At 50.6% G+C, this 115343-nt stretch carries 77 protein-coding genes, 1 tRNA gene, 1 pseudogene and 1 riboswitch (1 of these 80 running past the window's edge); of the genes and pseudogenes, 32 read left to right on the forward strand and 47 right to left on the reverse strand.

The annotated features are described in order from the left end of the window. Positions 1-257 precede the first annotated feature (257 nt). The 6 genes from ACG2F4_RS10280 (at position 258) to ACG2F4_RS10305 (ending at position 9055) form a co-directional block, all read left to right on the forward strand. On the forward strand, positions 258-1199 hold the full coding sequence (locus ACG2F4_RS10280; RefSeq protein WP_395260424.1) for an L-threonylcarbamoyladenylate synthase: 942 nt from the start codon (positions 258-260) through the stop codon (positions 1197-1199). 218 nt (positions 1200-1417) lie between these two features. Then, the gene (locus ACG2F4_RS10285; RefSeq protein WP_395260426.1) at positions 1418-1993 is read left to right on the forward strand and encodes an RNA polymerase sigma-70 factor; all 576 of its coding nucleotides are present in this window, start codon (positions 1418-1420) and stop codon (positions 1991-1993) included. Beyond that, positions 1983-2954, forward strand: coding sequence for a FecR family protein (locus ACG2F4_RS10290; protein WP_395260428.1), 972 nt, complete (start codon positions 1983-1985; stop codon positions 2952-2954). The genes ACG2F4_RS10285 and ACG2F4_RS10290 overlap by 11 nt, the downstream gene beginning before the upstream one ends. A gap of 10 nt (positions 2955-2964) precedes the next feature. After that, complete coding sequence (locus ACG2F4_RS10295) at positions 2965-5742, forward strand: carboxypeptidase-like regulatory domain-containing protein (RefSeq protein ID WP_395260430.1); 2778 nt, start codon at positions 2965-2967, stop codon at positions 5740-5742. A 120-nt stretch (positions 5743-5862) separates the two neighbouring features. Continuing rightward, on the forward strand, positions 5863-8010 hold the full coding sequence (locus tag ACG2F4_RS10300) for a fasciclin domain-containing protein (RefSeq protein ID WP_395260433.1): 2148 nt from the start codon (positions 5863-5865) through the stop codon (positions 8008-8010). A gap of 571 nt (positions 8011-8581) precedes the next feature. Beyond that, a complete protein-coding gene (locus ACG2F4_RS10305) occupies positions 8582-9055 on the forward strand; it encodes a hypothetical protein (RefSeq protein WP_395260435.1) in 474 nt (157 codons plus the stop codon). Positions 9056-9245: 190 nt separating this feature from the next. Here ACG2F4_RS10305 and ACG2F4_RS10310 read toward each other — a convergent pair whose 3' ends face one another. Continuing rightward, on the reverse strand, positions 9246-10322 hold the full coding sequence (locus ACG2F4_RS10310; RefSeq protein WP_395260437.1) for a M42 family metallopeptidase: 1077 nt from the start codon (positions 10320-10322) through the stop codon (positions 9246-9248). A 178-nt stretch (positions 10323-10500) separates the two neighbouring features. On the opposite strand from ACG2F4_RS10310, the gene ACG2F4_RS10315 reads away from it, so the two are divergent. Further along, positions 10501-10947: an acyl-CoA thioesterase gene (locus tag ACG2F4_RS10315; RefSeq protein ID WP_395260440.1), complete on the forward strand. Its 447-nt coding sequence runs from the start codon at positions 10501-10503 to the stop codon at positions 10945-10947. A gap of 348 nt (positions 10948-11295) precedes the next feature. Then, positions 11296-12561 (forward strand): HD domain-containing protein, encoded by a 1266-nt coding sequence (locus tag ACG2F4_RS10320; RefSeq protein WP_395260442.1) that lies wholly within the window; start codon positions 11296-11298, stop codon positions 12559-12561. Between the two features lie 62 nt (positions 12562-12623). Here the strand turns inward: ACG2F4_RS10320 and nfi are convergent, their stop codons facing one another. Then, entirely contained in the window at positions 12624-13325 is a 702-nt protein-coding gene (gene nfi, locus ACG2F4_RS10325) for a deoxyribonuclease V (protein ID WP_395260445.1), read from the reverse strand. A 64-nt stretch (positions 13326-13389) separates the two neighbouring features. Between nfi and ACG2F4_RS10330 the strand changes: the two genes are divergently transcribed. From ACG2F4_RS10330 to ACG2F4_RS10350, 5 genes are all read left to right on the forward strand, one after another. Beyond that, entirely contained in the window at positions 13390-14688 is a 1299-nt protein-coding gene (locus tag ACG2F4_RS10330) for an NCS2 family permease (RefSeq protein WP_395260577.1), read from the forward strand. 10 nt (positions 14689-14698) lie between these two features. Next, positions 14699-16120, forward strand: a complete 1422-nt coding sequence (locus ACG2F4_RS10335; RefSeq protein ID WP_395260448.1) for a pyridoxal phosphate-dependent decarboxylase family protein — start codon at positions 14699-14701, stop codon at positions 16118-16120. A gap of 260 nt (positions 16121-16380) precedes the next feature. Further along, entirely contained in the window at positions 16381-17388 is a 1008-nt protein-coding gene (moaA, locus tag ACG2F4_RS10340) for a GTP 3',8-cyclase MoaA (protein ID WP_395260451.1), read from the forward strand. A gap of 241 nt (positions 17389-17629) precedes the next feature. Then, entirely contained in the window at positions 17630-18469 is an 840-nt protein-coding gene (locus tag ACG2F4_RS10345; RefSeq protein ID WP_395260453.1) for a uroporphyrinogen-III synthase, read from the forward strand. 89 nt (positions 18470-18558) lie between these two features. Beyond that, complete coding sequence (locus ACG2F4_RS10350) at positions 18559-20895, forward strand: M20/M25/M40 family metallo-hydrolase (protein WP_395260455.1); 2337 nt, start codon at positions 18559-18561, stop codon at positions 20893-20895. Positions 20896-20959: 64 nt separating this feature from the next. On the opposite strand, the gene ACG2F4_RS10355 is transcribed toward ACG2F4_RS10350, so the two are convergent. Next, positions 20960-21724 carry a creatininase family protein gene (locus tag ACG2F4_RS10355; protein WP_395260458.1) on the reverse strand — a complete coding sequence of 255 codons (765 nt, stop codon included), beginning with the start codon at positions 21722-21724 and terminating at the stop codon, positions 20960-20962. Positions 21725-22115: 391 nt separating this feature from the next. On the opposite strand from ACG2F4_RS10355, the gene ACG2F4_RS10360 reads away from it, so the two are divergent. Both ACG2F4_RS10360 and ACG2F4_RS10365 read left to right on the forward strand, forming a co-directional pair. Continuing rightward, a complete protein-coding gene (locus ACG2F4_RS10360) occupies positions 22116-22583 on the forward strand; it encodes a TspO/MBR family protein (protein WP_395260460.1) in 468 nt (155 codons plus the stop codon). Positions 22584-22864: 281 nt separating this feature from the next. Then, a complete protein-coding gene (locus ACG2F4_RS10365; RefSeq protein WP_395260463.1) occupies positions 22865-24037 on the forward strand; it encodes a lycopene cyclase family protein in 1173 nt (390 codons plus the stop codon). Between the two features lie 120 nt (positions 24038-24157). Here the strand turns inward: ACG2F4_RS10365 and ACG2F4_RS10370 are convergent, their stop codons facing one another. From ACG2F4_RS10370 to ACG2F4_RS10395, 6 genes are all read right to left on the reverse strand, one after another. Beyond that, positions 24158-25240, reverse strand: coding sequence for an AI-2E family transporter (locus ACG2F4_RS10370; protein ID WP_395260466.1), 1083 nt, complete (start codon positions 25238-25240; stop codon positions 24158-24160). Between the two features lie 23 nt (positions 25241-25263). Then, on the reverse strand, positions 25264-25974 hold the full coding sequence (locus ACG2F4_RS10375; protein WP_395260469.1) for a PIG-L deacetylase family protein: 711 nt from the start codon (positions 25972-25974) through the stop codon (positions 25264-25266). 583 nt (positions 25975-26557) lie between these two features. After that, positions 26558-26977, reverse strand: coding sequence for a hypothetical protein (locus ACG2F4_RS10380; protein ID WP_395260471.1), 420 nt, complete (start codon positions 26975-26977; stop codon positions 26558-26560). Between the two features lie 461 nt (positions 26978-27438). After that, positions 27439-28389: an NADP-dependent oxidoreductase gene (locus ACG2F4_RS10385; protein WP_395260473.1), complete on the reverse strand. Its 951-nt coding sequence runs from the start codon at positions 28387-28389 to the stop codon at positions 27439-27441. Positions 28390-28541: 152 nt separating this feature from the next. Then, on the reverse strand, positions 28542-32156 hold the full coding sequence (locus tag ACG2F4_RS10390; protein ID WP_395260476.1) for a vitamin B12-dependent ribonucleotide reductase: 3615 nt from the start codon (positions 32154-32156) through the stop codon (positions 28542-28544). A 719-nt stretch (positions 32157-32875) separates the two neighbouring features. After that, positions 32876-35053 carry a TonB-dependent receptor plug domain-containing protein gene (locus ACG2F4_RS10395; RefSeq protein WP_395260479.1) on the reverse strand — a complete coding sequence of 726 codons (2178 nt, stop codon included), beginning with the start codon at positions 35051-35053 and terminating at the stop codon, positions 32876-32878. Between the two features lie 125 nt (positions 35054-35178). Then, a riboswitch (cobalamin riboswitch) is annotated at positions 35179-35431 on the reverse strand. A 595-nt stretch (positions 35432-36026) separates the two neighbouring features. Between ACG2F4_RS10395 and trkA the strand changes: the two genes are divergently transcribed. Further along, positions 36027-37376, forward strand: coding sequence for a Trk system potassium transporter TrkA (gene trkA, locus ACG2F4_RS10400; RefSeq protein ID WP_395260482.1), 1350 nt, complete (start codon positions 36027-36029; stop codon positions 37374-37376). Then, positions 37376-38899, forward strand: a complete 1524-nt coding sequence (locus tag ACG2F4_RS10405) for a TrkH family potassium uptake protein (RefSeq protein ID WP_395260483.1) — start codon at positions 37376-37378, stop codon at positions 38897-38899. Before trkA ends, ACG2F4_RS10405 begins: the two co-directional genes overlap by 1 nt. A 300-nt stretch (positions 38900-39199) precedes the next feature. Here ACG2F4_RS10405 and ACG2F4_RS10410 read toward each other — a convergent pair whose 3' ends face one another. Both ACG2F4_RS10410 and ACG2F4_RS10415 read right to left on the reverse strand, forming a co-directional pair. Further along, positions 39200-41710 carry an RND family transporter gene (locus ACG2F4_RS10410; protein WP_395260485.1) on the reverse strand — a complete coding sequence of 837 codons (2511 nt, stop codon included), beginning with the start codon at positions 41708-41710 and terminating at the stop codon, positions 39200-39202. 223 nt (positions 41711-41933) lie between these two features. Beyond that, complete coding sequence (locus tag ACG2F4_RS10415; RefSeq protein WP_395260487.1) at positions 41934-42695, reverse strand: DUF3047 domain-containing protein; 762 nt, start codon at positions 42693-42695, stop codon at positions 41934-41936. Positions 42696-42866: 171 nt separating this feature from the next. Here ACG2F4_RS10415 and ACG2F4_RS10420 point away from each other — a divergent pair, with 171 nt between their 5' ends. Then, positions 42867-43616 carry a glycosyltransferase family A protein gene (locus tag ACG2F4_RS10420; RefSeq protein WP_395260489.1) on the forward strand — a complete coding sequence of 250 codons (750 nt, stop codon included), beginning with the start codon at positions 42867-42869 and terminating at the stop codon, positions 43614-43616. 100 nt (positions 43617-43716) lie between these two features. Here ACG2F4_RS10420 and ACG2F4_RS10425 read toward each other — a convergent pair whose 3' ends face one another. The 18 genes and pseudogenes from ACG2F4_RS10425 to ACG2F4_RS10510 form a co-directional block, all read right to left on the reverse strand. Continuing rightward, the gene (locus tag ACG2F4_RS10425) at positions 43717-45177 is read right to left on the reverse strand and encodes a capsule assembly Wzi family protein (RefSeq protein WP_395260491.1); all 1461 of its coding nucleotides are present in this window, start codon (positions 45175-45177) and stop codon (positions 43717-43719) included. Between the two features lie 21 nt (positions 45178-45198). Beyond that, positions 45199-46152, reverse strand: coding sequence for a hypothetical protein (locus tag ACG2F4_RS10430; protein ID WP_395260493.1), 954 nt, complete (start codon positions 46150-46152; stop codon positions 45199-45201). Further along, positions 46136-47161 carry a hypothetical protein gene (locus tag ACG2F4_RS10435; protein WP_395260495.1) on the reverse strand — a complete coding sequence of 342 codons (1026 nt, stop codon included), beginning with the start codon at positions 47159-47161 and terminating at the stop codon, positions 46136-46138. The genes ACG2F4_RS10430 and ACG2F4_RS10435 overlap by 17 nt, the downstream gene beginning before the upstream one ends. 52 nt (positions 47162-47213) lie before the next feature. Continuing rightward, on the reverse strand, positions 47214-47792 hold the full coding sequence (locus ACG2F4_RS10440; RefSeq protein WP_395260579.1) for a phospholipid-binding protein MlaC: 579 nt from the start codon (positions 47790-47792) through the stop codon (positions 47214-47216). A gap of 16 nt (positions 47793-47808) precedes the next feature. Further along, positions 47809-49206 (reverse strand): TolC family protein, encoded by a 1398-nt coding sequence (locus ACG2F4_RS10445; RefSeq protein WP_395260497.1) that lies wholly within the window; start codon positions 49204-49206, stop codon positions 47809-47811. Between the two features lie 138 nt (positions 49207-49344). Then, positions 49345-49431 (reverse strand) — tRNA-Ser (locus tag ACG2F4_RS10450). A 79-nt stretch (positions 49432-49510) separates the two neighbouring features. Continuing rightward, positions 49511-50395: an ATP synthase F1 subunit gamma gene (atpG, locus tag ACG2F4_RS10455; RefSeq protein ID WP_395260498.1), complete on the reverse strand. Its 885-nt coding sequence runs from the start codon at positions 50393-50395 to the stop codon at positions 49511-49513. Positions 50396-50398: 3 nt separating this feature from the next. Further along, on the reverse strand, positions 50399-52024 hold the full coding sequence (gene atpA, locus ACG2F4_RS10460) for a F0F1 ATP synthase subunit alpha (protein ID WP_395260500.1): 1626 nt from the start codon (positions 52022-52024) through the stop codon (positions 50399-50401). 34 nt (positions 52025-52058) lie between these two features. Then, positions 52059-52604 (reverse strand): ATP synthase F1 subunit delta, encoded by a 546-nt coding sequence (gene atpH, locus ACG2F4_RS10465; RefSeq protein WP_395260502.1) that lies wholly within the window; start codon positions 52602-52604, stop codon positions 52059-52061. A 3-nt stretch (positions 52605-52607) separates the two neighbouring features. Next, positions 52608-53132: a F0F1 ATP synthase subunit B gene (gene atpF / locus ACG2F4_RS10470; protein WP_395260503.1), complete on the reverse strand. Its 525-nt coding sequence runs from the start codon at positions 53130-53132 to the stop codon at positions 52608-52610. A gap of 18 nt (positions 53133-53150) precedes the next feature. Then, entirely contained in the window at positions 53151-53366 is a 216-nt protein-coding gene (gene atpE, locus ACG2F4_RS10475) for an ATP synthase F0 subunit C (protein WP_310683858.1), read from the reverse strand. Between the two features lie 64 nt (positions 53367-53430). Then, the gene (atpB, locus tag ACG2F4_RS10480; protein ID WP_395260506.1) at positions 53431-54471 is read right to left on the reverse strand and encodes a F0F1 ATP synthase subunit A; all 1041 of its coding nucleotides are present in this window, start codon (positions 54469-54471) and stop codon (positions 53431-53433) included. Continuing rightward, on the reverse strand, positions 54472-54864 hold the full coding sequence (locus tag ACG2F4_RS10485; protein ID WP_395260508.1) for a hypothetical protein: 393 nt from the start codon (positions 54862-54864) through the stop codon (positions 54472-54474). Positions 54865-54866: 2 nt separating this feature from the next. Next, positions 54867-55082: an AtpZ/AtpI family protein gene (locus tag ACG2F4_RS10490; RefSeq protein ID WP_395260510.1), complete on the reverse strand. Its 216-nt coding sequence runs from the start codon at positions 55080-55082 to the stop codon at positions 54867-54869. A 25-nt stretch (positions 55083-55107) separates the two neighbouring features. After that, positions 55108-55527 (reverse strand): polymer-forming cytoskeletal protein, encoded by a 420-nt coding sequence (locus ACG2F4_RS10495; RefSeq protein ID WP_395260511.1) that lies wholly within the window; start codon positions 55525-55527, stop codon positions 55108-55110. Between the two features lie 75 nt (positions 55528-55602). Then, a complete protein-coding gene (locus tag ACG2F4_RS10500) occupies positions 55603-56463 on the reverse strand; it encodes a M23 family metallopeptidase (RefSeq protein WP_395260512.1) in 861 nt (286 codons plus the stop codon). 576 nt (positions 56464-57039) lie between these two features. Beyond that, positions 57040-57360 carry a DUF3467 domain-containing protein gene (locus ACG2F4_RS10505; RefSeq protein ID WP_395260514.1) on the reverse strand — a complete coding sequence of 107 codons (321 nt, stop codon included), beginning with the start codon at positions 57358-57360 and terminating at the stop codon, positions 57040-57042. Positions 57361-57411: 51 nt separating this feature from the next. Then, positions 57412-58398: pseudogene (locus tag ACG2F4_RS10510) on the reverse strand (PLP-dependent cysteine synthase family protein); the annotation flags it as partial. A gap of 136 nt (positions 58399-58534) precedes the next feature. Between ACG2F4_RS10510 and ACG2F4_RS10515 the strand changes: the two are divergent. Beyond that, positions 58535-58855 (forward strand): DUF4290 domain-containing protein, encoded by a 321-nt coding sequence (locus tag ACG2F4_RS10515; RefSeq protein ID WP_395260516.1) that lies wholly within the window; start codon positions 58535-58537, stop codon positions 58853-58855. 140 nt (positions 58856-58995) lie between these two features. Here ACG2F4_RS10515 and ACG2F4_RS10520 read toward each other — a convergent pair whose 3' ends face one another. Next, positions 58996-59562 (reverse strand): GNAT family N-acetyltransferase, encoded by a 567-nt coding sequence (locus ACG2F4_RS10520; protein ID WP_395260517.1) that lies wholly within the window; start codon positions 59560-59562, stop codon positions 58996-58998. A 195-nt stretch (positions 59563-59757) separates the two neighbouring features. Here ACG2F4_RS10520 and ACG2F4_RS10525 point away from each other — a divergent pair, with 195 nt between their 5' ends. The 4 genes from ACG2F4_RS10525 to ACG2F4_RS10540 all read left to right on the forward strand — a co-directional run bounded on the left by ACG2F4_RS10525 (position 59758) and on the right by ACG2F4_RS10540 (position 64826). Further along, positions 59758-61239: an isochorismate synthase MenF gene (locus ACG2F4_RS10525; protein WP_395260519.1), complete on the forward strand. Its 1482-nt coding sequence runs from the start codon at positions 59758-59760 to the stop codon at positions 61237-61239. After that, on the forward strand, positions 61217-62923 hold the full coding sequence (gene menD, locus ACG2F4_RS10530; protein WP_395260520.1) for a 2-succinyl-5-enolpyruvyl-6-hydroxy-3-cyclohexene-1-carboxylic-acid synthase: 1707 nt from the start codon (positions 61217-61219) through the stop codon (positions 62921-62923). The genes ACG2F4_RS10525 and menD overlap by 23 nt, the downstream gene beginning before the upstream one ends. 4 nt (positions 62924-62927) lie before the next feature. After that, positions 62928-63755 carry a 2-succinyl-6-hydroxy-2,4-cyclohexadiene-1-carboxylate synthase gene (gene menH / locus ACG2F4_RS10535; RefSeq protein WP_395260522.1) on the forward strand — a complete coding sequence of 276 codons (828 nt, stop codon included), beginning with the start codon at positions 62928-62930 and terminating at the stop codon, positions 63753-63755. 231 nt (positions 63756-63986) lie between these two features. Then, positions 63987-64826, forward strand: a complete 840-nt coding sequence (locus tag ACG2F4_RS10540; protein WP_395260523.1) for a 1,4-dihydroxy-2-naphthoyl-CoA synthase — start codon at positions 63987-63989, stop codon at positions 64824-64826. A gap of 63 nt (positions 64827-64889) precedes the next feature. On the opposite strand, the gene ACG2F4_RS10545 is transcribed toward ACG2F4_RS10540, so the two are convergent. Further along, the gene (locus tag ACG2F4_RS10545) at positions 64890-65903 is read right to left on the reverse strand and encodes a glutamine synthetase beta-grasp domain-containing protein (RefSeq protein ID WP_395260525.1); all 1014 of its coding nucleotides are present in this window, start codon (positions 65901-65903) and stop codon (positions 64890-64892) included. A 440-nt stretch (positions 65904-66343) separates the two neighbouring features. Here ACG2F4_RS10545 and ACG2F4_RS10550 point away from each other — a divergent pair, with 440 nt between their 5' ends. From ACG2F4_RS10550 to araD1, 6 genes are all read left to right on the forward strand, one after another. After that, positions 66344-67231, forward strand: a complete 888-nt coding sequence (locus tag ACG2F4_RS10550) for a 1,4-dihydroxy-2-naphthoate polyprenyltransferase (RefSeq protein ID WP_395260527.1) — start codon at positions 66344-66346, stop codon at positions 67229-67231. A gap of 2 nt (positions 67232-67233) precedes the next feature. Next, positions 67234-68328: an o-succinylbenzoate synthase gene (menC, locus tag ACG2F4_RS10555; RefSeq protein ID WP_395260529.1), complete on the forward strand. Its 1095-nt coding sequence runs from the start codon at positions 67234-67236 to the stop codon at positions 68326-68328. Between the two features lie 2 nt (positions 68329-68330). Beyond that, positions 68331-69824 (forward strand): class I adenylate-forming enzyme family protein, encoded by a 1494-nt coding sequence (locus ACG2F4_RS10560; RefSeq protein ID WP_395260531.1) that lies wholly within the window; start codon positions 68331-68333, stop codon positions 69822-69824. Positions 69825-70279: 455 nt separating this feature from the next. Then, positions 70280-71242: a 2-dehydro-3-deoxygalactonokinase gene (locus ACG2F4_RS10565; protein WP_395260533.1), complete on the forward strand. Its 963-nt coding sequence runs from the start codon at positions 70280-70282 to the stop codon at positions 71240-71242. 12 nt (positions 71243-71254) lie between these two features. After that, a complete protein-coding gene (locus ACG2F4_RS10570) occupies positions 71255-72619 on the forward strand; it encodes a GntP family permease (RefSeq protein ID WP_395260535.1) in 1365 nt (454 codons plus the stop codon). Between the two features lie 81 nt (positions 72620-72700). Continuing rightward, positions 72701-73666: an AraD1 family protein gene (gene araD1, locus ACG2F4_RS10575; protein ID WP_395260537.1), complete on the forward strand. Its 966-nt coding sequence runs from the start codon at positions 72701-72703 to the stop codon at positions 73664-73666. A gap of 516 nt (positions 73667-74182) precedes the next feature. On the opposite strand, the gene ACG2F4_RS10580 is transcribed toward araD1, so the two are convergent. The 5 genes from ACG2F4_RS10580 to gatB all read right to left on the reverse strand — a co-directional run bounded on the left by ACG2F4_RS10580 (position 74183) and on the right by gatB (position 80047). Next, complete coding sequence (locus ACG2F4_RS10580; RefSeq protein ID WP_395260539.1) at positions 74183-74806, reverse strand: bifunctional 4-hydroxy-2-oxoglutarate aldolase/2-dehydro-3-deoxy-phosphogluconate aldolase; 624 nt, start codon at positions 74804-74806, stop codon at positions 74183-74185. An 81-nt stretch (positions 74807-74887) separates the two neighbouring features. Continuing rightward, the gene (gene purD, locus ACG2F4_RS10585; RefSeq protein ID WP_395260541.1) at positions 74888-76171 is read right to left on the reverse strand and encodes a phosphoribosylamine--glycine ligase; all 1284 of its coding nucleotides are present in this window, start codon (positions 76169-76171) and stop codon (positions 74888-74890) included. A gap of 233 nt (positions 76172-76404) precedes the next feature. Then, positions 76405-77190, reverse strand: a complete 786-nt coding sequence (tpiA, locus tag ACG2F4_RS10590) for a triose-phosphate isomerase (RefSeq protein ID WP_395260542.1) — start codon at positions 77188-77190, stop codon at positions 76405-76407. Further along, complete coding sequence (locus ACG2F4_RS10595) at positions 77187-78566, reverse strand: TlpA family protein disulfide reductase (RefSeq protein WP_395260544.1); 1380 nt, start codon at positions 78564-78566, stop codon at positions 77187-77189. Before ACG2F4_RS10595 ends, tpiA begins: the two co-directional genes overlap by 4 nt. Before the next feature lie 32 nt (positions 78567-78598). After that, complete coding sequence (gene gatB, locus ACG2F4_RS10600) at positions 78599-80047, reverse strand: Asp-tRNA(Asn)/Glu-tRNA(Gln) amidotransferase subunit GatB (protein ID WP_395260546.1); 1449 nt, start codon at positions 80045-80047, stop codon at positions 78599-78601. Positions 80048-80289: 242 nt separating this feature from the next. On the opposite strand from gatB, the gene ACG2F4_RS10605 reads away from it, so the two are divergent. Continuing rightward, positions 80290-80835: a hypothetical protein gene (locus tag ACG2F4_RS10605; protein WP_395260548.1), complete on the forward strand. Its 546-nt coding sequence runs from the start codon at positions 80290-80292 to the stop codon at positions 80833-80835. A gap of 74 nt (positions 80836-80909) precedes the next feature. Here ACG2F4_RS10605 and ACG2F4_RS10610 read toward each other — a convergent pair whose 3' ends face one another. From ACG2F4_RS10610 to ACG2F4_RS10660, 11 genes are all read right to left on the reverse strand, one after another. After that, on the reverse strand, positions 80910-82064 hold the full coding sequence (locus ACG2F4_RS10610) for an agmatine/peptidylarginine deiminase (RefSeq protein ID WP_395260551.1): 1155 nt from the start codon (positions 82062-82064) through the stop codon (positions 80910-80912). A gap of 49 nt (positions 82065-82113) precedes the next feature. Next, entirely contained in the window at positions 82114-85074 is a 2961-nt protein-coding gene (locus ACG2F4_RS10615) for an IPT/TIG domain-containing protein (RefSeq protein WP_395260552.1), read from the reverse strand. A gap of 22 nt (positions 85075-85096) precedes the next feature. Further along, positions 85097-87142: a tetratricopeptide repeat protein gene (locus tag ACG2F4_RS10620; RefSeq protein ID WP_395260555.1), complete on the reverse strand. Its 2046-nt coding sequence runs from the start codon at positions 87140-87142 to the stop codon at positions 85097-85099. 37 nt (positions 87143-87179) lie between these two features. Beyond that, on the reverse strand, positions 87180-89204 hold the full coding sequence (locus ACG2F4_RS10625; RefSeq protein ID WP_395260557.1) for a fibronectin type III domain-containing protein: 2025 nt from the start codon (positions 89202-89204) through the stop codon (positions 87180-87182). A gap of 27 nt (positions 89205-89231) precedes the next feature. Continuing rightward, positions 89232-101387, reverse strand: coding sequence for a hypothetical protein (locus ACG2F4_RS10630; protein WP_395260558.1), 12156 nt, complete (start codon positions 101385-101387; stop codon positions 89232-89234). A gap of 50 nt (positions 101388-101437) precedes the next feature. Next, complete coding sequence (locus ACG2F4_RS10635; RefSeq protein ID WP_395260560.1) at positions 101438-103210, reverse strand: hypothetical protein; 1773 nt, start codon at positions 103208-103210, stop codon at positions 101438-101440. A gap of 413 nt (positions 103211-103623) precedes the next feature. Further along, the gene (locus ACG2F4_RS10640) at positions 103624-103794 is read right to left on the reverse strand and encodes a hypothetical protein (RefSeq protein ID WP_395260561.1); all 171 of its coding nucleotides are present in this window, start codon (positions 103792-103794) and stop codon (positions 103624-103626) included. 1494 nt (positions 103795-105288) lie between these two features. Further along, a complete protein-coding gene (locus ACG2F4_RS10645) occupies positions 105289-106155 on the reverse strand; it encodes a carbon-nitrogen hydrolase (protein WP_395260564.1) in 867 nt (288 codons plus the stop codon). Positions 106156-106205: 50 nt separating this feature from the next. Further along, complete coding sequence (locus ACG2F4_RS10650; protein WP_395260565.1) at positions 106206-107912, reverse strand: IPT/TIG domain-containing protein; 1707 nt, start codon at positions 107910-107912, stop codon at positions 106206-106208. Between the two features lie 218 nt (positions 107913-108130). Further along, entirely contained in the window at positions 108131-109354 is a 1224-nt protein-coding gene (locus ACG2F4_RS10655) for a DPP IV N-terminal domain-containing protein (RefSeq protein ID WP_395260567.1), read from the reverse strand. A gap of 36 nt (positions 109355-109390) precedes the next feature. Beyond that, on the reverse strand, positions 109391-111415 hold the full coding sequence (locus tag ACG2F4_RS10660; protein ID WP_395260568.1) for a PKD domain-containing protein: 2025 nt from the start codon (positions 111413-111415) through the stop codon (positions 109391-109393). Positions 111416-111873: 458 nt separating this feature from the next. Between ACG2F4_RS10660 and ACG2F4_RS10665 the strand changes: the two genes are divergently transcribed. Then, positions 111874-112449, forward strand: a complete 576-nt coding sequence (locus tag ACG2F4_RS10665; protein WP_395260569.1) for a sigma-70 family RNA polymerase sigma factor — start codon at positions 111874-111876, stop codon at positions 112447-112449. Between the two features lie 404 nt (positions 112450-112853). Further along, positions 112854-115343, forward strand: the 5' portion of a protein-coding gene (locus ACG2F4_RS10670; protein ID WP_395260570.1) for a tetratricopeptide repeat protein. The gene runs 237 nt beyond the window's last position; 2490 of the gene's 2727 nt are visible here — the first part of the coding sequence; the start codon lies at positions 112854-112856; its stop codon lies off the right edge, out of view.

A 115343-nucleotide genomic window follows, 5' to 3' on the forward strand; every position in this document is an offset into this window, starting at 1 on the left:
ATCATTACAGTCTGTAACAGGCTGCGAAATGGGCCTTTCAGCTGCGTTGAAGGACAAATCACCTGCTCAACGTACCAACGTACGTCTGCGCGGCCTTTTGCCCTTCGCCTTGCTGAAAAACAAATTTCTTGGTGAGAAATCCGGACTAGCCTCCGTCACTTTCCAATGAATAAAAACACCTGGAGTGATTTTGTAACAACTTCAATTCCTGGCTATTTCACCGGCAGATCCATCACTTGTACCACGGTACGCATAACATGAACGTTTCAATTGAAAAAGCGATAGAAATTTTAACAGATGGTCATCCCGTGGCCTTTCCCACTGAAACGGTATATGGGCTAGGCGCAGACGCCTGGAATCCGGATGCGATCCGTCAGGTATTTGATCTGAAGGGCCGCCCCTCCGATAACCCGCTGATTGTCCATATCGCATCCCGCAACCTGGTAGACGACTTTGCGGCTGACATCCCGGATCACGCGACAAAGCTGATGAAGGCCTGTTGGCCGGGACCCCTGACGCTGATTTTCAAGAAAAAGCCGAATGTGTTGGATCTCATCACTGCCGCCCTGGACACCGTAGCGCTCCGTTGGCCGAGCCACGCGCTGGCCCAGGAGCTTATTTTTCGTGCCGGACCGCTGGTTGCGCCGAGCGCCAACAAGTCCGGCAGGCCCAGCCCCACCAAAGCCAGCCACGTAACCGAAGATTTTGGAGATGATCTCCCGGTCATCGACGGGGGAGCAACCCAGATCGGCCTGGAATCGACAGTACTCGATATATCTGAACTGCCTCTTCGCATCTACCGCCCCGGATACATCGACAAGAAAGATATTGAGCGTATAACCGGCCTGGACGTTATTTTAACCCAGGAAGCCGGTAGAGAGCAGGCGACGCGGAGTCCCGGGACCAAATACTCCCATTATGCACCGGAAGCCACTGTTCGCTGGCTCGAAGAGGGAGAGTCACCCGACAAAAAAAATGCGCTGTACCTCGTCCATTCTCTGCAGGCGGAGGAACAACCACATCTGCTTCACTACCATCAGGACTATAAAAAAATGGCGACGGAACTGTATGACCGGTTTCGGCAGGCCGACCACAATCGGCTGGAGGAAGTAGTTGTGGAGCCTTTTGATGCCCAAACCCGGGAACAACACCCGATTACTGAAGCCCTGGTGAACCGTATTTCCAAAGCGATCGGATGATTGGGGCGTTCCTGCCAGATACCTGCCCACGGCTTTTGCTTTCTTATTGCGACAGATTATCATCCCCCGGTAACACTTGCCGGTAGGGAGACTCCCACTTCAAAAAAAATTGAGCTTTCCAGCTGGTTGGCAAACGTTTTCCCGTTGAAAATGCTTCTTTAAGAAAAAAACTAGTCATGCCCTGATCTTCCCGTGTACTAAGGGCCAGGAAAGCAATCATGGATTCAGTATCTGATCAACAATTTTCGGATTGGGCCTCCCGGCTGCGCACGTCGGATGAGACCGCTCTGGATGAGCTATTTGATCAGACGTTTGAGATCTATGTCAGGTATGCGTGGCGGTTTACGAAAGACAAACCATCTGCTGTGGATATCGTGCAAAACAGCTTTATTAAGCTGTGGAACATCCGGGCTGACCTTGATCCTTCGCAATCGCTGAAAACCTATATTTACCGAATGGTCAAAAACAACGCCTTGAATTACCTGCGGGATCACCGGCAGTTCTCTCTTTCAATGGAAGATATTCAGCTGGCTGATCCCGATTCCGAAATTGACGTTCTTCCCGAAGAGTTGCCACTGGCCCGGCACCTGGAGCGGTGGATTGAAGCGCTGCCCCGGCGACAGAAACAGGCGTTTGAGCTGAGCAGGTATGAAGGACTTACGCACGAAGAAATTGCAGAGGTTATGGACGTAGCCCCCAGGACGGTAAACAACCATATTGTGGCCGCCTTGAACACGTTGAAAGGCCAGTATGAGCAATTCAGGGAACAAAGAGAATCACGGTATGAACAATGACAACCACATATCAGAACTACTCAGCTACTGGCTGAAAAAACTGGATCCTGAAGATCGGGCTTCGGTTGAACAGCTCTGGAAAGAGGCGAAAAAAGCCGACAGTGCGGGAAACGTGTCAATCTCCCGGAAAGAGAAAGACGAAGCGCTGGCTCATATTAAAAAAGAACTAAACCTGGCAACAGAACAGGAGGACCGGGAACAAACCTCCTCCGCTTCTCTCTCCCCAACTTCCACCTCTTACCTGAGTTGGAGATGGGCGGCTGCGGCAGTCATCCTTGTCGCGGCGGGCATATCCTACCTGTTTCTGCCCGTCGAGGTGACGGCGCCGTACGGCAGTCAGCAAACCGTGCAACTGCCGGACGACACCCGCGTCAGGCTGAACAGCGGCAGTACGCTGAGCTACAACAGGCTGTACGGCATCACGCACCGCAATACACAACTGGAGGGAGAGGCCTATTTTAACGTACAAAAGGGCAGCCAGACCTTTACCGTGCAGACGTTCAACGCCTCGATAGCGGTACTCGGAACGGAATTCAACCTGCGATCCTGGCCGTCGGAGCCGAATCCGGAGACCAAGGTGGCGCTCGCAGAGGGAAAGCTCTCATTCCAGGCACTTGAAGATGCTGAAAACGCAATTGTTCTCAACCCGGGAGAACAGAGCACGCTGCGCAGGAACGAGCGCAAGCCCGCACGACCTGAAAAAGCTTCCCTTCAGCAGGTCATGGCCTGGACAGAACAGCGATTTATGTTCGAGGACCGCCCGCTTTACCAGATTATTCCCGAACTGGAACGGCGGTTTAATATTACCATTGAGGTAACTGCGCGTGATATTCTTACGGATTCACTCACGATCTACTACTCCAGCCAGGTAGATGCCGAACAGATCATCAGGGATATATGCCTGAGCCAGGGAATTAGCTATCGTGCCATCAACAATGGTTTTGTGATCGAATATCGTTAAAAGAGTACCCATGACCCCCGGAAAAAGACTGACTTTCCTGCTGCTGTTCCTCGCTTTTGCAGCGACAAAAATAACCGCGCAGGATACCGGCCAGACCAAACGGCATACGATGATCTTTCGGGATGTCCCCATAGAACAGGCACTCAAGGAGCTGGTCGAGACCACCGGGATCGACCTCATTTACAACCCCGGTCTTCTCAACGATCAGCAAATTTTCAGTATCTCGAAAGACCAGCTGCCCGAAGATATTCTTTCTGATATTTTGCAGGAAACGAATCTCGATTACATCCTGCTCTCCTCAGGAACTTTTCTGCTCATCAAGTCGCCCAGCACCCCCTCCGAGTTCGGGAGCTTTGCAGGAGCCGTATATGACAAGTCGACCGGAGAACCTCTGGATGGGGCAAATATTTTACTGGCAGACGCTTCCACCGGCACCTCAACCAACGGGGCCGGACGCTTTACCATAGCTCCGCTGCTGACCGGTAAATACGAGGTCACGATCACCTATGTGGGATACAAGGCGGTCCGCGACACTATTTTAGTTCCCGCTCAAACCGACAGTCCCAGCCGCTTTTACCTGGAAGCCCGGCCTGTTTTTGTGGAACCCCTCATTGTCTCCAGTATTCAGCCCCGGCTGCCCTACTACAGTCCGGAAGGCGAAGAGGTGAATAATCTCACCGGCTGGGGATCATACTCGGGCAGTACCGACGCCATCCGGAGTATAAATGCTGTGATGGGGATTAATTTCAGTCTCTCGCTAGCCGACCTTCACCTGCAGGGGGGAGCGGCCGGCGATCACCAGGTGCTGCTGGACGGCGTTCAGGTTTACAATCCCGTAAGCCTGGGGCGCCTGACCGGGGCTTTTAGTCCCTATGCCCTCGAAAAAATTACTATTCACAAAGCAGGCTTCGGGGCCGAAGAGGGCAGCCAGCTATCCGGCATTATTGAGGTCAAGCAGGACCTGGCCGACCACACAGAAAATACAGTCACTCTCCAGGCCGATCCCCTGAATGCAAATGCCAGAGTTGACTTCGCTGCCGATCTTTCTGACGGAACTACGCTGAAGACCATGATCGCAGGTCGGGGTAACTTCTGGCGATGGTATCAAAAGCCGTCGCTCTCGGGTACGCTGGAACAGTGGGACAGGCTCGATCCGCTGCTCATTGAAACTCTGCTTGAAAACCGTTCGGTGGCCTCCAGTTTCAGGCCTCTTTTCCACGATTCTGATATCCGCTTTTACGATTTTCACATGCGGAATCAGCTGCAGTTTAACGCATTCCACACCTCCTCCCTGAGCTTGTACCAGGGAAAAAACTACCTGCAGACCCAGCTCCTGTCCCACAATGACAATACCGAATCGGACGTCCCAGACTTTATGTACACCCGCGACGGGTATCACTGGCTGAATACCATTGGGACGTTCCAGCACGACTGGCTTGCCAGTTCACGACTGAATGCCTCCTTCAGTGCCTCTGTCTCAAGCCACCGCTCTTCTCACCACTTTGCGATGGCCAACAGTGATCAACTGGTTGCCCCTTCAGGTGATATCAATCGGGTTAGAGAGCAGCTTGGCAATCTGGTGGACCGCCAGGGTCACAGCGGAGACCGAAACCGCTTAACCGAAACGACTTTTGAAGCCAACTTTGATTACAGTCTCCACACCGATCATTCGGTGGGATTCGGACTTGAATCCAAAATTGTCGACTACGCCTTCAGTCTCTCCGATCCGTTTTACCACCCCACATCCACGGGCAAGACGCAGCTTATTTTCAGCGGATTTATAGATGACGAGATGGCACTGAGCTACAATACCAACCTGGTAGCCGGTACTCGCTTCACTTATATCCCGGACCACCAGAAAATATTTGCCGAACCGCGGCTCTCCCTGCAGTACGACAAACCGGGGACACCGCTCGGGTATATTTCAGGAAACATATCCACCGGCATTTATCGCCAGTTTGTCAACCAGTTCGATGTAACCAGTGTGGGTCCCAGCGCCATTGTTCCCTCAAACCGGTTCTGGGTACCCGCCGACTATACCACGGATATACCGAAAGCGTACCACATGGGAGCGGAACTGCTTGTGGAGCCGACCGAACACCTTGCGCTACGCTGGGAAACATTCTACAAATGGCAGCCCAACATGCTGGCGCTCAACTATCATGCCCTGCTGAGCACTCCCGAATCCACGACTGATCATTTTGAGGATCAGATCAATTTCATTGTTTCAGGCAAAAGCTACACGTATGGTACAGGATTCAATATTTCACAATTTATCGAGTCCTGGAAAATGGAGGCGATGCTCTCGTACCAGTATACGCTGGCCAGGCGAAAGATTCCAAATCGGTTTGATGGTCGGTTTATGGAATCTCCGTGGAATAACCCGCACAAGCTTATGGGTTCAGTTAACTGGAATATTGCCGGTGGACTTACCACCACGCTCCGCTGGAAAAGTATCTGGGGGCGCTCATGGGCATTCAAGCGGGCTTATTACGATTACCTGACGATACATCAAAATCAAACCGGGTTCGGTTCCCACAGCGTAACCTCCCCTTCTGATGACATCCTGCCCCCCTACCATCAGCTGGATCTGTCGATCAGCTATGGACGCGGCCTGGGCGACCGCAGGATACGGGTGCGGGCAGATTTCATAAACCTGCTGGATCACCACAATACGCTGGAAAAACAGATTGTACCGCAGCCAACAAGCGGCGGAACCGAATACAAAATCCGGGAACGAACGCTCCCGGGCCTGACCCCTTCCCTCAGTATTGAACTTTTCTTTTAGACATCTCCGGCAGGCTCCCAATCTTTTTTGGACTTTTTTTTAAAAAAACTAGTCATGCCTCCGGATCAACCGTGTATGTACGCTGTCAATTAACCCCAATAAAATCAACAAGGTACCTACATGAGTTTTCTAACAACATTATGGTCAAAAGTCGGAGCGTTTCCCCTGCTCCTGTCGGTTGCGCTCGTTTTTAGTCTCACTGCCTGTGGCAGTGACGATGACGACGATGGCAACGGCATGGGACCCGATACGGAAATGAACATCGTGGAACAAGCTGAGTCAAGTGACGACCTGAGCACACTCGTACAGGCAATTTCAGATGCCGGGCTGGCAGGCACGCTCGCATCGGACGGTCCGTTCACCGTGTTTGCTCCCACAAACGCCGCGTTTAATGCCCTCCCGGAAGGCACACTATCCAGCCTTTCTTCAGAACAGCTGGCGGACATCCTGACATTTCATGTCATTCCGGGAGAAATTATGTCTGGCGATCTGCAAGCCCGCCAGACGGTAGAAACCCTTCTGGGAGAAGAACTGCTCATTACTTCTGAGGGCGGTATGGTTACCATAAACGGTAATGCCGTCGTTTCTTCTGCCGATCTGCAGGCCTCCAACGGGGTTATCCATGTGGTGGATGGCGTTCTGTTGCCCAAGGCGTTTCGTGAGCCCAACATTGTGGACACGGCCGAAGATCTGGGCAATTTTACCACGCTCCTGGGTGCCCTCGATCAAACCGACCTGAAGACGACCATTCAGTATGAGGGTCCGTTTACGGTATTTGCCCCGACCGATGACGCGTTTTCAAACCTGCCGGATGGACTGCTGGCCAGCCTCTCGGATGAGGATCTTGCTGAAATTTTGCAATATCACGTGGTTGGCAGCGAAGTTATGTCCGGTGATCTTGCCCCGCAGCAAGCGGTCGCTTCTCTGACCGGTGAAGAACTGTTCATAACCGCTAACGGTGAGGTCAATGTTAACGGAACGGCCACTGTTGCCACCGCAGATGTAGAGGCCAGCAACGGGGTGATCCACGCAGTTGACCAGGTGCTGCTGCCTGATCGCTTCCAGAACATTGTAGAAAACGCCACAAAACGCTACGAGCTCTCAACGCTTGTACAGGCCGTGGTGGATGCGGAACTGGCTGCCACCCTTTCAGATTCTGAATCTGAATTTACCGTCTTTGCCCCGAGCAATGCCGCTTTTGAGGGAGTCGACCTTTCCGGCTTGTCCATGCAAGAACTCGCTGACATCCTGACTTTCCACGTTATTGAAGGCTCAGTCCTCTCCGGGGATCTGGAATCGAGTCAAACAGTTCAAACGGTCCAGGGTGAGGAACTGCTCATAACTGCGGAAGAAGGTTCGGTCACCATCAACGGAAGTGCTGCTGTGACTACAGCCGATATTGAAGGTACAAATGGCGTGATCCATATTATTGACGGGGTATTGCTGCCCTCCGACTACCGCGAACCGAATATTGTGGACCAGGCTGAAAATGCAGGCAGCTTTAGCACACTGGTGGATGCCCTGGATCAAACGGGATTGAAAGCCACCTTGCAGTACCAGGGACCATTTACCGTCTTTGCTCCCACGGATGATGCCTTTACAAACCTGCCGGATGGACTGCTGGCCAGCCTTTCCGAGGAGCAGCTAACAGAGATCCTGCAATATCACGTCGTGTCCGCAGATATTATGTCTGGTGACCTGGATACCCAGCAAGCCGTGGCCACTTTGACCGGTGAAGATATCTTTGTCACTGCAAATGGCGAAGTAAATGTAAATGCAACAGCCTCGGTAGTAAATGCTGATATAGAGGCTGCAAACGGGGTCATTCATGCCATTAACCAGGTGCTGCTGCCCAATAAATTCATATCAGTCGCCGGCATCGTTGGCAAGCGATATGATCTGAGTACGCTTGCGGGCGCTGTAGCCGATGCAGACCTGGTTTCCGTGCTGTCAGATACCGAGTCGGAATTTACCGTCTTCGCCCCTACCAATGAGGCGTTTGAAGGAGTGGACCTATCCGGCCTGAGCCAGCAGGAGCTCGCCGATATTCTCACTTACCACGTACTCGGCTCCGCGGTACTGTCCGGTGACTTGAGTGACGGGCAAACCGCTACCACTGTCAACGGTGCAGATATAACGATTTCCATCGACAACGACGGAACCGTAAGTATAAATGGCGATGCTGCCATTGTTCAAACCGTCGACCTGGAAGGAACCAACGGTGTTGTACATATCATCGATGGAGTTCTATCCCCTCCATCGGAGTAGGTGCAATCTGATGACATCCTACAAGAGGCCTTCCCGTGAAAAGGAAGGCCTTTTATTTTTGCCTCCCTAATTATCGTGAGTTCTAACTTCCAGCTTTAACATTGTTTGCTGATTTCTCGGGGCAGGCCTTTAATATCCCCTCCAGGGGCGCGCCGCCGAAGGCGGGTGGGGTGTTCTTCTCTATCTCAGACCTGCACCTCCCGACCTAATCGCAAAACTACGCGATTGGTACATCCTTTCAAGGAGGGACTGTTTTCTTGCCGTCTCAAGACAAACAGGCATTCTGGTTACGATCATTATACAGAACTCAGGTTAGTTAATAACATCCTGCGCCAGGGTTGATCATGTTTGCGTGTTGCAGGATCCGGCTGAAAATACTAGTTTTGTGCCCGGCAATAGGCATTGACAACACGAGTATTTTTAAAGGATGGATGACTCTGGATTCAGGCATCTCTCCGGGGCAGGTCGTTCCACTGACTGTTTAGAACGGCAATGCTGTACCTGTGATATGGTGTTCCTGCCCGATTCAAAACACTAATGCAACAAGAAACAAAAGAAGTACACAGCACCTATGAAAAACATTCTAAAGCTCGACAATAAAGATTTCCGCGGCTATTGGGTCCGTATTCAACGAGATCACCGCCGGTTCAGCAAGCGCTTTAGAAGAAGAGATTATGACAGCTGGGAGGAGGCCCGGCAGGCCGCTATTGAATACCGGGATGAATGGCTGAGGGAATGGAATGAAATTGCGCGAAATCCAGACCAAAAAATCCAGTATCAAAACAGTGTTACCGGCGAAATCGGCATCCACAAGACCACCAAGCGGGGAGTCGTATATCTTGGCATTAGCTACATCAATGAGGAAGGGGAACAGAAGATAAAGAGCTTCCGTGCCGGTATTCCTGATGAAGACAATTACGAAGAAAACTATGAAAAGGCGATGGAGAAGGCGAAAGAATTTCGCGACAAGGTAAACATGAAACGATTTGGTGTACGCTGGGTAAACTACAAGCGAAGAAAACAAAAAATGAAGGAAAACTCCTGACCCCTTTTTATTCTCGCCGAGTTCACGCGCATCGCCAGGCTTCACTTTTACCGCCAGGCTCCCAGGTTTAAGGAATGAGCGCTTTGCAATATCCTCAATTCCTCGTTCTGGGGGGAGTTGTACTCCCGCTTGACACCCAGTAGTACAACAACCTCCCAACAACATAGAAGGTCCTGCAAAGGTCCCAGGATCAAAATGTTGTAAAGGTCTGGTCCGGCTCCAGGCCGATGATGCTCTCCACCATCAGGTCGACAAGGGCATCCACATCACTCATCGAAGTCGTCTCCACGGGAGAATGCATATAGCGCAGCGGGAGCGATACCAGGGCACTGGGTATCCCCGTTTTTTGATAAAAAATACTGTCGGTGTCGGTGCCGGTACGCACGCTGTTGGCCTCGTGCTGCACTTCGAAATCCAGCTCTTCAGCCACCTGTTCAAGGAATTCCACCACTTTGGGATGGTTGGCCCCGCCATGCTGCAGGACGGGACCTTTACCCAGCTTGATCAATCCATGCTCTTTGTTGTTTATACCGGGAGAATCGGTGGCGTGGGTTACGTCGGTCACCAGGGCCATGTCGGGATGGTGGCGAAAACTCATCATGCGGGCCCCGTAGCCTCCGACCTCTTCCTGGACCGAGTTGAGGGCCAGCACGTTCACCCTGAGTTCATCTCGCCGCTCGTTCAGCTTTTTAACCGCCTGGGCAATCATATATCCGCCGATACGATTGTCGAGTGCGCGCCCGGTCAGTATCTGGTCCGATAGAAATTCAAAATCATCAGCATACGTTACCGGGTCACCGACCTGCACCATCTTGAGCGCTTCCTCTTTGCTGGAGGCCCCGATATCTACATAAATATCTTTCCACGCCGGCTGGTCACCCCCGCCGTTTTTCTTGTCCTGCAGGTGGATTGCGGTATTACCGACAACCCCGGCAACAATCCCATCTTTTGTGTGGATGAACACCCGTTTGGCACGGGCGATGGTAGAATCACTGCCTCCCAGCTTATTCAGATAAATAAAGCCGTCATCGGTGATATACTGCACTATCATGCCGATCTCGTCGCAGTGTGCCTCCAGCATTACCGTAATGACATCGAAACTGGTATTCAGCCTGGCGACGGCCGACCCGTAGGCATCTGTTTCCACCTCATCGGCATATGTCTCCACATAGTCGATCCAAACTTTTTGCCCGGCCGACTCAAACCCGGTGGGACTTGGGGTGACCAGCAATTCTTCCAAAAAATCATATTCAGGACTGTCGTACATAAAACTGAACTTGCGTTAATATTCTTGCGTGTGGGATATCGTCTAAAACCACTTCCATAAACCATGAATATAATAATTCAACACAGACTGGCTAAATTAGTTTTGGCCGATTCCAGTTTTGATTTCAGATTGCAAGATCGCATTTTCAAAGTCTCCATTTGAGTATAATTCAAACGACATGATACGACCCGAACACCACCCGGCCCTCTTTCCTCACTGGATCACAATACCCGTCAGGTTTAGAGACCTTGACCCGTTAAATCACGTTAACAATGCCATTTTCAGCACCTATTACGAGGAGGCGCGTATCCACTTTATCCGCCAGGTACCGGTCCTTTCCAAAAAAATAGAATCCGGGTACAGCTTTGTGCTGGCCAGCCTCCATATTGATTTTATTAAACCGGCCGAGTACCCGGGCGATCTGCTGATCGGTTCAGGCATCAAAAGTATCGGCAACACCAGCATTACCAGCTTCCAGGCCATTTATGATGCAGAAAACCACGCGCTGCTTTCCGTGGCTGAGGCCTCGGGTGTTTGGTTTAACCTGGAGACAAAACGCCCGACCCGCATTCCCGACATTGGAGACAGCGATAAATTTGTGCTTAACGAGACGCTGTTTGAGTGATTTTTTTGCACCATCCTGATACCCGTTTTCTCCTCTCTCTTCTTTTTTCCAGAGAAGCCGGGCGGAGAGCTGGAAAAAATGGAACGCCCAAACATATTTTTTACCATTTCCCTGTAGGTCATACAAAACTGTTATTCCCAGAGGCCTTTGTAAAACCTTCTGTTTTGTTGGGATTCACAGAGCATCAAATAATCTTTAAAGCTCTGTCTATTACGGGAAAACTTTAGGGAGAAACAACTATGTACTATATTCCAAGCTTCTGCAAACGAGGCAGAGGTCCCCGACAGACGAGAGGGATCGGGCCCCTTGGCGCACGTAATTGCAATATTTTCAAAACAGCTGTACATAATGGACAAGAGCACCCAGTATAAAATATTCAACGACCCGATCCACGGCTTTATCTCCATTCCAAAAGGTACCATCCTGAGGCTGATTGACCATCCCTGGGTGCAGCGGCTGCGACGCATCAAGCAGATGGGACTCGGGTATCTCGTGTTCCCCGCCGCCGAACACTCACGTTTCTCTCATGCCATCGGGGCGATGGAGCTGGCCCAGCGCATCCTCAATAACCTGCGGGAAAAAGATACCACGATAAGTCCCGCCGAATATGAGGGCACCCTGATTGCAGTACTGCTGCACGATGTGGGGCACGGCCCCCTCTCCCACACGCTGGAGCACAACCTGATCAGGGAAGACTTTCACCATGAAATGATGACCCTGGCGATCATGAGAGAGCTCAACAAGCAGCTGGAGGGGACGCTGGACACGGCCATTAAAATATTTACCGATCAATACCCCAAAAAACCGTTTTTAAACCAGCTTATTTCATCTCAGCTGGATATTGACCGGCTCGACTACCTGAAGCGGGACAGCTTTTTTACCGGGGTTTACGAGGGATCGGTGGGGATAGAGCGGATTCTAAAAACCATGCGGGTCCACAAGGGCAACATCGTAATTGAGAAGAAGGGAATTTATGCCATTGAAAACTACATCCTGGCCCGGCGGTTGATGTACATGCAGGTGTACCTGCACAAAACAGTGCTGGCGGCCGACAAGCTGCTGCGAAATATCTTTACCCGTGTTCACCACCTCATCGACCGTGACCACGAGCTTTACTACCCCTCTCCTGCTCTAAAATTTTTCCTGGAGCAGCAGCCGAGCGCACACAAGGGAATCTCAAAAACGATGATCGAGCACTTCATCGATCTGGATGACAACGATGTCTTTATGAGTATCAAATACTGGCAAAAATCTGATGATCCGATCCTGGCCGATCTGTGCAGGCGGTTCCAGGCACGCACCCTGTTCAGAACCACCTTCCTGAAAAAAAATAAAAGTAAAAGGCTGCACCGCCAGGTACGGGCCAAAACAAGGGATTACCTTAAGTCAAAGGGGTTACCGCACGATGAACACGCCGCATCCTACTACTACTCATTTGATGAGAGCTACAGCGAGGCATACCGCTACGAAAGCGAAGGAATATGGATCCTGGAAGAGAAAGACAAGGCAGTGGAATTCTCCAAGGCCGCTGACACCAAAAATATTATCGCCCTTACCCAGCCCGTCGTAAAACCCTATGTCGTACACCTGAAAGCATTCGATGTGGAACAATAATCCCATCCCGGCCACAACTCACAACCCAGGACCCACGACTCACGACCAAAGAACACATCCCGTTAAAACTCGGCATACCCGGGTTCAAGCTCTCCCCTCCGCAACTCATTTACGAGCCGGTGGGCCGCACGCGTAGTTTCCGGCAGCTTGTATTTGGTGAGCGCTTTTCCCACGATGCGGAGAGTATCCTCAAAATCGACCTTGTGTCCCGGGGAGATAAAAATCGGATTCACATCGGTCCGGCTGCGCAGCACCATCCCGATCTTTTCTTCTCCCTCCGTCAGATACGAATAGCTTCCTTTTTGAGTCGCTGGTTCGTCGTAGGTGCCGGTTAACACATTTTTCGCACATCCTATCGCGGGGTGATCGGTTAGTATCCCGAAGTGCGTGGCAATGCCCATCCTCCTCGGATGAGCGATGCCGTGACCATCCATGATCAGCACCTCCGGCTTGACCCGACACTGTTTCCATGCCTCCAACAAGGCTGGCAGCTCACGGAAAGCCAGCAGACCCGGGATATAGGGAAAGCTTATGTTGGTCGTAATGAGTGACCGGGCCCGTATATTAAGATCCGGTATCGACAATACCACAATTCCGGCGTGAACCGTATCCGATCCCCGGTTAAAGGAGATATCGGCCCCACCCACCGTACGAACTTCCCCTTTGTGGGGACTCAACTCAATTCGATCGCCAAGCTGATGCTGAATTTGGATCGCCTCACTGGGTGTGATATTTTCGTAATCGGTTGTTCCGGGTGAAACCATGTTGTATCGGTCAAAAAATTTGCTTAACTGATGATATCGGGGCGGCCTCCAACTTGAATTGTTTATAATCATGCTCAATAATTTTTTCAAGCTGAGTCAGCATAATACCACGATTCGCCGGGAGATCGTAGCCGGGTTTACGACCTTCCTGACGATGGCCTACATCATTGCCGTGAATCCGAATATACTGGCGGAGGCGGGAATGGACAAAGGAGCCCTTATTACCGTAACTGCTCTGACGGCCTGTGTCGGTACGCTGCTGATGGGCCTGTGGATCAACGTACCGCTGGCGATGGCCCCGGGCATGGGCCTCAACGCTTTTTTTGCCTACACGCTGGTAGTGGGAGAAGGACTCAGCTGGCAGACCGCGCTGGGGGTTGTATTTATCTCCGGCATCGCCTTCCTGGTGCTTGCCGCTTTCGGCTTCCGTGAAAAAATTGTCAATTCCATTCCCCGCTCACTCAGGCTGGCGATTCCAGGCGGAATCGGGCTTTTTATCACATTTATCGGCCTGCAGAACATGGGACTGGTCGTACAGAGTGATTCCACCCTCGTCACCCTCGGAACCTTCGGTCCCCCGGTGCTGCTGGGACTAACCGGCCTGCTAGTCACCCTGATCCTGGAAGCGCGCAAGTGGCGCGGCTCTATCCTGACCGGCATTGTCGTTACCACGGGGCTGGGAATCCTGGTACAGGAAATAGAGATGCCCGCGGCCATCATTTCCATGCCTCCATCGATAGCTCCCACCGCCTTTGAACTCGATATTGCCGGGGCTCTCCGATGGGGACTATTTGGTGCCATCTTCTCCTTTATGTTTGTAGATCTGTTCGACTCGGTCGGCACTATCGTTGCCTGCTCCTACGAGGCAGACCTCGTGGAAGAAGACGGCAGCATCAAGAACATCAGCAAAATGCTTGGGGCCGATGCCATCGCTACCTCGATTGGCGCCCTGCTGGGCACCAGCACTACGACCACCTATGTGGAATCGGCCTCCGGCATTGAAGAAGGGGGACGCACGGGACTTACGGCGGTCACCGTCGCCCTGCTTTTCCTGGCCGCCCTTTTCTTCGCTCCGGTTATAGCCGTAATACCGGGTTATGCCACTGCTCCCGCGTTGATCATCGTGGGATTGTTTATGTTCAGGAACCTGCGGGAGATCCAGTTTGAGAACCTGGAAGACCTCGTTCCCGCTTTCATGACCATCAGCCTGATGCCGCTGACCTACAGCATCAGCATGGGACTTACCTTCGGCTTTATTTCATTCATCCTGATTAAGCTTGTCACCGGCCGTGCAAAAGAGATCGCCCCGGTGATGTGGATCATCGGGATCTTTTCAGTTCTGAATATCTTTCTCACCATGTAACATTTTTGATATGGATTCAACCCAATTTCGCAAGGAAGCACACAAGCTGGCAGACTGGATGGCCGACTATTTTGAGCAGGTCGAAGACTACCCCGTAAAACCGGAGGTCCAGCCCGGTGACATAATACAACAGCTGCCCGAATCTCCTCCCGACAGCGGCGAATCTTTCGATAAAATCTTTAAAGACTTTCAACAGGTCATCATGCCGGGAATGACACACTGGGAGAGTCCCAGCTTCATGGGATACTTCCCCGCCAATAAAAGCTACCCGTCCGTGCTGGCGGAGATGCTGACCGCAACGCTCGGTGCCCAGTGCATGAGCTGGGTGACCTCCCCCGCCGCCACGGAACTGGAGGAGCGCGTAATGGAATGGCTGCGTGACATGATCGGGTTGCCTGCCCATTTTTCCGGGGTTATCCAGGATACCGCTTCCACCTCTACCCTGGCCGCACTTTTGATGGCCCGCGAACAGGCCACTGATTTTGAAGTTAATAAGGCGGGATTTTCCTCCCGCCGCCCCCTGGCCGTGTACTGCTCTTCCGAGACACATTCCTCCATAGAAAAGGATGTGAAAATCGCCGGTTTCGGGCACAAGTATTTACGGAAGATTCCGGTCAACAGCGATTTTTCGATAAATATCCAAGCCCTGGAAAAAAAGATCCAGGCTGACCTGAAGCAGGGCATTGAACCTACATGCGTGGTAGCAACATTGGGCACCACCGGATCCACGGCTGTCGATTCGCTACCGGAGATTGCCGACATTTGCAGGCGGTACGACATCTTTCTCCATGTAGATGCCGCCTATGCCGGAACTGCCCTGCTGCTACCCGAGCACCGGACCATGATTGAGGGGATAGAGCAGGTAAATTCATTCGTCTTTAATCCCCACAAATGGATGTTTACCAATTTCGACTGCTCTGCGTTCTTTGTACGAGACCAGTCCCTGCTGGTGCGAACATTTGAAATCATGCCGGAATACCTGAAAACGGCAGAGGATAAGCGGGTCAGGAATTATCGCGACTGGGGCATTCAGCTTGGCCGTCGGTTTCGAGCGCTCAAACTCTGGTTTGTCATCCGCGATTTCGGGGTAAAGGGACTGCAGGAAAAAATTCGTTTGCATATCAAGCTGGCGCAGGATCTGGAACAGGCCATCCGGCAGGCGCCCAATTTTGAACTGCTGGCTCCGGTGCCGTTTAACCTCCTCTGTTTCCGCTACCATCCGGCCCATCTTTCCGATGAAAAAAAATTAAACCGACTAAACAAAACACTCTTGGAACAAATAAATAAGACCGGAGAGCTCTTTATCACCCATACAAAACTCAGCGGGCGATATACCCTCCGCATGGTGATAGGAAATACTCACGTGGAACAGCGACATGTGGAACAGGCCTGGAATGTAATATCTGAACAGGCGGCAAAACTTCGTGAATAGCCCGCACATCCGCTCATTTTTTCTTACATATACCGGATATTGTCAAGAGGGTTTTACACAAGTATTTTTAATTGTCAACCCTGTTTTTTTTGCACGAATTTAAAATGTGTATTCACAGGGCATCAGCTCTTTTTCGAATTCGCTCTTGCCAGGTCTGCGGAAAAATCCCCGGCTTTTAAAATGGCTCTTGGAATTCGCCAGTATTGCTTATCTTTATAGAGCTCATTTCGATCAATGTATTTATAAAGTGATGCCAGAATATGGATAATGAAGCTCCCATTTACGACAACCACGGCCGGCCCATCACCTACCTGCGCCTCTCTGTGACCGACCGGTGCAACCTGCGGTGCAAATACTGCATGCCGGCTGCAGGCATCAATTTCCTGCCGAGAGAGGAGATCCTTAGTTATGAGGAGCTGGAACGCATTGTCAGGATCCTTGTCGATTTGGGCATATCGAAAGTGCGTATCACGGGGGGCGAGCCTTTTGTCCGAAATGATCTGATCGACTTCCTGGAGCAGATCAGCCGGCTGGAGGGACTCGAAAAGATTGCACTGACCACCAACGGAACGCTGCTGGCGCCCCACATCCCAACACTGGAGGAGCTTGGTATCAGCTCCATCAACCTCAGCCTGGACAGCCTGGACCGGAAACGGTTTGAAGAGATTACGCGACGCGACCAGTTTAAGAAGGTGATGGAAACGTTTCACCTGCTGACCGAAAGCTCGATCCCGTTCAAGATCAACGCCGTGGTGATGGAGAATCAGAACACCGAAGATATCATCCCCCTGGCCGAGTTGACACGCGACTACGCGGTATCTGTTCGCTTTATCGAGGAGATGCCGTTCAACGGGGAAGGCGGAAATGACTCAGTGTTAACCTGGACACATGATAAAATTCTTGACCACCTAAAAGATTATTACCCCGATCTGGAGCAGATGCAAGCCGGTCCCCATTCCACTTCCACCAATTACAAGGTACCGGGTTACCGGGGGAAGCTGGGTATCATCGCCGCCTTTAGCCGCACGTTCTGCGGCACCTGCAACCGAATAAGAATTGATGCCCAGGGAACGCTGAAAACCTGTTTGTATGACAGCGGCGTGCTCAGTATCAAAAAATTTATCCGTGACGGGGCCACTGATGCGGAAATCATCAAGCTCTTCCGGCATACTTTTGCAAACCGGGCGAAGGATGGTTTTGAGGCGGAGCAACGCAGGAAAGAAAATCATAATCCCATCCGTGAATCGATGTCGCTAATCGGTGGATAGAAGGATGAAAACGGCTGCCAACAACTTTCTGCCTGGGTACATCTCGCATATTTTCAACAAGGTGCTGAAAACCTGGATATTGCGCCCGTGGGTGCTCCCGATTCCAACGAACTCAACAATATAGATCGATCTGTGGAGTATATCCGGGAAAAGTCCCCCTTCCGCACATTTGTAGTCGTTGCCTGAAATAAGTTACTTTTCGTTTCATCGAATTTTAATCCAAAAATAAAAGGGGCTCGCTATGACTTCATCTGAACCACTCACCAATTTCACAGCCCTGGCATTTGAAAGCCGCCGGGCCGACACCACGGCAAAATTACTGCAGCGCCAGGGCGCCCACCCTATTTCAGCGCCCTCCATGCAAGAGGTACCACTGGAAAATCATACCGCTGTTTTTACCTTTGCAGAACAGTTATTTGCGGGTGAAGTCGACATCCTGCTCTGCATGACGGGGGTAGGAACGGACATGCTTGTCAAGACCATGAAAACCAAATACGACTGGGAAAAAATCCACGAGGCCCTTTCCGGTATTATCGTTCTTTCCCGGGGACCCAAGCCGGCAAAAGTTCTTAGAAAACTCAAGATCCCGATTGATATAAAGGTACCGGAACCCAACACCTGGAAGGAGCTCCTGGAAGCGCTCGACAGTAATGAACAAACAGCTGATCTGGGCGGGAAAACGGTTGCCATCCAGGAGTATGGGGAGCCCAACGAAGAGCTGAATGAGGAGCTGAAAAAGCGTGGAGCCAAGCTGCTGCAGACCTCAATCTACCGCTGGGCGCTGCCCGACGACCTGGAGCCGCTGAAAGAGGGAATTCGCGCCATACTCGACGGGAAAGCAGATGTCGTTCTGTTTACCAGCAAGACCCAAGTGACCCATGTCATGAAAGTGGCGGATACGGTAGCTTCCAAAGAGAAACTGCGTGAGGCCCTGGAACATGTCTTCGTCGCCTCTATCGGACCGGTATGCTCCGGGGGATTGAGATCGCACGGCATTGAGCCCGACTTTGAGCCCTCTCGCCCCAAGCTGGCTATCTTTATCAATGAGATCGCCGAGGAGCTGCCCAAAAGGATGAACTGATCGGCTACGCTATCAGCATTTCGTGAAATCTTTCAGGGTATAGCAGCCCTGCCTTTAATCGTTCAATCCGAAATGACAAAAACAATACAATGGGGGAGAAAAAAAGGATCAACTTCTCACTCCAACGGGTGGTAATCGTCTTGTTTATTATCGGATCGGTCTGGTGGGGACTCTATTTGATCTCCCCTCCTACCCCAAAGCCCGCCGATGCCCCCGAAACGGTTTTTTCGGCAGAACGAGCTTTCAGCCACGTCGAATCGATCGCCCAAAAGTCCCATGTGCCGGGCGCCCCCGAGCACGATACCGTCCGGCGGTATATCTTGGAAGAGCTCGACATCCTGGGATTAAATCCGCGGGTTCACAAGGGGCTCGCCAGCTCCCAATTGCGGGGTACCCGGGTTGCAGAAATCCACAACATCGCGGCCCGTCTCAAAGGCACAAACCCGGAACAAACCATCATGCTGATGGCACACTACGATTCCGCCCCCTATACCCCTGGTGCGGCCGATGACGCCTCCGGGGTGGCCGCCATCCTTGAAGCGATGCGGGCCCTCAAAGCCGGTCCCCCTCTGAAAAATGACGTGCTGATTTTGCTGACCGATGGCGAAGAGCTTGGCTTGCTGGGCGCCCGGCAGTTTGCCCGTTCCAATCCCCTGCTCAAAGAGATCGATCTTATTCTCAATTTTGAAGCGCGGGGCAGCAGCGGGCCTGCCGTCATGTTTGAAACCAACACCGGGAATGCTAATCTTATTCCCCTGTTTGCCGATTTCAGCCCTCACCCGGTGGGTAATTCACTTACATATAACATCTATAAAATCCTGCCGAACGACACCGACTTTTCGGTCTTTAAACCGCATGGCGTGCAGGGACTAAACTTCGCTTTTATCCAGGACTTCCTGAATTATCACACCATGCAGGATCATCCGGATAACCTGTCGGCCGCAACCCTCCAGCACCAGGGCGAAAACCTGCTTGGCAATATTCGGGGATTTGGTTCTCAACATTTCGACCTGGCCTCTTCTTCTGACCTGGTTTATTTCAATCACCCGCTGGGAGGACTGGCCTATTACCCGGAAAACTGGTCCTGTTTTTTGACCGGAATTACGGTGCTTCTATTTTTATTCGGAATCATCAGGGGGTACCAGAGAGGATGGATTTCAGCAACGAGAGTCCTTTACGGCCTCATTGGATATCTGGTCATCCTCCTCAGTTCCGGATTGATCACCTGGCTGGCCTGGGAACTTATACGGCAATATATCTTTCCACAATTTCAATGGCTACAGCATGGAGAAACATACGCTCACAGCTGGTATTTATGGTTTTTTATTTCGCTGAGTCTCCTCATCGTTCTCTATCCCTGCAGGTGGATTAAACATAAGATAAACATATATAACCTTTTGTCATCCATATACTTAACCCTACTTACCTTATTAATTGCATTAACTGTTTTGCTCCCAGCGGCCAGCTACCTTCTGCTCTGGCCGATCCTGTTCGGGCTGACGGGATCTGTAATCGTCGCACGCGACTTAAAGCGAACGGAGATACGCTGGGGATCTGCTGCAATTTTAATGGCCAGCCAATTTATGACCCTGTTTCTGCTCCCATTCTATGTCAAATTCATACAGGCGGCCTTGACGACCCAGTTCCTGTGGATCAGTATCCTGCTGACAGGTCTTATGACAGGTTTGCTGTTCCCGCTGCTCAACCATCTTATTTACACAGCCCCGCGCCTCTTTTTTACTGCTTTTGCATCACTCGCTCTCATCTGCTTTACAGGAGCTGCTCTAAATTCCGATTACTCAAAGTTCCAAAAAAAGCAGAATAGCCTCATCCATGCCAGTAATCTTGATACCGGGAACAGCTACTGGCTCTCAGCCGACCACACCGTGGGTGGGTGGACTTCAGAGTTTCTGGGTGTCCATCCTGAAGATTCCTTATTCACTTCCTTCGGTCTCGTCAGTGCCAGTCGTGTGCTGTATGCTCCAGCTCCTCCCCTGGCTATCGATGCTCCCAACATAAAACGCCTTGAGTCCCGGGCAAATGACTCCACCCACTCAACAATTCTACAGGTCACCCATACACATCCGGCTACCGCAACCTCATTCACCTTTTTGGGAACGCCCTCAGATTACACTGTCACGCTGGAGAAAGGCGCTCCGGCAGATGGATCTGTATCCAGCTACACCCAGACGATTAGCTCCAATGAGTTTACCTACTATGGGGATCTGCCGCCGTCTGATCCCCTCTACATTATTTTACCCGACAAAACCAACGAGCTGGAAATAAGAATCAGCTCCTATCATCTGCAATTGCCAGAAGTGCTCATGCAACACTACCGGCCCCGCGCACCACACATGATGCCCAAACCGGTGGGATTTTCCAACGGTACCGCGTGGACAAAAACAGTTCATCTTCAGGAGTTGTAGCTGAGCGTACCCGAAAGAGAACCGATTCTCCGCGGCCTCCACTCCTCCCAAAAACAGGGATCAGCTACTCGTAAAGATCATCAATATCGGCAGCGGCCAGGTCAATAAAAAGCCGGCTCACCTTTTGGGTTACCGCTTTAAAATATTTTTCCCCTTTCCCGGCAGTAGCTGCCCGGGGATTGCCCACACCCGTATCTTCGGTGACTTCAGACCACCGGCGCTCGGCCCAGGCCCAGTTCTCATTCAGGGCGTTTATTTTGTATTTTTTCGCATTTCCGGTTCCGGCCTCCTCCAGCGGGCGGACCAGTTCTGGTGTGAAATAGATCATCAGGCTGGTCTCCATCTCATCGGCATGATCACCATCGGGGCGGGTAAAATACTTCGATTTGTCGAGTGACTGAAACCAGTTGCAAAACGTCAGAAACATTCCCGGGAACTGCACCCCGAGTTCGCGCAGCAGCGGCTTGAAATTATTGCCGCCGTGGCTGTTCAGCACCAGCAGCTTTCGGATCCCCTGGCGATCCAACACTTCAATCACATCATGCAGCACAGCCGCCTGTGTGCTGGGGTGTAAATTGATATCCAGCTTGATATCGGTCTGCCCGGTATTCACGCCAAAGGGAATGGTGGGCAAAACCATGATTTTTGCCCCCTCTTCCCATGCAAGGCGGGCCGACTCAGCCGCAATCCGGTCGGCTTCTATGATATCCGTGGCATACGGCAGATGATAGTTATGTGCCTCTGTAGCTCCCCACGGCAACACCGCAAGCTCTACCGGCTGATCCTTTATCGTTTTCCAGTTACTTTCACCCAAAATATACGGACGCATAATCCTCCCGATTTTAATTCTTTTTTCTGTCCCCCCGATCTTACATGATCTTCCCGACAAATGAAAGTACCCCGGACAAACAGCAGACTGATAAAAACATGTGCTCACCTTTTCCAAAGGTATTAAAAACTGATCGATGGAAATGTTCGAAAGGAGTTCCTCAACAGTGGTTTAAAAATCTTGGCAGTCCCTCCGGTGGCAGAGATATTCTTTCATGCCTCGCCGAAAAATTAGCATCCCGTTTCAACTGCATCCAAATTTGAGCTGCAGATAATTTTTATATATCAAATAATATCAAAGGCTTAACATCTTATTTTTACTATTTTGTGAATAATCCGGGTTAAATCTTTCATAAGGAATGTTTTTAACTGTTATGATGTAATTTCATCTTATGAGACGATCAAAAAAATATATCGGTCTTGCAATATGGCTGCTGCTTTGTTTCGGTGCGGGAGCAATTGGCGCCCTTTTTGAACCGGGCGTGTGGTACGAAAACCTGGCAAAGCCGGATTGGACCCCTCCCAACTGGATTTTCCCCGTCGTGTGGCCCATATTATACTTTTTGATGGGCCTATCTGCCTGGCTGGTTTGGGAAAAGTCGGGTTTTTCAGAAGCCAGAGACGCCCTTACGCTCTTTCTCATACAGCTGGCCCTAAACGGGGCCTGGTCATGGTTGTTTTTCGGTCTTCATCAGACAGGAACCGCCCTGGCTGAAATCATCCTTCTCTGGATTATCATCTTGTTTACGCTCCTGGCCTTCCAGGTTCATGACCGGCTCGCCGCATGGCTGCTGACTCCATATCTTCTCTGGGTCGGATTTGCGACCGCGCTTAATTTTTCAATCTGGAGTTTGAATTGATGTTTGAATAAGAATAAAACCCGACTCCTGCGATCACGCGCCGGCCGCCTGTAGCTGGTTCATCGGGGACCGCAGAAGCAACGACGCTGCGGTTAAGCTCGTCATATCCTGCAGCAATTATGAAAAACCGGAATCCTGTTCAGAATCTCCTGCCATTCCAATTTCTCAAGATAGCACTGGTATTTCTGATCACCATTTCTGTTCTTGATTAATAATGGATCTCCTGTGGTTCAGCAGCCAGTCCGCGCAATGGAGCTTTCTGTGGAATCAAACAAGGCACTATGTTGACACAAGCATCTAATACATACGACTACATTATCGCGGGAGCGGGATCTTCGGGCCTCAGCCTGGCCTGGCATATGGTCCGGGAGGGACTGGATGGAAAAAAGCTGTTGGTAGTCGATCAAAACCTGACACCCGAAAATGATAAAACATGGTGCTTCTGGGAAAAGAATCGGCCACAGTTTGCCCATCTCATCCACAGAAAATGGCTCCAGTCAGATATCTTTGTCAATGGCGACCACTATCATCAACAGCTTCGGCAATATCCTTACTACTCCATTCGCAGTGGACATTACCGGAAATCCATTCTGGATGAACTGCAAAAGCACCCCCGCGTCACTCTAATGGAGTCCCCGATCCGTAAATTGTCCGGTACGGAAACCGGGGCCGGACTAACCTGCGACAAGGGGCATTTTCAAGCTGATTTTATTTTTCAAAGTTGCTTTAAACCATCCCTGAAGCGAAAACCGCGCTATCCCCTTGTTCAACATTTTTTGGGATGGGAAGTAACCGTGAATACGGAGATATTTGACGCAGATTCCTTTGTTTTAATGGATTTTGACGAGACCTACCGGCAGGGACTTGCATTTATGTACGTCCTCCCGTGGAGTTCAACTTCTGCACTGCTGGAGTATACAATATTTTCAAAAGAAGCGGAGGAGCTCCCGCTGTACGAAAAAAAACTGGAGCTCTACCTCCACAACCGGTATGGATTGAAACGTCTTAATTATAATATTGATCGGGTTGAATATGGCAATATCCCAATGAACGATGCCATTCACGACCCGTGGTTTGCGCCCCGGGTTCTGAACGTCGGGGCCAATGCCGGATTAACCAAGCCCAGCACGGGCTATGCCTTCCGACGTATCCAGCAGCATTCCCGTGCCATCGTGGACCGTTTGGTGACACATGGCAAACCCGCTCCTGCTCCCCGTTCAGCACGCCGATACCGTAATTATGACCTGTGGCTGCTACAAATTCTGCACGACCATCCACGGGAAGCGCAGGATGTTTTTCAGCAACTGTTTAAAAACAATACGCTTGATGAACTTTTCTGCTTTTTGGGTGAAGAATCAAACTTGAGGGAAGATTTCAAGATTATGAAGAGTGTTCCCTGGTGGCCTTTTCTCCGCGCAATCTGGAAAACCAGGCGTTCTCTTTTCTCATTTTAAACTTGTAAAGGAGTAGAGTAACCACGGGTTTTCAACAGCCGCTGCCAACACCAACGAGGAGCTGCTGTGTTATTATCTCCAGGCTTCCAGTCCCGGCAGCGGTAGTTCCTGCAGGAAAATTTACGTTTCTTTCTGCGGTTTTTCCTTGTCCCGGTAGTCAATCTGATTTCCCAACAGGTAACCGACGGGACGCAGGGCCGGGATCTCTTCAAAGACAACGCGCAGTATGCCTACCAGTGGAACAAATAAGATCATTCCCGATATTCCCCAGAGCTGCCCTCCGATAATGAGCGCAATCATGGCAATAAATGGATTTATGCTGACCCGCGAGCCGATTATTTTGGGCGTAATGAAATTTCCTTCCAGGAATTGAACCATTACAAACACAAGAATGACCCCCAACGGATACAGCAGGGAATTGGTCAGGAAAATCGCATACAGAAGCGGAGGGAGACTGCCAATAATAATACCGATATATGGAATAATAGCCAGGAAGGCAGCAAAAACACCAAAAAAGATAGCGTGATCGATTCCAACGATCAACAACCCGATTGTATTCAATACAGCCAGAATCAGGATCACGGTTATCAGTCCCACCAGGTAGTTCTGGGTAACCTCCTGAACCTTGTTTACGACAGACTCTACCTGGGAAGAGCTGCGGCGCTCAATTATTTTATTTAAAAAGGTTTCGTACATCTCTTTGTAGTACAACATGAAAAAGATAAAGATCGGCATCAGTCCCAGCGTAGTAAACAGGTTGGTGGTGGTGTTTACCAGTCCGGTTACATACTGCCCGCTCTGTTCAATCAGCTTGTCGAGCGCCTGCTGCAGGTAATCGGTCTGTTGAGCGGGGGCAATGCCGAGTTGCCGGTCTAAAAACGCGAGTACATCGGCATTGATCTGTCTCAGCCGCTCTGTAACCCGGGGCAGCTCCTCAGCAAACTGCACAAACTGCCAGCTAAAAAGAGAGAGCAACCCGAAAATCATAATAACCACCAATATCATGGCTACAACGATGGATCCGGCCCGCCCGAGTTTCCACCGTTCCAGGTAGCCCACCACCGGTACCAACAGCATGGACAACAGTGCGGAAAAGGCAAGCGGCATCAATATGAATTTGCCGTTTGACAGGATCAGAAACAACAGTGTGAGTCCTACCAGTATGGTCGTACTTTTAAACCAAAAAGGGTATTCTTTCTTCATGTGAACTAAACGATCTCCCGGTTTTATTTATCCAGACCATCCGCAAGGCTGTTTGCCTTTGGATCCATTTCCTCGCCAAAAAATTCGAACGGAACTCTCCCCGTAACAGCTTGCTTTACACCACTCTCCTCAATTACCTGTTGATAGGTTTCATAGCAGTCTAGAGCGGCTCTGAATTTCTCCATATCTTCCTCTCCGGCCTCCACCCAGCAATCGATCTCCTCCAACGCAGAAGACTTCAGGTCAAACTTGCTCTCCACTTTCTCCTCGCTGTAATGCGTGTACAAGGCCAGCCGCCGGGGATAGGACCCCCCTTCTGCCCGGAGCTCGCAAAACACACGCTTGACAACAGCATGCGATACAAGGTGATCCTCAAAACCGCTGACGCCGTGCACGGCATAGGTTACCACAACATCAGGTTTTATGCGGTGGATATGCTCTTTAATGACTTCTTCTATTTCAATCGGATTCATTGCTTTGAGGCCGCTGTCCGGCAGGTCCAATACCGTCATTCCGTTTAAATCCAGCACCTCTTCCACGCACTGCATCTCCCTGAACCGGATGTCGCCCATCTCCTGCTTGGTTACCCCCAGCCGGTGACGCTGCTTTGTGGCTTCTCCCCTGGTAAGGGTAAGCAGGTAAACTTCCTGCCCCTGCCGGCGCTGGGCCGCAATTGCAGGGGCAGGGCCAAATGATTCATCGTCCGGATGGGGAAAAATGTAGAGAATTTTCATAATCATTTTGTTTTACAGGCATGCAGAGTAAACTCGCATATCCTGGCTGTTGAGGCTTTAACATATGGCAGACTCTGTGGACTACCACTGACAATACACAACTTATATTACAAATTAAAGATCCACCTTCCAGGAAGGTTGGATCTGCAGACAGGAATATGTAAGAGTCTTTTAGAAACCCCTTGAAATTTTATTTTTCCTCTCCCAGCATGGTGGCATTTATAATTATTAGGGACCTTTGCAGAATCTACTATTTTGCTGGGAGGTGGTCGTACCACCAACCTTATAAACGGGAGTACAACTCCCTCAGAACGAGGAATTGAGGATTTTGAAAAGCACTCTATTATTCCCCTTCAATCTCTTTGGCATAGACATAAGAATAATCCCAGGTATATCGATAGGCAGTAGAGGGTTTCATCGAGGAAGGATGCTGGAACAACGGGTTGGAAAACTTTCAGAGCTTAAAATTCAAAAAGAACATCCCCAATATCTCTATGCCACTTAAACCTGCAGCGTGATATTTTGGAATGCAACTGGCAACAACACCCCTGCTGGGGATATACTATTCAAAGTATAATCCTGTTTATGCCATTGTGGGGGCGGCAATAAGCTTTCTGACTTTGTCGGAATGAAACAGGCTACTGGCAATTTTGTCCATGTAATTAAACAGATAATAGAACATCCGTTTTTCATCCTCGAGCTGGGGCTTCCGTCCCTCTTTGATCTCGGCCTGTTCAAGCTCTTCAAGCTGTTGCCAGAGATTTTTTTGATAGTCCTTCAACTCTTCTATCGAAAGCGTAGATCGGTACCTGTTATGAATTTTTATCGATACGATTTCTGTTCGCTCGATAATTTCATTAATTACTGCACCTTTCGAACTTTCCGACTTAATCTCATTCAGTCGCGTGTGGATAATGTCAACCAGGTTAGCCAAAGGATATATGCGCTGCCTATCGTATGATTGACATTTGATGCGGGCCAGGTTATTTGATGGTGAATTCATATAGTTCAACTCCGATTTGCTATATATTTAATAGCTTAATGTCCTTCTATTATTCAGCAGTTTTTCCTTCCGTATGGTAACCGTCTATCAGCTGTAATTTAACTCCACTAATTTTACATACATTATGAATAATTAACAAAAATTATTTTTTTAAATTTCCTCCCCCGTAAATAGGCCTTTATGACCTGTAAATGGATATTTTTTAAAAAAATCGGTTGCAAGGCTGCTTCATGCCAACACAAAACTGGTGCAAACAGTGCCAACGTATTACATTTCTTTAACATGTATTAAGTGGCTAATGGGTCAGTTCAATAGCCATCAATTCAAGCCCATATTCTTCCATTTTTATCAGGACTGATAAATTTTGTTCAGGAGTGAAACCAGTGTCCATTCCAAACCACTAAAAACGATTATTTAATGAGAATCCCGAATGCGTGAACACCCGAAACAGGCATCATTTTTCACATTTTTATAACCATTTTCCCTTTTGTGTGAAGAGTTACAACTTTTTCAAGGGCTTCGACAACTTCAGCGAGCTCAAACACTCCGCTGACCGGCAGTCCAATTCTACCGGATTCGACCAGCTCACGCAGATGCTGCAGCTCACTTGAATTCGGTTCTACAAACACATATTTGTGCCTGATGTTTGAATCCAGATCCGCTCCCCTGTCCCGTATTGAGACAAGTCGTCCTCCCGGTTTTAGCGCCTTCAAACTTTGTTGCAATGTTTCTCCACCGGCACAATCAAAAATCAGATCTACGCCCTCTTTGTGGATCTCCTGTACAGCTTTCCCTATATCGCTGCCCCTGTAATCCACGGCTTCATCGGCCCCGAGTTTCTTCATGTACGCGTGATTTTTTTCGCTGGCGACGCCAATGACATGCGCACTTTGCTCTTTGGCCAGTTGAATCCCCATACTGCCCACGCCACCTGACGCTCCCAGGATCAGAACTTTTTCCTCTTCCTGAATGTCGCCCGCATCATAAAGGGATTGGTATGCGGTGAGTCCAACCAGGGGTATCCCGGCCGCCTGCTCCACCGGGATATTCCCGGGACGATGCGCGAGATAACTCTCCGGTATTACCAGGTGTTCAGCAAACGTACCCCATTGCACCACCGGGCGCCGGGCGTAGCCATAAACCTTGTCCCCGGGTTCAAATCTTCGTGCACTAAATCCCCTTTCCTCAACTACACCGGCAAAATCCCAACCGGAAACCACCGGAAACTCATGGGGCAGCGCATTCTTGAGGTATCCCTGCACAATTTTGGCATCCACCGGGTTTACGCCTGCCGCTTCCACCCGAACAAGCACCTCTCCTTCTCCCGCTTCGGGGATATCGACCTCCTCAACCGTCACATTTTCCAGATTTCCGAATTTGTGAAATACCGCTGCTTTCATTTTCTCTGCCATAATGGAATCTGTTTCATAAACTGCTTTCTGATTTCGATAACTCGTTTTAACAGCTCCAGCTGTAATCGATTACACTTTTAATTAACAAAAAGCCTGCCGAAATATTTCCCGGCAGGCTTTTAATATGTTATGCAGAATCACTCACTTATTTATCAGGAGCAACCCGTGGTCGCCCCACAAGTGATGCATTTCTGGCAGGTTCCGTTGCGGATCATCGTCATGCTCCCGCATTCAGGACAGGAATCGCCGGTATAGCCGAGCTGCTTGGCCCGTTCATAGTCGCTTTCGTAATCTCCCTCGGCTTCCTCCGGAGCCTGCTGTGTTGAGGGAGCTCCACCAGCGACCGGCTCCGTTTTCGGTTCCGGGTTCTGTCTCATCTGGGGGCGTTTGGTCGGGTCTGCGTCCTGTTCCTGCTTTTTCTCAGAAGGACGTAGTTTGCGGGTAAGAATCTCCTCGGCAGGTACATGGGCCAGGTCATCACGCCCCAGGTAGGTAACCGCGAGCTCACGGAAGATGTAGTCGATTACCGACGTGGTCATCTTGATATGCGGATTTCCCTGCACTGTGCCGCTGGGTTCAAACTTGGTGAAGGTGAAGGCATCCACAAACTCTTCCAGCGGTACCCCGTGCTGCAGGCCCAGCGAAATTGCGATGGCAAAACAGTTCATCAGGCTGCGGAAGGCGGCGCCTTCTCGGTGCATGTCGATAAAAATCTCACCGATTTGCCCGTTTTCGTATTCGCCGGTGCGCAGGTAAACGCTTTGCCCGCCGATCTTCACTTTCTGGGTATACCCGTTGCGCCGGTTCGGAAGCCGCTTACGGCTGGCCACGTACTTGTGGATGATCTTCTCGGCCGTTTTGACTACCTCATCCTGGGCAACGGCTGTCTCTTCATCGAGCTCCTCGTCATCTTCCAGCTCGTCAAACACGTCACTCAGGCTGTTGAGCGGTTGACTGAGTTTGGAGCCGTCGCGGTACAGTGCGTTGGCCTTGAGCATCAGCTCCCAGGAATCCATATACGCATCCTTGAAATCGTCAACTGTTGCCTCGTTCGGCAGGTTGATGGTCTTTGAAATTGCGCCTGAGATAAACGGCTGGGCTGCCGCCATCATGCGAATATGTCCCTTGGGTTTGATATAGCGTGTTCCGATGCGTCCACAGCGGTTGGCACAATCAAATACCGGCAGGTGCTCATCTTTCAGGTGTGGAGCTCCCTCGACGGTCATCGTTCCGCATACATAGTCATTTGCCTTCTGGATCTGCTCCTTGCTGTACCCCAGGTGGCGCAACATGTCGAACTGGGGATTGGCCAGCTGCTCTTCCGTCAGGTCCAGCACCTCCTTGCAGAAATCCTCGCCCAGCGTCCACTGGTTAAAGGCAAACTTGATATCAAAACTGCTGGGCAGGGCCTCCTCGATCGCTTCCAGCTGATCGTCGTCAAACCCCTTCTCGCGCAGGCTCTCTTCATTTATATGCGGGCACTCCTCCAATGTACCGTGGCCCTTGGCATAATTGATAATATCATCAATCTCGCCGGCACTGTATCCCAGCTTCTTGAGCGCTTTCGGCACACTCTGGTTGATAATCTTGAAATAACCGCCGCCGGCCAGCTTCTTAAACTTGACCAGAGCAAAATCGGGTTCGATGCCGGTGGTATCGCAGTCCATAACCAGACCGATGGTTCCGGTAGGGGCAATAACGGTTACCTGGGCGTTACGGAACCCGTGCTTTTCTCCCATCTCAACTGCGCGATCCGATTCCGCACGGGCGGCTTTTAGCAGGTAATCGGGACAGGTGCTGGCGTCAATCCCCATCGGTTTGACGGTGAGCCCTTCATACTTATCGGGATCGACATTGTAGGCCGCCCGCCGATGATTGCGGAGCACCCTCTGCATATCCTCTTCATTGCGTTCATACGCTTCAAATGTGCCCAGTTCTTTCGCCATCTCGGCGCTGGTTGCATACGCGCCCATGTGTATCATGGAGGTCAGGGCACCGGCAATAGCGCATCCCTCGTCGCTGTCGTACGGTACTCCCTGTACCATCAGGGCCGCGCCGAGGTTGGCGTACCCGAGTCCCAGCGTCCGGTAAATGTAGGAGAGATCCGCTATCTCTTTGGAGGGGAATTGAGCCATCAGTACCGAAATCTCCAGCACGACGGTCCAGATGCGGGAGGCGTTTTTAATCGACTCCACATCAAACTCTTTACATTCCTCCGTTTTGAAATACTTCATCAGGTTGAGTGATGCCAGGTTACACGCCGTGTTGTCCAGGAACATATATTCTGAACACGGGTTGCTGGCCTTGATCGGTCCATCTTCAGGACAGGTATGCCACTCGTTGATCGTATCGTGGTACTGGGCTCCGGGATCGGCACAGGCCCAGGCCGCATGGGCGATATCATCCCACAGGTCTCGGGCGCGAATCGTTTTGGAGGGTTCGGGCTCCCGTCCCTCTTTTTCAGCGTTCCGCTTTTCGGTTCTCCAGTACAGGTTCCAGTCGTCATCCTCTTTGACCGCCTTCATGAAGTCGTTGGGCATGCGAACTGAGTTGTTGGAATTTTGCCCGCTTACCGTTCCGTAGGCCTCGGAATCCCAGTCGGTGTTGTAGGTTTCAAATTCAAGGTCGGTATAGCCCTGCTCGGCAAGCTGGACAACCCGTTCTATATAATTCAGCGGCACATAATCACTTTTGGCCTCCTTGATCGCCTTGCCAAGTTCCTTGTTTTTCAAGGGATCGCGGCTGGCTTCCCCGTTAAAGGTGCGGCCATCGATCTCGACAGGCTTATGGCACAGCTTTATAATTTTTCGCAGGTGCTTCTCCAGAATTTTGGAACCCGCCACAATAGAGGCAACCTTCTTCTCCTCATGCATCTTCCAGTTGACATACTCTTCTATATCCGGGTGATCCAGGTCCAGCGTCACCATCTTGGCTGCACGCCGGGTCGTGCCACCGGACTTAATTGCGCCGGCCGCCTTGTCGCCGATTTTGAGAAAACTCATCAGTCCGGATGATCTGCCTCCCCCGCTCAGCGGTTCTCCCTCTCCGCGGATAGCCGAAAAGTTCGACCCGGTTCCGGATCCGTATTTAAACAACCGTGCCTCGCGCACCCAAAGATCCATGATTCCACCCTCGTTCACCAGGTTGTCATCGATGCTTTGGATAAAGCAGGCATGCGGTTGCGGGTGGGTATAGGCATCCTCCGACTGTTTCAGCTCCCCGGTTTTGCCATCTACATAGTAGTGTCCCTGCGCCGGCCCGTTGATTCCGTACGCCCAGTGCAGGCCGGTGTTAAACCACTGCGGACTGTTCGGGGCGGCCATCTGGTGAGCCAGCATGTAGCAGAGCTCTTCGTAGAAGATTTTTGCGTCTTCCTCAGAGTCAAAGTAATCATGCTTCCAGCCCCAGTAGGTCCAGCAGCCGGCAAGGCGGTGAAATACCTGTCGGCTGTCGTGCTCGCTGCCGTATCTCTCATCTTCATCGAGATCCTTCATCGCCTTCTCATCCGGCTTGGACCGCTGCAGCCACTCTGGTACGCCTTTTTCAGCAACCTTCTTGACTTCAGCCGGCACGCCTGCTTTACGGAAGTATTTCTGGGCAATGATATCCGTTGATACCTGCGACCAGGGCTTTGGTACGATTACTTCGTCCATATTGAATACTACCGATCCGTCGGGGTTCTTTATCTCCGACTTTCGGGACACAAACGTAAGGTCTCCAAATGGGGAGTCCCAGTTGTCCTGGGTGTAAAACCGAGTAAATTTCATAGTGTCTCCTAGTGTATACTTTTTATTTGAGAGAGAGTAGATATTTTGAGCTGAAATGGGATATAGTTACTGACGCAATTCTTGATAATAATATAAATCAACGACCGAGGGGACAAGCAAAATGACCAAATACTTTTCCACAAAAGCGGGAAGTTATCAACAATTCAATTGGGGCATCTGTTCACCCCTGTTAATATCCAGCAATTTCACTGAACTTTTGGCTCCACCCCAGATCTTTTTTTCCGTTTGATTTTGGATACTGAAAAAACAAAATAACCTGTTTGAAGAACTTGACGGCCGATTTAAGTTTCTGAAAGCTGTTCTCCAATTAGCTCACGGGAGTTATCCACATTTCAACAATTGATGCTGAAAATGGAATAAAAACCGCTGAAGGCCTGGAATTTTCCATCGATCAGTACAGGAATAAATTCCAGTTTATTTCAGCTTTTAAACTGTCTGGACTTAATGATATTTGGAATGATCCAATATCGAGAAGCCCCGGGGACCCACCCTGTTATTAATGAGTGGAACCAAATGCATCTCCCCGTCCTCGAAATGAGGTACTATACTCCAAAAGACAGGAATCAGAATTATAAAATCAAAAACATCTTCTGCATGGTTACAAATACAATGAGCAAAGCCCTACCTCGTCAATGAGCCCCTCTTCCTTCTCCGGTTATAGTCAGAAGAGGGGGCTGCATAAATAACGTTGTAAGCGGTTAGAACGTATACTGCGCCTTCAGTGAAAAGCCCCGTCCCCTGGTTCTGTAGCCGTTGATTTCGGTATAATCGGAATCGAAAACATTCTCAATTTTGCCGATCACGGAGAGCTCCTCTAACACGTTGTAGCGCAGGCTCAGATCAGACACATTGTAGCCATCCACCTCGGATAGATCCAGCGCGCCGTAGTAACCGGGACCGAGCGCGGAGCTGTAGAACACATCATCCCGCTCACCCACAAACCGGCTGCTTGCACGGATGCTCAGCTTGTCAGTCGCCTGCCAGGTGGCATTAATATTTGCCGTAATGCTCGGGCGTCGGGTCAGTGATCCAATCTCTTTCTCTGAGGTCACGAACTCCCCGCTTTCATAGATCTGAACGTGGCTGCCATCGGTGTACTCCCCGTCAAGGTTGGCGGGACTAAATTCCAGCGTAGAATGCGTGTAGGCCAGGTTGCCACCCAGCGCCACACTGCTGCCGAGGCGCGTTTCCACACCCAGCTCAACCCCATTGACGGTCTGTGCAGAAGCGTTCATGTACGTGTCACCCCGGTAGTCCATCGAGCCGAGATTCTCAACGGCCTTATCCCCATTCCACAAATAAACGTATTCAATCACATTATCTACGTTGGTGCGAAACAGCGACAGGTTGATCTGCACGGCCGAACTGATCGTCTGCTTCCATCCCAGTTCGTACGAGATGGAGGTCTCCGGCTCCAGTGTGTTGTTGCCACGATTGGTAACATAGCCGGTCGAGGTGGCCGGGGAGTACAGCTGATAGAGCGACGGGGCATTAAACCCGGAGGTTAGCGCACCATACACCAGCGCAGAGGGCGAAAGCTGCACCTTGGGATTGATCTCAAATGTAAAATGACTGCCAAACTCGTTGTGGTTCACCAACCGGCTGCCCAGTCCCAGGCTAAACGGCTCCAGGACCTCACCGATCAATTTACCGCCTAATTCTGTGTGAACAAACACGTGGTTAACTGTCTCTTTCAGATCGAGAGAATCCAGGTCGGTTTCAGATTCAAAGTTAAAAGAACTCAGGTAGGTATAATTTCGCGTGCTCATGGTCTGCTGGGTATTGCCGATTCCCACGATCCCCGAGACGCCACTGGTCTGAAAACCGGCGGTCAGCTCGTTTTCCCAGAGCGTACCCTCTGCATTGGTCTCGGTATAGCTGCCGTCGTAATTTCCGGCCTCATCTGTTATGGAAGAATCGTTGACCACATCGCGGGCCAAGTCCGAATAGGCCCCATTGTACTGCAGTTCAATATTGTTCGAAAGCTCCAGTGAGCCGCCATAGGTGTAAAAATCACGCTGAAAATCGGTCTGGGCGTCGCGGGCATCGCTGAAGGCGCCCTGGTCAATGTCGCTGGTCTGATCCGCACGCCGGTAGGAGGCAAACACCCCGTAGGTCTCAGTCCTGTACCCCAGCTTTCCAGACAGGTCCAGCTTATTAAAATCGTCTCGATCCCGGGGATTAAAGTCCGGCGGATTCTGGACGGTGTCGATCGTTGCATCCAGCCCGTTGGTGAGTCCCTGGGCAATGCCAAAATCCGCATAAAACCCACCCCGGGACGAATAGTTCAGGTCCAGCTGATTGCCGGTGGAGTAGGTTTTGCTTCCAAAAGTGCCGTGACGCGTGCTGATATTTCCACTAACGCCGGGCGACTCCTGCCCGCGGGTAATGATATTGATAACCCCGCCGATGGCCGCCGAGCCATACAAGGTGCTGTGAGAACCGCGGACGATCTCAATCCGCTGCACGCGGGCCAGCGAAAGCTCGGACAGATCGATACTGTTGGAAGCGGTTGAGGGGTCGCTGATACGCACGCCGTCAATCATAACCACCGAGTGGCTGCTGTTGGCATTGCGCAGGAACACATTTTGCAGGGAACCCGGTGTTTGGCCGATGCCCACCAGGTGCATGCTTTGCTGCTCCGCCAGCAGCTCTCCCACGCTGTAAACGTTTGCGTTGCGGAGCTCCCGGCTGGTGATGACTGTCACATTACGGCCCACGCCCTGGGGAGATTCCGCCCACCGGTTGGCGCTGATAATAATTTCATCCAGCTGATAAGTCCCGGTGGTATCGATTTGGGAAAAAACTGAAAAAGGTACCGCGAACAGGAACAACAGGACCGCAAGCCCTGCGTTGCGTTGAAATGAGAATTGCATGATTAAACTATATTTAGGTTACAAATGATGATTAAATACATCATTCGCACCTTTGGGAAGTCCAGAAGGGCATAAATACCGGTATAGCGCACCGAATATTTATTCTTCGCTTTTCTCCCGAAAGCTACGAATGCAGATGCACTGGCAGGTCTTCTGGCTTATCCCGATCATTCGCCCCTTCCCGCCCGTTTTCCCTTTTGCAAAAAAAACGGACAGTGGTTATCAACGAATGATCCTAAACCCTGCAAGCAGGGCTGGGAATTACAGCATCGGGGAATGCTCCGGACTCTTCCACCAGTTGACATGGGGAAACACCGGATTCCCTTTTAATCCCACTTCACAAAACGGAAGCAGGGAACCAATACACTCGCAAAAGATACAGGCTCCATCGTATAAATCAAAAGAAATGTTGATACCATTCTACCTAAAAGGATGCAGCTACCGACTACATCAAGCGAACACTTGAAAAGCTATATCTTTTAAAAAAATGAATGGATCTAAAGAACTGCAGCTGATGTCCTGAACGATACAGAAAGGCGACTGCCGGGCAATTCAGGGACCTCTATTTCTAGCCTGTATTTCTCACAATAATAAAGTCTGAATTCGTGTAATGCCTTGACAGGAAGCAAGTTACCTTAATTCTAAGGCTGGAATAAATTTCACAGTGTGTAGCAGGCTACGAAATAGTCCCGCCTGCTGCGTTGAAGTTGGAAATCGCCTTGCACACGAACCAATTTCCTGGTGAGAAAAGCAGGCTAACGCGATATAGCGGTAACATTTAGATGAAATCTGACAACTGCATGAACAGCCATCGATTCATCACATCCTGCGCTGATATTCCGAATCTATATCCAATATTTAGTTACAGCCGAAAATTCTTTATACTTGATTCATGTTTTGAACCCATGGTAATGGATGAAGTACAGATCATCATTATCTGAATCTGAATCAACGCTGACCAACTTATCCTCTTTTGAAGATTGTAATCATCGGTGCCGGGGAAATCGGGTATGACCTTGCAAGCTTGCTCTCCAAGGAGAAGCATGATGTCATTGTTCTCGATCGTAACAAGAACGCCCTGGACAAGGTGACCGAAAACCTCGATGTGCTTTGCCACGAGGGGAACGCCACCTCTGCCAAAGATCTTGTCGATGCCGGCGTCAAGGATGCGGATATTACCATTGCGGTGACCAGTATCGACGAGGTGAACATGATCGCCTCCATGCTCAGCAAACGCCTTGGCACCAACATGGTAATTGCCCGGATCCGCAATGACGAACTGTCCCGGCCCAACTCCCCGCTGAAGCCCACCGACCTGGGAATCGATGTGATGATTCATCCTGAACTTAGCGCCGCCCAGGAGATTGTCCAGCTCATCAAACGCTCTACCGCCACCGATGTGATCAATCTCGCCGACAACAAGATGCAGATTATCGGGCTGCGGCTGGAAAAAAACTCCCAGCTTGTGGGAAAAACAGTCAGTGAATACGCCCGGATGTTCCCTGATATCACCTTCCGGGTAGTCGCAATTGCCCGTCGGGGCCTTACCATTATCCCGAGCGGAACAGTCCGCCTGCAGGCTCTTGACCAGGTTTTTGTACTGGCTCAGACGGAGTCTATCCCCGAGGTAGTAAAAACAACCGGCAAAATTGAGACCGAAATTAGTACTATTATGATTGCCGGGGGAACGCCGGTGGGTGAGATGGTGGCCCGGCTGCTCTGCGACCAGGAAAAAAGCTGGACGATCAAGCTCATTGAACCGGATTACGACACGGCCGTGCAGCTGGCACAGGACCTGAAGGATGTGCTGGTGCTCAACGGTAACCCGACCGATCCCGACCTGCTGGCTACCGAGGGTATCTCCGACACCGACGCTTTTATCTCCGTCACCGATGATGAGGAGTCCAATATTATCTCCTGCCTTATGGCCAAACACATGGATGTTAAAAAAACCGTGGCACTGGTTTCGAAATCCGACTATATCCCCCTGAGCCAAACCATCGGGCTGGATGCGGCCATCAACAAAAAATCTGCCGCTTCCAATGAAATCCATCGTTATGTTCGGCGGGGTCGCGTTATTTCCGTTACCGCCCTGCAGGGGATCAAGGCAGAAGTTATTGAGCTCCAGGCAGCCCCCAAGTCAAAGGTTGTCAAAAAGCCGATACAACAGATAAACTTCCCAAAAGGCTGCGTAATCGGGGGAATTCAGCACAACGGGAGCGTGGAGATAGCGACCGGCCAGTCGCAAATCAAAGCCAACGATCGGGTAATCGTTTTCTGTCTGCCCGAGGCTGTCGAAAAAATCACTACGCTTTTTCAATAATGGCGAATTCCCGGTCACAAATAAGTCGCAGCCTTAACCGACCCAATATTGATATTCTGACGGTACTGGGTATCCTGGGTTCTTTTGTTTTTTTTCTTGGTTTTGCCCTGCTTATTCCCATTGCCATCGACCTTGTCTATGAGGGTACAACCTGGCACTCTTTTCTCTATTCGGCATCCATCGCCTTTATTGTGGGAGGGGGGCTGTATTACCTGTTCAAACCCAAACAAGAGCTGCGTATTCGCGAGGGATTTCTGATTGTGAGCCTCACCTGGCTGTTTCTATCACTGGTTGGAGCCCTCCCCTTTTTCATTTCCGGGGTAATTCCCAGTTATACAGACGCCGTATTTGAAACAATGAGCGGTCTTTCAACCACCGGGGCTACCATTTTGGGAGGCACAGCCAGCGACGGTACTGTCAATCCACAGATAGAAGCGATCCCGCGCAGCATGCTGTTTTGGAGATCGCTGGCGCACTGGCTGGGCGGCATGGGCATTATCGTACTCTCCATCGCGATCCTGCCGTTGCTGGGAATCGGTGGCATGCAGCTTTTTCAGGCGGAATCGCCCGGTCCCACCACTGACAAGCTCACCCCGCGGGTACAGGAGACGGCCAAACTTTTGTGGGTGGTATATGTAGCGTTTACTGCAGCTGAATTTCTTCTTCTTTGGGTCCATCCGTCAATGGACTGGTTTGATGCGCTTAATCATGCATTTGCGACCCTGGCGACCGGCGGATTTTCCACCAAAAATGCGAGTATTGCAGCTTTTGATTCGGTCTACGTCGATCTTGTTATCACGCTGTTCATGTTCCTGGCGGGCATTAGTTTTGCCCTCCATTTCCGCCTGCTCAGAGGCGATACGAACTCATTTTTCCAAAACCGGGAGGTCCGCTTTTTTACCCTGGTAATACTCGGGGGAACGCTTGTTGTCAGCTTTTCGCTCGTTATGTTCAACAGCTATTCCCTGGGAGAAGCCCTGCGGTACGGCTCATTCCAGGTGGTATCTATCGTCACGACGACCGGTTTTGGCACCAGCGATTACGAGCTGTGGTATCCGCTCGGGGCCTTTACGCTGTTTCTGCTCTTCTTTACCGGCGGCTGCGCGGGATCTACCAGCGGAGGCATTAAAATGATACGGTGGCTCATCATCCTCAGAAACACCATGCGGGAGATTAAACAGATTATCCATCCCAAGGCGATCCTCCCCATACGCATCGGGGATAAAATTGTGGATCCCAATATCCAGCGTACCGTACTCAGCTTCTTTATTTTCTACATACTTATTTTTGGGATGGGAACGCTCATCATCTCCGCCTTCGGCTACGACCTGCTTTCCGCCACTGGAGCCAGCATCGCCTGCCTGGGTAATATCGGGCCGGGCTGGGGAGCATTTGGCCCCACCAACAATTTTGCCCATGTCCCCTACCTGGGCAAATGGGTGCTCATCATGCTGATGATGATAGGCCGACTCGAGGTCTTTACCGTACTGTTGATATTTACCCCCACCTTCTGGAAGCAGTAGGAACTGATGAATTATAGAATTGTTGAATTACGGTTTGAAGGGAGATTTTGATTAGGGAATGGAAGTACTATTTGTCTCAGACTTCTGATCGCTTTTAATTCAATTTACCTTGACTCGAGATATGATTGGTCCCAAAATCAGTTTATCGTTCTGCTTTTCCAGCCAGCGAAGTTATGTCGTTTTTTCCTCTTTCAAAAATAAACAGCAATTGGAAGTATTCAGCCAGAAATCACATGGGCTTTTGCTGAATTCTTAAACCGAGTTCACCTCACATTACATAATTCAGTAATTCAACAATTCCTAGAACTGTATCCAGTTTTTATCTTCGAGCCACTGGATCAAGGCCGGTAGAAAGGTTACGGCTGTGAGCCAGGTCATACCGATGCCGATAACTGCCATTGTACCGAGCGACTGAAGCCCCGGGTGCGTGGTAAAAAGCAGGCCGGAAAAGCCCAGCATGGTAGTCAACGAGCCGACTGTTACATGCTGGCCGGTGCTGGAGAGTACCTCCCACATGCTGTTGCTGCCTTCATCCCGGTAGCGGTGCGCCAGGTGCACGCCGTTATCCTCCCCGATTCCCAGGATGGCCGGGAGCACCACCAGGTTATAGAAGTTGAACATCATTCCGGTCAGCATCATAATACCAAACAGCCAGAGCAGTCCCACAACCAGCGGCAGCATGCCGATGATGGTCCACCGCAGGGAGCGGAACGAGAAAAACATCAGCAGGAACACCATCGTAAAGGTGGCCCCCACCATCCAGGGACTCTCGTTGCGCATCAGTTCCAGCATTTCTGCTGCAATGATAGAGGTGCTGGCGGCATAAAATGTTTTGCCGTTGTCCAGAGTTATTTGACCGACATCATTTTTAAAAGCGATCGACTGGCGACCGTCTGCAAGGCCCACGCTCGGGTAGGCGATCACAAAATTGCCGATCTCCCCGTCTTTGTTTACAAACTTGCTTTTTAAATAGTCGGGAATGTCACTTATGTCGAGGGGACTGCGGGTTTGGGCCGCCCGGCGCAGCTTCTCCAGTTGCGGGTCTTCCTGGTCCTTGATAAAGGGGTCATTCAGCAGCTGCCTGATCTCCGCTATCTTCCTCAATTTACTGGTGGCCGAAGAGTCGGTCGGGGGAAACCGCTCTTGCAGAGCTTCCACATCCAGGATGGTGGGACTTGTGGTATCAGTACGCATTTTCTGGCGGAGCTTTTCCAAAATCTGCACTACCTCTGTCTCGTTGTCAGCCAAAATGTACGCGGGGTTCCGTTTTTCGCCGTCAAACACCTTGCTCTGCACCTGGCGGAACTGCTCATACTCAGGAAATTCCGGTTCCAGTTCTCCAAAGTCATATTGAAAGCGCAGGTGCTGGTTGTTCCAAATGACGACTGCGGATACCATCAATCCCAAAACTACCACTGTACGAGCTATAGGAAACCGGTTGAAAAGTCCGGACCCGGAGGTTGAAGTTTGCTGGTCCTCGTTCAGCAAAATCCACCCGTATCGTTCAAAGATCACAAGCAGGGAGGGAAGGATGAAGAGCATGCAGAACAGGGCCAGCATGATTCCCGTACCGGCGATAAAGCCAAATTCCGAGAATCCCCTGAACTTGGCCAGTACCAGTACAAAAAGGGAAAATGCAGTCGTAAGCGCGCTGACCATGATCGCCGCACCCGTCTTGTTGTAGGTTGCTTCCAGCGAATCCAGAATGTTCATTCCCGTCGACCGTATTTCGATGTACCGGGCATAGAAATGGATTCCATAATCGATCCCCATCCCAAAGAGGATCACAAAGAGCACCGAAGTCATGGTATTTAACATACCGAGCACAAAATAGGTGATTCCAAACGTCCACAATAGGCTGATCAGCAGTGGAATACCGATGACCAGCACCGGCACGGGCAGGCGGATAAGGTGATGCCAAAAACCGTGATTTTGCTCGTGGCTGCTACCCCTGCGGTAGCGGAAATATTTTTTACCGAAGAAATAGACCATCACCAGGATTATGACGCTGGAAATGCCGGAGGCGAAGCTGTTGAAGACATCACTCATTATTGAGTTGATCTCCTCCAGGTGGCGTTTCAGGCGTCCCCCGTAATAAATCTCCATCTCACTGTTATATGACTGGGGATTCATTTCGGCCAGCAGCGAATCATATTTGGCAAACATATCCTCGAGATAGGTCAGGTCACTCTTGGAGCCGGTCGGAAAAAATTTAACGACCATGACGGTGCTATCTTCACTCACGGGATATTCGGAGGGGATCAGGGATGCATAGCTCTCCTCGAACCGGTTGAGCTGCGTGCTGTCGGCAGCTGACTCCTCATCATCTTCTTCAAAGTCGATCAGAAAGGGATTGGCCTCTTCCTTGGCCGCCTGTATTTCGTCTTGCAGATATTGGCGAATATCCTGCAGCTCCCGGCCCGTTGCGAAATAAAGCGCATTATCCTTGAGGAGTTCAGTCTCCTTTTTGAACTCGGCCCGCTCAAAAAAGTAGTTATCGGTGCGCTCGTCGTAAAGCTCCAGGCTTTTCTGAATAAGATCTTGGGCAAACCTCTTGTTGTCCTCAAAACTGGGGGACTGAATAGCCACCTGCATGTCCGTTTCTCCACCGACGGAATTTTGCAGCCGCTCCAGAGCCTGAACATGCTCGTTCGCTTTGGGCAACAGGTTGGCAATATCGGTGTCAATCCTCAGCTGCAGCGCATAATAACCGGAAATTGCGGCCAGCACCACTCCTATGATAACCACCCAGTACGGGGACCGATAGTTTTGCTGAAGTAGCGGACGTAATAAATTCAGAAGTTTATCCATCAAATAGCCAGTTGCTCAAATTTGCTGTAGCTCCAAAGAAGCCAATAATAAGAATTTCATAGTAATAAAGTTAGCCTCGGGCCGGGTAGATTCTCTCAATCCTGATATTCTTTTCGTGAAGGCCCGGCAACAAAACATCATTCAACGCACATTGCATGAGAAATCATTCATTCAACAAAATGGGTCAGCACCTGCCGGTGGGAAGTGAGATCCGGATCCCAAGTTATTCAGCTTTTTTCAGGATGATGTCGTCGTAGTCAGCAATGGACTTGGAATTGGTGCTGTCACCGTCGCTTAAGATAAGAATAGCGATGGGTGTTGCCGGGGGATCGTCCCCGAACAGCCTTCGGTAATCCTCTACGATATTGCGTTCAAAAGTGACCCACTCTCCCATTTTTTCCGGGCCCGACTCCACTACCACAATTTTCTGGTTCCCGAATAATTTGGAAAGCTCCTCTCCCTCGGGCACCGTCGTGCTCCAGGTATAACGTATGGTCTTCGGTACTTTTTTCACCAGTGCAATCCGGCCGATATCAAAGACAACGTAAATGCTTGCGGCCACATCATTGTGATCGCTGCTGTTTTCATTTCCGCCCTCCGGCAGCTTTTTAACCCGCCATTTCCAGCTTAACACCGGGTGCTCATAAATATCGACATTGGGCCGGTTCAGCAGTGGAAAGTTCAGGTGGCGGGCATCGGTGTGGGCATAGTGCAGGAATTTATTTCCAGCTTCTTCCCTGATGGAGTAGTGGAATAACTTGCTCTCCTCCGGGTGAACCGCCTTCCGCTTGCCGTCCCGGTTGTACCACTCCGATGGCAGCCCTCCAACCGGGTCGTCCTCAAACTTGTCGATCAGCAGCGCCCCCTCGCTTGTTGTCTCTAGTGGGGGCAGCTTCTTGTCAATATCTTGTCCTTTTGCCGAACCAAAGGTTAAAATAAGTAAGAACAGTACAATAATGGGGTTCTTCACGATAAAATATTTCAACTGCAGATCTCCTTTATTAAAACTTTCAACAATACTGTATATTTGCTGTTCATAAAAACGCCATTAGGTATCTCATATTTCAATTTAATCGGCAGCACAGTTTACATGTCTGAAACTACAGATTCAATTTCAAATCGAAAGAACAGTACCCGGCCAAAAGTCAGCTGTTTAATGGTAACAGCTAATCGTAAACACTTGATGAAGCGTTCCATTTCATGTTTCAACAATCAAAGTTATGCCAACAAAGAGCTGGTAATTGTTGATGACGGCGAGCAGGATCTCTCCGAGGCGCTGGACGCCGTGCCCCCCGGGCAGCTGAAATATTTGAAGCTGGAACCTTCTGACGACAATACGCTGGGAAAACTTAGAAATATTTCACTTGAACAGGCCACCGGGCAGTACCTTGTGCAGTGGGACGATGACGACTGGTATCACCCCGACCGCATCCTGATACAGTCGGACTACCTGGACAAGGGATACGATGCCTGTTGTCTTTCCGGTGCGCTGATGCACCTGGATACCCCGGAATATCTTCACCACCCCTATGTTGGCAAGCTGCCGGAGGGGATACCGGGCAGCATTATGCACCGGAATGATTCCTCGGTCCGCTATCCCCACACGCGGCGGGCTGAAGATACCGTTTTCCTGAAGGAATGGATGGATCGAAAATACATACAGCTACCCGACCGGTATTCCCACCTGTTTATACGCTGCTATCATGGAAGTAATACGTGGGAAAAGGATCATTTTCTTCGCCGCATCCGCAATTCTCCGATTGACCTGCTGGCCTATATCTGGCACAAATTCATCCGTGGAAACCTGTTCAGTCATCCCAAATTTCAGCTTTCAGAACAAGAAAAAGAGGCTTTTGCGATGTACCTGGAAGAATCCCAGAAGTTAGGACTGGTCCAGTCGGCATAGCGATATCCATTGAGATGACTCGTGAAATACCGGGTCTTCGAAACCCTTTTATCTGTGAATATCTGTGGCTAATTACTTCACTAATTTAGCGGTAGTGACACTAATAAATATTGTATTCGGCGCCGATGCTCAGTCCCAGCCGGTCGGTGGCATAGAGTTGACCGACATCAACTGCCAGCCCGGCCCGAAGCTGCAGATGCTCATATCCCGGAAAAGAAACCGAACTGCCGAGATATATTGAATGATTGACCTTCTTGAGCTCTTCCAGAGGGCGGTATTTCCCGTAGGTCGTATGTTGCCGCGGCGGGGGCAGCGTTTCAATAATCTGGTCTCCCACCGTTCCGTAGTTCCGGCTGTAGGTATAAAACGCCTTCCACTCGATATGAGGCGTTATAAATCCACGGCCTCCCAAGTGGTGCGCGACAACGATGTTGTTATAGATGGGCCGGTAATTCGACCCGTCTGTCAACAAAAGCGGATTTCCAAGCACCCTGTTTTTATAGGTCCACCCACTGGGATAAAAACTGTTGTTGTAATAACTGGCGGTGCCCCGGGGTTCGAAATCAAAAGCGTCCTGCCGCTTGGTGTTCAGGTGCTCGTACAGTAGTGCTTTTACCAGCGGGTGTTCGGCCTTCCGGACGATTCCGCCCCCCCACATGCCATCCCAGGGACTGCGAAAGCGGGTGGAGACTTTATCCTCAAGGTAAAAGAGCCGGTAAAAGGTGAGGCGGTACCGGTCCAGGCTGATCCGAAGGTTGAAATCGTAGGCCGCAACAGAGTTGCCGAGTGCATTCGAGACCTCCCCCCTCGGGGCGTTTGAATCCTGGTCGGCCCCTTTTGCAAGCAGCACATGCCAGAAATCGGAAAACGAGCTCGGCTGCTGCCCTCGCTCGGGATGCAGCCCGCCCCATTGCACGTTGTGGATGATTCCCCCGATTACCTCCAGCATCTTGTAGTTGATCTTCAGATAGAGATATTTCTGATGAAGGTACGAGTTTTTCACATACCGGGAATCTTCAAACCACCCGTGGCTTATGTAGGAAGAGAACTGCAGATGCCCCCGGGTAAGAGGGAGGTCAACAAAGCCGTCGGTATGGAGCGCCAGCTTGGGCACCGGTTCCGTATTGCGGCTGTACATCATGGAGCCGGACGAAAGAGGGTGATAATTCATGCCGATTGGATCCTCAAACTTACCGGCCCGAAACCGTACAAACCGGTAATTCAGCGTGGCTGACAGGGTATGGATGCCCAGTGTCGACTCCTCGGCGGCCCGCCCCATCAGCCGGCCGGAGGTCTGCAGGGACAAACGGTCTCCATTCACTAACGGTTGCTGAAATTCGGTATACAGCAGACTGTTGGCGGATCGTTGATCGTATATTCCCAGTTTATTGGCATGCAGCCAGAACGGCAGTTCCGAATCAAAACCGGACAGGTTGGTATTGAACTGCGTACCAACTGAAAAATATCCATCTCCAGCGTTGGTTTGCTGTGCCTGAATTCTTGTACCTGCAATCGTGAAAATGATCGCAAGAAATAACACAACGTAGTAATGGTAGCGCATGCAGTCGAAGTTTTTTTGAGATTATGAAAAGGTTTTGTATTCCTGTAGATCTTCGTCGTCGGGCATGGTCTCTACCGCCGACTGGCGGGCCGATGTAAGTAAAAAGGAGATCCCCCCGATCAGCTTTTGCAGGATCAGGTTCGCAGTCAATATACCCACGAGCTCCTGCTCCGGTACCCGAACGAGATCCGACATCTCCAGCGCCAGGTTCACATAAAGCACATCCTGGCTGGGCAGGAACGGGATACGCGTTGAGAGTATTTGTACAGCCATAAGGCTGAACCAGACGGCCCAGGGAATATCGGGCTTAACCAGGGCATACTGCAAAATCTGGAGCAGATTGGTAATCAGTAGCCGAACGGTATAGATGGAGGAGATCTTGACGCCCTCTGCCAGCGAAACTGACAGGATATAGCTTCGAAACTTGTATCCCATAAAACCGAGCAGCAGCAGTCCTGCCAGCACCAGCACGTAGATGTAGCTGTTATCAGCATTGGGCAGGTAATCAAAGGGATTGAGATACCCCTGCGTAAAAAAAAAGATCAGCAGGACGATGGAAACAAAGGTCGATGATATGGAGGACAGGATGTTGTTGTCCTTAATAAAGTGGAGGGCTTTTTCAGCGGGTATGTTAAGTTTTTTTTTCGCCCAGAAAAAAAGATAGACCTCTCCTGAATACCCCAGGACATCGGTATTCAGCACTTTTTTTTGCACAAAAATCATAAATGCCCGCATCGGCTTGAAATTCCAGCCGATGCCGTAAATCAGAATCTCGGAGAGTGGCAGCGAAAAATAGATCGCAATAAATATCAGGTAAAAAAGCGGATCCAGCGGCAGAGATCTGATGACCGTGCTGAACCCGATATCGTAGAGCTTGTAAAAAAGATACCCGATGATACCGGCCTGCAGGGTGTAACGGGATATTTTTTGTAAAACCGATTTCCATCTACCGGTTTTATCACTGGTTGGTGCCATGTTTAAGCTTACTGTCAGTCTGAATCAATTCTTTCTTACCGCTAGTAAGCAGGTGCCAGGTCTTTTCGGCAAACTCGTAGAAGGGCTGTTTTTGATGATACCAACCAAAGTGAAGAAGATATGGCGTCGCTTTCAGGTAATCGCCTTTGCCGGGGATGAGAGAAAATAGTTTGGTCAGCAGACTTCGCAGCCATTTCGATTTAATGCCCCGCAGGTTATATACAAATCGGTCGCAGTAGTAGGTGCAAACCACGTATTCAAAGTCGGGATCGTGGGCCGTGTAATCGGCAATATAGTCCAGTTGCGGGCTTGTATGCCCCTGCAGCCAGGGAAATATGGGGACATTCAGTTTAGACATCGCCATTGCGATGCTCCATTCGCAGGACTCCTCGCTGCGTCCCTGTTCCAGGGTGCGGCTCCGAAAATGTGTTTCTCTTTTTCGTTCGAGCATCTTCTGGGCCAGCTCACACACTTTTTTCGTCAGGCTGAAGTCCTGAGCGTAAATCATCCCGGTCTGCACCCGGCTCAGATAGGTCAGCCCAAAATGCCTGAGCGTACGTTGTCGGCGCCTCAGCAGAATATCCTTCACTACCCCTATATTTTTGGGACCGCCAAAAAAGTTATCCGAAACCTGGGTCCCGGTCACCGTAAATGCGTAGGGCTTGAAAGACTGCCAAAGCGGATCCGGATTTTTACACCAGATCATATCACCATCCAAAAAGAGGTTTTTCTCAAAAAACAGATATTCGTGAATATTGTGTTTGAACCCGACAATAGAAGCGCGTTCAGGCTCGAGGATATGGATAACGTCAAAAACTTCGGTCAATCCATGCTCTTCAAGAATTTTTTTGTGCTTTTGCTCGCATACCAGCGCTACCGGGCGCTCCTCGTCATAACGGCGCAATGACACAACCGATGCGATTGCATGCTTCAGGTATTTGGGGTGCCCATAAGTGGCATACACATAGCCTTCGGGCGCTAACTTTTTTTTGTGGATTGATCGTAGCATTTATCCAGATTAATGAGCAAAAATATACAGTTAATAACGCTGTAATAAAACTTTACTTGGCTGCCCGCTTTTTAAGGGTGTCCAGCAAGTAATCGTACCCGCGTTTTCGGATGATGTTTTGGAACTGCCGCCGGTAGGAGTCGGCCGTGGAGACATCATCGATAGTCATATCCGTAATGACCCACTGCTGGCTCTCATCCAGAAAGAACATATCGTAGCTTACCGGCGTGCGTACATTTTCCAGGATGGCGATGGTGTTTACCCTGGCGCTATCTCCGTTGACCCTGATTGTATTATAGAGAACATCCGCCCGGTAGATATCCAGCTTGTTCAGGGATTGATCCCTGATAATAGTGGAAAAGTAATCAATAAATTCCTGCCGTTCCGTGGAACTCAGGGTATCATACGTTTCCTGCAGGGCATGTTCTGCCATAGCGGAGTAATCGATCACCCCGTTGATAATATCCTTTAACTTTTGCCGCTTTTCAGGGGTATACTCGGTGCCCTTGGGACCAAGCAGCTCTTTTATCTGCTGGTCGCGCTGATCCAGCAGGTTGCGGATTGCGGTACTGTCTCGCTGGGCTGCCACAGACATTGAACTGCTGATGAATAATACGGCCAATAAATACACTATTCTTCTCATAAAACTACTTAGCTGATTCTAAAGATGTTAGCGGAAGTCCGGCCGCGTTGTACAATTCGGCCATATCCTTGTTAAATTCAAAAACGCGCTGCTTGAGCTGTAAACGAAGTTCCAGCTCTTTCTGCATCGCATCAATAAGGTCTTTTGTTTCTCCTATACCAAAATCGTAGTCCAACTGTTCCTGCCGAAGCCAATTTTTACTGGTTACCAGTGCTTCATCCGTTTTATCCACCTTCACCTCCGAGATATTCGCATTCTTGTACCTGTCACTGATTTCCAGCATAATTCCATCAACGGCCGCGCTCTTTAAAAATTTTACCTGGCGGTGTTGAATTTTCCGTCGTTTGATATCCGTCTTGGCAGAGAAAAAATCCAGATTTTGTCGTATCCCTATCCCAATACCAGCCGAGGCGTAGTTGGTATTGTTGATGATAAACGGGTTGTCCTGCCGCGGACGGTTTGGTGTATTGGCGTAGCTGCCGGTTAGTCCCAAAAAAAGCATCGGAAGATTCTGCGCCCGGGTCGCCTTAATTCCATATTCTGCCGCCTCAATGCCGGCCTCAATGCCTTTTAATTCCGCTCTTTTTTCCAGGGCCTGTGACTTGTAATAGTCCAGTGTCTCAATCTTGTTCGCCACGGGATCAAGAAATTGATCGCCTGGAATATAAACGGTTTCGGGATCTGACCGGAGTACATAATTCCATACGTTCCTGATATACTCGATATTCTCTTTCACCTCTCCGGCCCGCATCGCAAACTCCGATTTAAACACCCTGAACTTGTAGACGTCGGTCTGATCAATATCGGAATCTTCCTTATTAACCTCCTCCTCAATCTGCTGCTCAATATCATCGATCTTACGCTGCGCCTCCTCAAGCAGCCGGTTCACCTCTTCGGAAAGAATATAGCTGTAGTAGAGTTCGAAAAGCCGCATTTTGAGCCCTTTTTGCTTCGACTGAAACTCATAATGGGCCGCCTCGGCTCCCGCTTTTGCCGCATCCACTGCATTGGTCAACGCTCCCCAGGCAAAAATCGGCTGAATTGCACTCACCTCGGCCCGGGTAAAGATCGCCCAGTTACTCCAGTCATTCTCCAAATTGGGGTCCAGGTACCATTCATCTTTGGGAAGGTTGGTACTGCTCTTCACGCCCGGAACAGTCCCGTGCTGGGTGTTTAACTCAAAACTGGGAAGAAACCGCTGCGAACGAGCCTGGTTTATCCGGTTTTCTGCCAGGTCTACGTTCTGACGCTCATAGTCGACCTGGCCGGAATGCTCCAGCCCCTGTTCTATAAAATCTCCGAGTGATATCTGAAGCGTGTCTTGTGCCACGGTAAATGAAGGCAAACCTATCAGGAAAATAAAAATGATTGAGGCTATCTGCAGGGGTATTCTTCTGTTCATATCATGGGATTTCTTATCATGAGAGTTTTGGACTTCAACGCGCTTGAATCCCTTTTATTTAAACAGGATTGCAAAACAAGAGTGCTGGATCCCTATAAAAGAAATAGCCCCATCCTTTGGGAATGGGGCTTTGTTTTGCGGAGAGGGAGGGATTCGAACCCCCGGAGACCATAAGGCCTCAACGGTTTTCAAGACCGCCGCATTCGACCACTCTGCCACCTCTCCTGAATCTCTAAATTATAAATTCCAATATTTCAAATTTCAATAAAATAATGTTGAACTGGAATTCCGGTTTGGACCCGACTTACGCCTCTTCAAGAGCCTGTGCTCCAGAGACGATTTCAGAAATTTCAGTGGTAATAGCACTTTGTCGCGCCTGGTTGTATTCAAGCTGCAGGTCACGTTCAAGTTCTTTCGCATTTTCCGTGGCGTTGTCCATCGCCGTCATGCGGGCACCCTGTTCGGCAGCATTAGATTCCAAAATTGCTTTCCAGAGCTGCATATTCAGGTGCAGCGGTAGCAGATCATCTAAAATGGACTCCACCCCGGGTTCATAAATATAATCTATTGATTCACTGGTATCTTCACCCGCAAGCTTTGACGGGTCGATCGGCAGAACCGGTTCTATGATCCGGTTCTGAGCGATTACAGACTTGAATTCGTTATATGCCAGATAGACCGCATCAATGTTACCCGCTTTAAAGTCAGCGACTACCTTTTTCATAACCTCAACCGGCTTTGTGTATTCGAGGTTGTCAAAAAAGTTGGAATCCTGGTGACTAAGCTCATAGCCGCGCTTGCCAAAATGCTTGGTGCCTTTTTTACCCAGCGTAATCAGGGAAAGATCTCCCTGTTCCCGGTATGTGCTAAAATCTTCCTCGATCGTTGCCTGTACCTTCTTAAACAGGTTATTGTTGAACGCACCGCAAAGTCCACGGTCCGAACTGATAACGATAAAGAGAACTTTTTCCGTCTTTTCCGGTTTTCTGAGAAGAATATTCTGATCACCGGCATTTTTCACCAGCCGACCCACAACCTCTTTCATTTTGGAGGCATACGGGCGGGTTTCGATGATCCTGTTTTGAGCTTTCCGCAGTTTTGCAGCTGCAACCATTTTCATGGCACGCGTAATTTGCTGCGTGTTTTTGATCGACTCAATTCGGTTGCGTATGTCTCGCAGGTTCGCCATGAATTAGGACTCTTCTTGTTCTTGAGTTGCCAGGATTTGATCGATTACGGTTCGAGCGGTGTCAACCAGCTTTTCGCCAAATTCGTCGCTGAGAACCCCCGAGGCCGCCAGCTCCTTCATCTGCTTGTCATATTTGGCGTTGACCGTTTCCATATAATTCTGTTCAAACTCTTCGATCTGATCCACTTTCAGCTTGTCGAGCAGGCCTTCATCATTGATTTTAAGCAGAGCAATCTGTTCTTGTACTGCCAGCGGCTGGTAGATATCCTGTTTCAACAGTTCCACCGTCCGTTCTCCACGCTTGAGCTGTCGCTGCGTGCTGGGATCCAGATCGGAACCGAACTTCGCAAAAGCTTCAAGCTCGCGGTACTGGGCCAGGTCCAACTTCATTGTTCCGGCAAGTTTTTTCATCGCTTTGACCTGTGCAGAACCACCGACACGAGAAACCGAGGTTCCCACATCAATAGCGGGACGCACGCCGGAGTTAAACAGATCGATGTCGAGGAAAATCTGGCCATCCGTAATTGAAATCACGTTGGTAGGGATATAGGCGGAGACATCACCGGCCTGGGTCTCAATAATCGGCAGTGCCGTAAGTGAGCCGCCCCCTTTTAGTTTGGGCCTGAGTTGATCCGGCACATTATTCATTTTTTGGGCCACTTCATCTACATCAATAATCTTGGCGGCCCGTTCCAGCAGGCGGCTGTGCAGGTAAAAAACATCACCCGGGTACGCTTCGCGGCCGGGAGGTCGCTTGAGCAGCAGGGAAAGCTCACGATAGGCGACCGCCTGCTTGGAAAGATCATCGTAGACTACCAGGGCGTGCCGTCCGGTATCGCGAAAATATTCTCCGATGGCCGCACCCGCAAAAGGAGCGATATACCGCATCGGAGCAGAAACAGAGGCGGGTGCAGATACAATCGTCGTGTATTCAAGCGCTCCGTGCTCTTCAAGGGTCTTGGCGATACCAGCAACCGTGGAGCCCTTTTGTCCGACGGCGACATAAATACAGTGAATCGGCTTGTCGGTATCCTGCGTTTCCTTCTGGTTGATAATCGTATCAACGGCCACCGAAGTTTTCCCGGTCTGACGGTCGCCAATGATCAGCTCCCGCTGGCCCCGGCCGATCGGGATGAGTGAGTCAATAGCCTTAATACCTGTCTGAAGCGGTTCCGTTACCGGCTCGCGGTAGATGACACCGGGCGCTTTTCGCTCCAGCGGAACACGGATCGTCTCGCCGGAGATAGGTCCCTTGCCGTCAACGGGCCGACCCAGCGGATCGATAACCCGCCCCAACACGCCATCTCCGACGTTGATCGAGGCGATATCGTGGGTCCGTTTAACTGTATCGCCCTCCTCTACGGCGCTGGTGGCACCAAAAAGAACGATACCGACGTTATCCTCTTCAAGGTTCAGTACCATTCCACGCATCGATTCTCCATCTTCGCCCCTGGAATCCGGCAGTTCCACCAGCTCTCCGGCCTGTACTTTTGACAACCCGTATACGCGTGCGATACCGTCCCCTACCTCGAGGACCGTACCGACATCATATACATCCGCTTCGTTGTCAAAGCCGGATAGTTGTTTTCTTAAGATTGTTGATACTTCGTCAGGTCTTACTTGACTCATTGGTGTTAATTACTTTAATAATCGAATTTAAATTCTACTCTGCGGCCGTGCTTAACAACGACTCTTCCAGCTGCTCCAGCTTATGCTTAATTGTGCCATCAATGACGGTATCATCGATTCTGACCGCCAGCCCACCTCTCAGCGACTCATCAACCGAAAGCTGCATATTCACCCGTTTGCCGGTCTTGGCTTCCAGGGTTTTGTGAAGTGAGCTTTTTTGGTTTTCCGTCAACTCCCGGGCGGCATAGACATCTATTTCGACAATACCTGCGTATTTATTGTACTGCTCAATAAAAGCCTGCGTAATCGGGTACAACAGGCCAACTCGATTTTTACGTGCCAGCAGTTTTATGAACTGCCGAACAACCTCCTGAACCTTTTCTCCGAAGATTTCATCCAACGCTTTCGCCTTGTCATCAAACTTTATAATGGGGCTCTTTAGGAAGAGTTTTAGCTCCCTTGAGTCTTCAATAGTACGTTTGATGAGCTCTATATCATTGAGTATCGCCTCCACATTCTCCTGCTCCTGGGCAATTTGCAGTAGAGCCGAGGCGTATCGTCGGGCTGCTTTGGTGATCATCGGTTAGTTTTTAGAGATATCTTCGATGTAGTTATTGACCAGATTGCTGTTTTTCTCTTCATCCAGCTCGGCTTCGATAATCATTGAGGCAGATTGTACGGCCAGCCTTGCCACTTCATCACGAAGTTCAAGCATGGCGCGTTTCTTTTCCTGTTCAATGGTTTCGCGAGCCTGCTCCAGAATCTGAGCAGCTTCTTCTTTCGCTTTTTCTATCCGTTCGGAACGGAGCATTTCAGCTTCCTCAATGGCCTCTTTGCGGATTTTCTGGGCTTTGCTTTCAGCTTCACGGAGGGCCTTCTCATTGTCTTTTGAGATCTGCTCCGCCCGCTCAAGCGCCTTTTCAGCCGACTCAAGAGATTCCTTGATCCGGCTTTCGCGTTCGCTGAGAGCATCCATTATCAACGGGACAGCATATTTTGCCATTACGGCCAAAAATATTATGAGGGTAATGGCTACCCAGATGGCGAATCCACTGCTGAAGTTGAGGATAGCTCCGCCTCCGTTACCGGCTGCTATTATAAACGACATGTATCTCCGTTTTTAGGATTACGCAAAGAATACGAGAAGAATACAAACAATAGCGGCGATAAGTGCAACACCCTCAATAAGAGCGGCGGTAAGAATCATCGCTCCGCGGATATCACCTGACGCTTCGGGCTGACGAGCAATACTTTCTACAGCCCCTTTACCGATCATACCAATACCTACACCAGCGCCGATGGCTGCGATTCCTGCTCCAATTCCTGCTGCTAATAAACCCATAATTATGTACCTGTTTTAAGTTTTAATTTAGGTTGAAGTTATGTTCATGAGTTAAAAAAAGATCTTACGCGTGGGCCTCAACACCCTCTTCATGGTGGTGTTCTTCAGCGGCCATGCCTATAAAGACCGCTGAAAGCAGGGCGAAAATGTACGCCTGCAATACACCCACAAAAGCTTTCAATACATACAGTGCCACCGTCAGCGGTACCACCAGGATACTGGACCCAAGCCCTACAACAGAGCCGAAAAACTCCGTAAAGATAAATATCAGGCCAAGTATACATATAATCATGATCTTTCCAGAAAGCATGTTCGCAAACAGACGAACGGCCAGGGCCAGCGGCTTGGTGAACAGGCCTATTATCTCGATGGGAGTCAATATAATACGCATCAAACCGGGAACGCCGGGAAACCAAAACACATGCTCCCAGTGATCTCTGGACCCGTTCCACTGGGTAATAAAAAATGTGAACGCAGCCAGCACTCCGGTTACCGTAATATCAGCCGTAGCCGTTACCCCCCAGGGCAACAGGCCAAACAGATTCATAAATGTAATGGAAATAAAGACCGCAAAAAGATAGGGAACAAACTTTTCGTATTTATCATCAGGTATATTGTTTTTCGCAATTTCATCCCTGACAAATACAAACGTAATTTCAAACAGGTTCTGGAACCAACCCCGGGGTTCGGTCTCTCTACCCACACCCTTCCTGTAGCGGCGGGCCATGGCGATTGTCAGCCAAAGCGTCAAACCAACACCAAACCAGAAGTACATAAGGTGAGAGGTAATAGAAAGATCAAGCGTTATCTCCCCTCCGCCGGCGGGAACCAGCGTGTGGCCCTGCTCTGCAAAGTTGCCCGACTCAACAGCCTGCCGGGTAGAACGATAAAAATGCCACTGCCCATCGACCAAGAGAATACGAGGCAGCTCCAGGTGATAACCGGCCAGGTCCAGATAGTGATGATCCTGAACCTTTCCAACCACATCAATCGGAATATCCTTCGACTCTTCTTCGGAATGCTGTTCCTGGTAGGCCCTGAGAGAGGAAGTAGCAAACAATAAAATCAGTACAGTTAGCAGGGGGCGATGCAGGCTCTGTATCATCTAGTTTTCGTGTCGATTTTCCAGAATTTTATTAATAAAAATGATCTCGATTACAGAATGGAGAATATAAGAAATAATGAAACTAATGGTAAATAAAATTTGATCAATTTTTAGGTATGCCAAAACAAGGGCAAAACATACCAGCACCAGCATAAAGCGGAGGGTAATGGAACCGAAAAAAAGGGTGAGAAATTTTTTCTGATCGTCCAGGTTAATCTTCCGAACCAACAGAAAGTTGCTTGCCACAAAGGTAAAACTCAGCAGGTAGCCTGCGACCAGGGCGAGCGCCGAGGGAGCCGGGAGAGCCCAAAAAAAGAACGCCAGAAGCACTACGCCCGCCGCCCCGATGGACAGCAGTCTCCTGAGGTAATTGTCAACGAGTGTATCGAGCAAGACTATTTCTGATTATTTAATCGATCCGCCAAACGAAAAATAACGATCATTACATTGACAATCCCAATTAAACATCCTGCGAGTACCAGCCACGGTGAACTGTTAAAATAGTCATCCAGCCAGTACCCGAGGACGATTGGTAAAAGAATAGCGGCAGCTATTTCAGCTCCCAGCGAAATATATTGAGTATATTTGGAAAATGTATTGTTTTGACTCAATATGATTATGAACAGAGGTGATAGCTTATCGCGTTTCTACCGCTTTCAAGTTGGACTCAGGATAACTTCGCTCCTCCAGGTCAATGGAAATGGTCGTTGCCTGCTCCCCCATGCGGCACGCCCCGTTGATCTTGGCTCCTTCTTCCACCAGCAGGCTCTTGGCATAAATATCACCGTTGATTACCGCTGACTTCCGAAGGATAAGTTTATCGGTGACCCGAATCTCCCCATCCAGGGTGCCTGCAATGTCGGCATCCACGGCCTTGATATCTCCGTCAATGCTTCCGCTGGAGGAGATAATCAGTTTTCCTTTTGCCTTGACGCCCCCCTCCAGGGTCCCGGCAATTCGTATATCATTTTTGGTTTTTAACGTACCTTTTAAATGTGTGCCCTCGCTGATCATATTTACCGAAGGCATCTTATTACCGGTTGAGTTGGTTTTCATGGTCCTTGCCGTTGATTTTTTTCGTCCGTTACTGCTAAACATAGATATTTCAGCTCTTTAATGCAGTTAATATTTTTATGATTTGACAAGATAGATCATGGGATTCTGCGGAACGCCGTTTTTCCATATTTCTATGTGCAAATGAGGTCCGGTACTTAATGTTCCGACGTTACCCACAGTTCCAAGGATATCACCCTTAAGGACGATATCACCAACCTCCTTAGACAGGCTTGATACATGTTTGAAAATACTGACGATGCCGTTTTCGTGCTGAACGTGAACCACATACCCGTAATTCATTGTCCAGTAATAGTTGATCACGGTTCCATCGGCCAGTACCTGAAATGGAGCATCCTCACTCGTGGCTATATCGATTCCGAAATGACCCGTTGCCTGGTCAAAGCCGCGCGTGAGCGTGCCCTGTACCGGGAACGGAGCCGGGAAGCTGGGGCTTTGTTTTAAGAGCCCTGAAAAAATAATCTCCTGACGGGAGAATATTTCGCTGTTTACCGCTGGACCTGAAGGATCAGAAGAGGCCCACATCTCTGGTTCATTTCGAGAGACGGTAGATGGAATACTTCCCTCTATATTAAAGGTCGTATCCTCCCCTTCAGCCAAGACCTGCTGTATTTCCCGAAGTTGCCGGTCGCGGGCACGTAGTGAATCCTGTAAAGATGATATTCTTTTTGATATTTCGATGACAGAACTTCGCAGTTCTTCATCTTGCTTGTCATGTATAAGAGAACCCAAAGGGGTAAACATTACAAAAAAAATTAAAATAACTGAAAAAAGGGCCAGAGACAGGTAATACAGCCCAAATAATTTGGTGGGACGGAACTCAAAACTGTTTGAGCTCTCCGGTTCATCATCATCGAGGAGTATAACCGTAAGAGCCTTTTTCCTGAACTGAAACAGCTTTTTTATAAAATCTAGCATACCCATCTACTTTTAGTATTTCGTGAATAATCCGGGCTAAGTCAATTTAGACGACTCCATTAATCAGTCATCCCTGCTTCAAGGAAGCGCCGGTTAACCTGCATTCTCACCAAGATATTGGTTTGTACGCAAGGCGACGGGGAAATCGGGAACCGAAACGTATCGTCATACGTAGAGTGAGCGATTTCCATCATCAACGCAGCATACGAAACAATTTCGCAGCTGGCTACACACTGTTATATTATTTTTAACGTAAGTTGGTTATAGCTTCCAGCTTTAACATCGTTTCTTAACTTCCTGGAGCAGGCCTTTAATCTCCCCGTGGGGGAGCCCCGCCGAAGGCGGGAGGGATATTATTCTATGTTAGGCCTGCACCTCCCGACCCAATCGCCAGACCCATGCGATTGGCCACCCTCCTCGGGGAGGGACTGTTTTCTTGCCATTCCAAGGCAAACAGGCACCCGGGTGAGACAATTATGTCGAACTCAGGTTATTTTTGATTCTATAAATAAATGTAATCCACTGTATATCAAAGCTTTACAAGAAATATTAAATTAACCTCGTGAGAAATTCAGGTTAGGCCTCCGGGGTGGGGCCACGGTAATTAAACGGTACATCAAATTGATCTTCCGATGAAATCGTGCCGTGTTCCTTTTCGTAACGACTCACATTTTCGGCCAGTGCGTTGGAAAGGCGTTTGGCGTGATCGGGCGTCAGCACCATCCGCTTTACCACTTTGGCCTTGGGCACTCCCGGCATGACTGATATGAAATCCAGGATAAATTCGGAATTGGAGTGAGTGATCATTACCAAGTTTGAGTAGGTCCCGGATGCTTCTTCCTCCGGAAGCTCAATTTGCATCTGCTCTTTGTTAAACTCGTTGGTTTGATCTGACATTGTATCAACTTTATGTTCTGAGATTAAAGAATTTTTCCGTTTTGACGACTACTCCTCTTCCAGGAAACCATGCTTTTTCATCCACTCGTCATTATAAATTTTTGAAACATACTGCGAACCACTGTCGGGAAGAATAATCACCATCAGGTCGTCTTCCCCGAACGGGTTTTCCCGAATATATTCCAGCGCACCATAAACCGCCGCCCCGCACGACCCGCCGACAAACAGCCCCTCCTGCCGGGCCAGTGTTCGGGTAAAGGTCAGGGCGTTCTCATCATTGACCTGCACGACCTCGTCCAACAAGTCGAAATCCATGTTCCCGGGAATGATATCTTCCCCGATGCCCTCCGTCAAGTAGGAGTGGATCACGCTCTTGTCAAATTCACCGGTTTCAAAATAATGTTTGTAGACCGACCCGACGCTGTCAACCCCGATCACCTGGATATCAGGGTTCTGTTCCTTCAGGTATTTAGCCGCACCGCAGATCGTTCCCCCGGTGCCCATACCGGCTACATAGTGTGTCACTTTCCCCCCGGTCTGATCCCATATTTCCGGTCCCGTGGTCTCGTAATGGGCCTGGGTGTTGCTCATATTGTCATACTGGTTGGGATAGAACGAGTTGGGAATCTCTTCATTCAGCCGTTTGGCCACCGAATAGTAGCTCTTGGGATCATCGGGCTCGACATCGGTGGGACACATCCGAACCTCGGCTCCCAGTGCGCGAAGCTTGTCGATCTTTTCCTTGCTCTGCTTGTCCTGCGTGGTAAAAATGCACTTGTACCCTTTAACAGCCGCCGCCAGGGCCAGCCCCATCCCCGTATTCCCGGATGTTCCCTCAATGATGGTGCCACCCGGTTTCAACAGTCCGTTTTCTTCCGCATCTTCAATCATTTTTACCGCTATCCGGTCCTTGACGCTCAATCCCGGATTCAGATATTCAACTTTGGTCAGCACCGTTCCCAAAACGCCTTCTGTCACCTTGTTAAGTTTCACCAGCGGGGTATTGCCGATTGTTTCTAGAATGGAATTATAGTACATATTCAAGATTTAATAGATGTTGCTTCTGTTTTAACTGATAGAAAGGGAATATAGGAAAATTGCCTTACCAACTCGAATATCAAATAAGGGATTAATCAGAGATCCGATTTTATGGATAGACAAAAATGTTTTACTTTTGAGATTCAACGCAGAGACCGATACCAAACGAAGCAACCATTACATGTTTATTGAACAAAGCAAGCCAAAAGATTATGATTGCGGTTACAACCTGGACCTGATGATCGCGGCCCTTCCCCGCATCAAAGATGAGGATGAGCGGCTGGAGTACGCCAAGCGGGCGGTGGGCTTAATCAAACAAAGTCATCCCAGCTGGGTGGATGACAACGGGAATAGCGAGGCTGCGTGGGAGCATTTTTTTCACCTGGCAGAATACGACCCGGAGGAATACGGCATCTACAACCCCTACACCTCGGGAAGTAACGATGATGCGCAGTAGGTACAGAAACCACTTTCATTTGTGCGGGAGAGCCTGATGTTATTAAATATGCAATGCAATCAGCCGACTACTGACCATTTTCAGGCCTCGGGTCAACAACTTAAAACTGTACCGCACGAATAAACAGGTCATAACATACATTACCCGGCATGCTGGTTTACAGGATGAAGTTCAGTCTCCTGCTGGGCCTGTTCAAATTCCTGGTCCAGCAGCCCGAAGACGAGCTTGTCACAATATCCATCATCCCTGCGAAGATGCTCACGTAGTTTGCCTTCCTGCCTGAACCCCAGCTTTTGTACTTCCTCAATCCACGTGGTATTAAAATCGAAGGCCGCCGTGCACACCTTGTGCATCTCAAGTTCATTAAAGCAGTAGGCCAGTGTTTTCCGAAGGGCTTCCACTTCATACTTTTTACCTGTGTATTTTCGATCTCCTATGGAGCATTTCACATAGCAGCGCCGGTTCTGCGGATCAATTTCGTGCAGATCCACAATGCCGATCAGCTTGCCATTCCCGGATAGATGTATTTCAAAAAGATCTGCCGTCGCATTTTTTTCATCGACCACCGATTTGATATGCCGTAAAAAGGATTCGAAGCTTTCAACCTTGTGGATATCCTCAGAATCAAAGTAGTTCAACTCCTCATCATTGCTCCACTTGTAGTGAAGGGCCACATTCTGCTGGTCGAAAGGCTTTATAGTAACCATAAAAGATCCTTTTTTCTTACCCCTGTTAACGTGTTTTCAAACTAGTTAGCCAAATTAATTCCTCTAATTGTCCCAAACTTCAATGTTTTTTGCAAGCCGAAATTTGTTAAAAATTAGCGGTTGCGTTATGGAATCTTCAATTTTCAATTTATATTGAAAGTAATGAATGTCAAAACGTCAATTTTCTCGAACCACATGAGCGATTCTGCTTCAGTTTCCGATACAGACGGCCAGCTGATGCTATCCGAGTATTTGGAAAGATCTGATCTTCAACATTTCATACAACAGGTTACAGCTCCAGATGCGAACAAACAATTTATCTCGTTTACGTTCCCCGTACCCCGGTTTGATCCCCTGGCCTGCCTCGAAATCCTGTCTGAGTCCACCAGCGAGTTCAATTTTTACTGGGAAAAACCGGATCAGGAACTAGCGCTTTCGGCGGGAGGTGAGCTGGAAACCATTCGCGACGAGGGGGGAGATCGCTTCAGGGATATCGCCCGGCGGGTTGCTCAAATTGAACAGTCATCGGCCAGTTTTACCCTTTGTAACCACTCCCTGTCCGGGATCCATTTTCTGGGAGGATTTTCATTCTTTGACAATGTTAAAAGCCGCTGGTGGAAGCCGTTTGGGTCGGGATCCCTGACGGTTCCAAGATGGCAGCTGATACGGGAGGGAAAGCTGGGGCTTTTGACGATTAATATGAAACTTGATGACGGAGAGGACCAGGCGGCTGCCAGCAAAAAACTGGCATCGCAGTTACACAGGTTTGAACAGCTCTTCCGTCTGAATATGAAACCGCCTCCATTCACGTCCAACACTATTAATCTGGAAGAGCATACCGTACCCGCCGATCAACCGGAAGCGGAATGGACCAAAATCGTTGAGGAGGCCAAAGAGCTCATCAACAACAATGCATTCGACAAGATTGTCCTTGCCCGCGAAGTTGTCAGGACAACCCGGCAGCCGATCAGTCCCACACAGGTGCTGAATACGTTGCGCGGGCAGTACCCCGCCTGCTACAATTTTCTCATCCAGAACAGCGAAGGGAAATCTTTTCTGGGATGTTCCCCGGAACGGCTGGTATCGTTCCAAAAAAACTACCTGCTGACCGATAGCCTGGCCGGGAGTGTCTCTCGCGGGAAAACGGCCACTGAGGATATCCACCTGGAAAAATTCCTGTTGAACAGCTCAAAGAACAGGAGCGAACACCAGTTTGTGACCGATGCCATTGAAAAACACCTTGCGCCATTTATCCGAAAAATTGAACGTGCAGATCAGCCGGACGTAAAAAAGCTGAAGAATGTTCAGCACCTCCATACGCCGGTGCGGGCCTGGCTCAAGCAGGATACCGACCGCTATTCCATCCTGGAAAAACTGCATCCCACTCCCGCAGTTGGCGGCCATCCGCGAGACCGGGCTGTCCCTTACATAAGCAAGCTGGAAAATTTTGACCGCGGCTGGTATGCGGGTCCGGTTGGCTGGTTTAACCTCAACGGGGGCGGGGAGTTTGCGGTGGCTATTCGCAGCAGCCTTGTCGACGGCAACAAAGCACGCTTGTTTGCAGGATGTGGAATTGTCAAAGACTCCGATCCCCGGACCGAATGGGAGGAGACGAACCTGAAGCTCATGCCAATTCTTGCAGCACTGGAAAGTAATGGAGACAGACAAGCAGAATAAAGCCTTTTTCTGGGCTACCATTTTTTTGCGGGAACTGTATGCCGACGGCGTATCTCAGGTTGTTATATCCCCGGGATCGCGATCTACACCACTTACTATGGCGGCCGCTGTGCACCCGGGATTCACCACGCGCACCGTACTGGATGAACGCTCAGCAGCCTACATGGCACTTGGCATGGCCAAAAGCGCCGGGGTTCCCGCCGTCCTGATCTGCACCTCGGGCACGGCCGCAGCCAACTATTTTCCCGCCATCATCGAGGCGCGCCACTCGGGAGTCCCGCTGCTGGTACTCACTGCCGACCGACCGCCCCACCTCCGGAATGCAGGAGCTTCCCAGGCGATCGATCAACTCAAAATTTATGGTGACTACCCGGTCTTTTTTCATGAGGCGGGAGAACCGGTTATGGAGCCGGAAGATATCAAACGCCTGAAAATGGCTGCCTCGCAAAGTGTCACCCTCTCGTTACGCCGGGGTGGACCCGCTCATGTCAATTTCCCCTTCCGGAAGCCGCTGGAGCCCACTCCCTCGTTTGTAGAAAAGATCGAGGCAGAAAACCGTCTGCTCATTGACCAATCCCCTGCTCCCCAGACCTCCGTTTTCCGGACAACAGGCTCCCCTTCGGTTCCTGACGAGATCAGATCACTTATTTCAGCATCTGCCCGCCCTGTTATTGTCAAAGGTCCGGGCGGCGTGCAGCCAGATCTGGATCCGGCTGTCTCCCTGGCGGAAGCGTTGTCGGCCCCGCTGCTGGCGGAATTCCCGGCAACAGGTCATCCCAACATAATCTCCGGATTTGACGGATTTTTAAGGAATCGCTCGCTGCGCCAGAAACTAAAACCCGATCTTGTCCTGCGATTCGGCATGCAGCCGGTAAGCAAAGCCCTGGAGATCTACCTGTCGGCGTTTGATGATATTCCTCATCTTTATTTCGGGGAACTGGAAGAATGGCAGGACGCTACGCACGCAGTCAGTCACCGACTGGAAGGACCGGGAAAACAGGTGGGCAAATCGCGGGATTATACAAAAGCGGATCCAGGGTGGATACATTCCTGGAAAACAGCAGAGCGAACGTTCAATGCATTCCGGCAAGAGCAGCTGGAACCCGTGAATAAACTGGGTGACGGTCACGTCTTTTACTACCTGAGCCGGCAGATTCCCCGTTCATGGAATGTATTCCTGTCCAACTCGTTCCCCGTGCGCGACTGGATGCTGTTTGCGGGATCTCCCCCCCATCCCACCTTCGTAAATCGGGGCGCCAGCGGCATCGACGGGATTATATCAACATCCACAGGTGCCACGCTAGCCGGCAAAAAGCCGGGCGTTCTTTTTATCGGGGACCTGGCTGCACTGCATGACAGCAATGCGCTCCTGAGTGCAGCCGAACTGGAGGAACCGCTGGTGATTGTATTATTGAATAATAAGGGGGGGAATATTTTTCGCATGCTGCCTGTATATGAACATAAAAAGCTGTACCTCCCCTATTTTGAGACGCCTCAAAACGTTAATTTCCGAGGCCTTGCCACTGCTCACAACCTCCCGTTTTCAGTAATCAGAACCGTGGACCAATTGAATCAAATTCAGTTAACCCATTTCACAACTCCCGGAATACACCTTCTGGAGTGTAAAACCGATTCGAAATGTTCGATGGAGCTGAGACATAAACTCTGGAATTTTTCTTCGTAACGCCATGAAAGTGATTATCAACCGTATTTCCTATCATCTGGTAAAGCATCAGCAGGATCCCTCCCTGCCCTGCCTGCTTTTACTGCATGGATTTATGGGCAGTGGCAGAGTCTTTGACCATCTCATCAAGCCGCTATCCCGATTCGTCAATCCCGTTACTCTTGATCTGCTAGGCCATGGCCGTACCCCGGGGGCCGATTCGGCAGAGCGGTACCACGTTGACTATCAACTTGAGGATCTCCACTCCATCGTAAGCTGCCTGAACAAAGAAAAAATATTTATACACGGCTACAGCATGGGCGGGCGACTGGCATTGCGTTATGCCCTGCAACATCCCGAGACGGTCGCCGGACTGATACTGGAAAGTACCAACTACGGTATTACGGATCCCTCGGAAAGAGACCGCCGCCTGAAACTTGATGAGCAACGGGCGGCGGCCATAGAATCGGACTTCAGCCATTTTCTTTCCGACTGGCAGCAACTCCCGCTTTTCAGGCACCAAGCCGACATTCCCGAAGAGATGGTGTCGTCATACAAAGCGATCCAGCAGCGCCAGGATCCCGTTAACATGGCCCGCAGCCTGCGCGGATTTGGGACGGCACGCATGCCACCGGTGAAACACAGCCTGTTCCAGCTTTGCATGCCTGTTCTGCTGCTGGCAGGGGAGAATGATAAAAAGTACCGTAACATCCTCAATGAGATGGATCAGGATATTCCCAAGAGTAAATTTCATATTATAAGAAAGGCCGGGCACCGTATTCACCTGGAACACCCCCGGGCATTTATTGACCAGGTAAAGGCGTTTGTCTTTTCTTCTGCCTGCAACAGCTGACAAAACCCGGTCCCCAAAAAAAAGACCAGCATGAAATACATTTTTTTAACGTCACATTAAGCAACTGATCCCCAAATTAAGTGTTACCGGCAGCGCCTAATCCGGATTATTCACCAAGAAATTTGGGCTATATATGATTTTCGATATATCAAACAATACCAAAGGGGTAACCTTTTTTTATAATTTCGTGAGAAATCCGGGCTAACTCTTCAAAATTACAGCATTGACATTATGAGTACAGAATGGAATACCGTAAAAAATTATGATGACATCACCTTCAAGAAAAAGAAGGGCATCGCACGCATTGCGATTAACCGGCCGGAGGTACGCAACGCCTTTCGCCCGAAAACACTTTTTGAACTGCAGGAAGCATTTCTGAATGTCCGGGAAGACACCAGCATCGGGGTGGTGCTGTTGACAGGTGAAGGACCCTCCGCCAAGGATGGCAAATGGGCGTTTTGTTCGGGAGGCGACCAGCGCGTGCGCGATAAACTCGGGTACAAGGATGATGAGGGCACCCCCCGCCTCAACGTGCTGGACCTGCAGCGCCTGATCCGGTTTATGGGGAAGGTCGTTATTTGTGTAGTTCCGGGCTGGGCTGTCGGGGGCGGACACAGCCTGCACGTGGTGTGTGACCTAACCATTGCGAGCAAGGAGCACGCCATTTTCAAGCAGACCGATGCCGACGTAGCCAGTTTTGACGGGGGATACGGCTCCGCCCTGCTTGCGCGACAGGTGGGACAAAAAAGGGCGCGGGAAATTTTCTTTTTGGGGCGAAGCTACTCCGCGCAGGAAGCCTACGAGATGGGCATGGTCAACGCGGTCGTTCCGCATGAAAAGCTGGAAGAGACGGCCTGCCAGTGGGCTCAGGAGATCCTTGCAAAGAGTCCCACGGCTATCCGCATGATCAAATACGCGTTTAACCTGTTGGATGACGGCATGGTGGGCCAGCAGGTCTTCTCCGGCGAAGCCACCCGCCTGGCCTACATGACCGATGAAGCCAAAGAGGGCCGCGATGCGTTCCTTGAAAAGCGCAAACCCAACTGGGATGATACTCCCTGGATTGGATAATCTACTTAATAAAAAAGCCCCGTGCTTTTATCCACGGGGCTTGCAAATCGAGTTTATCGGTTCTTAGCCGGTAGCAAGCTTGGTCGTTTTGATAATACGAGCAGCTACCTTGTAAGGATCGGCGTTGGAAGCCGGGCGGCGATCTTCCAGTCGTCCTTTCCAGCCCTCTTCTACAGTAGGGACCGGGATACGAATGGAAGCACCGCGGTCAGAAACGCCGTAACTAAACTTGTCGATAGACTGCGTTTCGTGCTTGCCGGTCAGGCGCTTGTCGTTGTCGGCACCATACACGGCAATGTGCTCTTGAATATGATTACCAAACTCTTCGCAGACCTTGGTCATCAGTTCTTTACCGCCTTTGTCACGCATTGCGCCATTAGAGAAGTTTGCGTGCATTCCGGAACCATTCCAGTCGGTATCACCCAGCGGCTTGGGATGCCAGTCGATAACGATACTGTACTTTTCGGCCGTCCGTTCAAGCAAGTATCGCCCAACCCAGATTTCATCTCCTGTTTTGGCCGCACCTTTTCCAAAAATCTGAAACTCCCACTGGCCGGCAGCTACCTCGGCGTTCGTACCTTCCACGTTCAAGCCTGCTTCAAGGCACAAGTCCAGGTGCTCGTCCTTCAGTTCGCGGCCGAACGCGGCATCAGCGCCCACGCCACAGTAGTACGGTCCCTGCGGGGCGGGATATCCACCTTCAGGGAAACCCAGCGGAAGGCCGGTATCGGGATCAATCATAAAGTATTCCTGCTCAAATCCGAACCAGAAATCTTCGTCCTCGTCGTCGATGTGAGCACGCCCGTTGGTCTCGTGAGGAGTCCCATCCGCATTGAGTACTTCTGTCATTACAAGATAGCCATGCTTTACGGCAGGATCTGGATAGATGGCAACCGGTTTTAAGATGCAATCAGAAGCCTCGCCGGTAGCCTGCTCAGTTGAGCTTCCGTCAAATGACCAGTTAGGTACATCCTCGAGATCTCCGCTGAAATCATGCAAAATACGGGTCTTGCTTCTCAGAGTTTGCGTTGGTTTGTAACCATCAAGCCAGATGTATTCAAGTTTAGAATATGCCATGTGAGTTTCAGTAATTAGTTGTTGTTTGGATGTTATGCTTATAATTAAACATTCAGAATGAGAAGTGCCTTGTCAGCAACTAATTATTATTGCATAATTAATCAGTCGAATGTTTCTGCCATCTACATATGAATGTTCAGGCAGAATGACAATCTGCAACTGAATTTAGTTTCCGTCGGTTCAACCATTCGTTGCCGAGCACTTCAAATTCGTTTCCAATAAAAAACTTTTTATTCATATAATCAACAAATATTTAGCTTCTTTTTCTTTTTTGCATAATTCATTAATGCTATGCAAACTATTGAGCCTAATTTTTTAATACTCTAGTCCGAATCGCACGGATTCAACGGATACCCCGTTTCACCGGAATTTCGTTTAAAAACAACTCCTTAAAGCCTTAACTTCCGCTAACCGAAATTTCAACTGTCAGACGAATATTTGTGAGTAACAACAACTTCAAGATCTGGATTGCGGCGGCCCGCCCCCAAACGCTTGCAGCTGCTTTTGTCCCGGTTTTTGTGGGTGTGGCGCTTGCGTTGAACGATCGGGTTTTTGATGCGCTTCCCAGCATGGTGGCACTGGTCTGTGCACTTCTGATCCAGGTCGGTACCAACTTTGCCAACGATTATTTCGATTTTAAAAAGGGTGCTGATACGGATACACGCATAGGATTTGAGCGTGCCACCGCCTCGGGACTGGTCTCCGCTCGCCAGATGCTTTTTGCCACCGTTATTACCATGGGACTTGCGTTCCTGCTAGGGCTGTACCTTGTGTGGCACGCCGGATGGATTATTCTCCTGATCGGTGTGTTATCGCTGATCTGCGGCGTGCTTTACACGGGCGGACCTTTCCCGCTTGGTTACAATGGGCTTGGGGATATTTTCGTATTTATCTTTTTCGGAATTGTTGCGGTTATGGGCACTTATTATGTAAATGCCCTGCAGTGGTCCGTCTCTTCTTTCTGGGCCTCACTGGCGGTTGGCGCTCTTTCCACCAATATTTTGGTAGTGAATAATCTTCGGGATATTGAGCAGGACCGCCCCGCCGGCAAGAATACCATCGGGGTCCTGTTCGGGGAAAACGCCCTCCGGTTCGAGTACCTTTTTATGCTGCTGATCTCGCTGGCCATTCCCCCCCACTTTTTCTTCCGGCTGGAGTATGGATGGCCTGCCTTCCTCCCGTACCTGACAATACCCGCCGCGCTGCTGCTGCTCAAACAGATATGGACGGAAACCGACAAGCGCAAGCTCAATGACACGCTCGAACGCACCGCACAGTTTATGACGATATTCGGTCTCCTGTTTGGTATTGGAATTATTCTCGGATAGCCATGAATATTCAGCTTTACCAATATCGGTTCCCGTTCAAGCAAACCTTTGTCACCGCTTCTGACTCCTATACCGAACGGGAAGGGATCATTTTTATACTGCGTCACAAGGGGATCGAAGCATATGGAGAGGCAGCCCCCCTGCCCGGTTTTTCAGGAGAATCGCTCCATGAGGTGCGGCGCTACCTGGCTGTTCACAACAGCAGCTTTCATGCATACATCCGGGAAGCGGTGCAAAAATACGAAACCGGGATGCACCACCTGCTGCCGGTACTCCCCTCCTCCCTGGCTTTCGGGCTCGACACGCTGCTGGCTGACTACTGGTCAAAAGCCAAACAGGTTCCCCTGCCGAAAATGCTTTTCAAAAAATCGCGATCCCAAATTACAGTCAATGCCACACTGCCGATCGACAAGAAAGAGGCGCTGCTTGCCCGGGCCCTGGCATACCGGGAGGCGGGATACCGAACCATAAAACTCAAAGTCGGTGCCGATTTCAGCCACGAGCTTGCAGTAATAAAAGCATTAAGGAGTCGATTTCCTGATCTCAATATCAGGATAGACGCCAACCAGGGCTGGAGCCCGGAGGAGGCGGCCAACCAACTCGATAAGCTGACCCCGCTGCGGATCGAGTATTGCGAAGAGCCGCTGAAGCAGCCAACCCCGGCCGGCCTGGCAAAGCTCCGGCAAAGCGTCACCATCCCGATTGCGCTCGACGAGTCGTTATACTGCAATAAAGATGTCGACGACTGGATTAAAAGCCGTTGTGCTGACATCCTGGTGGTTAAACCGATGGTCCTGGGAGGATTCAAAAGTTTTTTTGAAACATTTCGCCTTGCTGACAATCATGATTACAAACTCGTCGTTACGACATCGCTGGAAGGCGGCATCGGCCGGATGATGACGGCTATTTTGGCAGCCGGTGCCGGTTCTACAGCACTTGCACAGGGACTGGCTACAGGAAACCGCCTGGCCCTGGATGTCTGGAATGATCAACCATACATTAAAAACGGGACCATGCATCTACCTGAAAAAGAAGGCCTCGGCATGCAGTTTAACCCGGAAAAGCTTGCACCTGCAGTTAAAAAGATAGAGCTGTAATCGTGGATAAAGATACTGCTTCCATCCCCTCATTTGGCACACCGGACCCCGAAAACCTGTTTTTAGCGTCTGCAGAGGGCCTGTATTCCTATCACCAGCTCAACCGCTATAGAACCTATCTCATGCACCGGCTCCAGGATTTCGATATCAGCGGCAGCCGCCCCGTGGGCTTTGTGGCCAATTCGTGTGACGAGCTGGTTATGGCTGTCGCCTCCTGCTGGAAAAGCGGCTTGCCATTTGCCTGTTTTAACCCCTCTTCTCCTGCACAGGAGCTGGAGGCACAAATTACGGAGCTGAATCCCGCCCTGCTTATAACGCAGGGAGATCTGCCACTCTCACCAGAAAAATTGCCGCCGGTTCTTTCGATTCAAGAACTCAGCCTGGAAAACGCATTCAGAAACGAACCGGGCGACTCCACAGTATCACCGGGTTTCAGCTTTGACCCCGATCCTGATCAAGTATTTGGATACTTTTTTACTTCCGGAACCTCCTCTTCAGCCAAGATTGTCCCTCTCAGGCGCCGGCAGATGCTTTTCGCCGCCCGCGCCTCAGCCCGGAACTTCCGTCCCGATTCCAACCATTTCTGGCTTCTTTGTCTCCCCCTAAACCATGTGGGAGGAATTTCCATCATCATCCGATCGCTCCTGTACGGGTCCGGTATTTACCGGATGAAAAAGTTCGATGAGCAGATGGTTGGCACATTTCTCTCGGAAAACAAGCTGTTCCAGGCTGCTTCTCTTGTCCCCACCATGTTGAAGAGACTGATCGACATCCCCGCTTTCCGGACGCACCCGACATTCAAGGCGATATTACTTGGCGGGGGACCTATTTCCACCGCGCTGCTGGAGCGGGCCGTCGCCAAGGGCGTGCCGGTAGTGGCCAGCTACGGCATGACTGAAACCTGTGCGCAGATTGCGGCAAATCCCCTGTTGAAACCGAGTGGCACCTATATTCCAAGGAAAAGTGTGGGACCCATTTTTGAACCCAATGATATTCAAATTCGGGATGAGGGCGGCACTGCCGTGAAGGGAAATACCCCGGGACTGATCTGGCTTAAAGGGCCGCAGGTGTTTGACGGCTACCTGAACAAAGACCTGACCCGGCAGAGATTTGATGAGCAAGGCTGGTTTAATACCGGAGATTTTGGATATTTAAACGGCAACAGGCATCTTTTTATCGAATCGCGCCGATCTGACCTGATTATCACGGGCGGCGAAAATGTATCGCCCTACGAGGTGGAAGAGCAACTGGAAAGGCTGGAGACGATCCGGCGAGCAGCTGTTACCGGTATTCCTGACGAAGAGTGGGGCGAGCGGGTGGTGGCTGCCGTAGTCGTTGAAAAGGGAGCCCCCTTTGATCCGGAAGCGATCCGTGAGAAGCTTGAACAACGGTTGATTGCCTATAAAATCCCCAAACAGATTTTAGCCGTCGGGGAACTGCCCACCAACAGAACCGGCAAAGTTATTCGATCAGAGCTTCCCAGTTTATTCAAATAATTTTACTTAAAAATATTTGCAACTCCCGACAATACTTAATAGATAGTGGAGCGAAAGCTTAACCCGGATTATTCGCTAAACAGTACAGGTAAGGTTAAGCCATTGATGTCCTTGCACGTAAGAAAAACTGCCTGTTGCTTTAAATTTGAGTATTGCCGAAAATAGCCGCGAAATTCAGTCGTGGCACTTCTCAGAAGGGAAAGTGATGTGCTGAAGGTGCAAAAAAGTACCTTCCAGCCCTCATTTTTCCTTTGCCTCGCACATAACTAAATTTTCTGGTGAATAGAATAATTCGGGTTTAGAAACGGGAGCCGGGATACAAGGTACAGCTAGCGCAGCCACATGAACACACTATGACGGCTGAACTATGTCGTTCTCCGGGGACTATCATCTCCTTTTTCTTGATTGACAGCTATTACAATACAGATGCTCAAAGAACGCGTGTTACCAGTACGATGAGACAAATACATAACGCAAACAACTATTTTTTTAGCTGCGACTGGGGAACCACCTCCTTCCGCTTATCCCTGGTGGACTCCAACACCCGGAACGTGATTTATCAACACGATACTTCGGGCGGCGTCAAGAACCTGTTCGGCCGATGGTCCCGGGATCCCGGGCATCCGGATCGAGAAACTTTTTTCCTGAATTACCTGGAAGATCAGATTCGGCAGGTTGCGGATCAGGTCAGTCCAACTCTTAAAAATATCCCTGTTCTCATTTCGGGGATGGCCTCCTCAAGTATCGGGATTGTTGAACTGCCGTACGCCCGGGTGCCCTTCTCTCTCGCCGATGCTTCTGTGTCATCAAGGCTGATTCCCCGTTCCGACCACAATACCCGCGATATTTTACTCATTTCCGGGGTCCGGAGTTCCAGTGACGTGATGCGCGGGGAAGAGGTTCAACTGTTGGGGCTGGCGGCCGGATTTTCCCTGGAAAATGCTGTCGCCGTCATGCCCGGCACCCATAGCAAGCATGTCTTTATCAGGCAACAGCAAGTCACAGATTTTAAAACCTACATGACTGGAGAAGTTTTCGAACTCCTTTCATCCCGGAGCGTGTTGTCTGATTCCGTTTCTTCCGGCGACATACTGCATACCGATGCCTTCCTGGAGGGGGTTAAAAAGGGCTGCGAAGAGAACCTGCTGCACGCACTGTTTGAGGTCAGGACCCGGGATCTGCTTGCGGGAGTGGAGCCGGCACCAAATTTTGATTTTTTGAGCGGTTTGATCATCGGAAGTGAGGTAGGGGATCTCCTAAGCATATCTCCGGGTGATCTATACATTATCGGGAGCGATCCGCTCAACACGCGATATAAAACCGCACTCGAATATCTGGATTTTAATCCCGAAACGGTGCCAAATCCCGGTGACCTGATCATACAGGGACACCTTAAAATCATAAACCGGAATACTTAACTCACGCAATCTATGGACCAATCGATCTATCTTCTGCTAGTCACGCTATGCTCTATCGCACTACTGCTCGTGATGGTAACCCGCCTGAAAATCCACGCGTTTGTGTCTCTGCTGCTGACCAGCGCCTTTGTGGGTCTGGCCGCGGGTATGGGCTTTGATGAAGTTCTGGTCAGTATTGAAGAGGGAATGGGAGGTATTCTCGGTTTTATCGCCATCATCGTAGGACTCGGATCGATTTTGGGCAAACTTCTTGAAGTATCCGGGGGAGCAGAAACACTGGCGCGAACCATTGTACAGACATTCGGCAGCGACCGAACCTCCTGGGGACTAACTCTTACCGGATTTATCATCTCCATCCCGGTATTCCTGGATGTGGGATTCATTATCCTGGTCCCTATCGTCTATGCGCTGGCCCGGAAAACAAAAAAATCCACCCTGTTCTATGCGATCCCCTTATTGGCGGGCATGGGAGTTACGCACGCCTTTATTCCTCCCACTCCCGGACCCATTGCAGTAGCAGACATCCTTTCCGTTCCACTCGGCTGGGTGATTTTATTCGGGGCTATCACCGGCATTCCCGCGGCTATTCTCGCAGGCCCTGTCTTTGGTCACTATATCGGTAACAAGATTCACGTTGATCCCCCCGACTTCAGTGAAACGGCCGAAGAATCGGTCACCGAAACCAACAAGAGCGACTTTTTTATGATTTTGACGGTGATCCTGCTCCCGCTCGTCTTAATTGTGCTGGCAACACTACTGGACCTGCTGGTAGAGGAGGGAACCATAGCAGAGGGCATTCTTATTATTGAAATTCTTCAGTTTATCGGCCATCCCTTCAGTGCCTTGACCATCGCAACCTTGATGGCGGCCTATTTCCTGGGATACAAGAAGGGTTTTACCGGGAAAGAGGTCCTCAAATTCACGGACAAAGCGCTAGCCCCGGCCGGCCTTATCATCCTGGTGACGGGTGCGGGAGGCGTGTTCAAGCAGATACTGATTGACAGCGGTGTGGGCGAAGCGCTTGCAGAGCTGCTGCTCGCATACAACATCACCCCGATTATTCTGGCCTACATCATGGCGGTCGTTATCAGAGTCACCCAGGGATCCGCTACCGTGGCGATGGTAACTTCCGCTGGAATGGTGGCCCCCATTATGAGTGAATTTACCCTGAGCTCCCCGGAAAAAGCCCTGGTCGTGGTGGCCATAGCTGCCGGTTCCAGTATCCTGTCGCACGTCAACGACAGCGGCTTCTGGCTGGTCAACAAGTACCTTGGACTTACGGAGAAACAGACCCTTAAATCGTGGACTGTGATGATGACCATCATTTCATTAACCGGCTTTGCCATGGCCCTGACCATGTCATACCTGTTTTTCTGAGCAAAACATCCCACACTCCAGGTCAGGGAGCAAAAGTGGCAGCCCGGCATAATAGTGTAAATATTCAAAAAATAATCTGACATGAGGCTGATTCAGTTCAAAAAAGAAGATTCAAACCGGTGTGTCGGTGTTGTTGAAGATGGTGAGGTTTACGAACTTCACACGGTTTCATCCACATACGACCTCTTTCATCATTCGGCAGGGAATCAGGTATCCCTTCGGGAGGCTGCGCAAGAGCTAATGTCCAGTATCCGGCACCCTTATACTCAGTTGGTGGAAGAGGGTAGAATTTTGCTGCCCCTCGACCACCCGGACCCCTACCACATCTGGATTACCGGTACCGGCTTGACACATACGGGCAGCGCCGAGTCTCGCGATAAAATGCACAGGGAGCTGAAAGAGAGCGACGAAAGCGAGCTGACCGACTCTATGCGCATGTACCGAATGGGATGGAAGAACGGTGTTATGGAGGGCGAAAAGCCGGCTTCACAGCCTGAGTGGTTCTACAAGGGCAATGGGCTTATGGCAACGCCTCCATACGAACCCATTCGGTCACCCGGTTTTGCCCTCGACGGTGGAGAAGAACCCGAAATCGCCGGTCTGTACATCATAGATCCGGACGGCAAGCCACAGAGGCTCGGCTTTGCCCTGTCAAATGACTTTTCGGATCATAAAATGGAGCAGATCAACTACCTGTATCTTGCCCACTCCAAGCTTCGTCCCTGTTCTTACGGACCGGAACTGCTGACTGGACCCCTGCCAAAACATATTACCGGGAGAAGCCGGATTTACAGAAATGATGAAGTTCTCTGGGAACGTGAGTTTTTGACTGGAGAGGATAACATGACCCACAACATCGCCAATATTGAGCATCACCACTTCAAATACGATCTGTTTTGCCAGCCGGGCGATGTCCATATCCATCTGTTTGGCACGTCCGTTTTAAGCTTTGGAGATGGTATCGAAACAAAAGACGGAGACCTTTTTGAAATTGAGGCCGACTGTTTCGCTCACCCGTTGCGAAATAGATTGGAGACAGGGTCCTGACTTTATTTCGTACTGCGTATTGGTGGAGATATATTTAAAAGAAGAGTTACCATCTGAAATTCCACTTCGCAGGCTGTTCTGCCAGGGCCACACTGGGAAATGGGCTAATGTCCACAAAGTTTTACGCCTAATCCAAGCTACGAGGCACTTTGTACCACCTCTGGGTCAAAAGAAAGCAAAAATATAGAATGTCAATTCGCTATCCAGACTAATTGCCTGACAATTCACTATGCCTTGTTAACACTATGGTACGCTGCGTCTGTGTAGTGTTAACCCGAATTATTCACAATCATACTAAAATAGATATATAAGTCATTGATATTGTTTGATATATCGGAAATCATCTATAGCTCAAATTTGGGTGCCGTAGCAACGGGCTGCAAAATTTGTCCGTGCACGTCGTTGTCCCGACGAATGGCTCCTCGACGTATCTTAACACGCCTGCTGGTGCCATTGTCGGGACGCCTCGTGCACAACCAAATTTCTTGGTGAATAATCCGGGTTAGCAAGACCTGATCAATTATCAGCTTTTTTCAATGATTCTCTCACAATATCAACAATACTGCCAAAGTCGCCTTCCCTGATCTTGTCTTTGGGAGCAAGCCACGACCCGCCTACTGCCACAACGCTCGAACAGTCCAGATAGTCGCTCATATTGCGGGCACTAACGCCCCCCATCGGGATCAGCTGGAGTCCTTTATGCAGGTACGGGCCTTCCAGGTTGCGGATATAGTCCGTTCCTCCCGCCGTCTCTGCAGGAAACAGCTTCAGGAGTTCAGATCCTGCATTCCACGCTGCTTCAATTTCAGAGGGAGTCATTATCCCGGGAATAAACGGCAATTTATTATCGCGGGCGGCCCTGACCACGCGCTCGCTAAATCCCGGGGAGAGTCCAAAAGCAGCACCGGCATCCTTTGCTGAACGAACCTGACGCGCATGAAGAATCGTACCCGCGCCCACCTTCAGTTCGGGAAAACAACGGGCAATCGCTTCGATGGCTGCTAATGTAGCATCGGTCCGGAAGGTTACCTCCATAACATTCAGGCCCGCTTCCAGGTAGGCTTCTGCCAGGCGTTTAGCTGAATCTTCATCGGCGAGGGTGACGGCGGGGAGGATCTTTTTATCAAACAAATGCTTCATAAACCGGTCCTCTAATTACAGGATTGAACCATCATATCGGTATTAGTAGCGCAAACTAAGAAATCGTTATGAATCGTTCACCTAAGCCTCCAGGTGAGCCAGACCCTTTACCCCGATATCGCTGCGATAATAGGCGTTTTCAAAATTTATTTTCTCTATTTCGGCATAGGTAGATTTGATCGCTTCCTGCAGCGTGTCTCCTGAACCCACGACATTGAGCACGCGCCCACCGTCGGTAACCAACTGCCCATTTTTGATCGCCGTGCCTGCGTGAAATACAAGCACATCTTCAGACACCTCACCGATGCCCGTAATAGGCTTGCCCTTTTCATAGGCTTTGGGATAACCGCCCGATGCCATCACCACGCAGCAACGGTACCGGTCATCGATCTTAATCTGCTTCTCTGCCAGCTCGCCAGAAGCCGCTGCATCCAGCAGTTCCAGCAGGTCAGACTGAAGGGAAGGAAGTATCGCCTGGCATTCGGGATCTCCGAAACGGCAGTTATACTCCACTACTTTAGGCCCTTCATCCGTAATCATCAGTCCACAGTAAAGAATGCCCTTGTAAGGCGTTTCATCCAGCAACATGGCAGATATCGTGGGCAGCACAATCTCTTTTTCCACCTTCATAAGCAGGTCTCGGGTCATCACCGGAGCGGGACAGTAAGCCCCCATTCCTCCCGTGTTGAGGCCGGTATCCCCCTCTCCTATTCGCTTGTGATCCTGTGCATTGTGGATAATTTTGGCCGTTTCGCCGTCCGAGATAACAAAAACGGAGGCCTCTTCTCCCTCCAAAAACTCTTCAATAACCAGTGTTTCGGCAGCATCGCTCAGCTTGGCATCCTCTTTCAGCTGCCTCAGCCGTTTCTTCACTTCATCCTCGGTCTCGCAGATAAAGACTCCTTTTCCGCCGGCAAGTCCGTCAGCCTTAAGTACCACCGGGTATTCATCGCGACGTTGAACGTAGCTCAATGCCTCATCAAACTCATCCTTTTCAAAACTTACATAGTCCGCGGTGGGAATACGATTTTTCTCCATGAAGTTATTGGCAAATTTTTTGCTTCCCTCCAGCTGGGCGGCCGATTTGGACGGACCAAAGACCTTGTGTCCCTTCTCTTCCAGGAGATCGGTGATTCCCTCTACGAGAGGTTTTTCGGGACCGACAACCGTCAAATCCACATCGTTATCTTCAATAAACGCCAGGATCTGTTCATGGTTAGAGAGGGAGAGATCCACATTTTTACCCACTTGCGCCGTACCGGGATTTCCGGGTGCGATGTAAAGGGCATCAAGTTTGGGAGACTGTTTAATCTTCCATGCCAGGGCATGTTCGCGGCCGCCACTTCCGAGTAGTAATACGTTCATCTGTTTGTTTTGAACAATTACGAAGTTTGAGGTTAAATGTGCTGGGAATCAGTTGTCAGTTGTCAGTTGTCAGAAGCTGCTGATTTCTAAAGGCTGTGTCAAGAAATAACCAAAATACTGCATATTTAGCACTATTTATGAAACAACGGCTCAACCAGTACGCAATACCACGGTGCAACTTCACGGAATGCCGGCACCAATTCCCAATGAAACAATATTCACCGACACTCTGATCACTGATCACTGGTCACGGACAGCTGTTCCGCTATCCGGATGATATCGGCAAAACTTTCGGCCTGGAGGCTGGCACCGCCGATCAGTCCCCCATCCACATCCGGTTGGCTCAGCAGCTCTTCTGCGTTATGCGGCTTCATGCTGCCGCCGTAGAGGATGCGAATCTGCGCACCGATCTCTTCATTATAAAGCTCCTTCAATTCTCCCCGGATCATATCATGCATCTCCTGGGCCTGTTCCGGGGTCGCCGTTTCCCCGGTCCCGATAGCCCACAGCGGTTCATAGGCGACGACCACCTCTCCGGCTTCGGAAGTCTCCACCTCGTTGAATGCGGCCTGCACCTGTTTTTTTACCAGGTGGACATGCTCACCCGCTTTCCGCTGTTTAAGAGATTCTCCCACGCATACAATCGGTTTCAATCCTTCCTCAACCGCTTTCTTAACTTTTAGGTTGACGGTTTTATCCGTTTCCCCAAAATACTCGCGCCGCTCTGAGTGTCCGACAATCACATACTCACAGCCCACTTCTTTCAGCATTCCGGCGGTTATTTCGCCGGTGTAAGCTCCTTCATCCTCGTAGTGCAGGTTTTGGGCACCGAGGTACAATCCAAAATGTTTGCGAACTTTGTCGGCAGCCGCCTCCAGCGAAATAAAAGGCGGGCACACCAACGCATCCAGGCTTTCCGGGATGTCGGGTATCTCTTCATTTAGCCCGGTCAACAGCGATCGCGTTGCGGCGGGTCCATTGTGCATTTTCCAGTTTCCGGCGATAAGAAATCGTCTCATGAGGCTGGTTCTTCGGTCTTAATTATGGTTTGAATTCCCTGTATTACATCCTGGTATTCCTCCCCGATATACTTGCGTACAATCTCACCGTTTCGATCAACGAGAAAACGGGTCGGTACCAGGCGAATATTAAATTTTTCAATTACTGACTGGCGGTCAAAGGCCTCCGCGGAGGCAACCGGCCAGGCTTTTTCACGCTCGCTAAAAAAGGCGTCAATCGTTACCTGGCTCTGGTCGAGCGGAATGGTTACCACTTCCAGTCCAAAGTTCTTGTAAATATTGTGAATCACAAATGTGCGATCGTACTGGTTTTGGTACAACCGGTTTGAAAGGAGGGTGATCTCCAGGATATAGGGGGTTCCCAGTAGCGAGTCGCGACTGATCAGCTTCCCGTTGTTTTTAAAGGCAAAGGGCGGAATCGTATCGCCCGGGGAAAGGTAATTCAGATCGTATTCGATGCCCTCCACCCAGCTTTTTACCGATCTGTTATCCCCAAACCGCTTCTTAAATTCAGCCAGTTGTGATTTCGCCTGGTCCACCCTCGCGCTGTCGTACAGCAGCTTTATCTGTTCTTGCTGAATATTCATGCTGGCAACCGAGTCCTCCGTGATCGTTTGCAGGCTGTCCAGGTACTGCAAGGTGTGGTTCAGCCCCTTGTTTTCGGCAAGATAGCTGGTACCGTAGCGGGCGGCCACCGCTGCCAGCTGATCATTGTCCTGCACCTCTCGGAGCTTCTGCATCATCTGCCGTCCATCGAGAGAGCCGTAGATATCTATTGCATCCACGGCAGCCATTCTGCTGGCCAGGGTTCCCGTTTTGTTTTCGTAAATCTCCCAGTACAGATCGGCAAATTTTTGCAGCTCGGTTCGGGCGCTATCTCCTTTCAGGACGCCACGCTGGATGAAACTTACAACACGCTGGTAGTTCTGGTTAACCCGCCGATACTGGCCAAGTGCCTCGTGCTCGGCAGAGTTAATAGTCAATGCCTGTTGGAATCCGGGAAGCTCTGCCTCAATACGGAGGGTATCTCCATCGGCAAGGATCACCGATGCCTGCCCGAGCTGCTGCTGGTTACGATCGATGCGGAGCGTATAAAACTGTTTTTCAGGGAACATGGCCACGCCCGAAAAATGTCCCGTAGAGTCGGTTACCTGGAAGAACAGCGTATCCGCATCCGCCTGGGCCGAATCTTTTTTGGTGATGGAGACTTCGATGCCGGAAAAGTCGCGGCTGCTGTCAACAGAATCTGCCACCGTTATAGTCCCCATCACCGGTGCAGAAGGCTGCACCTGCTGCTGGTCAAACGTGCAGGCGCTCAACAATAACGCCCCCGCTGTAACCAGGAGTACGGGAAATAAACCAGATTTTGACTGCATGCGCTGACGCAGGTTGAGATAGGTGTTTAAAATCAGTCTGCCAGTTTTTTAGTTATCATTTCGCGAACCAACTGAGGATTTGCCTTGCCCTGGGAGCGCTGCATGACCTGGCCGATAAAGAAGCCGACAAGCCCCTTTTTGCCATTTTTATAACGCTCAACCTCATCCGGGTGATCATCAATGACCTCTTCGACGATCGGTTCAATAAAGCTGCTGTCCGAAACCTGCAGCAGGTTCATCTCCTTGGCCAGGTCCTCAGCCTCTGTATCCTCTTTGAGCATCTCGTTAAATATTTCGGTCATCGCCGAAGAATTTATCTTGTCATCTTCCCGGATCTGTATCAACCCGGAAAGTCGTTCTGCAGAAATCGGAAAATCACCGATATCAATGCTTCTGTCATTTAATACACGCAACACTTCGGTAAGAACTACATTCGAAACCGATTTCGGATTTCCCACCTTTTCCACCACCTTCTCATAATAATCCGCCAGGTAGCGGTCATCGGTCAGGTTCCGGGCATCCTCTTCACTCATGTCAAACTCTTCCACGAAACGCCGCATTCGCACATCCGGCATCTCGGGGAGTTCCGCACGTACCTCATCCAGCATGGCGTCGGTCACCACTACGGGCGGCAGATCGGGTTCCGGGAAGTAGCGATAGTCATGGGCTTCTTCCTTGGTTCGCATCTGGCGCGTCTTCATCTCATTCGCATCCCACAACAGGGTTTGCTGAACGACCTCTCCTCCTCGTTCCACAAGACGGATCTGTCGTTTGATTTCGTACTCCAGCGCCCGTTCAACATTCCGGAACGAGTTCATGTTCTTCAATTCGGTTCTCGTGCTCAGCTCCTTTTGGCCTTTGGGTCGAATCGAAACGTTCGCGTCACACCGCAGGCTTCCCTCCTCCATGTTGCCGTCACAAATTTCAAGATACTGCACAATTTGCTTAATGCGCGTCAGGTAGGCGTACGCCTCCTGCGGACTGCGAATGTCGGGCTCGGAGACGATCTCAATGAGCGGGGTCCCCGCCCTGTTCAGATCGATAAGCGTATTGTAGGGATCCTGGTCGTGAATCGACTTCCCGGCATCCTCTTCCATGTGGATGCGGGTGATCCCGATCCGTTTTGTCTGCCCGTTGACTTGTACATCCAGGTGCCCCTCGCTGCAGATCGGTGTTTCAAACTGCGAGATCTGGTATCCCTTGGGCAGATCCGGGTAAAAATAATTTTTACGGGCAAATATCGATTTTTTGGCAATGTCGCAGTTGGTAGCCATTCCCATTTTGATGGTATAGCGCACCAGGTTTTCATTTAGCACAGGGAGCGTTCCGGGATGTCCCAGACAGAGCGGGGTTACCTGAGTATTGGGCGTTCCACCGAATTCAGTGGAAACCGGTGCAAAGGCTTTACTTTCCGTTAAGAGCTGGCAGTGTACCTCGAGCCCGATAACGGCCTCGTACTTTTCGTGCAATTCTTCAGTCATGTATAAAAGGCCAAATGCTGATTTGTTCTGGATGTGAACAGATTAAAAAGATATTAAAGATCAGGGACATTTATTAATATTTTTCCCTTCGTTTGAACAGGTTGAGTATAAAAATTGCCAGACGTTGAAGCCAATTGTTTTTAATTGCAATTTTTGCATTACATTAAGTAGAGGGCTTTGCAAAACCGCTGTTTTGGCCAATATCGGTATTTCCGCGAAGGGACAACTAAAAACCAAGGGGCATGAGTTCCACACTAACCATTTACGAGGAGGACACCAACCTGTTGTGGGGGGTGCTTGTAGTCGGCACTACCGCCCTGGCTACCTATCTTTTGGGAGATGCCTTTGTAGATGAGGCCCTTTTTATTATTGGATTCCGCCAGCTGATGTCCCTGGTTCTGTTTATGATCGCCTTCATCGGCATCCTCAAAATTACCGACCCGCTTTACCGGTTCGAGCTGTCTGCCGAAGGCGACATGCTCACGATTGAGACCTACAAGGGGGAGCAGCCGGTCAAAAATTTTTACTACAATATGCGTGAATTTGAGGAGCTCAGGTTCGCACCGGAAGACTCCGAGTTGAACGATCAGGCATTATTTAATTTTTCCCCCACTTACCACCTGATATTCAAATCACACATCACCGGCCGTTTTGAGAAGCTGATCGACCTGGGCGATATTTCATTCACCCTCCGCGTGCCCGATATCGCCCGAATCATTCAGTTTATTCGCCGTCAGCATGCCGATATCAGGCTGCCGGAAGAGCAAGAAGCTTTTCTTAATAATTGAGTGAGTAATTTGTTGAATTGTTGATTTATCGAATTACAGAACCAGTTTCACGACTTAGTTACGCATCAACATTTCTAAATGCCATAAAGCTGTTGGGTAATGCAGTGTATGGCACCCTGGCCCCACACCAGGTCGGCGCATGGGATGCCCACCACCTCCCTTTCGGTGAAATATTGACCAAACAGTTCCAGGGCCTGCCGATCGAGCTGTTCATCGTATGTCGGTACCAGCACGACCCCGTTGGCTATATAAAAGTTGGCATAGCTGGCGGGCACATAGCTCGACCCGTCTACAGTGGTACCTTCAATAGCGGTACGCGGCAGCGGCAGGGTCTCGATTTTAAACCTGTTACCGTGCTGATCGGTGGCCCGTCGCAGTATCTCCAGGTTCTGCTGCGTGGCCTCATAATTAATATCCCCGGGATCCTCCGCTGTAACGGCCAATATGGTGGATTGATTTAAAAAACGGGCCAGGTCGTCGATATGTCCGTCGGTATCGTCGCCCGCCAACCCTTTTTGAAGCCATATTATTTTTTCCACTCCCAGGTAATCGCGGAGCTGCTCCTCAATCTGCCGGCAACTCATATGCGGATTCCGGTTTCGATTCAAGAGTACGGACTCGGTTGTCATCAGCACCCCGTTACCATTGACCTCGATGGCGCCCCCCTCCAGCACCATGTCAGCTTCAAAACGCTCAATACCGTATTTCCCGGCAATGTATGCAGGAAGCCGGTTATCATCTTCATATGGCGGGTATTTGCCACCCCAGGCGTTGTACCTCCAATCGGTAATCGCAAACTCTTCGGCTCCCGCTTTTTCCCGGCAAATAAAAATAGGGCCACAATCCCGGGCCCATACATCATTGATCGGCTGGATGTGGAACGTTATACGCTGCAGGTCAATCTTCCGCTTTTGGAAAAGCGCCAACACATGATCCCGAATCGCCTCATTCTCCACAAAAAGATGGATCGGCTCGTATTTGAGAAGTACCTCGATAACCTCAAGGTAAACCTGTTCCACCCTTTGCAGCCGCTCACCCGGCCAGGTTTGGGGGTTGGATGGCCAGTGCAGCTGCGTGGCTGCATGTGGATACCATTCGGGGGGCATCGTATAGTTCAAGGCTGAAGGCTTCAGGTCCAGGCTGTCAGTCAAGATACTGTATTCTTGGATATTAACGGAGACCACTTCTTTCGGCAATAATATAATCTGATCTTTTGGTAAGAGAAACATGGCTATACCACTTTCAAAGAGCCAGTTATCCCTTATCATATAAATCACATTACTTATAATTCCAGTGCGGTGCCCGGTCGTTGCCCGTCGTATAGGGTGCCACAAGAATATCGTTAAATTCTACACTGTAAATGTAGATGTGAGTATATCCGTCCATATATTTTGAGAACACAATCTTTGAGCCGTCAGGCGACCAAGAGGGTGAGCGCTCATTGCCATTTGAAAGTGTCAATTCCTGAACGCCTGTTCCGTCACTATTCATGACATGAATCTTACGGCTTGCATCTGGCAGATTGACCACATATGCAATTTTATCGCCGGCTGGCGACCACTCCGGGTCATATTCAGAAACATCATTGTCTGTAATCTGCATTTTATTCGTTCCATCCGGATTGATAGTATAAATGTCATATTTCCCATCTATGTATTCCTCGTAAACAATACTCGTCCCATCGGGGGACCAATCGGGATTAAATTCCCGGGCAGTGGCAGTATTGGTGATATTTTGCAAATTACTGCCGTCACTGTTCATAATATAGATGTCTGAGGGCTCATCAGAACTTCCTGATCTGGCTAATAGTATTCTGCTCCCATCCGGACTCCAGGTCGGCGCAGTATTATATCCTGAACTGGTAACCTGTTCTATGTTACTTCCATCTGAATCCATAACCAATATGTGTTTACCACCGCCTTTATTATTGCTAAACAGAATTCGTAACCCATCGGGCGAAATGGCCGGTTCGGCTTCATAGTAGTCTGTCGATTCGGTGATCCTTTCAACGGCAGACCCATCGCCATTTTGCTTGTAAAGTTCCCCGTAGTTGTGCCGGTCGGTGGCAAACACAATCTTCCCTCTCAGATCGTAGGTGCAATCGAGAGCAAAAGCGGTGAATCCCGCATTATCAGAATTATTCAACGTGACCGTTCTGGGATTTTCCCCTCCAGTGCGGCAGTTGGCGGCTATTCCCGACAGTTCTATCTGGACCTCATCATCATAGATTTCACTGTACTGCGCGTTGTCATTGACCTTAACAAACCGGTCATCTCTGCCGGTGACGGACAAGGTATATCCGTCTCCGTCAATCTGGGTGCCTATGGTTTCAATCGTCACCTCCAGGGTTTTGGGCTGCTGAACCGTAAAGTCGGGTCCGCGAACGGTGTATCCATCTACTGTTACCTCTACCGGACCCGTTGTAGCACCCTCGGGGACGATGGCCATCAACTCCGTTTCGGAGGCGGTCTCCAGAGCGGCTTCAATCCCGTTAAAAGTGACGCTGTTCTCCGATCTGACGCTGCTAAAGCCGCTGCCGGAAATCGTTACTGCTGTGCCTACCGGACCGGATTCGGGAGAAATACCGGTAATTTCGGGCAGAGTTACGGTGATCTCCTCACTCCTGGAATCCGTTGCCCCATCATCGTCGGCAACCGTGAGCTGAACGGTGTAAGTACCCGGCAGTTCGTAGTTCTTGGTAACGCTTGATTCAGCGCCGCCGGTCCCGTCCCCGAATTGCCATTCATAGCTGACGATCGACCCATCACTGTCAGAAGAACCGGTGGCATCGAAGAGGCAGCTCAGGTTGGTACATTCAGCCGTAAAACTTGCCACAGGCGGCTCATTGGGATCGCTGCAGTTTATATTGAAATCGGTAAATGTAGTACTGCTTTCCGTAATATCCACTGTACGCGGGTTCGGCAGCTCTTCACTAAGCTGGCAATTCGATGCAATGTCGGAGAGCTCCACCTGGTAGCTGCCCACATCGAGTTTATCATATATTATCGTGTCGTTGGTTTTAACCGACCGGTCATTACTCCCCTCCAGGCTTAAGAGATAGCCATCCGGATCCAGGCTAGAACCAGTGGTTGATATGTTAACCTCTAGCGACCCTGCCACCTCAACAGTAAACAGGGGGCCTTCGGCCGTCTGATTACCTACCGTCACATTTACCGGCCCGGTCGTGGCATCGCCCGGTACAACTGCAGCAAGCTCGGTCTCGGAAGCACTGTTCAGCTCGGCTCTCACACCGTTGAAGGTGACAATATTTTCAGAAGCGGTCGGGCTGAAACCGGTTCCGGAGATGGTCACTTCAGTGCCCATCGGTCCTGATTCGGGCGAAATCCCGGTAATTGCAAGGCCAGGCCCGGAGCAGTTCACGGTAAAAATTGTAGAAGCATTATCTGTTTCAAACACCACATTCCGCGGATTCGGCCCGTCTACAGCACAATTTTGAGCTATTCCAGACAGTTCTACCTGCACCTCTCCGGTCTGTATATCGGTATACTGAACTTCATCATTCAGACCCGCAGAACGGTCATCCCTGCCACTCACCGAAAGCGTATACCCGTCTTCATCAAGCTGCTCTCCGGAAGTCCGAACATACACGTCGAGGGTCCTGGACTGCTGCTTCTCAATAGTAAATATCGGGCCGACAGCCGTATCCTGTTTTACTATTACTGTTACTGATACAGGACCGGTCTGAGCCTCAAGAGGTACCTCCGTGGTAATCACGGTATCGGTGGCACTGATCACCGAGGCGGAAACCTGATCAAAGAACATCTCATTCCGGGCCGGATTTTCGTCAAAGCCTGTACCCACAACATCCACTGTATCGCCCGGACGACCCTGGCTCGGATTTATCCTGTCGATAGCCAGAAATACGCTCCTTGTGGTATCGACCGTAAAAGAGGGCCCCACAAGCGTGTCTCCCCTGGTTACTATTTTTACCGGGCCGGATTGGGCATCGAGAGGTACCCGCGTTTGGAGGACCGTATCACTCAAAGCATCAATTTGTGCAGGGGTTTCATTGAATAATACCACCTGGTCTGTCAGTTCACTCCCAAAACCGGTTCCACCGATAGTCACTTCTCCCCCATAGGGTGCTTCAGCCGGAATCACCGATTTAACAGCGGGGATGGATTTATTTGGAGCAACATTCGTCAGATCCTTGCATCCCGTTTTTATAAAAAGGAAAGCTGCAAACCCTGCAATGATATAAACTGTAATCTTTTTCATAATACCGGTACTTTTACTGAATTCAGCCGTTCCTGATGATCCTGTTTGCCTCTTCCGTTCGGTCTGCCTTGTGCAGGGCTTCAATCAGGTGCTCTTTGAGGATGTTGTTATCATTGTTATTGCTGTAGCGTGCCAACCAGCGATTGCATAGTTCGTCCAGCAGTTCGTTTTCGCGGCTTATCCTTATCAACCGGTGGTAAACTTCTTTATACTCATTATCCAGTGTCAGGGCGCGTTCATATGAAAGAATAGCGGCTTGAACCTTGCCCAGCTGTGCGTAGGCATTACCCAGCGCCAGATGCACCCCGGCCTCCTGTGCTCCGAGGCGGACGGCCTCCTCGAGAGACTGCATGCCGCGGTCCGGATCACCGTAGTCAATGGCTGTTTGGCCCCGGAACAGATATAGTTTGGGGCTGGAGGAGTATTCTGAGATCACATTTTCCAATATCTGTAAACATTCCTCCGAAGAAAACGATAAGCGCAGATAGGCATACCAGTCATCGATATAGTGCTCCAGGCGATCCAGGTCTCTTCGGATTTGAAGCACGGGCGGCATCCCCGCATGACCGCTGTTAAAAGTGCCGGCTGACAATTCCCGGGCTTCCTGCTGCTCGTTCTCATAGAGTCGGAGCATTTCAACGACGGCCTGTTCTGCTTTCTCGGCCCGTTCATCTTCTTCCATCTCCCCGGATCGGTATTTCAACTCGTAGAATTTCCCAATTCCCGAGTAGCCGCTTTCCTCAAGTTCCTCCAAGTATGCAAAGGCTTCCTCATTCTTTTTATCCTGAAGTAACAATTCGATCAATTTTACAACGGTCAGGGGCTCCCCGGCAAAATTATACGCTCGCCTGTACAGCTTCTGTGCCCGCTCGGTGTCTCCCGCTTCTTCAAACACAACCGCCGCTTCCGCCAGCAGATCCGCATCATCGGGCCACTGGTCTGTCATTTTTTGATAGACTTCAGCCGCAATTGCATAATTCTCGTCATACAGCCAGGTTCGCGCGGCCTGGATGGCATATTCCGGGTCCAGGGTTGCCGTGGCCAGCGAATCGTAAATTTGCCGGGCTTCCGGGTACTCCTGTATCAACAGGTGCGTCCGGGCCAGGTCTTCTGCCACGGCACGATCCTGCGGGAACGCCTGTCGCTGAAGCTTTAACACATTACGGCGGGCACCGAAATCATAGCGCTGTTCATTCATTTTCTTCAGCACTTCGTATAGCCTTTTTTCCCGGGGATGCCGGTCTATAAGCTTCTGCATAAAAAGGTTTCCCCGCCGCGCCTGGTTGGCCGCCATCAACGACTGGCCGTATATGACGGCATAGTTCAGATTTTCCGGGTCTGCCTGGTAAAGCTGTTGATAAGCCTCCACCATCTCGTCCAGCTCTCCCGCCCCCCTGTGGGCCTGTCCTTTCATAAACAGGGTGCGTTCGGCACCGGGGAATAATGTTGCAGTCTCCTCAAGCAGCTCAACGGCTTCTCCCCACCGTTCCTCTTGAAGTAAAATGTACGCCAGGTTGTTGTGAATATTCAGGCTGTCGGGGGAATATTGCCGGGCCTGTTCATAATCCTGCACAGCCTTATTGATCTGCCCCAATCCGTACGATTCATTAGCGCGGCGGTGGTAAAGATGTCCGAGGTACGCTCGTATCCGTTCCAGATGCAACCCATCTTTTTGCCGATCCAGATTCCGCTCCAAAATAGTTGCAATTTCACGGTAGACGGGGATCGCCTTCCGGTAATCGCTCCGGTAATATCCTTCTGCTTTCAACAGTAGCAGACGCAGGTGTTTGGGGGCCACTTTCAATCCCTCACGGGCCGTTTGTATTGTCTGATCAAATTGTTCGGCTCCCAGGTAGGCTGAGGCAAGATAGATATATGCATCAACTAACCTGGGGTTCTCATCAACAGCTCTCTTCAGCGGTCCGATGGCGTTCTCATAATCTCCATGTTCATAGTAGGACACCCCGTCGGAGAAACCCGCTCCTGCATACTGTGCCCGGGGAGCAGAAACGCATATAAACAGCAGTATCCAGGCCACAGCACCCAAAAAGGCAGGTTTCAATATCAATTTCGTACGTTTACCGGGGATTATAGTCATATCAAATTTACCTGGAGTTATTCTGGACTGCCTGGGTCGGTTTTGCCGTTCTGGCTTCGCGCCCCGAACGATCTACCGGGAACACCTTGTACCAGGTGCCGGCACTCCCATCTTGATCCACCCACTCAACGGTGTTACCGGCTGTTTCGCCGATCGTCTCATAGATACCGGTCGCCAAAGAAGACTTGTAGATGCGGTACCCGACCACCTGCTCATCGGTGGATTGCTCCCAGCGAAGCTGTACGCCCTCCTCCATCTCCATCGCCTGCAGGTTGCGGGCCGGCACCGGCGGTTGTAAGCGGCGTGCGTGCAGGGTGTCAACCGGGGCATCGATACTTTCATTGTCCATTGAATCCACAGCCGTAACCGAATACAGGTAGGTGTTCCCAAAATCAACCTCTTCATCCCTGAAGTACCGCTTTCCGCGCGGCAGCTCGGCCAGAAGAGTATCTGCCCTGGATTCCAGCGAGCGATATACACGGTAACGATTCACATCCGTGGAAGACGAGGCATTCCACCGGAGCCCCACCCGCCGCCCCTCTTCCATTTCGGCTTCTGCAAATGTGGGTGATTCCGGCGGGGTAAGGTCGGGGATCTGAAGTTCTGCATAAACCGTATCACTCGCATTTCCATTACTGCTGATGACGGAGATGCCGTACTGATAGACCGCGCCCTCCACAAATCGCTCACCTCCGACACCGTTGTCCAGCAATGTAGTATCGGATAACTGCTTCTTGTTTACCTGCGAAAAACTCTCTCCGCTGCGGGGATGGGTCTGGCGGCGCATTACGAAGTAGGTCCTCAGGTTTCCGGGAACGGCTCCGTGACTCCAGCTAAGCTGAACAGCACCTTCGTTGAATTCGGCCTCAAAGGTCTTTACCGGGTCTGGAACGCGATAATCGGTAATCAGCAGGTGGCCCGGGTTACTCCGGGGACCCTCGTTGCCGGCCGTATCGACAGCCGTTACCGAATACCGGTACTGGTTTCCCGGCTCAACCGTGGTATCCAGGTAGGCTGTTTCAAGTGCAGGGAGCAGCTCCCTGGTCAATCGCGTGTAGCTTTCCTGGTCGCCACGGGCGCGGTACAGGTGATAGCCCGCAAGATCCAGCTCGGTACTCACCGGCCAGGTTATATGGCTGTGGTAGTCGTCGGTGGCCTGCACCTTTACGTTCCGCACGATCGCCGGCGGACGGTTTTCAGATATCCGAATATTTACTCCATCGCTTGGCTCCGACATCCGGCCGGTAAAATCGACAGCGTGGATCGTAAAAGTATAGGTTTTGCCCAGCTCCGGGACCCGGAAGTTGTACTGAAACTCGGTATCTCCGCTTGTGCGTGCAATGAACTCATCATTCGCCCGCTGCAGGTTACCACGCCCCTCCTCACGGTAATAGATCTGAAACCGGATCACGTTCTTCGCTTCTTCGGTTCCGGAGGGAAGATAGTTCCACGTAAGCGCCACTTCGTCTGCATCATTGGCAACTGCAAGCTCCGAAGGCGGCGGGGGCACAACGGGCTGCAGCTCGGCACGTCCCTCGATCTGTTCGCCCGTGGGACGTTCCAGGTCGTCCACAATCTCAAAACGGTAGTACACCGTATCGCCGACCGGGGCCTCCTCATCGATGAATAACCGACCGACCGATTCGGCTACTTCCGGGATCGCAAAACTGGTAATAAGCCCGATATCAGAACTGTTGTGCAGGCGCAGGAATACGGCCTGTGGATCATCACGGCGGACCATTTCCCGGACTCGCGGGTACAGCGCACCCAGCCTCTTCTGAAATTCATAGCCGTCGGTCGCGGGAAAGCGGGGACTCTCGGTCAGTTTCTGCCAGTCCTGCCCGTCCACACTTCGATAAACATTGAACCCGTGAGAAAGCGGGATGGTCTGCCCGTGATAAACAAAGGCGCGACCGTCTTCGCGGGTAACGACATGAACATCTCCGCCGGGAGCGTTCTGTCCCTTCACTGAATCGACCCCCGTGGCAATTACCAGAAAAGGTATTAGTAGGAAATGAAGTTTTGAAAACATCGTAAGCTGGATATCTGGTTGAATCAATTAATAGGTTATCAGGAACCCGTTATATTGCTGCTGGACCGCCTGAATTAAATTTTGATACATATCGCTGAAGGTAACACTTTTTTGAGCGGTACGTTGCAGTCCCGCCCCGTTGGTTATCCGCACATGAACTGTAATGTAAGTGGGATCATCGACCTGGTCCCCGGACAGCGAAACAGACCCGGAAAGATCAAAGCTCCCCTGTTTGTTACCTGCATGTTCGTGCATATCGGTCCACCCCACCAGCGTATTCCATGAGAGATACCGGACGGAATACTCGACGGAAGCGATGCCCGATTCGGGATCTTCGAGATTCTCCAGGTCGATCTGCAGTTCTGAGTTCGATTGATTGTAGCTCAGGTCGATTGAAGGTGTCAACGGCCTGCTCCCGTCCAGGTTGATGGGTCCGGTAGCCCGGGTACCGGATTTTTTGCCTACCCCGTTGACGACCCGGTAACTGATATAGAATGTATCTCCCTCGGGAAGCTGGCTCCGGGGAATTGAGACGAACCGCTCCTGGTTGGTATGCGATATTCCCGACCAATAGAGTTCCCCGTTCTGTTCGGAGCTCCATGCAAAGTCAACGTTGCTGCCATCCGGCCAGCTCCTCAGGTCGGTTGCCCCGGGAGAGGTGCCCAGGGCATACTGGATGCCTTCCAGGTCGGTTTCGGGATCATAAGGCAGTTCCACCAGGTAGAGCTTGACGTCGAAAGGATCAACCTTTGCCTGCATCTTGCCGCCGACGGGTGAGGTGGGATCTTTGGCTATGTTGGGACCGAGCGTGCGCACCTCGCTGGCATTGCCTGCATAATCTTTTGCGCGGACGTGTATATAGATTCCGGTTTCAAAATCCTCCAGCAGTGAACCCGGAAGATCGCCCGAGTATTCAAGATGGGTCCCCTCGGTTGTTTTGACCCGAACATCTTCAAAATCCTCAAGCGGTACCTCCTCCGATGTGGAAACGACATATTCATAATGGGAAACCCCGGACTGATCATCCGATGAAGCCGTCCAGCTTCGCTCAATTTCGGGTGTTGCCGAGTAGGTCCAGTCATTAAGCAGTTCCGGATCAGTATCAAGAGCAGGCACCGATTCCAGGACCGGATCGACCGGCGTTGAGTACCCCATCGCATAGGACATCTGCTGCATGGGCACAGCCACGTAGGCCAGCCCCGGTTTACCCGGCGCTTCCCCGTCATAGATTACGGGAGTGCTGCTCTCCATAACCCGACTGGTCATTCCAGCCCCGTTCGTCACCCGAACGCTCACATAGTATTCCTGTCCAGGCGTCATATTAATCATCCTGGTCTGCCCGATCATTTCCGATGTTGGCACATATGAAAGGAAATTGCGGGTGCCCTGCAGTTCGGTCCACGCAATAACATCGGTGCCCCCTTTGCTGCTGCCCACCGCGTACTCGTAAGTGGCAATCCCGCTCTCCGGATCATGGGCCTGGATGTGGAGATCGATGGCAGTTGGTTCATTCGTCCAGTATTCATCGACCTCAACGGGAGCCGTCATATTTATGGGACCGAATTGCGTTTGGGTGGTGACCTGCTGATACCGCGTAGTGGTATTCTTCTCGTAAAACGAACTCAGCCAGAGTACGGGTCTGTCCGGCGAACTCACACTGTTGGAAAGTACAGAACTTCCCGGGCTTACCGATTGTCCGCCCGGTCCCACATCCACGTAAAAGGTGGCCCGCCGGATAGCCGTGTTGCCGGCCAGTCCCCGCACCCGTACTCCGACATTCATCCTCCTCGTGTTGGACATCTGTAGCTCCGCCGGTGATGGATTGCTTCCCCTGGGATGCGTCCGCTTGTATGGATATTGTGTGATCGAGGTATTACTTCCAACCGACAGGTAATCGTGATACCCGACCGAAATATCGGTGTCTTCCTCAAACTCTTTCACATCGATACTGTTTTCGACGATGCCCGCCGGATGGGTGGCATTCCAGCTTATGTCCGTCTCATTAAAGAATGTGTTCACGCCGGAATAAGAAGGTCGTTCCGGGTCGGCTGTAATGCCCGTTATCTGGGGCGGTACCAGTTCATCAGAGAGCCCCTGCAAGCGCTGCTGGTAGTCAACGGACGATGTCGTATCCTGCACGGCCCCCTCTGTTACAACCTCTACACTTTGGCGCCATCCCAGGTAGTTGTCAATCATATTGTAAAGGATGGAAGTGAGGTTCGCCTTGTTGCTGTAAAATTGATCGGCCAGGTCGGTGACCTGTTTCAACGGGTCAAGCAGGCTGTTTTCCAGCTGGCTATGGGCGGGCACCACATCGTTGATCACTCTCCTGGATGTCTGATTGGTGTAATCCTGCAATCCCAGGTCGTGCATATCATACCAGAAACGATTATTCATCACGGCCACCGAATCTCTGACACAATCCAGGGAGCCATCAGTACAGCTGGGATTCTCAAGTTCATTGAAAACAGTCAGCATCTCCTGTGGTGCTACATATGGATCATTCACAGCAGGAATTGACGATGTAAAAGTCGAATCCTTAAAACGGGAGATGGCATGGGCCCGCTGTACAGTCCGATAAACTTCGTTCATGTAAGCATTCGTATTACTATTCCGATTAGCCAGTGCACTGTTGAAGCCGTTGTTCAGCTGCTGGATGCCGCTCTGGATCTGGCCGCTCTGCTGCTGCACTGTTGAATGAAGGTTGCTTGCCCAGTCCCACTCCAGCCAGTGCTTGTTGGCCTCCATCGCGTAGTACTCCTGAAGCAACCTGATGACATGAGCATACTCTTGCGTCAGCCTGTTTACCCCGGGGGTAACCGTCAAATTATTCTCAGCAATTGACCCCTCCACCCTGGTATCCAACAGGGAGTGCATCTCCTGCAGGCTGGCCTCGACGTCGGCGATGCTTGCACGAAACTGGTTATCCATCTCCTCAATCTGATTCCTCAACTCCTCTGTACTCTGCGCCTGTTCTGATGCGACAGTTTCATCAACCCGGAAGGAGGGCGATTCGGATACATTTGCAGACGGAACGGGCTTGTAAACATTGGACACCGGGGACTGGGTCATGGTGGTCATCATACTGTCAAAAGCACTTTCTGCCATCTCGCGGTACTCAATGGATGTTTGCAACCCCTCATCCAGTAAACCGGTCACATCATCAGACATATCTTCCACATCGGCAAAATAATTGACCAGTACAAACCGGGAGTCTTCCGGAGACAAGATGTATTCAACCAGGCCATTATGTGTACGGTCTGCCTTCATTACCGTGTTCATCATTTGCTGGAGCTGTGAAGGCGGAGAATAAGAACGACTGCTGCTTCCATAAGGACTGGTCTCCACATCATTCAGTATTCTTGTCACTGCGATGTCTCGCACGGCTTTACTCTGGGAATAAAAATTTCTCCCGGCGTCACGCACATCAGAGGTACTCACGCCTAAGCCGGCAAATCCCGGCGGCTCCTGGAGAGCGGCCTTGGCGGCAGCGATCTGGTTTTTCATATCCTCAATCTTCTGGCGGAACCGGTCCCGCTGATCCTGGGCCTGGGCTATCAGATCATTATGGCTGCCTTTTCCGAATCCCGCATCTATCCCATTATCCGCGACTGATGCCCATGCTGATACACAGGCTTCATCGACCAACAGATCTACACATCCTTTGACAGCGGCATAAATTTCAAAACCTGATGGAGATTTCGTCACAAAAGCACCTTTTGCATCTGCGGTAATACAGACGCCCAGGCAAGCCTCGGCACTGAACACCACATACGCCCCGAACGGCAGGCTGAAGTCGGGGTCATCGAGCAGCCAGACAGAACCGGTCACATCACTTTTGACAGAGATAAGCGGCACACCGACGTTAAACCCTACCCCAACTTCCAGAAGGAAGCCCTGCTGGGCAGCCAGGAACTCCCCGTCGCCCTCCAGCATATCACCCAAGATGCCAAACTCAGCATTCCCGATAATGCCCCAGACCACCTCATCATCCGTCTCCCGCAGGAAGTACTCGATATTTCCCTCCCCGGAAACAGTTCCAGGTACCTCCAATGCTATTCCGATATCTCCCAGTATATAAAACGGATCTCTCTGCATCGATATATACATCTCTCCCTGGACAAGCGCGCTGGCAGTCCCCTCGCCGTCCATCTGCAGCACATTGCCACGTGCATCCATGTAGAAGCCCTGGTTCGTAATCTGGAAAAAAGTTTGTCCCTCTACCACATACTGGTTGCCACTGCCGGCGATGCCGATATCGGCATAGAGCATGACTGCAAAGTCCACGTCATCGGCCGCGGGCATCGCATTTTCGTTGACCAGCTCATGACCAAAGCCGCCTATGGCCGTACTGACCAGGTCCAGGTCGGCCTGGTCGGGTTTCCAGAAGAATCCGCCTCCCGCGCCGTTCAGATCGATAATGCCGGGAACAATAGGGATTCCTACGTCAGCCTGTACAGCAACGAAAAGACCGTAGCTGGTTTCCCCGTCGATGTTAGCAAACTTGCCGGCTACGGCAGCCCCGGCGGTACTCCCCCCGATATCGAAGGTACCAGTGGCGGCGGCACGCAGCAGAAAGTCGTTGCCGTCCTGCAGGTAGTTGAGGCTGGCGTTCATCGTAAAGAAATCATCGATGCTGACGTTAAAATCTTCAATGTAGAGCTCGCGTTCGCCGCCAACCGTTTCATAGAAATAGATACTGTGCACGCCCCCGGTGAACCCACCCGATTCGCTATTGGCATTGGCGCTGATCGACAATTCCAGGGCCGGGTTGGCACTCTGGCTTCCGGTATCTGCCGGACAGGGACCGAAGCAGAGCAGTTCGACTACATTTTTTGTGGTCGTTTGTACATCCTGGGCCCCGCCGTCCAGCTCGTCCGGACTTTTGGGAGACGCGTCGGCCATCGTAATTTCTTTGCCGTTGGGCGTGGACTCATACAGGAACTGGCCTATCGTCAGCGTGCCGATTCCCTCCATGTCGATAGAGCCGGAACCATCCAGGTTGCCGACATCCTCTACCCCGTTGTGGCTGACGGTAAACCCGCTGTAGCCCAGGTTGGCCGACATCTGGTCGAGGTTGATATCCGCCTGCCCGTTCAGGGTGATTTCAAAACCATCCTGTGTGGATGCGATCTGATCGAAGGCGATGTTGACGGAAAAAAAGCTGAAATCGAATGCAAAGGATACGTTGCCGGTCGCATTGTACTGCACCATGGGCAACTGTCCCGGAGAGAAACCGAGCCCGGGATTATTTGGAAAATTACCGCTCTCACCGAAATAGATGATCGGATCCACCTCGTCAGCCTCGTACAGCTCCCCGTTGGCATATACCCCGGACTGCTGCCAGTCGTACGGATCGATATCGGCAGCGACCTGTGTCAGCTTAAAATGCCCAAAATCACCGAGTGCGAACTCTTCATCCAGGCTAAACGCCGGTTCAGATGCCTCAACCTGTACCTGGCCCTGCCCGTCGCGGTAGATACTGATGGTTGATGTGGAGGTCTGATCCACGGGAGCCGGAAGCGTAATGGCCAACTCGGTATCGAGCCGCAGCCCGGCGCTGTTGGAAAGCGTCATTGAGTTTATGACCAGGTGATCGTCGATAAGCGTTATCGCATCCGACTGTATCTGCCCGAAGTCGAACTGCCCGTCAGTATCGATCACAAGGTTTTGATAATCGATATCCTTTTCCAGGAAGGTGAGTGTCCCGGATGAAGAACTCAGCGCCACTGCCCGGCCTGTGATTGTTACCGAGGGAGCGATGATATTCCCGGACAGCGCTCCTTCGAACAATGTAAACTGCTGATCTGCAAGCGTTCCCACCGACTGACCCAGCGCAAAATGCAGCGAGGGACTGGAACTCCAGTCGTTGACCCCCACTTCCAGGTCCTGCACGCTCACATCGAGCGGTTCGCCGAGTACATCTTCCAGGGAGACCGTCCCGTTCAGCACCAGGTAAAATGAGTCCTCATCGGTCTCAAGCCCTATCCCATCGTGCGCATTGGGCGAAAGCGTAACGGCTCCCATCGTCATCTCCCGGATGGTATTGCCCGGATCCAGGTAAAAATCCCATCCGGCACTCGACCAAGAGGCGTTGAAGAACACCGGCTCATCGCCGGCATTAAGATCCATGATCAAACTGCTGCTCAGCGTTCCCGACAGGGCTACACTGTTTGAACTTCCAAATGTAGCTTCCACACCCAGCAAGGAGGCCTCAAAAACATCGGACTCATTGCTGCCGGAGACCGAACCGGAATGCGAATAGGTGTACAGTGGTGTAAGCCCGCCCTGATAGGAGGTCCGGTAGTCGCCCAGGCTCACAGATCCCGATTCGATTCCACCGGAATTTATCGTGGCATTGACGAGGGCCTCATGTTCCTGCAGCACGCCGGGCAGTTCCAGTGCCAGGCCGGCCTTCAGCTCGGGACCGTTTCCGTCATCCGTTATTTCGAGTTCCCGGAGGCTCAACGGAAGATCCAGGCTGGATGCCAGCGAAGTTTCGCTCTGAAGCGTCAGGGCTCCGCCGGTGATATGATAAGCATCATCAGTTGTGAGACTGAATTCGACGTTCACCTCGGTGGGATTGTCAGATTGATCAGGGAGAGCAGGAATCACGACCGGCAGCGGCTGGCCGTTGGTACTGATGGTATATCCGCCGCTTTGGTTGGACGTGAGATCTACCAGAAGACTGTCGTTTTGGTCTTTGATATCCACATAGGCGATATCCTCGGTGGGCAGCGGGATGCGTGAGGGCAACAAGGCCAACACTTGTGACCCGAGGTTGAAGCCTGAATCATCCAGGATAGCCAGCGGATCAACCGCCTGCCCCTGGTCCGAGTCATCATAAAATTCGGCACTTCCGCTGTTTACGGAAAACCCGCCGACGTTAAGGGTGAACCCGTTCACCAGCTCGGCCCGAAGCGAAGCGTATTCCTGTCCGCTGAAGAGAATCGTAGCTATAGAGGTCCCGGAAAAGGTCAGCCCGGCCGGATTCAGTTCCATATCGGCATTCAGGTCCATGCGGATGGCGTTGTCGGCCGGCAGCTGGGAAGTGGTATCCACCAAACTAAATGAGAACGGTGAGAGGCCGATCTCTGCCGCAAAATCGGAATCGATAGTGGCGGAGCCTCCCTCGACAACAAACGGATCAAATCCCATCAGCAAGTTGTTGAACTGCACATTGGCCTGGACGCCGTCCGAAGTAAGGTTACCGCCGCCCTGAATGCTAAGTCCGTTGGCATCCAGTGTGGCCTGGTTGACGGTGAAATTCAACATCGGATCATCTGAGGCGAAAGGCAGGTTCAATGCAAACGGCTGTGTGATATCGACCGAGCCGCCGCTGATTTCACCGGTAATAAGGTCAAGAGTGAGAAGTCCACTCGCGGTGATCGGGGAGCCATCGTTCGGGGCGGGTAGCGTAAGATCCACGCCGCCGTCCAGTTCCGCCCGCTGGGAATTCGCGGACACAGAGAATATGAGATCAGCCGTCGAAACCGAAAGCTTTGCCGGACCGATCTCCACGTATCCACAGGGCTGTACGCCGCTGATGGTTCCTTCAAAATACTTGCTTTCCACCAGGGCCAGCGTAAATGAGGGATCCTCAACACAGGCGTCCGGATCGTCCCCGGTAAACGCCGGCAGATTCCCCAGCTCGGCATCCACCCGGATATCGACGAGCTGCTGGTCCTGGTCCCGGCTGAGCGAGCCGAAAATTTCGCTGATCATCAGCGTGGGTGAGTCGGGCATCCCTCCTATCAATGGGATTTCCGCCCCGCCTAACGGCTGGAAGGGCGCCACCGAACCGGTAAAAAATCCGTCATCCATGGAAACGCCCGTGAACGTAAGGCCGTCCGGTGGATTCAGTCCCGTGCCCTCAAACTCCGGCAGTTCCACTTCGAAGTCCATACTCACATCAGGATTGAATGCAACGCCCTGGCTCCAGTCGAAGGTAAAGGTGGAAGCCGTTTCAAATCCGAGCGGCTTGAAGCTGAAGCCGGCCAGTGAAATTGCAGGGAGATCCAGCCCCGGGATGCTGCTCTCATCGATATCCTGCGGCGGCAGGTGAATACCGGTATTGCGGAGCTCCAGGCCCAGCAGGGGAAATACAAACTCGTCCCCGGTGGCGGGCTGAATGCGCAGTCCGGCATCCAGGGCAATGGCAAACTCAAATCCGTTGGCCCGGGTGTACCCAAATTGCGGCAGTGACTCGATCGAGTCGAGCTGCAGGCCGAATACCCCGAAATCGAGCTCTGCATCCGCTCCAAAGTCATCGGGCACAAAATTGGTGACATTAAAGGTCCCGGGCGTCAGGCGGATACCAATATCCGCGCCGGTGCTAAATCCGGACTCGGTATCTATTTCCAGGCCTCCAGTCAGATCCAGGTCATAGGCCGGCGAAGTAGCCCCCTCCTGCAGTGAGAAGGTCCCGCTCACCGCATCCACCATCAGCATTGCCTGGCCGCCAGGCAGCAGCGGTACCTGTGCTCCCATGCCCGACAGGTTCAGACTGGCCTGCAGGGCTCCATCACTTTGGATATAAAAGGCTGCCTGCTGGTCGTGCGGCAGATCACTTTCAAACAGGTGCAGATCGCCGAGCAGGTAGAGGGCGGTCAACGGACTGCCATCCACTACCCGGCTGCCGAAATAGAGTTGTCGCAGGGTCAGTGGAACGTTCCGGTTCTTCATCTGCAGGTTCGGATCCCCCACAGGTACATCAGCGATAATAGCCCCTTCCAAAACTTCGGGATTGGTCGGGTCGGCGGAAATAACCACGTTGTCAAGCGTAATATTCGACAACACGGGGGGATTGGCGTTATTCAAGAACGGGGCCACGAGTGAAAGCGGTGTATTGGGTTTGGTGGAAAGAACGTAGTTCCCTTCACTGTTTTCCACGGCATCAACCAGCAGGCTGTCACCCTCCCTGAGCCGGAGGTAGGCGATATCTTCCGTAGGCAGCGGAAGGAGGTCGGGAATGATCATATCGGCGAAAAACCCGGGAACGGGATGAAAACCGTCGGGGTCTGCGTAGGCGAATCGGCTGCCGTCCACCATGAAATCGGCACGGCCGCTGCCGACTTTGAAAGGATACAGCTGAAATGCGAACTCATCCGAAAATTCAACCGTAGCCAGTTCATCATACTGCCGACCGTCAAAAATGACCGCCGCATTTGCCGTACCCGTAGCATGGACCCCGGCCGAATCCAGCGTTACCTGCCCGCCCAGCTCCATAAACAGGCCCGGATCTTCCGTTAAAGCAGTATCAGCATCAACCGCCCTGAAATTCAGTGACTGCGTACCGGCATCGATTCCCGCAATCATCCCGAACGATTCATCAAAAATTACCCGTCCCCCGGTGAGCCTCAGGGTCTCCAGATCGATCAGCAGATTATCAAAGGTGGTCCCAATCCGGGTTCCCGATTCAAGCAGAAACTGCTGGCGGCCGTCTATTAAAAAACCATTTTCATCGATCCGGGCGCTGTTGACCAGGAATGTAAGGACAGGATCTTCGCCCGGTATCTGCCATTCGAAGGGATCATTGATGTTAAAGGACACCGATTCAAACTCACCGGTCAACAGGTTGAGACCAAACGAACCCTGTACCCGCTGGCCGCCGGGTAATTCCAGTTCCGCCGAGGCTTGCATGGTCGCCTCCCTGTCAGCCCCAGGTGTGTGGGAGAAAGTAATATCGGAGTCGGTAACCCGGGCCGTAAATGGACCGATGGCGACATCACATCCGGGAATAACATTTTCCAGCGTGCCGTTGAATCCTGTTGTGAATGAGAACTTTTGTTCTCCAAGCGGAGTAGAATCACCGGTATCACAGGTAAACGGGCGTCCCAGGCTGATACTCCCGCCCAAATCCAGCCGGCCTATCGGTTCAAAACTGTCGTCTTCATGATATTCTACGCCAAAGCGCCCTGAGAGCTCATCGATATTCAGCGCGTGGCCAGTGCCGAAATCTGCCGAACAGCCCGAAAAACTATTTACACCGACTTCCCCGAAGACCAGCATATCCTGCACGTGTCCCCCGGTCAGTTCCATCGTTTCTCCCCGGATGCACTCGGGATACCTGCTGTCATTGGGCACTGAAACCTCCCCGCTGAATGCAAGCTCCCAGGGGCCGGGCCCGGTTTTATCCCACTCAAACAGTGGAAACGTAAATTCGCGCATCAGTAACGACTGCAGCCTTACCCGGTAGTCGTGGATATCGTATTCCGGCAGTGAAAACGGCCCGTCTTCAAATGCATACTTGTTAAAATGGATCCCCTCGTTATCAACCCTAATATCTTCCAATTCAGTTGATTTCCAGGCATCAAATGCGGGTATTTCAACTTTGGCACCCAGCAGAAGTTCGAAATCCCAGTCCTGGTTTGCCGGGTCGTATGAAAGATGTTCCAGTTCGGTTTGTGTCAGCTCAAGCTGAATGAACCCAAGGTCGATACGCGGCTGAACGGCACTGCACTTCCGCTGCCCGGGAATGATGGCAAGGCCCGTTTCTGAATCTGCGGTGATGATGGCATCGGTTCCGCAGGTCTCACCACCTTCAGTAAGCAACCCCGCCGTGGCGTCCAGTTTGAGGTGGTAGTCCAGCTCATCATCCTGGGGACGGGCATCAACCGTGCCCGATATCCTGTTTACATCCAGGCTGACGGCGTCACTTGCACGGGCCAGCGGAACGGCGAAAGGGGTTTCGCAGCGGAACATCGTGGAGATCCTGTCATCCAGGAAAGCAAAGTTGTTGATTTCGCAGCCCGTATCCTGTCCAAATACGCGCAATGCCCCTTTACCCGAAACGGTACCCTCCGGGAATGCCGCTGTCATCTCGGTAATCTCAATTTCCGCCAAGTCCTCATTGACTGTAAACAGCGGCTCTCCCGATGCGCGAACGGTACCGCTGGCCCGGGTTGCCGTCAGATTGAGTGTACCTTGCGCCCGGTAGCTTTGCCCACTATAGTCGGACAGCGTGGCAGTAGCGGTGACTCCTTCCCCAAATCTCCATATGATTTCATCCAGTTCGGTGAGCTCGCTGGAGTTGCCGGGAATGGACGCAACCTGTCCGGCATCTCCCCGCAGCGACCCGCCCATAAGCACCGGGTTGGAAAGGGATTGTTTCTGCAGGCGCAGGTTATCGACCTGTACCCGGAGCTGCCCTGCTTCAGAATTAATAAAATTGAGCTCCAGAGTCGCCCTGCCGTTAAGCACGTAGGAGTCGGCTGCCTCGGTCACCTCCAGCTGGCCCAGGTTGACCAGTCGTGCAAATTCCGGCACCAGCGGAACCTGGTCAAGCTGCCGAATATCAGAAATCAACTCATCTCCGGCATCTTTTTTATAAGTGAAAGTTTGGAATTCGCTTTGCCCGTCATTTTTAATCGGAAGTGTGCCGTCGACAGTGTTCGCTGTTACCTGCCAGGCATATTCACTGCCCTCTTCAAGCGGCAGATATTCGGGGGTATAGATCAACGTATTCTGATCTATTACTGATTGCCGGGCATGTGCCCTGTTGCTGTTCAGCGCCTGTAGCGGCGTCTGACTCTCCAGCACCTCAACGAGCAGAAAATCATACTGTACCGCGTATTGCCGGAGCCCCTGCAGGGATGTCCAGTTGAATACCGGTGTTTCCAGCGTCAAATTGGATTCGTTGGATGGATTAATGAGCATAGGCGGCTGCGGGTAGCGAACCATAAATGGCGTCATGGACTGTGGAGAACTGATCATGCCCGCACCCTCTTCCGGTACCGCCTCCACATACAAGACATAGTTGCCTTCGGGGATGGTCCCCTCCTGGAGGACCTGCTGCTTCAGCCGGCTGTCCACCTGTTCCATTGTTTTATTAAACGACTGGGGGAAAGGAAGCTCGTCAAATACAGATGTAAACACATATGCCCCGGGCCGAAAACTTTCGGGCTCGGATGTGACCTCCAGGATCTCATCTCCCCCTTTGGTTACCCTGAATTTAAACCGGAAGTCAACAGCAACAGAATTGTTGTTATTGTAGGTAAAAACAAGCTGGTAGCGTCCGTTGCGAAAATTTTGTTCAAACTGGTCGGTAAACGGTGCGTCCACCACGCTGGGAATACCCGTCACATTAATATTCACCATGCCCTGACCCGCGGCCGACCCGAACAGGCCTCCAAGCCCCAGGATAAACACGGCTATAACAGCTATACCTGCGAAACATCTCAACTTTATAAATCTTGTTTGGTCCATGTGCAAATGGGGATTGGATAAACTGGTTAAAATCGATGCTGATATTTAAAATTACCTTCCAGCTCGGCGTATCTGCTGCTGCCGCCCTGGAGGACATTGTTGCTGCGGTTTCGTACCGAGAGTGAGAACGTATCTTTACTGGTCAGCCGATAGTTTGCCGTCATGTTCAACATCAACTGGCGGGCCTTTACAGTGAGATCATCCTGGTTTGGGCCTGCTCGATTGATCTCGTTCCGGTTTTGGTTAATGCCCGCGTTCAAACTCAGTGTCATTTTGCGCTCAAACAGTGAATACACCGCTCCAAAATTCGCTCCTGTTGAGATATTTTCCGAGCGGTTGGAACGGTTGATTAAGAAGTTACTCATGGTGTTTACAGAAAATCCGGAGGGGAATGTAAGGCTGTAGGTAACCGAGCTGGAATAGGTATCGGACGCGAAGTTGCCGGAGGTCGAGGAACCCGGTCCTTCAAACTCATTGGTCAGTGTAAAGTAGGAACCGGAAATTGAGACGTTATGGGTATGCTCGTCTCTTTGAAAGGTGGCGGCAGGCTGCAGCATAAAAGTATTTGAAACCTGCACCTGATCGATACCACCTCCCTGTTGCGGAGTACCCGACTTTGTATTAGAGGAGATATCGTTGACCATCAGGTTGTAGTTTCCATTGATCGAAATCCGGTCGGTAAGCTGCAACTGGGCCGTTGTACCAATGGTGGTATTTTGCTGGGTATGAAGACGAGTATTCAACAGGTTATCCCGGCCCAGCACAATATTTCCCTGCAGAGACAGCTTATTGTCAAACAGTTGCACCGAGGGGCTAATCCGTACTTTCTGCTGGTCATCGCGCGTCCGTCCAACACCCAGTGAAATAAACCCCGGCTGTACCCGCTCGTAGCCGAGCTGCAATCCAAACTGATCCAGGTCCAGGTCTGCCGACGCCTGACCCGCGTAGTTTATGCGTGAGCTCGTATGAGCCGACATAATGTTAGTTAAAAAGGCAGGAACCCCGATCCCACCAAGGGGTATGAGCGGGCTGTTCAGGTCACGCGTGTAGGCCGAAAATGTTACCTGGCTGGCCAGGCTGATCGCTCCATCGAAGATCAATAGTTGAGCGTCGGGGGTAATCGTAAGATTTTCCTGCGGTGTGATTGTTCCCGGATTATCCACCGAATGCTTTTTGTCAATTGAATAATGGGAACTCAAAAAGAAATGGCTGTCATCGTCAGATCCATACCCGATCTTGCCGGCCACTGCCCACCGTTCGTAGGCCGGCTCTCGTAATTCCGCACGGGGCTGAAAATCGACCTTGCGCCTGGACCGCCCGCCGGAGAGTTCCACCAGCCAGTTGCCGGGACTAACCTGCAGGTAGCCGCCCCTGATTGTGGTCCCGTTCAGCCCGTATTCCGAGAAGGCCGGACTCACGTCCCCTGCCTGGACAGTCAGCCATTTCCAGCTGGCATCAAAACTTAGGTTATTCATATTCTGTCGCAGGCGTGACTGATCTGTGGAATACAGTAGATTCAGACCTGAACTGAATCCAAATACGGAAAAGTTCAGATTGGCGTTGGTCTGAAGACTGGCTGGAGCACGCCGATTTTGAATACCTGAGGCTGTGTAGGCACTCGCAGAGAGACCAATACTTCCCGATGCGGTAAACGGTCGTATGTCTGAGCCGTCAATAAACGGGTCGGTCTGTGCAAAACCGACGGAGCAGAAAACAAATACAGCTATAGCCCCGGCAATAAAGCTTGCTTTTTTCTTAACCGTAATAACCATCCTGTAGTGAATTATTTTGTTACTCATATTGGAATACGTGAAATAATTGCAGGATGGCTCAAAAAATATTCATGTCTTCGCTTCCGCAGTTTTTAAAACACTCTTTAACAATGATGATTAAAGAGTGTCTAAAATCACATCTTCCCATATCTCGTGGGGCAACACATTTTGAAAAGAATTGCCGTGCTGAAAGAGCATTTTAAGTTACCCGGGTTTGCCACTGGTTTTAGATTTTACTACCGGATATTGCCCATTTTGGGTATCCGGAGAATGGCTTTTATAATTTCCCTAATCAAAATAAAACCTTGATGTTAGCCTTAAACCCACATAAACTCCTGACTATTCTCTTTGACACTCTAGGGGGTGTTCATTTTGGGGTGATCCAAGACGAACCAAATCTTCTTGATTAACTCCTCGAATACCGAAAACTCAAGAATAATTTAATCCTTCAGGGGTGTTATAGAAGTGGCGTTGGTTTGACAGGTAGCCAGCCGCTCGTCAAACAGGAATTTTTCCATGTATTGGTCCTCATTCCAGTTGTTGAACGACACGATCAGGCTCACCCGCCGGGGCCCGGGCAGAAAAGCGTAAAAGAATGCCCATGGTATCACAAAAGTCTAACCTGGTACATCCCAATAACGACTAAGGTATCGCCATGATCACCGATAGGGAGTATTTGATCTGAATCCAATACAGATTCCCTCATAATGTCCCTTGTTCTCTGTAAATGACTGATTGAAACGTTGTGGAATCTTATTCCCTGCCTACCATACGTGTACCAGCACACCGTTTGTTGTTTATAATGCCAGGGATATAAGACTTTATTCGTACAGCATCGTATGGTGTTTTATTGATCAGCCCGAGAGAATAATTTGCTGGCGTCATAAACTCTCTTACACTCTTCATCGTAGCTATTTACAATATTTTTTAGTCGCTTTCTGGCTGGTTTTGGAATTCTTTTATCGGAACCTTGCAACAACTTTTTTGCTGCAACCAAAAGAGTTTCAAATTCATGTAATTGAAGCGTAACAGTCCATGTCGAGGAATCGGTGTATTGCAGTTCCATATTCAACCTCCGTGCTACTTTTAATTTTTACACTCTTATGAGGTGGGCCTTCTACAGATGACATCGCACTCTCGAGGCAAAACTTACTGCTAACAATAAGTTATGTAAATATTTAAGGGCGTTCAATCCCAACTGGTTATATAGGGCTTGCTCAAAAAGCCAAAATCGTTGCTTTCCGATGGTAGAGTAGTTCCTTTTTGTGTGAACAAAAACGAATCCCAAGAAATCACCGCCTATGGATTTATTCGCCTGGATACACTTCGCTGCGGCTAAAAGAAACCCAGATTCTTGCGTTAGCAGATCTATTCCCAAAAAGGAAATTTTCCTCGCTTATGGACTTTCTTGGTATCCACTGCAGGGTTTCTTTCTTAACGGCTGCGCTGCGTTTGCCCGAGACGGCTCACAAATCCATACGCCGGAGGGGTAAGCTCATTTTCAGCGAGCACCCGTAAAGTCCAGAAAATCCCGGCAAAACCACGTGGTGTGGATAAGCAATGTGTTGGTTGGAGGTGCCAATAGAACAATATCCGGGGATCTTTTGGTGACTGTTGTAGGTTTGTTTTTAGTCAGACAAAAAATGAACACTCCTTACCAGACAATGATAAAATATTTTGTACAACCAAGGTCCAAACTGGCACGATGGGACCGCAAAAATGCAAGATTGTTGGGTACAATTAGCCACATTCCTTACATTAATTTACAATACTAATGGCTATACCTTATTGATAGCCAACGTGTTAATATGGGTGTGAGGATGTCTTATATAATAAAAAGATTTTGTACTCTGCTAAATTGATCTGCCTTGTAATAAGTTATTTGCATACCTGGTAGTTTGGGAAGGTCTTATCCGCCACCAAAGCCTGACCCGGTTAGAAACCACAGTTTATGCCACCTGACTGGAGATATCGAATTATCAAAAAAATCGATACTGGTCCGAACAACCGTTTTTGCTAAACCATTACAAAATAAGAAAAGGGCAACTGTGTCAAATGCTCAGATATCTTTCAGTCAGAGAGGAGTGGCACCAGGGAATTAAAATTTAATCAATATATCGCTTTAGAATTGGTTTGTAGGTATCGATACGCCGATCGCGGAAGAACGGCCAGATTTGACGTTGTTTTTCAATTTTGGCCAGATCGATCGTTGCCAGCAGTATCTCCTCTTCCCCACCCGCCTGGCTGAGCATTTGTCCAAATGGGCCTGCTACAAACGACCGCCCCCAAAACGTAAGATCTCCTTCCTGTCCCACCCGGTTGATGCTGGCTACAAAACAGCCGTTGGCGATGGCATGACTGCGCTGAATCGTCTGCCAGGCATCTACAAATTCATTTGCCATTTGTTCATCCTCATCCGGCAGCGTGCCGATGGCGGTCGGGTACACCAGGATCTCTGCTCCCTTCAGAGCGGTGATGCGCGCCGCTTCCGGGTACCACTGGTCCCAGCAGATAAGCGGACCGATCTTGGCGTAACGCGTTTCAAACACCTGGTAGGCATCCTCACCCGGGGTAAAATAATACTTTTCGTAAAACCCCGGATCATCGGGAATGTGTTTTTTCCGGTAGGTTCCCATCAGCGAGCCGTCGGCATCGATTACAACCAGTGAATTGTGATACAATCCCGCTGCCCTGCGCTCAAAAAAAGGGGCTGTAATTACCACCCCCAGTTCTTTAGCCAGCTCAGTCAACTTGTCAGTTACGGGACCTGGAATCGACTCTGCCCAATCAAAATAGGTATCATCCGGCACCTGCGGAAAATACGTGGTATTGAACAGCTCCTGGAGCAATATGATTTGTGCACCCGCGGAGGCGGCCTCCCTAATATTAGCGATTGTTTTACTGAAGTTTTCATCCGGATTATTCGTTGAGCTCCGTTGAATCAATCCCAGAGTAGTGTGCTGAGCAGCCATATCGCAGTCCCGTTGTTTCTTCCGAATTTACCACTTCCCGGATGAGAATCCTATTGCGGAGCCCAGGCGGGGGAGTTGGCCCAAAATTCAGCTTCCGCATCTGAATCGGGGGCTACATTCATCCATGCGTCATTATCCGCTGGAATCCACCGGATGTAATCGCTGATCGGGATCATGCGCCGCGATGTGTACACAATTTCCCCGCCACTCGGCGACCATGCGGGCTGGGTCTGGGCGTGATCCGGCCAGTTTCTCCTGCGGTCATTGGACCCGTCCACCGCCATAATCCGCAGCCGATCCACGGCAGACCGCCTGCTGGTAAAAAGGATGCCACCACCCGACGGCTCCCAGGCGGGACTCCGGTTCGGGGCATCTTGATCCGTAAGTTGTGTCACATTCCCGCCGTCAGACTCCATCACCCAGATGTGGGTCTCATAGGTTTCCTCTTCCGTCAGATCAAACGCAATTTTTGTGCCATCCGGCGACCACGCAGGTGATGAAGCATAGGCATATCCCCCGCCAGCGGCAAATATCTCCCTGTCTCCGCCCTCCAGGTCCATAACGCGAATATTGCCCTGATGCACATAGGCGATGCTGCTGCCGTCCGGTGACCACGCGGGCTGGGTTCCCTCAATGCCGGTATTCGTCAACTCTCCACTGTCCAGGTCGATGATCCAGATTTGGTATGTGTCGGAATCGCTGCCTCGGTTTGAATAAAAAGCAATTTTTGACGCATCGGGTGACCAGGTCGGCCCGTGGTCGGAGGCCGACTCATCGGTCAACTGCTCCTTGTTGAGCCCGTTTGAATCCATCAGCCACAACGAAAACGGCTTGTCGCAGTACGTTCCCTGGGAACACCCCTCCCGGTACTGGTAGGCGATGCGGGTACCGGTGGGCGGAGAATAGCTTTGTTGGGCAGTAAAATCCAGTTCCTGTTCCGGACCGAGAACCAGTTTGGTGTGGATCGGGAAATCCCACTCTTCCGCACTCGCCGTAACAGCTATCGGCGCCTGAACCTCACTGGCTGACCATTTGCCCTGCCCATCTGTATAGACCGGCCCGATATCGCTGGAAAAAGAGATTTCGACGCCTTCAATTCCCTGTCCTGTTGATCCGTCAACAACAGTGCCGCTGATGGCAAAAGCGGAGGGTTCCGCTTGCGTCACTGTAAACGTGGGACCTGCTGCCGTTTCTCCGCCGGCCGTTATTTGTACGGGACCCGTATCAGCTCCCTCCGGCACCTGGGTAACAATTTCTGTGTCCGTGGCTTCCGATACCGGTGCCTCGGTGCCCGCAAAATAGACTTCGATGTCCTGGAGATTCGTCCCAAAATTTTTTCCCTTTATTACCACTTCTGTTCCCGGGTTCCCGCTGTCGGGTTCCACACTTTCAATGCTCATCGCCTCTTCATTAACCGTAAATGTCGGTCCCGTGACCTGTTGCCCCCGCACCGAAACTTCTACCGGGCCTGTCTCGGCCCCTTCAGGAACCGCTGCCTTGAGCTCCGATTCGGTTGCCTCCTGCACCTCGGCTTCAGTGCCGTTAAACGTGACCATATTTTCCTGCTCAGAAGAACTAAAACCATTTCCGGAAATCGTCACGATAATGCCAACAGGCCCTTCATCCGGTTGTATACCGGTAATCTCCGGTCCTCCCTCATCTTCAACGCTATCGCCCGGGCCTTCGGGCGTTTCGGTACAAGCGACCAGCATGATGCTCAGGCTTAACAGGATAAATGGGAGAATGTAATTCTTCATAAACTGGCAGTTCTTATTTAACGGATAACTGTTCTAAATGAATTTCAAAAACAGTGCATTTTTTTGAAAAGATCAAATCAAATTGCTGATTCTAATATTTTTTGTTTATACAAAAAGAGATGGCACCGGTTAAAACGGTGCCATCTCTGCTCACATGGTATGCAAGAGTGTAAATGGGATAAAATATCGGTAAATAATCCGGGATTATATTTTAAAGATTATTCCACCGTTGGTCCCCAACTCGGGAAATTAACCATCCAGTTCCCTTCTCCTTCAACCAGCAGGAACTGGTTCTCACCACTTGCCCCTACGGTCCAGATCTGATCGGGCGATTCCCCGTCTCTGAGTGACATAAATGAGATATAATTCCCGTCAGGCGACCAGGATGGTTGTCGGGCCGCCACATTATCGGAGGTTATGTAACCTGCATTTCCTCCATCTGCATCGGCGACAAATATCCGGGAATTCCCCAGTCGGGTGAACCCCTGGTAGGCAATTTTTGATCCGTCCGGGGACCATGCCGGATCGTACAAGTTAATGCCGTTGTCCTGTGTCGGCTCCATCAACAGGGTTGCCTCTCCGCTTTCAACATCGATACTGTGGATTTCTGTGTAGTCGTCACCATCCCGATCGCTGCTGAAAATAATGCTATTTCCATCCGGAGACCACGACGGCCGTTCATCACTGGCTTCATGAACAGTTAATCGTTGCTCACTTTCCCCATTGAGATCCATGATATAAATATCGTGATTGTCATTCCGCGTGGAGCCGTATGCAATTTCAGATCCGTCGGGCGACCAGGCGGCATGGAAGTTACCTGCCGCATTGGTGGTCAACCTTGTTTGGTTGGACCCATCAATATCCGCAATCCAGATATCCGATTCATGGGTATACGCGACCTTTGATCCATCGGGGGATACGGCAGGAAAACTGGCTTCGATTCCATCTCCCAGCCGCTGCTGGTCCGATCCGTCGGCATTCATCCGAAACAATTCGATAGTGGACTGATCTACCTGCTTCATAAACACGATTGTTCCATCCGCCTCGGACTGAGACTGCTCGCAGGTCACGTCAAAGGATACGCTGGCTGTCTCTCCGGCCGTAACCTCTGCTGAAACGGGGTTATCGCCGTCGACGGTACAGTATGACTCCAATCCACTTAGTTCCACGCTGTAGGTCTCCTCTTCGAGGTCTGTAAAAGTTACGCTGCCATCGGGCTCAACAGACTCCGATTCCCCGCTACCAAGCGTTATCGTGTATCCGTCCTCGTCAGTACTACTGCCCGATGTAGAGACGCTGACCTCCAGCGACCCGGTCGTTTCGGTTGGTTCCTCCTGGTCGGGCTCACTATTATCGGTATCAGATCCCGGTCCCGTGGTGCTTTCCCCACAGGCTGCAATTACTGCTATCAACAGGATAAATGTCAAAACGTTCTTCATCATGCCAAATCCATTTTTTTGTTATCAGGTATGTCAGGATTAATATGTAAACAAGTCATCGTTGTCGTTGCCGGAATAACTCACTCCCGCCGCATTTAGCTGGGCATCACGGCCTTCTCGTACGATAATGCCGTAATTGGCACTGTTTTCGATCTCGGCATTGGAGAGGTTCAGGTAGCCATCATTGTATATGCCCAGGTTGCCCGCATCCATATAGGTGGCCAGGTCGGCTCCTCCGCCGTATTCGATCTTTACATAGTCCATCTCATTTTCAACTGATCCGGATGATATGAGGATCCCCGCCCATGCGCCTTTCGCTTTTGATCTGCCGGTAAATGTAATCAGGTCGTCGCTGCTGCCCAGGGCTTTGATTACGCCGGGACTGGAACCGCCGGAAACGATCAGTTTTACATCCGTGCCCATCTCAAACATCGCACCGGGTTCGACAGAAACGGTATTCTCGATCGTAAGAGAACCAGTGACGTGGTAGACCCCGTTGTTTAAATTACTCCAGGTTTCGGACCCGGTTGATTCCGTATCGCCCCGGTACACTTCGACATCGCCGCCGTTAAAATTGGTCTGACTGTCGACAGAGGAGATTTGGGTGGGATGAATCAGCATGTCCGAGTTGGCATTATTGTCAAAAAAGCAGTTTTCCAGCGCAAAATCTGAGCCGTCTCTTCGCGTCTGGATACCGTAGCCGGCACTTCCGGTAAGGGAAACATTCCGCATGGTGATTTTGGCCCGATCTATCACCATGTTGGTTTTGTCAAAGTACGTAGCCATGTTGGTGCTGCCTCCATAACGGATATCGACATGCTCCATGATATTGTCTACCGACGAAGAGCCGATGAAGATACCGCGCCAGGCTCCCGGTACGCTGCTAGTACCAGTGAATACAATTTTATTGTCGGAGGTGCCCACCGCCTCGATAACCGCATCTGAGCGGACCACGAACCCGGCATCGGCGGCAAACTCAAATTCAGCCCCTTCCGCAATGGAAATGTGGTGCTCAAAATCGACATTATTTGTTATTTGGAATTTCGCGCCGTTCAGTGCGGGAATCGTCATATCCCCGGTTGTTCCGCCGCCAAATGCCGTTACATATCCCCCGTCAAAACTGCTGGCGGCGTCAAAATTCCCGAGCTGGCTGATGTGGACATAGGCGTGATCCAGCTCATTTCCTGAAAAAGTCATGTTCTGCATCGGAAATTCGGATCCTGATCGGCGCGTCTGAATGCCGTATCCCCCGCTGTTGGCAACAGTCACATGCTCCAGTTGCACTTTGGCCTGGTCTACCGTTAGTGCAGCCGCTTCAAAATAGGTTCCGGCCGAGACGCTGCCGGCGTACAGGATGCTCGTATGACTAATTTCGTTTTCCACCGTATTGGAATTAATGCGGATACCCCGCCAGTAGCCGTTGACTTCCTGCATGCCGGTAAGTACAATCGGGTTTTCTGCCGTACCCGCAGACACAAGCACGGAGTTGTCGGAACGCACATTGATACCGGCATCCGTTGCAAATTCTACCGTTACACCCGGTTCAATGGTGAGCGTTGCACCGGAGCGTACATCTATATATTCGGTCACCCGGTACAACGTATCGTCCGTCCAGGTTTGATCCTCGGTTATGTCACTGTTTATTTCAGTTACATCTGATTCGGCTGTTACCGTAACCTCATCCTGGTCGGTTTCGCCGTTGCCGTCGTCTACCGTTAACCTTGCTATATAATCGCCGGTAACATCCGGGGTAAAAGTCGGGCTTTCGGCCTGCGGGTCGGATAGCTGTGAACTGCTCCCGTTGGGTCCGTCAAGCTGCCAGCTGTAGGTCAGCGCATCGCCGTCGGGATCAGTGGATCCGGAAGCGTCCAGGGTAACCTTCTCCCCTGTGGATATCGTGTCCACATCGGCAGTGGCAGCAGCCTGGGGCGCTTCATTATCATTGTTATTGGATCCTCCCGGATTGCCGGTACTGGTGGGACTGCTGCTGCAGGCGGCAAAAAGCAGCATTGCCATCAGCATGGAGATATAAGAAAGCGAATTTAGCGTTCTGGTCAGTTTCATAGTCTTAAATAATTTTTGGTTGATTTAACAGGTCGCAGATGATTGTTCAGTTTGCAGGAAAAATTTTCCATGAGATTTTTAATAAAATCTCACAGCTCTCTTTGTACAATCACACTAGTAATACGACAAGGACGGCTAAAACAGGTCAACTTAAATTATTTGTTTTTACTCATCCGCCTTCGGACCCGGAATGCGGATGAGAAGAGGTGGAATATCCTTATCCAAAAAACGGATTTGTCATCTAATAAGTAGAAAGGCCAGCACTTGAACATAACGGTCCTGAATGCACTAGCCGGCTGTTTTCACAAGATCATAAATTAATGCTCAATGTCGGGGAAGGCTCTTGACAAAATGAGGTTTACTTCTATTTTTCCATTTGGCTTTACCCCTTTATAGAGATACGTTAAGCCAACCGATATCAGTTCATTTTATAAAAATATCATCTTCAATTATTAACGATGGGCAAAAAGTCTGAGGTTACGAGATTACTGTTAAAACTGAAGGAAGAGGGGGGAAAAGAGATATACGACCGGCTGTATCCTTACATCTACGATGAATTGAGGAGATTAGCCTATTCTCACATGAGCCGACAGTCGGATCACACCCTTTCAAAAACCGAGCTGGTTCATGAAGCTTACCTGAAAATGATAGACCAGACCAAGATCAATTTTAATGACCGGGGACATTTCCTGGCGATTGCCTCTAAATGCATGCGACAAATACTAATTGATTATGCACGCAAAAAAAATGCCCGGAAGCGGGGTGGAGAACAAAAAGATCTGACCTATATCGACCACCTGTTTAGCGTCCAGCAGAAAAAAGCTAACGAATTGATCGGTATTGACAGCGCTCTTGACCGACTTTCGAAGCTAAACCCGCGGTTGACCGAAGTGGTGGAGATGCGCTTCTTCGGCCAGATGACTATAGAAGATACTGCTGAAGCGCTGGATATTTCGGAGAGCACCGTGAAAAGAGACTGGGCTAAAGCCCGGGGATGGCTCCATAAAGAACTTAAAGAGCGGTTTGAAATTTAGGTTCAATACCGGGTGAACAGTATTTTGAATCGGGTGGTACCCCGGGACGAATAGCTACCGCATTTTTAAAAATGCGATAGTTGTTCTGCAGTTGCAAAGTATAACATTGAAAACAACAGTTATAAAAACCTCTCCTGTTAGTATGAAAAAACATCTCCTGCCACGCTCAATTTAGACTTCCCTTTTACCCAATCATTCCTATTTTAAGTGAAATAACAGATCATCTATTCCATTTTGCAGATCAAACACAAACCGAGAATGCTGAAAACACTGCTTCCCGTTACTCCGGTAACTGAAGTACTCCGGGCCTGATGGCTGCGTTTTATCTTTTCTCAAAAACCACCATTAATTTACAATATTGGGTCACCACTACAGAATCTACAGCGAAATACCTACAGCTTTTTATGGATAACAACCGTTGGCAAGAGATTGAACATATCGTGGATACGGCGTTAACCCTGTCCGATGAAGAACGAACCGAATTTATCAGGGAAGTTTGTACCGGCAACCCGGAACTGTTCAGGTCGGTCACAGAGCTGCTGGAATCGATCGAGGAGTCGGAGGGATTCCTGGAGGATCCGGACCTGTTTAAAGAGGCCCTGCTGCCCGGTTTGCCAGAAGAGTTTCCGGACCAAGAGCGCAGCTCCACCATGATCGGTCAACAGGTCGGCTCCTATTGTATAACCGAGCTGATCAGCCACGGGGGGATGGGATCGGTTTTCCTGGCTGAACGCGCCGACCATCAATTTGAGCATCAGGTAGCTCTAAAATTGATCAGGCGCGGTATGGATACCCCCGACAACAGGGCGCGATTCCAGCGCGAACGGGCCATCCTGGCCAACCTCACGCATTCCAACATAGCCCGGATGTACGACGGCGGTATCACCGACGAGGGACTTCCCTATTTTATTATGGAATATGTAGATGGCGTTCCGATTGACGCTTATTGCCGTCAGCATGAACTTAGCCTCAATGAACGGCTGGAGCTCTTCGAGTCGGTTTGCAGCGCCGTACAGCATGCGCATGCCAACCTTGTTATCCATCGCGACCTCAAACCGGCAAACATCCTGGTTGACAGCGAGGGATCGGTTAAAATCCTGGATTTCGGTATCGCCAGGCTGCTCGATCAAGACAAATCCGATCAAACAATTTTTCAGACCCGCGCCGGGGCCCAGGTTCTGACCCTGGGATATGCCGCTCCCGAGCAACTCTCCGATGCGCCCGTAACCACGGCCAGTGACATTTACGCGCTTGGCACGCTTTTTTATAAGCTCGTAACCGGCTCCGCTCCGTTCGACCTAAAGAAGAAAAGCATCGGTGAGATTGAGGAGATTATTAAGCAGCAGTCCCCGGAACCGCCTTCCATAAAAAACCCAGAGTGGGAACGAATGCTCAAGGAGGACCTGGATGCCATTATCCTGAAAACACTACGCAAAGAGGCGGAACGGCGTTACAACTCAGCCGGTGAACTGCTGGAAGATCTCAGGCGTTACCAGCGGGGCCTGCCGGTTGCCGCCCACGCCGATACCTTCCGATATAACGTTTCAAAGTTCATTAAACGTCACAAGGCCACGCTTTCGGCGGCGGCGTTAATCCTGGCGCTCATTACCGGAATTTCAATCGCTTACACCTATCAAATTGCCGAACAGCGAAACCGGGCCCGGCTGGAGAGTGAACGAGCCACCAAAATGACCGATTTCCTGCTTTCCCTGTTTGAAGCCAATAATCCGCGTGTCAGTGTCGGTCAGGACTTTCCCGTCAGCGAAATTATTTCGCGGGGACTGGATGAACTCAACAACAAATCAATTACCACCAGTAACCGGGCGCTGCTGCTCGGTGCCATCGGCCAGATACAGCTTAACATCGGCCAGACGGGGGAAGCTCAAAAAACGATCAACCAGGCCTATACACTGGCCATGGACTCCCTGGATCTGCAAGACGCATCCATTGCCGACATCGTTACCGTCTACGGAAACTGGCACCGGGCGGCGGCCAATGTCGATTCGGCAATATACTTTTTCCGAAAAGCGGATTCCCTGTACCGTTCGTGGGAGGTTACCGGATCCGAAGCCTACAGGGTAAACATGCTCAACCTGGGTGATGCCTATATCGAAGAGGGAAGGTATCAAGAAGCGCTGGAGATACTAACCGCCACGGGAGATTTTCCCGAAGATACCATCGAATCGATGCACAACAAGTCTTACCAGCTGAATAACCTCGCGATTGTTCATTCCCGGCTGGGGGATTACTCGAAAGCCCTGGATTATTATGAGCGATCCCTGGAGCTAAAGGAAAAAATATATGAACCCGATAATCCCGAACTGGCGCTCTCCTACCACAATATTGCCATTGTGTATATGCGGAGAGACCTGTCCCGAAAAGCCTACCAGCTGTTTCAAAAAGCCTATCAAATTCGCAAAAAAACCCTGGGACCAGACCACTCGCTGGTGGGCTCAACGTTGAGCGGTCTGGCCACCGTTGCAAATGATATCGGTAAATCGGAAGAGGCGGCCACCTATCACAGGGAATCGGTCCGTATACTCAAGGAAAAATTCGGAGACGGTCACTATAGGCCTGCGATGGCCATGCGAAACTACGGCAGCTACCTGATCGATTCAGAAGAATATACGCAGGCCGGTGAGATCCTCAACACCGCACACAATATAATTTCAGAGAACTATGGAGCTGACCACGTCTACAACGCCTACATTCTGAATATCAAAGCCAAGTTGTACAGTCACTGGAATAAGCCGGAACTGGCCGATTCCAGCTACAATGCCACCGCCGAAATCTTCAGGAATACCTACGGTTCGGAAAACGCATCGCTGGGCAGAGTACTGAGTGGACATGCCATTTTTAAATTTGAACAGGAGGAATACCGGGCGGCCGTCCGC

Source organism: Halalkalibaculum sp. DA3122, from assembly GCF_043951865.1.
Lineage (GTDB): Bacteria > Bacteroidota > Rhodothermia > Balneolales > Balneolaceae > JAMQKA01.

What these genes read in the sequence shown, in the direction of transcription:
- ACG2F4_RS10365 (WP_395260463.1), top strand. Translation starts at nt 22,865, where the DNA reads ATGTTGACACAAGCATCTAATACATACGACTACATTATCGCGGGAGCG.
- purD (WP_395260541.1), bottom strand. Translation starts at nt 76,171, where the DNA reads ATGAACGTATTACTACTCGGAAGTGGCGGCCGCGAACATGCCCTGGCA.
- ACG2F4_RS10420 (WP_395260489.1), top strand. Translation starts at nt 42,867, where the DNA reads ATGGTAACAGCTAATCGTAAACACTTGATGAAGCGTTCCATTTCATGT.
- ACG2F4_RS10320 (WP_395260442.1), top strand. Translation starts at nt 11,296, where the DNA reads ATGGACAAGAGCACCCAGTATAAAATATTCAACGACCCGATCCACGGC.
- ACG2F4_RS10290 (WP_395260428.1), top strand. Translation starts at nt 1,983, where the DNA reads ATGAACAATGACAACCACATATCAGAACTACTCAGCTACTGGCTGAAA.
- ACG2F4_RS10355 (WP_395260458.1), bottom strand. Translation starts at nt 21,724, where the DNA reads ATGCGTCCGTATATTTTGGGTGAAAGTAACTGGAAAACGATAAAGGAT.
- ACG2F4_RS10285 (WP_395260426.1), top strand. Translation starts at nt 1,418, where the DNA reads ATGGATTCAGTATCTGATCAACAATTTTCGGATTGGGCCTCCCGGCTG.
- ACG2F4_RS10650 (WP_395260565.1), bottom strand. Translation starts at nt 107,912, where the DNA reads ATGAAGAATTACATTCTCCCATTTATCCTGTTAAGCCTGAGCATCATG.
- ACG2F4_RS10335 (WP_395260448.1), top strand. Translation starts at nt 14,699, where the DNA reads ATGGATTCAACCCAATTTCGCAAGGAAGCACACAAGCTGGCAGACTGG.
- ACG2F4_RS10370 (WP_395260466.1), bottom strand. Translation starts at nt 25,240, where the DNA reads ATGAAGAAAGAATACCCTTTTTGGTTTAAAAGTACGACCATACTGGTA.
- ACG2F4_RS10645 (WP_395260564.1), bottom strand. Translation starts at nt 106,155, where the DNA reads ATGGCTGCTCAGCACACTACTCTGGGATTGATTCAACGGAGCTCAACG.
- ACG2F4_RS10300 (WP_395260433.1), top strand. Translation starts at nt 5,863, where the DNA reads ATGAGTTTTCTAACAACATTATGGTCAAAAGTCGGAGCGTTTCCCCTG.
- ACG2F4_RS10565 (WP_395260533.1), top strand. Translation starts at nt 70,280, where the DNA reads ATGAGACAAATACATAACGCAAACAACTATTTTTTTAGCTGCGACTGG.
- ACG2F4_RS10315 (WP_395260440.1), top strand. Translation starts at nt 10,501, where the DNA reads ATGATACGACCCGAACACCACCCGGCCCTCTTTCCTCACTGGATCACA.
- ACG2F4_RS10350 (WP_395260455.1), top strand. Translation starts at nt 18,559, where the DNA reads ATGGGGGAGAAAAAAAGGATCAACTTCTCACTCCAACGGGTGGTAATC.
- ACG2F4_RS10545 (WP_395260525.1), bottom strand. Translation starts at nt 65,903, where the DNA reads ATGGCATATTCTAAACTTGAATACATCTGGCTTGATGGTTACAAACCA.
- ACG2F4_RS10425 (WP_395260491.1), bottom strand. Translation starts at nt 45,177, where the DNA reads ATGCGCTACCATTACTACGTTGTGTTATTTCTTGCGATCATTTTCACG.
- ACG2F4_RS10610 (WP_395260551.1), bottom strand. Translation starts at nt 82,064, where the DNA reads ATGTTTCTCTTACCAAAAGATCAGATTATATTATTGCCGAAAGAAGTG.
- ACG2F4_RS10655 (WP_395260567.1), bottom strand. Translation starts at nt 109,354, where the DNA reads ATGATGAAGAACGTTTTGACATTTATCCTGTTGATAGCAGTAATTGCA.
- ACG2F4_RS10410 (WP_395260485.1), bottom strand. Translation starts at nt 41,710, where the DNA reads ATGGATAAACTTCTGAATTTATTACGTCCGCTACTTCAGCAAAACTAT.
- ACG2F4_RS10605 (WP_395260548.1), top strand. Translation starts at nt 80,290, where the DNA reads ATGAGTTCCACACTAACCATTTACGAGGAGGACACCAACCTGTTGTGG.
- ACG2F4_RS10385 (WP_395260473.1), bottom strand. Translation starts at nt 28,389, where the DNA reads ATGGCAGAGAAAATGAAAGCAGCGGTATTTCACAAATTCGGAAATCTG.
- ACG2F4_RS10625 (WP_395260557.1), bottom strand. Translation starts at nt 89,204, where the DNA reads ATGTTTTCAAAACTTCATTTCCTACTAATACCTTTTCTGGTAATTGCC.
- gatB (WP_395260546.1), bottom strand. Translation starts at nt 80,047, where the DNA reads ATGACTGAAGAATTGCACGAAAAGTACGAGGCCGTTATCGGGCTCGAG.
- ACG2F4_RS10310 (WP_395260437.1), bottom strand. Translation starts at nt 10,322, where the DNA reads ATGTACGACAGTCCTGAATATGATTTTTTGGAAGAATTGCTGGTCACC.
- ACG2F4_RS10375 (WP_395260469.1), bottom strand. Translation starts at nt 25,974, where the DNA reads ATGAAAATTCTCTACATTTTTCCCCATCCGGACGATGAATCATTTGGC.
- atpG (WP_395260498.1), bottom strand. Translation starts at nt 50,395, where the DNA reads ATGGCGAACCTGCGAGACATACGCAACCGAATTGAGTCGATCAAAAAC.
- ACG2F4_RS10580 (WP_395260539.1), bottom strand. Translation starts at nt 74,806, where the DNA reads ATGAAGCATTTGTTTGATAAAAAGATCCTCCCCGCCGTCACCCTCGCC.
- ACG2F4_RS10395 (WP_395260479.1), bottom strand. Translation starts at nt 35,053, where the DNA reads ATGCAATTCTCATTTCAACGCAACGCAGGGCTTGCGGTCCTGTTGTTC.
- ACG2F4_RS10305 (WP_395260435.1), top strand. Translation starts at nt 8,582, where the DNA reads ATGAAAAACATTCTAAAGCTCGACAATAAAGATTTCCGCGGCTATTGG.
- ACG2F4_RS10665 (WP_395260569.1), top strand. Translation starts at nt 111,874, where the DNA reads ATGGGCAAAAAGTCTGAGGTTACGAGATTACTGTTAAAACTGAAGGAA.
- atpA (WP_395260500.1), bottom strand. Translation starts at nt 52,024, where the DNA reads ATGAGTCAAGTAAGACCTGACGAAGTATCAACAATCTTAAGAAAACAA.
- atpE (WP_310683858.1), bottom strand. Translation starts at nt 53,366, where the DNA reads ATGGGTTTATTAGCAGCAGGAATTGGAGCAGGAATCGCAGCCATCGGC.
- ACG2F4_RS10445 (WP_395260497.1), bottom strand. Translation starts at nt 49,206, where the DNA reads ATGAACAGAAGAATACCCCTGCAGATAGCCTCAATCATTTTTATTTTC.
- ACG2F4_RS10595 (WP_395260544.1), bottom strand. Translation starts at nt 78,566, where the DNA reads ATGCAGTCAAAATCTGGTTTATTTCCCGTACTCCTGGTTACAGCGGGG.
- ACG2F4_RS10520 (WP_395260517.1), bottom strand. Translation starts at nt 59,562, where the DNA reads ATGGTTACTATAAAGCCTTTCGACCAGCAGAATGTGGCCCTTCACTAC.
- ACG2F4_RS10570 (WP_395260535.1), top strand. Translation starts at nt 71,255, where the DNA reads ATGGACCAATCGATCTATCTTCTGCTAGTCACGCTATGCTCTATCGCA.
- ACG2F4_RS10660 (WP_395260568.1), bottom strand. Translation starts at nt 111,415, where the DNA reads ATGAAACTGACCAGAACGCTAAATTCGCTTTCTTATATCTCCATGCTG.
- nfi (WP_395260445.1), bottom strand. Translation starts at nt 13,325, where the DNA reads ATGGTTTCACCCGGAACAACCGATTACGAAAATATCACACCCAGTGAG.
- atpH (WP_395260502.1), bottom strand. Translation starts at nt 52,604, where the DNA reads ATGATCACCAAAGCAGCCCGACGATACGCCTCGGCTCTACTGCAAATT.
- ACG2F4_RS10380 (WP_395260471.1), bottom strand. Translation starts at nt 26,977, where the DNA reads ATGAATTCACCATCAAATAACCTGGCCCGCATCAAATGTCAATCATAC.
- ACG2F4_RS10435 (WP_395260495.1), bottom strand. Translation starts at nt 47,161, where the DNA reads ATGCTACGATCAATCCACAAAAAAAAGTTAGCGCCCGAAGGCTATGTG.
- atpF (WP_395260503.1), bottom strand. Translation starts at nt 53,132, where the DNA reads ATGTCGTTTATAATAGCAGCCGGTAACGGAGGCGGAGCTATCCTCAAC.
- menC (WP_395260529.1), top strand. Translation starts at nt 67,234, where the DNA reads ATGAATATTCAGCTTTACCAATATCGGTTCCCGTTCAAGCAAACCTTT.
- ACG2F4_RS10345 (WP_395260453.1), top strand. Translation starts at nt 17,630, where the DNA reads ATGACTTCATCTGAACCACTCACCAATTTCACAGCCCTGGCATTTGAA.
- moaA (WP_395260451.1), top strand. Translation starts at nt 16,381, where the DNA reads ATGGATAATGAAGCTCCCATTTACGACAACCACGGCCGGCCCATCACC.
- ACG2F4_RS10405 (WP_395260483.1), top strand. Translation starts at nt 37,376, where the DNA reads ATGGCGAATTCCCGGTCACAAATAAGTCGCAGCCTTAACCGACCCAAT.
- ACG2F4_RS10430 (WP_395260493.1), bottom strand. Translation starts at nt 46,152, where the DNA reads ATGGCACCAACCAGTGATAAAACCGGTAGATGGAAATCGGTTTTACAA.
- ACG2F4_RS10505 (WP_395260514.1), bottom strand. Translation starts at nt 57,360, where the DNA reads ATGTCAGATCAAACCAACGAGTTTAACAAAGAGCAGATGCAAATTGAG.
- araD1 (WP_395260537.1), top strand. Translation starts at nt 72,701, where the DNA reads ATGAGGCTGATTCAGTTCAAAAAAGAAGATTCAAACCGGTGTGTCGGT.
- atpB (WP_395260506.1), bottom strand. Translation starts at nt 54,471, where the DNA reads ATGATACAGAGCCTGCATCGCCCCCTGCTAACTGTACTGATTTTATTG.
- ACG2F4_RS10390 (WP_395260476.1), bottom strand. Translation starts at nt 32,156, where the DNA reads ATGAAATTTACTCGGTTTTACACCCAGGACAACTGGGACTCCCCATTT.
- ACG2F4_RS10280 (WP_395260424.1), top strand. Translation starts at nt 258, where the DNA reads ATGAACGTTTCAATTGAAAAAGCGATAGAAATTTTAACAGATGGTCAT.
- menD (WP_395260520.1), top strand. Translation starts at nt 61,217, where the DNA reads ATGGAGACAGACAAGCAGAATAAAGCCTTTTTCTGGGCTACCATTTTT.
- ACG2F4_RS10495 (WP_395260511.1), bottom strand. Translation starts at nt 55,527, where the DNA reads ATGAAAACCAACTCAACCGGTAATAAGATGCCTTCGGTAAATATGATC.
- ACG2F4_RS10500 (WP_395260512.1), bottom strand. Translation starts at nt 56,463, where the DNA reads ATGCTAGATTTTATAAAAAAGCTGTTTCAGTTCAGGAAAAAGGCTCTT.
- ACG2F4_RS10635 (WP_395260560.1), bottom strand. Translation starts at nt 103,210, where the DNA reads ATGAGTAACAAAATAATTCACTACAGGATGGTTATTACGGTTAAGAAA.
- tpiA (WP_395260542.1), bottom strand. Translation starts at nt 77,190, where the DNA reads ATGAGACGATTTCTTATCGCCGGAAACTGGAAAATGCACAATGGACCC.
- ACG2F4_RS10540 (WP_395260523.1), top strand. Translation starts at nt 63,987, where the DNA reads ATGAGTACAGAATGGAATACCGTAAAAAATTATGATGACATCACCTTC.
- menH (WP_395260522.1), top strand. Translation starts at nt 62,928, where the DNA reads ATGAAAGTGATTATCAACCGTATTTCCTATCATCTGGTAAAGCATCAG.
- ACG2F4_RS10615 (WP_395260552.1), bottom strand. Translation starts at nt 85,074, where the DNA reads ATGAAAAAGATTACAGTTTATATCATTGCAGGGTTTGCAGCTTTCCTT.
- ACG2F4_RS10295 (WP_395260430.1), top strand. Translation starts at nt 2,965, where the DNA reads ATGACCCCCGGAAAAAGACTGACTTTCCTGCTGCTGTTCCTCGCTTTT.
- ACG2F4_RS10525 (WP_395260519.1), top strand. Translation starts at nt 59,758, where the DNA reads ATGAGCGATTCTGCTTCAGTTTCCGATACAGACGGCCAGCTGATGCTA.
- ACG2F4_RS10360 (WP_395260460.1), top strand. Translation starts at nt 22,116, where the DNA reads ATGAGACGATCAAAAAAATATATCGGTCTTGCAATATGGCTGCTGCTT.